Here is a 112,849-nt window from a genome sequence, read left to right on the forward strand (position 1 = left end):
AAGATCGTCGACTGGTACATGGACGGCAAGGTCGAGATCGACAGCATGATCACCCACACCCTCCCCCTCGACCGCATCAACGAGGCCTTCGACCTCATGCACGAAGGCAAATCCATCCGCGCCGTCGTCGTATACTGACGGCCATCCAATACCGACCCCGGCATGAAGCCGGGGCGGTTTTTCAGGGAGGACTTCAATGACAACAGTGACTTTGCACCCTGCGCTGGACAGCGGCCTTGCGCCGACGGACCCGGCCTTCGTCGGCGGCACGCTGGTTTGTGCCTGCACGGATCGCCCGGTCCGCGTGCGGGTCGAGGGCCAGGTGGCGCATAACCATGCCTGCGGCTGCACCAAATGCTGGAAGCCGGACGGCGCGGCCTTTTCAGTGGTCGCGGTGGCGCCGATCGACAAGGTGACGGTGATCGAGAATGGCGACAAACTCGCCGTGGTTGACGAGAGCGCGCTGATCCAGCGCCATGCCTGCACCTCTTGCGGCGTGCACATGCATGGACCGGTGACCCGCAAGCACCCGTTCCAGGGGCTGAGCTTCCTCCACCCCGAGCGGTTCGAGGAAGCAGGCTGGCAGCAGCCGGGCTTTGCGGCCTTCGTGTCCTCTGCCATCGAGGGCGGTGTGGCGCCGGAGGCGATGACCGAAGTCCGCAGCCGCCTGCGCGATCTGGGGCTTGAACCCTATGACTGCCTCAACCCGGGTCTGATGGACTATATCGCCACCTGGACGGTCCAGAACCGCGCCTGATTTCCCTACCCTGCCCGCAGACATCCGTGCTGCGGGCAGGGTACCGACTGCCTAGCTGGCTGACCCGTCATGGACCGAAATGCTCGGCTCCAGCGGTTCCGCCCCCACGACCTCGGCCCAGACCTCAAACCCGTGCTGGAAGGCCACAACCCCGGCTTCAGGCAGGGCGATCTCGATCGCCTCGAGAATCTCTTCGGGGCTGACCCCCAGATCCAGCGCAACCCGAATATGGCTGGCGATATGGCCCGGCGCGGCCCGCAGCACTGTCAGACTGGTGATGAAGCAAAGCTCTTTCGTGGCCCGGCTCAGCCGCCGCGGATTGGTATAGGCTGCCGCCACCAACCCGTTTGCGGCCTTGAGCACCGGGAGGTCGGCCCGCGCCATCAGCTTGTGATAGGGCAGCACATAGCCCCGCGTCCGGGCCATCTGGTCGATGTAATCCTGCGCCTCGGCCAAGGCAGCATCCTGATCCTGGGTCATGTGAAACTCCTGCAATTTTGTGGATCGTGATCTGCAGCGCCTTCCGGTGCAAGCCCACAAATAATAAGGCTTACTTATCATTTAATAAATACAGATAACTCTTTTTGACCCTTAAGGCGCCCTCGGATTATCCCGCCTTATCCACGCAAGGGAGGAATCGCGATGGACGAAGCCGCGCGCAGCTACAAGATCGTTCTGGGGGTGATCGGGGCAGACTGCCACGCGGTCGGCAACCGCATCCTGACCGCTGTGTTGACGCGCGGCGGGATCGAGGTGGTCAACCTTGGCGTCATGGTCAGCCAGGAAGAATTCATCGAGGCCGCGATTGCCGAGGATGCGGGGGCGATCCTCGTGTCGTCGATCTACGGTCATGGTGAACTGGATTGTCAGAATTTCCGCGCCCGCTGCGAGGAACGCGGTCTGGGCGACATCGTCCTTTATGTCGGCGGCAACCTGGTGATCGGCAAACAGGATTTCGCGACCGTCGAGGCCCGTTTCCGCGAGATGGGTTTTGACCGCGTCTTCCCGCCCTCGGTCGATCTGGAGCAGGTGATCGGCCTGCTGCGTGCCGATATCGACGCGCGCCGCCCGATGGCGCTGGGGCACAACTCGGGGCGCTTTGTCGTCGAAGCCCGAGCGTAAGGGGGGGGGAAGCGATGACCGAGATCGAAAACCGCATGCTGTCGGACGCCACCTTTCAGGCCGAACGGGCCGAGGTTCTGAAAACATGGCCCAGTGGCGGCACGGTCGATTTTGACGCGGCCGTGGCGGTGCAGGCGGCGCTGCCGCCCGAAAAACGCTTTGCCCTTGCGCTGGCCGAGGCCGATGCCGAGGGGCGCACCCTGCTGCAGCCTCGCGCCGGGGTGGCGCTGATCCGCGAACACGAGGCGCTGCTGAACGGCCTGTCGCCCTATTGCGATGTGCTGCCCACCACGATCGACGCCTATACCCGCCACAACCGCTATGCCGAGGCGCAAGAGGGGATAGACCGGTCGCGTGCGGCGGGCACATCGCTTCTGAACGGGTTTCCGGCGGTCAATCACGGGGTCGATGGCTGCCGCCGTCTGGTGGATGCGTTGTCAAAACCCGTGCAGGTGCGCCACGGCACGCCCGATGCGCGGCTTCTGGCGGAAATCACGCTCGCGGCAGGGTTTTCCAGCTTTGAGGGGGGCGGGATTTCCTACAACATCCCCTATGCCAAACATGTGCCGCTGGAACGGTCGATCCGCCACTGGCAGTATTGCGACCGTCTGGTCGGCCGCTTTGAAGAGGCGGGGATCCGCATCAACCGCGAACCCTTTGGCCCGCTGACCGGCACGCTGGTTCCGCCCTTCGTCAGCCATGTCGTCGCCATCGTCGAAGGCCTGCTTGCGCTGGAGCAGGGCGTGCGCTGCCTGACGCTGGGCTATGGGCAGGCGGGCAATCTGGCGCAGGACATCGCGGCACTGCGGTCGCTTCGGCGGTTGGCGAACCATTATTTCCTGAATGCGGGCTTTACGGATTACAAGCTGACCACGGTTTTCCATCAATGGATGGGCGGCTTCCCCGAAGATGAGGCGCAGGCCACGGCGGTCATTTGTCTGGGCGCGCTGGTCGCGCGGCAGGCGCGGGCCACCAAGATCATCGTGAAAACCCCGCATGAGGCCGCGGGCGTCCCGACGCTTGAGGCCAATCAGGCCGGGCTGAAGGCCACGCGGCAGATGGTCAACATGATTTCGGACCAGAACCGGGTCGACAGCCCCGACATCCAGACCGAAATTGACGTGATCGAGGCCGAAGTCCATGCCGTGATGCGCGAAATCCTGCGGCTTGGCCGGGGCGATGTGGCCCGCGGCATCGTGCAGGCCTTTGCCTCGGGCGTGATGGATGTGCCCTTTGCCCCGGCGCGGGCCAATCTGGGCAAGCTCACCCCGGTGCGCGACAACTTTGGCGCCATCCGCCTGTTTGACGCGGGCCATGTGCCGCTGCCTGATGATGTGCTGGCCTTCCACCGCGACAAGATCGCCGAACGCGCAAGGGCCGAACGGCGCGAGCCATCGTTCAACATGGTGGTTGATGACGTGCGGGCCATTTCGGCCAGCAAGCTTGTCGGCCGCCCCGCCTGACCCTCGGACTGAAGCTACGGTATCCCCATGAAAATCAAGAATGTCCACCTCGCCCCCGGCTATTCGGCCTTCTATTTCGATGATCAGGCCGCCATCAAGGCGGGCGCCCGGCAGGACAGTTTCGTCTATACCGGCGGCACATTGACCCCCGGCTTTGATCAGGTGCGCCAATGCGGCGAAAGCATCTCGGTCATTCTGGAGCTGGAGGACGGCCAGCTGGCCGAGGGCGATTGCGCCGCGGTGCAATATTCCGGCGCGGCGGGGCGCGACCCGCTGTTCACCGCGGCCCGTTTCATCCCCGAAATGCAGGCCACGCTGGTCCCCTGGCTGATCGGCCGCGATGTCAGCCGCTTTCGCGACAATGCCGAGGCGCTGGAGGCCCTGCCCGCCCCCCTGCATACCGCGATCCGCTATGGGCTGAGCCAGGCACTGTTGGAGGCGACCGCCCGTGCAACAGGGCAACAGAAATATCAGGTGGTGGCCGATGAATGGGGCCTGCCCCGCGACCCGGCGCCGCTTGCGCTCTTTGGGCAAAGCGGGGATGACCGCTATGCCGCCGTCGACAAGATGATCCTCAAGCAGGTGGCGGCCCTGCCCCACGGGCTGATCAACAATGTGCCGCAAAAGCTCGGCGAAACGGGGGGTAAGCTTGCGGAATATGTGTCCTGGCTTTGCCATCGCATCCGCAGCCTGCGCCGCGATCCTGCCTATCAGCCGGTGCTGCACATCGATGTCTATGGCACGGTCGGGCAGATCTTCGACAATGATCCCCAGCGTATCGCGGAGTATCTGACCACGCTGGAAAAGCGGGCCGAGGGGTTCACGCTTTACATCGAAGGCCCAGCCGATGCCGGATCGAAAGAGGGGCAGATCGCGCTTCTTGCCGCGATCAAGGCCGCGCTGGCCGCCAAGGGCAGCCATGTGCGGATCGTGGCGGATGAATGGTGCAATACCTATCAGGACGTCGAAGATTTCGTCGCCGCCCGTTGCTGCGACATGGTCCAGATCAAGACGCCCGATCTGGGCAGCCTGCACAACACCATCAACGCGGTCCTGCACTGCAAGGCCAATGGGGTCGAGGCCTATCAGGGCGGCACCTGCAACGAGACCGACATCTCGGCGCGCGCCTGCCTGCATGCCGCCATGGCCACACGGCCTGAACGGGTGCTGGTCAAACCCGGCATGGGCTTTGACGAAGGCATGACCATCGTCGCCAATGAAATGAACCGCATCCTCGCGGTGGCCGCGCGCAAGGTGGCATGATGCAGACCGGTTTCAAACCCTATGAGGGGCTTCTCGTCGTCTCGCTGGAACAGGCCGTGGCGGCACCGCTGGCCTCGTGCCACTTTGCCGAAGGCGGGGCGCGGGTGATCAAGATCGAACGCGACGGGGTGGGCGATTTCGCCCGCGCCTATGACAGCGCGGTCAAGGGTGCGGCCTCTTATTTCGTCTGGGCCAACCACGGCAAAGAAAGCCTCTGCCTGGACATCAAGGCGCCAGAGGATGCGGCCCTGCTGCATCGGCTGCTGGAAAAGGCGGATATCTTCATCCAGAATCTCGCACCCGGGGCGGTCGAACGGGCGGGCTTCGGGTCTGACGTGCTGCGGGCCCGCCATCCCCGGCTGATCACCTGCGACATCACCGGTTACGGCGACAGTGGTGATTATCGCGACATGAAAGCCTATGATTTTCTGGTGCAATGCGAAAGCGGGCTGGTCGCGGTGAATGGCGCCCCTGGGCATCCGGGGCGGATCGGTGTTTCGGTCTGCGACATCGGGGCCAGCATGAACGCCATCATCGGGCTGCAAAAGGCGCTGATCGCACGCGGGATCACCGGCAAGGGCAGTGGCGTCCAGGTCAGCCTGTTCGATACGGCAGCCGACTGGATGACTGTCCCGCTGATGCATAGCGATTATGCCGGAAAGGCCCCCCAGCCGGTGGGGCTGCATCACCCTTCGATCGCGCCCTATGGCGGCTTTGCCACTGCCGATGGCGAGATGCTGGCGATCTCGATCCAGAATGAACGCGAATGGGCCAATCTCTGCACCCAGGTCTTTGGGCGGCCCGAACTGATCACCGATCCGCTGTTTTGCAGCGCGGCCGCGCGCGTCCGCAACCGGCGCGACACCGACGCGCTTGTCGCGGCCTATTTCGCCGCGCATAGCCGAGCGGAGCTGGAAAAGCGTCTGCGCGCCGCGGCCATCGCCTATGGGGCAGTCAATTCGGTGGCAACCTTTGCCCGACATCCGCAGCTGCGCCGTGTGCCCGTCACCCTGTCCGACGGGCAAGAGGCCGCGCTTGTCGGCCGACCGACCCGGCACAGCTTTGATGCAGACTGCCCGCGCTTTGGCCGTGTCCCGGCTTTGGGCGAACATAGCGCCGCCATCCGGGCCGAATTCGCATGACACCGGGGCGCAGCTATCTGTTCACGCCCGCGCATCAACCGCGCCTGCTGGCCCGCGCCCATACGCGCGGCGCCGACGTGGTGCTGCTGGATCTGGAAGACAGCGTGCCTCTGCCTGAAAAGGCGGCGGCCCGCGCGGGCCTTGCCGCGGCAGTGGCGGGGCTGGTCGCCCATGGGGCAAGGGTGGCAGTGCGGGTCAATGCACCGCTTGGCCTCTGCATCCGCGATATCGAGGCCGCCTGCCTGCCCGGTGTCGAGGCGGTGATGGTCCCCAAGGCGACCTCCGCGGGCCAGATCACCGCTTTGGCCGCACATCTGCGCGACAGCCTGCACAGTGCGGCCCTGCCCGCTGACCAGATCGCCATCATCGCGCTGGTCGAAAGTGCCGCCGGATTGCAGGCCGCGGCCGCAATTGCGCGGGCCCCGCAGGTTGCGGCGCTGGCCTTCGGCCCCGAGGATTTCAGCGCCGATTGCGGGCTGGTTCCCGGCCCGGATACGCTCGCCGTTCCGGCCCAGGCGCTGGTTCTGGCCGCAAGGGCGGCCGGGATCGGGGTTCTGGGCCTGCCTGACAGCCTTGCCGAAGTGGTTGACATCGATCGATTTGCCACCGCCGCAGGGCTGGCACGGCGGATGGGGTTTGATGGGGTGCTCTGCATCCATCCCGCGCAGGTCGCGGCGGTGAACGCAGCCTTTGCCCTCAGCGAGGCAGACCTGCTTCAGGCGCAGCAGATCGTGCAGGCCGCGGAAGCGGCAGCGGCAACGGGCGCCGGGGCGATCCTGTTGAACGGGCGCATGATCGACCCCCCGGTGGTGGCGCGCGCCCTCAGGCTTCTGCGCCAAAATCAGGGCCAAACAGCCCCTGCATGATCGCAGGCCCCTCGGTCCGGACGAAATCGACAAACTGCCGTGCGGCGGGGCCCGGGGGACGGCGGCTCAGATGCAGGACATACCAGTCGCGCAGCTGTGGCATGCCTTCGACCCGCAGCACGGCCAGCTTCTGCGCCTGACGCTCCAGCGCGATGGTATGGGCGGAAATGAAGGCCAGCGCCATATTGGCCATGACCGATTGCTTGATATTGGCATTGCTGTCCATTTCCTGCGCGCGCGGCAGGGGCAGGTCGGCCGCGCGGAAGAAATGTTCATGCACCATCCGGGTCCCCGACCCCGGCTCTCGCACCAGAAACGGCATATGTACCAGATCCCCCCGGCGAATGCGACGCGCACGCGCCAGCGGGTGATCGGGGTGGCTGATCAGCACATAGGGGTGCTTGGCGAATTGGTGGGCCGTCACCTCGACCCGGCTGGGCGGGCGCCCCATGAGCGCCACATCCGCCCGGCCCGCCTCAAGCGCGGCAATCACCCCTTCACGGTTGGCGATGCTGATCTGAAGATCGGCCTCGGGGTGACGTTTGCGGAATTCCTGCATCAGCTGCGGCCCGAAGTTCCGCGCGGTTGACACCATCGCCACACGCACCTGGGTGTCGATGCGCCCCTGCAGCGCCTCGACCACCTGCACCGCTTCGTGCAGGGTTTCGACCATCCGCGCCGCATAGGGCACAAGGGCCGTCGCCACCTCGGTTGGGCGGACGGACCGCCCCTCCTTTTCAAAGAGCGCGGCGCCCAGACATTCGCTCAGTCGGCTCATCTGCATGGAAACGGCTGGCGGGGTCAGGGAAAGCTTTTCCGCGGCGCGCAGAAAGCTGCGGCTTTCGACGGCGGCCAGAAAGATCTGCATCTGCCGCAGTGTGATCTTGTCGCCCGGATCGTCCACTCCGGCCCCTCCTGCATCTTGCAGTCCCGCTGTCGCAGACCCTGCCCCGCCCTGTCAATCGGCCAGCCGTGGCAGCCGGGTAAAGAAGTCATTGCCCTTGTCGTCGATGATGACAAAGGCCGGAAAATCCTGCACGCGGATGCGATAGACCGCCTCCATCCCGAACTCGGGATAGTCGATCTGTTCCACGCTGCGGATCACATCACGCCCCAGAACCGCCGCGGCCCCCCCGACCGACCCGAGATAGAACCCCCCGTGGCGCGCACAGCTTTGCACCACACCGGGCGCACGGTTGCCCTTGGCGATCATCACCCGCGAGGCCCCCTGCGCCTGCAGGTCGGGGATGTAGGGGTCCATGCGCGCCGCTGTCGTCGGACCGAACGACCCCGAAGCATGCCCCGCCGGGGTGCGCGCCGGTCCGGCATAATAAATGGGGTGGTCTTTCACATAGTCGGGCAGCGGCAGCCCAGCGGCCATGCGGCGGGCCAGTTCAGCATGCACCAGATCGCGCGCGACGATCATGGTGCCCGACAGACGCACCGGGGTTGAAACCCCGAGGGTCGAGAGTGTGGCGCAAATCGCCTCCATCGGCTGATCCAGATCCACCGCCAAGGCGGCGGGCGGCACTGCAACCTCGGGCAGAAAGCGGGCGGGGTCGCGTTCAAGCGCCTCGAGCCAGACACCCTCGGCGTCGATCCGGCCACGGATCTGCCGATCTGCGGAACAGCTGACCCCCATCCCGACCGGCAGGCTGCCACCATGGCGCGGCAGGCGGATCACACGCACATCATGGCAGAAATACTTGCCGCCGAACTGCGCCCCCAGCCCCATCTGCCGCGTCAGGCGGAGGATCTGGTCTTCCAGACCGCGGTCACGGAAAGGGCGGCCGGCGCTATCGCCGCTGTCAGGCAGGTCATCCAGCGCATGGGCCGAAGCCAGCTTGACGGTCTTGAGACAATGTTCCGCCGAAAGCCCCCCGACGACAATGGCCAGGTGATAGGGCGGGCAGGCCGTAGTGCCCAGCGTGCGGATCTTTTCATCCAGAAAGGCCAGCAGCCGGTCAGGTTCCAAAAGCCGACGGGTTTCCTGGAAGAGAAAGGTCTTGTTCGCGGACCCGCCCCCTTTGGCCATGAACAAAAGATCCAGCGCCGCCCCTTCAGTGGCCTCGATCTCGATCTGGGCCGGCAGATTGGTGCCGGTGTTGCGTTCCTCATACATGGTCAGGGCGGCCATCTGCGAAAAGCGCAGGTTGCGCCCGGCCCAGGTGCTGCGGATGCCCGTCTCGATCGCGTCGCGCAGCCCACCCTGCACCAGCAGGTTCTGGCCTTTCTTGCCTGAAACGATCGCGGTGCCGGTATCCTGACAGCTGGGGAACGCACCTTCGGCAGCGATCACAGCGTTCTTGAGCAGTTCAAGTGCCACGAAACGGTCGTTTGCGGTGGCCTCGGGGTCATCGAGGATAGCCCGCAATTGCGCCAGATGGCCTGGCCGCAGCAGATGCGAGACATCGGCGAAGGCCTCGGCGGTCAGGGCCGTCAGGCTTTCGGCCGGCAGATCCAGAAAGGATTGCCCCGCGACATCCACGACCCGCGGCTTTTCGATGGCCAGTTTCCGAAACACAGCTTCCCCCCCCTGTCCGGTTTGCCACTGGCTAGCGGCGGCGACAGTGAAAGGTCAAGATTTCTTATTTTTTGAATAAACAGATAAGATAAACTTATCATTTTCTCTGTCGCAGCCCATAGCCTGCCTCGAAGGCCGCGCCACCAAACACAAGCATCGGTTGCAGCGACGGGCCGGATCGACCCATCCGAAAGCCTGTATTCGCCATGCCGATGCGACTCTAAAGGGCCGCAGCCCCGCGCCGTTTCAACTTGTGATGCATGGCGTTCTGCAAGAGCGCCCGCGCGGTGGTAGGGGAGCGATGCGATGACGATGCAGTCCTTGGGGCTTTCAGGGCAATTGCGACAGGCGGATGCGGCGGCTTTGGCCGAACAGCTGCGCGGCCTGCTGGACGCCGCAGATGATAGTGGTGCTGTCGATCTGGGCCTGTCCGATGTGACCGCGCTGGAATTCGGCCCTCTGCAGGTTCTGGTCTGCGCGGCGGCCGAGGCCCGCAAACGCGGACTGAATTTCCGCGTGACCGCACCGGCAGATGGGCCGATCCGAAACGCCCTGACGGTCCATGCCCTTCATGACGCCCTGACCATCTCCCCGGCCGATACGGCGCAGGATGCGCCCGACGCCGATCCCGCAGATGACCCGAAATCCGCCGCGTCCCGCGGCCGTCGCCGCCCCGCGGCCAAATCCTGAGGATGACATGAGCAAGACGATTTTGACTGTGGATGACAGCCCCTCTGTGCGGCGCATGATTGCCATGACGCTGCAGGACGCGGGCTATAGCGTCATCGAAGCCGTGGATGGCGAGGACGGCCTGTCCAAAGCAACCAGCGCCCGGTTTGATGCGATCATCACTGACCAGAACATGCCCAATCTCGACGGGATCGGCATGATCCGTGCACTGCGTCAACACCCGAACGGGCAAGGCATCCCGATCGTGGTGCTGTCGACGGATTCCGAAGACTCGCTGAAGCAGCAGGCGCGCGAAGCCGGGGCCCTTGGCTGGATGGTCAAGCCCTTCACGCAGGACAAGCTGCTGGCCGTGGTGAAAAAGGTGCTTGGCTGATGAACGATGACATGGCGTCAATTTTCCGGGAAGAACTGCGTGATCTTCTGGAAAGCCTCGAACGGGGTCTGATGGACCTCAAGTCCCGGCCCGAGGATGCCGGGCTGGTGAATCAGGTCTTCCGGGACCTGCACACAGTGAAGGGCAGCGGCGCCATGTTCGGGTTCTCCGACCTTGCGGCCTTCATCCATGCGTTTGAAACCGCATTCGACCGCGTCCGGTCTGGCAAGGTGCCGGTGACGCCGGACCTGATCCGCCTCGGCCTTTCGGCACGGGATGAAATTCCCGGTCTGGTCGATGGCACACCCGACCCCGAGGGTCGTCGCGACGGCATCCTGTCGGCGCTTCAGGTTCTGACATCGGGCGAGGTTGCGGCCCCGCCCCCGGCGACAGCGGCGCCTGCGGCCACCGAGGCGGCGGCGCCTTCAGCCCCGTCGCGATTGACCTTCCGGCTGACAGGGGCGGCGCTGGCGCTGGGATCGCGGCCGGAACTTCTGCTGAATGAACTGCGCGAACTGGGCGCCCAGAACATCAGCGCCGATCTGACCCGCCTGCCCGAACTGGCGGGCCTTGATGTCGATGCCTGCCATGTAGGCTGGCACATGGACCTGCCCCCCGCCGTGTCGCGCGGACAGGTCGAGGATGTCTTCATGTTTGCGGATGCGGAATGGTCGCTCGAGACCGCCGCACCCGAGCCTTCCGCATCAGGGCTGCCTGCCAATGATGATGCGGAAGACGCCGCCCCGGTTGTGGCTCCCCAGGCCGAGGGGGTTGCCTCTGTGGCCCCTGTGGCCGGGGCGGCGTCCCCCGTTGTCCGGCGCGATGCGCCCCCGGCAGCTGCCCCCGCCGCGGCAGAGGCTGCCGCCACTGTCCGGGTGCCGGCGGAACGTCTGGATGCACTGATGGATTCGGTGGGTGAACTGGTGACGGTCGAGGCACGCCTGACCGAACTGGCCCGCCAAAGCCGCGACCCCGCGCTCATGGCCACGGCCGAACAGGTGACGCGCCTGGCCGGGCGGCTGCGTGATGCGGCCATGACCATGCGGATGGTGCCGCTGCGGTCACTTGTGGCGCGGTTCCGGCGGTTGATTCACGGGCTGTCGGATACGTTGGGCAAGCCGGTGAACTTCGTCGTGATCGGTGAAGAAACCGAGCTGGACAAGACCGTGATCGAGAAGCTGGCCGATCCGCTCGTGCATATCCTGCGCAACGCCATCGACCATGGCATGGAACTGCCCGAGGGCCGCGCCGCTGCCGGCAAGGAACCCGAGGGCACCATCGAGCTCTCGGCGGCCCATGCGGGTGGCGAGGTATTGATCCGCGTGCGTGATGACGGGCGGGGCATGAACCCCGAGGTGATCCGCGCCAAGGCCATCGAACGCGGCCTGATCACCGCCGAGGCCGTGCTGACGGAAAGCCAGATCTTCACACTTGTCTTCGAGCCGGGTTTTTCGACCGCCGAGGCGGTGACGGAACTGTCGGGCCGCGGGGTCGGCATGGATGTGGTCCGCCGCACCATCGAAGGCCTGCGCGGGCGGATCGACATCGAGTCGGCCTTTGGCAAGGGCACCACGGTGACGCTGCGCCTGCCGCTGACGCTGGCCATCATCGAGGGACTTTTGGTCGAGGTCGCGGGCGAACGCTATACCCTGCCCATGTCCTCGGTGCAGGAAATCGTCGAACTGCCGGCTGACAAGCTCAAACCCAGCCGATCGGGCGATTTCCTCGATATCCGCGGGCATTTCGTTCCGTTCCTGCGGCTGCGCGGCCTGTTCAACTGCGACGGCATCGCGCCGTCCGAACAGAATGTCGTCATCCTGCAATCGGGCGAAGGCCGTGTGGGTGTCGTGGTGGACCGCATCATCGGCACCAACCAGACCGTGATCAAACAGATGTCCAAACTGCACCGGCGTGCGCGCTGCATTTCGGGGGCCACGATCCTTGGCGATGGCTCGGTCGCGCTGATCGTGGACGTGCCCCAGCTGGTGTCATCGGGCCGGGCGCAGACCGAAGGTGGAAAGGAGGCCGCTGCATGAATGTCCATGACCTGAACGCTGCCCGCAGTGTGACCCTTGTCACCATGTCGATCGGGCCGCAAATGCTGGCGATTCCCGCCACCCAGCTGCGCGAGATCATTGATCCGCTGCCCATGACGCGGGTTCCCGGCGCGGGTGCCTTTGCCCCCTGGGTGCTGAACGTGCGGGGCACGGTGGTGCCCCTGGCCGATCTTCGCATTCCGCTCGGCATTACCGATCCGGGCCCCGACGACCGGCCGGAAGATGCCCGCCGCTTCATGGTGATCGAGGTGGAAATCGACGGGGACAAGGCCACGATGGCCATCACGGCAGACATGGTACACGAGGTCGTCACCATTCCCCTGACCCGCATCGAACCCGTTCCCGCCACGATGCATTGGCCCGCCGATTACCTGCGCGGGCTGTTCAAAGGGAGCGACGGCTTTGTCCTGCTTCCCGACCTGTCCGCAATTTTCTCTGCCATGGCGCAGCGCCCCAGTGCGGCGTAACCGAGGGATCTGAACATGAAACTGACCATCAAAGCGAAACTCGCCGCAACCTTCCTGTTCATTTTCGCATTGTCGGGCGTTGCCCTTTATGTGGCGTTCCTCAATCTCAAGACCAGCAACGACACGATGCAGCACCTCATTGCCGAGGACGTGCAGGAGGTGCTGCTGGTCGAAGACCTGATGACCCAGGAACTTCTGATCCAGATGCTGTCGCGCGAAGCGTTGATTTCCGGCTCGGTCTTCGATCCGGCGCGCGTGCCCCGCCTGAAAGCCGAAATCACCCAGGCCCACGGCAAGATCGACAGCGATATGGAAAGCCTGCGCGCCTCGATGACCAAGGACGACATGTACCTTCTCGACTCCTTCAAGAAGTCGCACGAGGAAACTGAAGAGCTGCTTGCAGAGGTCATGAAGCTTGATGCGGGCGGCAATGGCGATCAGGCCAATGACCTGCTGTTGTCCAAGGGCCGCATGGCCTTTGCCAAGACCTTCAGCACCGCCAAGGCCCTGCGCGGGGCTGTCGGGGACGATATGGAAGTCGCCGTCCGTGACGCCAACGACGCCTTCTTGGACACGCAGAAAACCCTGCTTGTCCTGATGGGCGCCACCTATGTCCTGTCGACCATCGTTGCGGCGGTGCTGATCCGCTCGATCTCGAAACGGCTCAATGCCACGGTGGAGCTTGCCCGTTCGGTGTCGGAGGGTGACCTGCGCAAGACCATCAAGGTCCAGGGCAGCGACGAGATTTCCAACCTGCAGACCACCGTCAACGAAATGGTGACCCGCCTGCGCGACATCGTGGCCAGCGTCACCGTGTCGGTCCGCAATGTGGCCAATGGCGCTACGCAAATGGCGGCCACCTCGGAAGAGCTGTCGCAGGGCGCATCCGAACAGGCCTCCTCGACCGAAGAAGCCTCGGCCTCGGTTGAGGAAATGGCGGCCAATATCAAGCAAAGCGCCGAAAACGCGCTGGCGACCGAAAAGATGGCCACGAAATCCGCGGAAGAGGCACGCAACAGCGGTCGCGCCGTGCATGAGGCCGTCACCGCCATGCAGACCATCGCCGAACGCATCATGATCGTGCAGGAAATCGCCCGGCAGACCGACCTTCTGGCGCTGAACGCCGCCGTCGAAGCGGCCCGCGCCGGGGAACATGGTCGCGGTTTTGCGGTGGTTGCGGCCGAAGTCCGCAAGCTGGCCGAACGCAGCCAGACCGCCGCCGCGGAAATCTCGGCGCTGTCGGGATCGACCGTCCGCACCGCAGCCAGCGCCGGCGACATGCTGCAAGGGCTGGTTCCGGCGATCGAAAAGACCTCGGCCCTCGTCACCGAAATCACCGTCGCCTCGCGCGAACTTTCGACCGGGTCGGCGCAGATCAGCCTTTCGATCCAGCAGTTGGACCGCGTGACGCAGGAAAACACCTCGGCATCGGAACAGCTTTCGGCCAGCGCTGTCGAACTGGCAAGCCTTGCCGACGAACTGTCTGAGACGGTGTCCTTCTTCAAGGTCGATGCCGTCGCCACGGACGAGGCCGCAACCGTCATGGCCGAAGCGCACAAGGCCCACAAGCACGCAGCACCCGCCCCCCGTGCAGTGCAGCCGGCAAAGGCCAAGGGCGCGACCGTATCGCAGAGCGTGTCGGACGGCGGCTTCGACTTCGATCTTGGTCCCGACAATACCGATGCCGACGCCCTGGATGCCCGCTTCAAACGCCGCGAAAGCGCCTGAGAGGAGGGCCCCCCATGACCACGATGACCGACGTTGTCACCTTTACCGTCGAGCGGGCACTCTATGGCGTGCCGGTTGATCGGGTACGCGAAATCCTCGACAAGCGCCCGATCGCGCCGATGCCCAATGCACCTGCCTATCTGCTGGGGATCATTGACCTGCGCGGGGACAATATCCCGGTCGTCGATCTGCGCATCCTTCTCGGCCTGCCCCAGGCCGAGGACACCGCCCAGACGCGCATCCTGGTCGCCCTGCTGACCGATGGGCGCCGCGAAGCGATCATCGGGCTTCGGACCGACAAGGTGATCGAAGTCACGCGTCTGGATGAAGATGTGCTGCGCCCGCTTGGCGAGGCCGAAATGCTGCGCTGGCAAGGGGCCACCATTGCCGGGATCGGGCGTCGCAACGGTGAGGTGGTCAGCGTCATCGACCTCGACAATCTGTTCGAGGGCGTGCCCCTTGGGGCCGGGCGCCGCCCCCACCCCACCCCCGAGGGGGCTGATGCCCTGCACGGTGAAACCCCTGTGACGGATGACCGCGTCGCCGAAGCCAGCCATTGATGGACAGACCCCAGATGCAGACCGTCGGCACATCGCAGGGCACGGCAAGTGACCGCTTCCGTGATCTGATCCGCTCTCTCACCGGGATCAACCTGCCTCCGGGCAAGGTGCCGATGATCGAACAGCGCTTGCGCCGTCGCGTGCTGGCGCATGAGCTGCCCGATACCGAGGCCTACCTGCGCAAGCTTTTGGAAGGGGCGCTGAAGGAAGACGAGCTGCGCATCGTGATCGACCTGATCACCACGAATACCACCAGCTTCTTCCGCGAGTCGGACCATTTCACCTATCTGCGCGACCACATCCTGCCCGAACATCTGACGAAATCGGCCCCGAACCGCGCCCGGCTCAAGGTCTGGAGCGCGGCCAGTTCCGAAGGGGCCGAGGCCTTCACCATCGCCATGGTCCTGGCCGAGGCGCAGCGCAGCGGCCGTGCCTTCGACTGGGCGGTTCTGGGCACCGACATCTCGATCCGCATTCTCGAAAAGGCGCAATCCGCCGTTTACGACGTGGACCAGCTGCAGACCGTGCCGTCCGATCTGGCCCGCCGTTACTTTCTGTATTCCGACGACCCGGCCCTTGCCCGCAAGGCCCGCGTCATCCCCGATCTTCGGCGCCGCGTGCAATTCCGGCGCCTGAACCTGATGGACAAGACCTATCCCGTCGACCGCGACGTGAACGTCATCTTTCTGCGCAATGTGCTGATCTATTTCGACGCGAACGACAAGGCCGGCGTGATCAAGCGCATGCACGAACACCTGAGCCCCGGCGGTTACCTGATCGTGGGACATGCCGAAAGCATGGTGGTGCGCTGCGAGGGTCTGGTCCAGATCCGACCGACGATTTTCCGGAGGGTGAATTGATGTCAGCCCAAGCAACTGACCCGATCAATGTTCTGGTGGTGGATGATTCGACATCGTCCCGCGTGATGCTGCGGCGGATCATCGAAAGCGATCCCAGTCTGCAGGTGCAGGCGATGGCGCAGGATGCCTATTCCGCCGCACGCCAGATGAAGGTCGCGCTGCCGGACGTGATCCTGCTGGATCTGGAAATGCCGGGGATGGATGGCATGACCTTCTTGCGCAAGATCATGGAACAGCGCCCCATGCCGGTGGTGATCTGCTCGTCCCTGACGGAAACCGGATCAGAGCGCAGCCTTGAGGCGCTTGAGGCCGGGGCAGTGGATGTGATCCTCAAGCCTTCACCGACCGATGAAGCCAGCCGCCAGGAAGCCACGATGCGGATCTGCGACGCCCTGCATGCCGCCGCGCAGTCCCGCGGCAAAGGGCGGCGTCCGCAGCCGCGCGTCACCCCGCCGCCGCTGATCCCCACACCAAAGCTGACGGCGGACGAGATTCTGCCGCCGCCCAACACGCTGAAGACCCTTCCCCTGACGGAACCGATCATCTGTATCGGTGCCTCAACCGGCGGGACCGAGGCCCTGCGCGAGGTGCTGTGCGCCCTCCCCCCGGATGCGCCCGGTATCGTGGTGGTGCAGCACATGCCCAAGGGCTTTACTGCGGCATTTGCCAAACGGCTCGACAGTCTTGCGGCCATCCAGATCAGCGAGGCCCGCGACGGGATGAGCGTGGGCCGCGGCGAGGCCATCATCGCGGCGGGCGACACCCACATGCTGCTGCGTCGCGCCAATAACGGCTATCGGGTGCAGGTCGTCGACGGCCCCTCGGTCAGCCGCCATCGGCCTTCGGTCGATGTGCTGTTCCGGTCGGGCGCCACGGCCGCCGGGCGGAACACGTTGGGCATCATCATGACCGGCATGGGCGATGATGGCGCGCGCTGCCTGGGCGAGATCAAGGCCGCGGGTGGCATGACGATTGCACAGGACGAGGCAAGCTGTGTGGTCTACGGGATGCCGCGCGAGGCCGTCCGCATGGGACATGCCATGCAGACGTTGCCGCTCGATCGCATCGCGGCTGCCATCATGGGCTTTGCAAGACAACACCGACAGGCAGGAAGTGGCGTATGAACCAGACATTTCAGTTTTCGCGCCTGACGCTGCCCGCCCCCAAGCCGACCGCCGCCCCGATCGAGCTTCTGCGCCGCGAAGTGGAATCCACCTTCGTCGAGGCAGGCCGCAATCTGGAAGTATCGGTCGATGTGCTGCATGGCCTGCGCGGGCAGTTCACGCTTTTGGAACAGTCGCTTGGTGCCGAGCGCAGCGCGGAGCTGGGCCGCCTGATTGACGATGTGAACGGCCAGATCACCCATCTGCGCAGCGATTTTGATCAGTTCGGCACCGCAACGGATGCCCTGCGCGATGCCGTACGCGCCATCCGCACCGAAGTGGCCGAGCTGGACCGCGTGGTGCGCACCATCGCCAATGTTTCGATCAACGCGCGCATCCAGGGCAACAGCCTTGTGCCGCCACGCGCACAGGTTGCCGCCTTCATCGAACGGCTCGGCGCCATGTCGGACGAGGCAGAAACCATCCTGCATGAGGTGAATGACGCCATGTCCGGCGCCATGTCGGACATCTCGGCCATGGAATACGAACATCAGGACATGCTGCAGGAATTGCGGCGCAACGTGATGCCGGCGATTTCAGGATTTGCGGGCACCTCGCGGCGGATGCGCGACGGGCAGAAGGATCTGCAGATCGCGTCGCAAGACCTTGCTGACCAGATGGGGCAGATCTTTTCTGATGTGTCGCGTCTGATCGTGGCGCTCCAGATCGGCGATTCCACGCGCCAGCGGCTGGAACGGGTGCAGGACACCATCGAACGCTGCGCCGAAGCCAGCCCCACGCAGGAATCGCTGCTGATCGAACTGGCCATCGGCCTTATCAACGGTGCGCGGGGCGATGCACTGTCCGAGGTGGGCGCCGCAGTTGTGGCGCTGGAAGACGTGAACGAACGCGCCCTGCGCACGGTGCGCGCGGCCTCGCAATCGGCCTTCGGGCGGCGGGCGCTGCGAAATACCAGCAATGGCGAGGCCGAACAGGCCGCGCTGAACAGCAGCCTTGAGGCAAGCCGCCAGCATTTCGCTGCCATGCAGGTGCAATCGAACAACGTGCATGACCGGCTGGACATCATCCTGCGCCACGAGGCGACGCTGCGCCGGATCGCCCATGAGGTGCGTCTGGCGGGGATCAATGCCGTCATCATTTGCGCGAAACTGGGCGAAGAGGGGCGCGCGCTGCGCGAATTGGCACAATGGTTGCGCATGCTGACCGATGAAAGCGATGCGATCGTGCAGCGCCTTCAGGGCATCCTTGCCCATTCGCGGGAAATCATCCGCACCGTGGGCGAAGAACGCATCGGCGGCATGGACCGCAGCCTTTCAGGCTTCATGGTCAATGCGGGCACCCTGGGCGCCATCATGCGCGATATCAGCGCCGCAATCGAGGCCACCTCGGCCAGCTTCAGCGGCACCGCGCAGGTCTTGCCCGAACGCGTGGGGGCGGCCCTGCGTCTGCTGGGCGGGTTCCGTGGCCGCATGACCGCGCTTGACGGCTATGTCGCGGAACTGGAGGCCCGCCGCCTGCAGCTGCCCCCGCCTGCCCTGCCCCCCCAGCCCGGTTCGGAAGAGGAACTGGCCATCGGCGATCTGCGCGAACGCTATACCATGGCCCAGGAACGCATGATCCACGATGCCCTGCTGCTGCAGGTCATGACCGCCGCTGCACAGGCACCGGCCGCACAGGATGATCTGGACGATATCCTGTTTTGATGCGGCAAGGGGCGCCCGTTCCGGGCGCCCACCCCGCAAGACCGTCGGTTCATGTCAGGTTTTGCCACCCTTGGGGCAGAGGATGGATTCGTCAGCGAATCGTTCCAAGTCCTTTTCCGGGGGTGTTGCCCATGCAGATGAACCATGCCAGTTTTTCCCGGTCGCCCGACCTGCGCCGCGCGCTGAAACGGGGGCTTGCGCGTCAGGCCATCACACAGGCCACCCCCTGCAGCGCCGATCTGCCAGCGCTGTTGCGGACCGCTGCCGCGCTTCGGCCCAATCGCAAGGGGCTGGAACGTCTTGTGCTGCGCCTGCGTCAGGAGCCGGGCGTGGTGCGGGCCGCGCTGATGGCATCGGACCGGGGGGTAAGCCTGATCCTGCGCCTCGTGCGCAATGTGGTGGCCCGGGTCGAGGGGACAGAGGTCTTTCACGAAACCGGGCTCATTTACCTGCGGGCCCGCATCGCGGTGGAAGGCGGGCGGGTGGCTGTGCACCTTTCGGCAATCAGCTTTTGCCAGCACGCCCTGGAACGTCTGGTCGAACGTAGCCAGCGCCCACTTGACCAGCCGCTCCTGCCTGCCATCGACGCCGAGGTTCTTGTGCTGCTGCGGGACTGGGACAAGGACATGCTGATCGAGGATTCAGGCGATCAATACTACCGCGCCGCGGCGGGCGGGGTCTGGGCCGGCAGCCATGACCAGATGGCGCTTGAAACCGATTGGGGCCTGACCGCCGCCGAACCCACGCTGCCGATCTTTTCGGTTCGGACCTTTCTGTCCGAAGCCGAGATGCGCCCCACGCTCTGGCTGCGCTGGAACGATGATCCGACCTGCCGGGTCATGTAAAGCCAAGCACTTGCGCCCCCCGACGTTCGGCGCAACTCTGCGCGGGCATGTTGATTTCATGTTGATCACAGGACAAGTTTCATGACGTTCAGGTTCTTGCATTCTTCAGACCTGCATCTGGGGCGGCCCTTTGGCGGCTACCCCGAAGCGATCCGCAACCGGTTGCGCGAGGCCCGCCATGGCGCCCTCGCCCGGCTCGCCACCGCGGCGCGGGACGGGGGCGCGTCGACCGTGCTCCTGGCAGGCGATACGTTCGATGCCGAAACCCCCGCTCCGGAAACCCTGCGCCAAGCGCTGCGCGCCATGGGCGAAGAAGGCGATCTGACCTGGGTGCTGCTGCCCGGAAACCATGACAGTCTGGCCGCGACCGAGCTCTGGCGCCGCATCCACGCGGACGGGCCTGCCAATCTGCGCGTGATGACCGACCCAACCCCCCAAGAGATTGCGCCGGGCCACTGGCTCTTGCCTGCGCCCTGCACACAGCGCAGTCCCGGCCGCGATCTGACCGAGACGATGTCGGCCCCCACCCCGGAGGGGGCAAGGCGCATCGGTCTGGGCCATGGCGCAATCCTCGATTTCTCTGGCGAGGAGGGGGCTGCCGGCATCATCCCGCCCGACCGCGCCGCCCGGTCTGGGCTAGACTATCTCGCCTTGGGGGATTGGCATGGCCAGATGTCGGTCGGCCCCGAAACCTGGTATTCCGGCACGCCCGAACCCGACGGGTTCAAGCATGACACCTCCGCCGCCGCCCTGATCGTGGCGCCGGGTCAAAGCGTAACCCGGGTCGAAACCGGGCAGTTCCGCTGGTGCAGCCCGCAGCTTGATTTGCTGCCCGGCGATGACCCTGCGGCCAGGCTGACCGCCGCCTTGCCGCAAGCGCGCGCCCGCGATCACCTGATCCGCCTGGCGGTGACGGGGCGCCTTGCGCTGTCGGACAGAGCGGCGCTTGAGGCAGCGATTGCCAATGTCGCCCCTGATTACGGCTGGTTCAGCGCCGATCTGGCGCGACTGGACGTTGAGGCCCTGCCCGAAGATCTGGATCAGATCGACCGTGCCGGCGCCCTGCGGCAGGCGGCCGAGACGCTGCTGCAAGAGACGCGCAATCCGGCCCTTGCCCAGGCGGACCGTGATCTCGCAACGGCAGCCCTGGCCCGGCTTTATTCCTTCGCTCAAGAGGTGCAGGCATGAAACTGCGCAGCATCGAACTGACCAACCTGCGCCGTTTCGCCGGCCAACGCGCCAGCCTGACCGGTATCGGCGATGGCATCACCGTGCTGTCGGAGCCCAACGAATTCGGCAAATCCACTTTTTTCGACGCGCTCCACGCGCTGTTCTTTGAAAAGCATCGCAGCACCAAGGCCCCGGTCAAATCGCTGCAACCCCATGCAGGCGGCGCCCCCGAGGTCATGGTCGAGGTCGAACTGCCCGAGGGGCGGTTCCGCATTTCAAAGCGTTGGCTCGGACGGGCGCAGGCGCAGGTGCAGGATGCCAGCGGTCGCCTGATCGCCCAGGCCGACGAGGCGGAGGCCTGGATCGACCGGCTCATGGGCGGGGATCTGGCCGGACCGTCCGGGCTGCTCTGGGTGCGGCAGGGTCTCTTGGGGATCGAACCCGAAGGCAATAGCACAGACGAAAAACGTGAGCGCGAACGGGGGCTTGCGGCACGGCGCGATCTCTTGTCGTCGGTTGCTGGGGAAATCGACATGATGACCGGCGGGCGGCGCATGGATGCGGTGCTTGACCGCGTCTCTGATGCCCTCGGACGGCTTGCCACCGCGACCGGACGCCCCAAGGCCGGGGGTGTCTGGGCCGCAGCGCAGGAAGAAGCGCAGCGTCTGGCCGCGGAAGAACAGGATCTGCAGCCCCGCGCTGCACGGTTGTCTGGTGATCTCGCAAAGCGGACCGAGGTGCAGCGCAATTTGGCTCGCCTGACCAACGCCGAGGATATGGCCGCCCGTCAGGCCGCGCTGCAACAGGCGCAGGCCGCCTGTCAGGCCGCCGAAGCGCATCAGGCGCGGATTGACCAGGCCGCGTCGCAACTGCGACTTGCCACCCTGGACGCCGAAGCTGTGGCGCGGGATATGGCCCGGCTGACGGCACTGCAATCGCGGGTGACGCAGGCGCGCGATGCCTTGGCCCGCGCGGAAACGCAGGCCGCGGCGGCACGGCTCAGGGCCGAAGATCTGGCGCAACGGGATCAGGCCGCGTCGGCATTGGCCGAGACGGCACATCAGACGACCCGCAGCCTGCGCGGCCAGCTGGCCCGCGCAACACAGGCGCGCGCCGCGCGGGCGGCAGAGGCGCAGGCGATTGAACTGCGCCGACGGGTTGAGCGCGCAACAACCCTGCAAGCCGCGCTGGACGGGGATCGCGCGCGCCGCGCCCAGATCACGGTCACGGCCAAGGCCCTGGCCAAGGCCGAGGCCGCGCAAACCGCGCTCGATCTTCTGCGCGCCCGTGCTGCCGTACAATCCGTCACGATCGAGGCGCATCCCGGGTCGGCCCCTGCGCGGATCGGCGATACCCCTCTGCCCCCCGGTCCGCAGCCGATTCTGGCAACGACGGACCTTATTCTTCCGGGGTTCGGGCAGCTCCGCATTGACCCCGGCCAAGGTCAGGGCAGCGACATGGCCGCCGCGATCGGCAAGGCCGAACAGGATCTGGAAAAAGCACTGGTCGCCTGCGGTGCCGAAAGTCTGATCCGCGCACGGCAAGGCCTCGCGGAAACGCAGCGCCTCGACGCGGCTATCGCACAGGCCGAGGCGCTTTTGCGTGAAGTGGCCCCCGAAGGCGCCGATGCGCTTCGTCAGGCTTTGGCACTGGCAGATCAACAGGCCCGCGACCTGCCCGAGGATGCGGGCGACCCGGAGGCGCTGACCGCAGCGCTGGGTCAGGCCGAACAGGCCGAAACCGAGGCACTGGCCGCGGCCAAGGCGGCGCATGAGCTTGCCGTTGGGGCCGGTGTGACCCATGCCGAGGCCGAAGGCGAACGGCGCACCGCCGAACGGCGCGCCGCCGAGGCGCTGGAGGAAGCGGGCGAGGCCACCGCGCTTGCCGCCCAGATCGCCACGCTTGGCGCGCGCGCCCCTGCCCTTGCCGCTGCGCGTGCTGCTGCCGCCGACCATCTGGCCAGCCTGCAGGCAGAGGCCCCCGACCTTGCAACGCTGAAGGCAGGTCTGGCACGTGCAAAAGGCGCCGTCGAACAGGCCGCCGCCGAGGAAAGCCGTTGTCGCGAAGCGCTTGCCAGCCTCAACGCCACGATTTCAGCGCTGGCAGAAGAGGGCATCGAAGAACGCCTCGCCGCCCTGGCCGATATCCGCGCCGAAGCCGAGGCCCGCGCGGGCCGCTATCAGGCCGAGGTTGCAGCGCTCAGTCGTCTCAAACGCGCGCTGGAGGAAGCCCGGGTTGAGGCGCGGGATGCCTATTTCCGGCCGGTCCTGCGGGAACTTCAGCCGCTGTTGTCGATCCTGCATCCCGGGGCACAGCTGGCCATTGATGACCACAGCCTTTTGCCCGCCACGCTGACGCGCAATGGCCAGTCAGAGCCGCTGGAAATCCTGTCCGGTGGCACGCGGGAACAGGTGGCAGTGCTGACCCGCCTGGCCTTTGCCCGGCTGTTTGCCAATGCCGGGCGCCCGGTGCCCCTGATTCTGGATGACGCGCTGGTCCATAGCGATGATGACCGGATCGAGGCGATGTTTACCGCGCTGCACCGGTCGGCGCAATCGCAGCAGATTCTGGTCCTCACCTGCCGGCAAAGGGCCTTCGCCGCGCTGGGTGGGACGCGGGCAGAGGTACGAGTAGAACAAACGTGAAAAAGCGGACGCCCTTCCCAATCCCGGGTGGGGCGTCAAGCACACGACGGCTTCGGCAGCGTAAGCTGCGTCTTAGCTGTTGATCTTCTGGGAGGGAACCTTGGCAGCCCGTAGGGGAGTCGAACCCCTCTTCCCAGGTTGAAAACCTGGTGTCCTAACCGATAGACGAACGGGCCGCGGTTGGTGAAGCGGGTGATAGGCCAGCCGCCGGATGGGCGCAAGAGGAAAATCGCGCGCGCCCAACGATTTCTTCACATTAGCGGTCGATTTTTTGCGCCATCAGGGCGATGGCCTTTTGGTAGACCGTCGCCGCGTTCCACGCTTCGATGACGGCGAAATTCGGCTCACCCTCCTGATAGCCAGCGCCGGGGCGCCACCCTTTTTGCGCAAAGAAATTGGCGGTTGATGCCATGGCATCGGCCTGATCCATCAGATCGACCCGGCCATCGCCATTGCCATCGACCCCATAGCGCAGGACGTTTCCGGGCAGGAACTGTGTGTGCCCAACTTCACCATGCTTGGCCCCAACCGAGTTGGTGGAGATCACGCCCTGATCAACCAGCATGAGCGCGGCAATCAGATGGGGTGTGAAATAGGCGGACCGGCGGCAATCGTAGGCGAGCGTCGCAATGGCCGAAACAACATTGCTGTCCCCCATGAAATTGCCAAAGCCAGTTTCCATCCCATGCACCGCCAGCAGAACCCCGGCCGGAACACCATATTGGGCCTCAAGCGACTGATAGAACCCCGGATTGGCCGCCTTCCGCTTGCGCCCCTGCGAAACGATGGCGTCGGCGCCGCGCACCTGAAGGAATTTCTCCAACGAGTATTTGAAGCTTTTCTGGTTGCGGTCCGCCGCGATTGTCCGGGTCGCATAGCTTGCCCCCATCAGGGCGGCCATTCCCCGCTCGCCCACGCCCGCAGCAGCGGCCTCTTGCGCCATGACCGGTTTCCAACGGTCGAATTCGGCACCCGTATCGCTGCAGGGCGCGGCCCAGACGCTGCCGGCCATGCCCAAACTGGTAATTACCGCGCCAAAAACCACTTTTGCCTGAAACACTGCCAGAAACTCCTGTCCATTTCAGGCAGTCTTACGTCGAACGAACCGGGGCGCAAGCTTGGTCGCATCATGGCCCATCACATCCGCGCCAGATCGGAAGGCGGGGCGTGGCGGCGGAGGCAGGCCCGCCCGGCATGTTTGGCGGCATAGAGCGCGCGATCCGCATCCTCAAGCATGATGGCCGCAACGGGCGGGGTGTAGAAGGTCGAGACGGTCAATCCGACCGAGGCCGCGATGCGGCAGCGATGGGCTCCGAAGGCGATCGGCTCTGACAGACGTTGAATGATGCGGCCGGCGATCTGTTCCAGCCGTATCGGATCTGCGGTGCCGTTCAGCAGAATCACGAATTCATCGCCGCCCACCCGGGCCACCACATCCGAACGGCGCGTCTCCTCGACCAGCACACCGGCAACCATCCGCAGGACGTGATCGCCCGCCGCATGGCCCAAGGTATCGTTGACGGCCTTGAAGAAGTCGAGATCGAGATGCATCAGCCCGAAGGGGGACGCCCCGTCGATTGCGGTCTGCAGGGCAAGATCCAGCGCACGGCGGTTGCGCAAACCGGTCAGCGTGTCGGTCAGGGCTTGTTCTTCGGCCTGCGTCTTTGCCCCCTGCAGACGAAGCGTCAGCCCGCGCAGCTCTTCGGTCACGGCAGATTTTGCCTCGACCACATAAAGCAGCTCCATCGCGAGATCGGTTGCCGCGAAATCCGCATCTGACAGTTGCAGATCGCGCACGGCCTCAATCACGCCAATCCCGAAAGACAGGTTCAGCAGCACCCCTTGCCCGGCCGCGAGCGGGACGGCAATGCCGCGCAATCCCGGTCCGGGCAGATGGGGTGAGGCCAGATACAACTTTACACCCGCGCGGTCGTGCAGCGCCGCCATATCATGCAGCCCCGAGGGTCGGCGCACCGCAAAATGTTCAAAAAACGCCTGCCCCAAGAGATCGCGCCCCAGAAAAAGGCGGCGCAGGGTAGGCCCGCAGCCGATGATACGGCTGTCCGATCCGATCAGCAGATGCAAGGGCATCAAAAGCCCCAGCGCCTCCGGGGCAAGGCAGGCGGGGCCCCCATGTCGCCGCATCACCATCTCGGCGCCGCCACATTTTGTGCAAGATCGAAGGATCGGCCTGCGGAAAACGCGCCTTCGGCCAGGGTGATCGCGATTTCTTCCTGCCCGTCGGGGGTTTGCCCCCTGTGATCGACCACCGAGAGGGCGCCGTAATCATCCGCCATGGCCCGCAAGATCCCGACAAGAACATGGCCCGCCCCGGACAGGTCTGATCGGCAGAACAGCGTGTAGTCGGTGGGTGACCGATCCCGCAGGTCGAGCGCGAGCAAATCAGCATCCGGCAGGGCCAGACGCGCCCGCCCCGGCAGGTCTTCCAGAGATTGCAGGAAATCGGCATAGGTCGTTCCGCCGAACCGCAAAAGCCGCCTCAACCCATGCATATTGGGGTGAGACACCAGATAGCTGCCCAAATCCTCAAGAATGCTGTCGCGGGAGCGGCCGAGCAATTGGGTCGCCGCATCCAGCACCGCATCAGTCAGCACCGGATCATATGTCAGCATCGCCTCAAAGCTGTCAAAGCCGAGGCCCGCGCCACGCACCACCTGCACCCAGGCCCCTGCACCATAGGTATCACGCAGAAAACACTGGATCGACCGATTGATTAGCCCATGCATTTTGCCCCCCTGTCATCTCGACACAGGTTAGGGCCAGAGCTTTAATAAACCCTTTTCGCCTCAGGGCACCATCATCAGGTTCAGATCGGGCATTTGAAGGGCATTCAGCGGAACCGGGGCCAATTGCGGCACAGCCTGTGACTGCAGTTGATGCAGCAGGCTCAGCGCTGTGTCGCCTTGCGGCAGGGTCGCCCCCAGATTGACCACCTGGCGCCGCTGGATCTGGCCATCGGCCATGCCAAACGCCTCCATCCGCAGCCAGCCGTCACTTTCGCGCAACAGCACCAGAACCTCGGGGCCGGGGAATTGCGGGATGAAATCGGCGGTCATCATCACGCAGGGTTGCACGCCACCGGTGGCCCCGGCACGGCAGAGCCGCAGCCAATCTTCCAGTTCCAGCGCGGTCAGCGAAGCCAGCACCGCATCGCGCAAATCCGTCGCCTCGACCGGGCGTAGCGGCAGGGCCACCGCCAGATCCTGCCGGAGGTCCGACGCCGCGCGCGCCTCGGTTTCGGCAGGACGGCCGCGCGCGGCGAGCCTGGCAGCCAGCGCCTCTTGCCCCGGTTCCTGGGCGCGACGCTCCAGTTCTGCCAGCGCGGCAGCCCCCGGACGCCCCCATTCGGCCAACCCCTGCACATCCAGTTGATCGGCGGTGATCCGGCCCGAGTCGAGACGCGCGATCTGACTTTGCGTCGCCAGGGCTTCGGCGTTCAGGATCGGGGTCAGCAGCGCCACGGCAAGCGCCAGCAGCACAAGAGCCATCGTCACATTCGCCTGCCGGATCCGCCCGGCCCAGCCCTGACCGCGCAAGACCGCCAGCAGATATAGGCCGCCATAACCGAGCCCGAGCCCTGCAACACAGGCCGCAAAGATCCGGTCCGGCGTCCAGCCGTATTGCACGGCACGCAGCCAGACCGCCCAGGTCCCCAGTGCAGCGGGCAAGATCAGAAGCCCCGCCATGATCCGCGCGGATGTCAGGATCAGGATGCTGCGGGTGGCCGTCGCATCGGATTTGTCGAGCGCCGAGGTCACAAGCGTGGCCCCGATGGCGGTAATGCCCAAAAGCGTGACCGCCGCAGACAGGGCGCCGAACAGGCGGTCCACCCCGCCGATGGCCAGGGCGACAAGAAACACCAGAAGCACAAGAAGCACCGGCGGCAGCAGCAGGCGCAACAGCCGCAGAACAAGATAGGGCGACACGGCGTCCGACAGTTCATCCACAACGGCAATGCCAAGGCCGAGCATCGCCCCGGTCAGCGCACTGCTGACCGCCCCCAGATCCATCAAGGTCGCAATGGCCGTGACCCCCACCATCGACAGCAAGAGGTCCGACAGGAACAGCAGCAGATACACCAGCCCCACGAAAAGCCAAGCCGAGGCATAGCGGATCACGATGGTCCAGGCTTCGGCGAACAGAAGCGGGTAATCGCGCCATCGTCCCAGAAGTGCCGCCACCAGAAACGGCAAGGGAACAAAGATCAGCACGAGGGCAGACAACACTGGGATCGGCTGATCGAACATGGAGGATACGCTGTCGTAGCGCTGACTGGCCCAACCCAGCAACAGCGCGACCGCCACCGCAAGGGGGGCGGCCACCAGACTGGCCCGGCCCAGACGCACCGGGCCTGCCATGCCAAGCACCGCGAAGGTGAAGACCACGGCAAAGGCAATCAGCACCAGGGCAGGTCGTTCAGGCAGCCAGTGGCGTTCCAGCACTTCGGACAGCGCATAGAAGGACAGGCCGGCAAGCCCGCCCACCGTGGCCATGGTCATCCGCTGCCGCGTGGCGCGTTCCATCATGTTCAGCTCCTGCGCTTCCTCGGGATCGACCGATCCCGACCGGACCCTACCCCCGCCGCACAGGAAGGAAAAGGCGCAGCGGTGTCAGGCGTCGACGGGGATTCCTGCCGCCTGACGGCGGTCGGCGACGAATTCTTCCAGCGCACCGCGGGCAGCATCTGCCATCGGCGGGGCAATACATTCCTCTAGCAAACGGGGATACAGACGATGGGCACGTTCCGAGGACCAGACGGCACCGTCCTGGTGCCAGGCCTCATAAGGCCGCAGTTCCGACAGGAATGGGCGCGGGACGCTGCCGACGCGGTCTTGCGTCTGGCGCGTGCCGAAGAAATGTCCACCGGCGCCCACGTCGCGCAGAAGATCGAGCGCAAGCGCGGTGGGATCGGTCGCCAGAAGTCCCGCATCGCAATAGCGCTGAATGCCTTGCAGCATCTCGCAATCCATCAGGAATTTTTCGGGGCTGGCCATCAGCCCGCTCTCGAGCCAGCCCGCCGCGTGATAGATCATTGCACTTCCGGCCTGCAGCGCCGCCCAGACCGCGTTCGAGGTTTCGGCCATCGACTGCCCATCCGGCACCGGCGCATTCGACGGGGCTGATCCCCGCAGCGGAAGACCATAGTGACGGGCCATCTGGCCTGTCATCTGGGTCGCGCGAATGTATTCGGGTGTGCCATAGACCGGCGCCCCGGTCTTGAGATCGGCCGAAGGCGAAAGCCCGCCCAGCATGACAGGACAGCCCGGCTGGATAACCTGCAAAAGCGTGATGACGGCCAACCCCTCGGCCAGCGCAAGCGCAACCGCACCAGCCAGCGTGACCGGCGCCGTCGCCCCTGCCACGGCAAAAGGCGTGACGATCACAGGCTGGCCCTGCCGCGCAAAACGCATGGCGGCATCCAGCACCGCGCCTTCGTAGCGCAGAGGAGAGAGAGAGTTGATATTCGTGAACATGCGCGGTGCGGCCGCGAATTCACCGGGGGAAAGACCGGCGGCAAGGCGCACCATCTCCATCGCGTCTTCGGCCTGCGCGGCATTCAACGAATAGGCGTGACAGACCTTGTCGGTACGGGTCAGCATCTCGGCCATGCATTCGGAATGACGGCTGGCGGCCGGCACATCCGCAGGTTCCACCGGGTAGCCGCCCAGGAAATGGATGCAGTTGAAATGCTGCGCAAGGGCCAGCATCTCGCGGAAGGCGGCGCGGTCGCCGCTGCGCTTGCCACGTTCCAGATCCCAGGCATTCGGCGCCGATGACACGCACCCGAACAGAAGATGCCCATCCCCTACCGGGATCGCCCGCGCCGGATTGCGTGGCGTGATGGTGAAGGATCGTGGCACCAGCGCCAGCTTTTCGGCGACAAAGGCCGGGTCGAACCGCACCGTCGTGCCCGTCACCCGACAGCCGGCGCGACGCAGCGCAAGGGCCGCATCCCCATTCTGCAGATCGACACCAATGTCCGCGAGAATACGCATCACACCCGCGTCCAGACGCGCCACGCCCTCGGGGTCCAGCGGATCAACCGGGCGGTCGATCAGACGGGGAATCGACCAGGGCATCTGGCTGACTGCCGTCAGGGGCGGACGTGCCGCCTTGCCCCGCGTCGCTGTCTGTTCATCGGACATGTCGCCTCCACCGTCACTTCGACCCGTTGCAGCGCAGGATGACGGAAAGCCCATTGTAAGCAGACAATGTTTGCGACATTTTCGCGCCGCTTTCAGACCGTCTTGCGCCTTGCAGCCTCAGGCCGCGACCCTTTCGTCCAGCCAAGCGGGCAAACCGCCGATATCGGCAAGCACCACATCGGCATGGGGCGCAAGATCGGCGGCGCCCGCAATTCCCGTCAGCACGGCCACGCGCTGCATGCCGGCGGCGCGCCCGGCCTCAAGATCATGGCGGCTGTCGCCCACCATGGCGACCTGTGCCGGGTCCAGCCCGGTCTGGCGGCAAAAGGCCAAAAGCTGCCCCGGCGCAGGCTTTGCGCCATGGCCCGAGTCATACCCTGCGACGAAGTCGAACAGATCCGTCAAATCATGGGCCGCCAGATGCGCGCGGGCCGGGCGCTCGGTGTCATTGGTGGCAAGCCCGATGACAAGGCCGCGGGCGCGCAACGATTCGAACAGCGGCCTCAGCGCCACGGCGGGCACCATCTGCGCCGTCGCCGCCACTGCATTCATCCGCGCCATCAGCGCATCTGGGGCATATCCCGGCAGGTAGGGCAGCAAGACTTCGGCAATTTCGGGGGCGGTCCCTGCGATGACCGGGCTTGAAGGATGGAAATCCTGCCGCAGGGGATCATACCCGATTGCGGCAGCCAGACGTCCCCTGAGATCGGCATCGGGGGTGATTTCAGCCAGCACCCGATCCGCCCAAAGACCCCAACTGCGCCGAAAATCGAACAGCGTCCCGTCCTTGTCGAAGATCAGCCCCCGGATCATGCCAGCCCCTCCTGTGGTCTTGCCTGCACCTTGGCGCGGGCACGTCAGCTTGGCAAGCCCTGCGCCGGTCAGGTCCAATGCGGCCCCGCACCACCGGGCAGCAACTGGCGCGCCTGATAGGGCAGCTCGGGCGGCACGCCCGCAGCTTCGGCAAAGGCCAGAACCATGCTGTCGTCCATCAGCAGGAAATCCAGCACTGCCCCCAGAAATTCGGGCTGGGCAGCCAGACGGCGCAGATCATCGGGCGCCGCGCCTGTGGCCGACAGAAACTGCGGCAGCAGCTCATCCTGGCCCAACAGCCAGCCAAGGGCCTGAAGCCCAAGCGTTTCGGCGGATTCCTGCTTCATCATGGGTCTTGTCCTGTATTTCCGCCCCGTCAGGCGTGTCGGTATTTAACAAATCGAAAGCATTTCTTAACCAGTTGCAGTAAAAGATGCGGGTATCCGGTAGCAAGTGAAACGGCAACGTAATGGCGGGCACGATCCTCATCGTTGACGACGTGGCGACAAACCGCATCGTCCTGAAGGTCAAGCTGGGGGCGGCATGCTACCAGCCCCTGATGGCCGCCGATGGCGCGGGCTGCCTGCGCCTCGCGCGTGAGGCGCGGCCGGATCTCATCCTCCTCGATGTGGCGCTTCCGGACATTCCGGGGGTTGAGGTGCTGCAACGTCTGCGCAGTGACCCGCTGACCCGCGACATTCCCGTGGTCATGGTGGCAGGGACGGCCGACCCCGCCTTGCGGCGCGCAGCCCTGCTGGCCGGTGCGGACGATTATTTCGTCAAACCTGTCGATGACGCCTTGCTGATGGCCCGGCTGCGCAACCTGCGTCGCACGCATGAGGCGCTGGCCGAACTGGGACAACGGGGGGATACCTTGCAGGCGCTGGGTCTGGCCGAAGATCAGGCCGGCTTTGCGCGCCCCGGCACCATCGCCCTAGTCTGCGACCGCCCCGAAGAGGCGCTGCGCTGGCGGCGCGACATGGCCCCCCATCTGTCTGATCAGTTGCTGACCCTGCATCGGGAAGAGGCGCTGGCTCAGACATCAGGCCCCGATTGCCCGGACATCTTCGTCATTGATGGGGATCTGGGGGGACGCGGCGGCGGCCTTCGGCTGATGTCGGAATTGCGGTCGCGGTCGGCCACGCGGCATGCAGGTATCGTATTGCTGCATCCCGACGCGCGGGCCGATGATCTGGCCATGGCCTATGACATGGGCGCGAATGAGGCGATGGAGACCGGACATCCCGCAGCTGAACTTGCGCTGCGGCTGCGGGCGCTGCTTCGCCGCAAACACGCAGCCGACCGGCTGCGCGCGACCGTGCAGGATGGGTTGCGCCTTGCGGTCATCGATCCGCTGACCGGGCTTTACAACCGCCGCTACGCGCTGCCCCGTCTGGCGACCATCGCAGACCGGGCGCAGATGCTTGGCACCTGTTTCGCGGTGATGGTCATTGATCTCGACCGTTTCAAGGCGGTGAATGACTGTTTCGGCCATGCCGGGGGCGACAGCGTGCTGGCCGAAGTGGCGCATCGGCTGGCGGAAAATCTGCGCGCCTCGGATCTGGTGGCCCGCATCGGGGGGGAGGAGTTTCTGGTTGCCCTGCCCGACACCGGCCTTCCAGAGGCGCAGCAGATTGCCGAACGGCTGTGCCGCATGGTGCAAGAGGCACCGATTGCCCTGCCCGACGGGCGGAGCCTGTCGGTCACCGTCTCGATCGGCCTGGCGGTGGCGGCGGGGTCGAAGGTCGCCACGCAGGACGTGGCGCATATGGTGGACCGCGCCGACCGCGCGCTTTTGGACGCCAAGGCGCAGGGGCGCAATCAGGTGATGCTGGATGCAAGCGCCGCCTAGCGGCCGTTGCCTTCGTCGTGATGACGGTCGTCACCATGGCCGCCGCGTTTCAGGCTTTGTTCCAGCCGGTCGGCAAAGGCCCGGCGCGCTTCGGGCGTCATCCGGGTCAGGTGATCGGCCAGCAGGCCCTGACCCATGCGGATCTGATCCACAAAGACCATGCGCTGCCCATCCAGCGCCGCGCGCAGGGCGTTGGCGTCAAAAGGTTCGGCGCGCAACACGGCCACCACTGCCGCCATGTCGCCCTGCATTCGGGCGCGCATTTCACTCAGGCCGGGGCCGCGTTCAAGAAACACGCGGCGCAGTTCTTTGCGGTCACTGTCATCCAAGGCGGCGGCATAGGGGCCAAAGCCCAGATCACGCCCCCCCTTTTCCGTCAGGGGCGGGCCTTTCAGGATCGCGCCCCCCACCATCCCCAACACCAGCAGATTGACCGCGAGCGAGGCAAAGAACGCGCGCTTCCAACGCGTTGCGCTTGGCAGTTCAGCCATGGTCACCCCTCCGAGAGCCAGCCGTCAAGGCTGGGAATAAGATCCACCTGTTCCACCGTCTCGGCCCCCTGCAGCGCCACCCGGATCGTGGTCACGGGCGCAGGCTGCACAAAGCCGATCCAGACACCGGCGGCGGTCGCGGTGGCAAGGCCCGTTGCCGCACCGCCAAAGCCGAACACCCAGCGTGAAAACCGCGCCAGCAATCCGGGCGGCGCCACGGCGGGTGCAGCCTGCACCACGGGGTCAGGTTGCAGCGCATAGGCATCTTCCAGCATCCGCGCCATGAAATCGGACGAGGCCTCCGCAGGGCGGGACCGCGCAGCCGACAGCAGATCGTCAAGTTCCTGCGGTGTCATTTCGCATCTCCAGACCATGGGCCGGCGCCTCTCATGCCTCTGCCCCTTCATCTTCATATCCCAGTGCCGCCCGCTGCCCCGACAAAATCGCGGTCAGCGCGCGTTTGCCCCGCGCCGTCAGGCTTTCGACCGCCTCGACGCCGATCTCCATGATTGCGGCGATTTCGGGGTTCGTCATCCCTTCAATATGGCGCAGCACCACCGCCTGCCGCTGCCGGTCGGGCAGCTGGGCCAGCGCAGTATCCAGCGCCGCCATGCGGTCAGCCTCGATCATCTGGGCCACGGCACCCGGCGTTGCATCGGCCACCTCGGGCGCTTCGTCCAGCGCGGTCGCGGCGCGGCGCTGACGGGCGCGGTGCCGGTCGGTCACCAGATTGGTGACGACCCGGTAAAGCCAGGTCGTGACCTGCGCCTCACCCGCGCGCCAGTCCGGCGCGATTTTCCAAAGCCGCACCAGAGCCTCTTGCGCCACATCCTCGGCCTCAGCCCGGTCGCCCAGCAGACGCGCGGCATAGCCCAGCACCCGTGGCGACAGGCGCAGGACCAAGACCCGCGCAGCCGAACGATCCCCCTGCGCATAGCGCGCCAGAAGCACTTCGTCAGAGAGATCGGTCAGATCGTCAAGCGGCATGGTCATCAGAAGCCGAGCGTTACCTGCAAGCATCCCCCCCGGCAAGACAGGCCTGCCGGAGGGGGTATCCCAACCACGGGTCAGTTCCCGGTGGTGCCACCATAGCCCTGGCCATGTTTGCCATGACCGCGGCCATGGCCATCGTCCATGCCGTGACCTTCGCCCATGCCATGCCCCATCATGCCTTCAGGGTTGGCGCGGGCGGCTTCCAGCTCGGCCTTGGTGACGGCCCCGTCGCCATCGGCGTCCAGACGGTCAATCATCTGCGCCCCCGGCCCCGGCATGGCCAGAAGCTCTGTCACCGAAACCGCGCCATCGCCATCCACGTCCATCCGCTCCAGCATCTGGGGTGCCATCGCCTTGGCACGGGCCTCGGCCGCCTTCATATGCATCGCGGTCAGTTCCTCGGCGGTGATCTTGCCATCACCATCGGAATCCACGGCCTTCATCTCGGCCACGCGGTGGGCCTTGAATTCATCGGCCGTGATCTTGCCGTCCTTGTTGGCATCGACGGTGTCGAAGTCGAACATCGGGCCCATCATCGGCCCGCCCATCATACCCATATGGCCCATCATGCCCCCGTCGCGCATCCGATCGGCCAGCGCCGCCGACCCAAGCCCACCCACGAGGATGGCGGCCAGGGCTGCGGTATAAGCAAAGCTGCGTTTCTGCATCGTCGTCTCCTGCATCTAGCTTGCGGCGGCCTCTGCATGTCGCCGTCAGAAGGGAAACGCCCCACAGTCGGAATTCCGTCGCAGATTTTTCAAACCGCCCAAAATTGCGACTTTACCGCGCATGTTTCGGCTTTGCTCTTTGCCAGCGCCCTCACCCGCCTTATTGTCTGTCGGTCGATCAAGGGAGTCTCGATCAGCATGGATACGCAAAGCACACTTATGGCGGCGGAAGACGACCGGCCGCTGTGGCCCGCCCTGCGCCGCGGGTGGTGCCGGCAATGCCCGTCGTGCGGGTCGGGTCCGCTGCTGCGCGGCTATCTGAAGGTGCGCGAAAGCTGCCCCGTCTGCGGAGAGGCGCTGCATCATCAACGTGCCGATGATGGCCCGGCCTATCTGACCATCATGGTGGTGGGGCATATCGTGGGGCCGCTCATGCTTTGGGCCTTTACGGCATGGCGGCCCGATCCGCTGGTGCTGCTGGCGATCTTTTCGGTTGCCACGGTCGCCATGACCTTGTGGCTGCTGCCGCGGATCAAGGGGGGCTTTGTCGCCCTGCAATGGTCGCGGCGGATGCACGGGTTCGGGCGTGACGCCTGACCTGCCCATCCGGCCCGCCGCCACGGTGATCCTGACACGACGCGGACCGTCCGGCCCCGAGGTGCTGATGGGCCAGCGCGGCGCCGGAGCGGCCTTCATGCCGTCGAAATATGTCTTTCCGGGTGGCGCAGTCGATGCAGGGGATGCCGCCGTGCCGCTGGCAGCCCCCCTGCCCGCGGAAACGCAGGCCCTGCTGGACGGCGGCGATCCCGCGCCCGAGGCCCTTGCCGCCGCCGCCATCCGCGAGGTGTTCGAGGAAACCGGGCTTGCGCTGGGTCAACCCGGTGATTGGACCAGCCCGGTTCCGGCCGATTGGCTGGAATTTGCCGCGCGGGGCCTGCGCCCTTCCGCGGCGGGGTTGCAGCTTGTGTTCCGGGCGATCACCCCCCCAGGCCGGCCACGCCGCTTTGACGCGCGCTTCTTTCTGGCCGATGCCGCTGCCGTTGCGGGCGATCCCGAAGATTTTTCGGCCGCAGCGGATGAGCTTTCACATCTCCACTGGATCGCACTGGCCGAGGTGCGCCGCCTTGATCTGCCCTTCATCACCGAGGTGGTGCTGTCCGAAGTTGCGCTGATCCTGTCGGGCGGCACGCAACCCGGCGTGCCGTTCTTCGACAATGCCGGGGTGCGGCCGACCTTCCGGCGGCTCAAGCCTCAGAACACCTGAAGCCGTTCCAGATCGTAGCCGTTCCATTCCAGGATCTCACGCGCGGCCTTCAGCCGGTCCGAGGGCAGCGGCCCGCCGCGATTGAGGATGAAGCCCATCGCCCCCGAGGGCGTGCCGATGACCAGCGTCCGCATATCCACATCGGCCCAGATCACCCACCAAGGTGCGGCCAGCGCAGTCGTGCCTGCGCCTTCCAGGATCAGCCGCCCCGGCGCTGGCAGCGCCGCGCGCCCGTCATAACCCTGCCGCTTGCCGCTGAGGCACAGATCGGCGCGGACCGGCACGGCCCCGCCCTGCGGCGCACCGAAGCGCACCTTGCCGGGTTTGCAGCCACCCGGTTGGGCGGTAAAGGCCGCAACCTGCGTCCAGTCGCCTTCCAGGGCATCGGGTTTCATCACGGCATTTGAGTAGATCGGTGTACCGAGATCACGGAAGTTCAGATCGGTCGGCTCGGGCGTGCGCTGCAGGCAGGCGGCAAGCACCAGGAACAGCGGGATCAGTTTCAGTCGATGCAAAGGGTCACCTGACGGCCATCGGCCTGTAGAATTGCGTTGCAGCCGAAAAGCGGCTTGATCGGGGCGCAGGTACCGGACCGGGCAAGGCACAGTCCGTCACAATCGGTTTCCTTGCGGCAGGATTTGCCACCATCGCGGGTCTGAAAGACACAAGCCATGCGTTCACCCCCGGCCTGGGTCCAGCGGCCTTTCTGCTTTTCGCAGGCCAGCTGGGCTTCGGATTTCGGCGTAGGCGGGGCGGCGGGGGCCACCACCGGCGCGGCCACGGGTGAAGATGCGGCGGCGGGCGTTGCCGCGGGCAGCGGCGTTACCGCCTTTGGCACTGCGGCAGTTTGGGCGGCAGGTGGGGCGGCGGGCGTGCCGGGGCGGATGGGCGTCACGGCCACGGCACTGCCTAGGATCGTGCCGGGCTTGGCCGTCACCCCCGCCGGGGCGGCGGGGGCTTGCGCGGGCGGGATGGCGGATTTGCCGCCCAATCCCGGCAGGGTCATCTGGCAGGCCGCCAGCCCCAGACACATGAGCAGCGCAACGATGACGCGCATCGCCCTTCCCCCCGAAACACCCAACCCGAACGGCCGCCCCGTTCCTATGCCGTGGTCTTGGCCGCAAATGCCCCGAAAGGCAAGATCCGCCTCAGAACGGCGCGGGGTGGTCGCGGTAGAGCGCGGCGATCCCCGCCAGAACCTCATCCGACAGGCGCAGGTCTGCCGCAGCGATATTGGTCTTGAGCTGCGCCATCGTGGTCGCCCCGATGATCGGGATGCAGGGATAGGGCCGCGTCCGGGTGAAGGCCAGCGCCATCTGGCAGGGGTCAAGCCCATGGTCGCGCGCAAGCCCAAGATAAGCCGAAACCGCCGGGAAGACCTGCGGCGTGATCCGCCCGCCCAGTTCCGGGTTGCGCGACCGGCGGGTATGGTCGGGGATCACATCACCCGCATATTTGCCCGACAAAAGCCCGGTGGCAAGCGGCGACCAGGCCAGCAGGGGCATGTCCTCCATCGCCGAAAGCTCGGCCCAGTCGGTGTCGAAGCCGCGGTGCAGCAAGGAATATTCGTTCTGGATCGTGGCCATGCGCGGCAGGCGGTGTTCATCTGCCAAGCGCAGCCATTGCGCGGCCCCCCAGACGGTTTCATTCGACAGGCCGATCGCGCGGATCTTGCCCGCGGCAATCGCCACCTCGGCCGCGCGCAGGATGTCAAGCATCCCGGCAATGGTCGCGGCGCGGTCGGTCTTAGGGACGTAGTTCCAGTTCTGGCGGAAGTGATAGGACCCGCGGTTCGGCCAATGCAGCTGATAAAGGTCGATGTAATCGGTCTGCAGGCGGCGGAGCGAGGCATCAAGCGCGGTGTTGAACGTCTCGGCCGTCATCAGGGTGCCGGGGCGGATGATTTCGCCGGGCCCGGCCATCTTGGTGGCCAGCACCACGCGGTCACGCCCGCCCTGCGCGGCAAACCAGTTGCCGATGATGGTTTCCGTATGCCCCACGGTTTCGGCGGTTACGGGGTTGACCGGATACATCTCGGCCGTGTCCCAGAAGTTCACCCCGTGATCCAAGGCATAGGCAATCTGCTCATGCCCCTCGGCCTGGGTGTTCTGGGTGCCCCAGGTCATGGTGCCAAGGCAATATTCGGAAACGGTCAGGCCGGTCTGGCCAAGCGCGAGCTGCTTCATCGGTCTCTCCTGCTGTCGGGCGGAGCCTAGCGGACGCGGGGCGCTTGGCAAGGGTCAGCCGATACGCGGCGTGGTCACCGTGATGTGATTGCCTGGCCGTCTTTGCGTCAGATCAAGGCGAGGGCCTGCGGGTCGGCCAAGGATGGCCCCGCATTGGACAGGAGGCATTCATGCAGATCACCTTCACGGGAAAGACGGCACTGGTGACGGGCGCTGGCTCTGGTATCGGCGAGGCGATTGCCCTGCAGCTCGGCCAGGCCGGGGCGCTGGTGGTCGTGGCGGATCTGGATGCCGCCAAGGCCGCCGCGGTCGCTGACCGCATTGTCGCGGCCGGAGGGCAGGCGGTGCCGGGCGCGGGCGATGTGGCGAACCCCGATGTGGTCCAAAGCCTGATCGCCGAGGCAGTGGCCGCCGGCGGCAAGCTGGACCTGCTGGTCAACAATGCGGGCATCGGCGGGCCGCTGGCACCGCTGGGGGACTATCCGCTGGATGGTTGGCGCCGGGTGATGGACGTGAACCTGGATGCCGTCTTCTACGGCATGCGCTTTGCGATTCCCGAAATGCTCAAGGCGGGCGGCGGCGCCATCGTCAACATGGCCTCGATCCTCGGCTCGGTCGGGTTTGCCAATGCGGGGGCCTATGTCGCGGCGAAACACGCGCTGCTGGGGCTGACCAAGGTGGCCGCGCTGGAATATGCCGCCAAGAACATCCGTGTGAACTGCATCGGCCCGGCCTTCATCGACACGCCGCTGCTGGCAGCCCTGCCCCCCGGCGCGAAAGAGGCGCTGGTGGCGGCCCATCCGGTGGGGCGGCTGGGGGTTGCCGATGACGTGGCGGCGCTGACGCTGTTCCTGCTGTCGGATCAGGCGCGGTTCATCAACGGGTCCTATCACCTGACGGATGGCGGCTACTGCGCGCAATAAGGCCAAAAGCCCTTTTCCCTTTGCCGCACCGGCGTTAAACACGCCCGGCACGGCAAAGGGGACAGGCGCATGGCACGGATTCTCATCACTTCGGCGATTCCCTATATCAACGGGATCAAGCATCTGGGGAACCTTGTGGGCAGCCAGCTGCCTGCCGATCTTTTCGCACGCTACAACCGCGCCCGCGGACATGAGGTGATGTTCATCTGCGCGACCGACGAACACGGCACCCCGGCCGAACTGGCCGCCGCCAAGGCGGGCAAGCCCGTGGCCGAATATTGCGCCGAAATGCATGACGTTCAGGCCGAAATCGCGCGTGGCTTCCGCCTGTCCTTCGATCACTTCGGCCGGTCTTCCAGCGCGCGCAACCACGCCCTGACCCAGCATTTCGCAGGCAAGCTGGCCGACAATGGCCTGATTCGCGAAGTTTCGGAAAAGATGATCTATTCGGTCGATGACGGTCGCTTCCTGCCCGACCGCTATGTAGAGGGTACCTGCCCCAGCTGCGGCTATGACAGCGCGCGGGGCGACCAATGTGATAACTGCACCAAGCAGCTGGACCCGACCGATCTGATCAACCCGCGTTCGACCATCTCGGGGTCCACGAACCTTGAGCTGCGCGAAACCAAGCATCTCTACCTCATGCAGCGGGCGCTGAAGGACAAGCTTGAGGCCTGGATTGACAGCAAGACCGACTGGCCGGTGCTGACCACCTCGATCGCGAAGAAATGGCTCCATGACGGCGATGGTCTGCAAGACCGCGGCATCACCCGCGACCTGCACTGGGGCATCCCGGTCAAGAAGGGCGATCAGCCCTGGCCGGGGATGGAGGGCAAGGTCTTTTACGTCTGGTTCGATGCGCCCATCGAATATATCGCCGGCACCGCCGAATGGGCCGATGCCCATGGCAAGCCCGATGCCGAATGGGAACGCTGGTGGCGCACCGACAAGGGCGCCGATGACGTGACCTATTATCAGTTCATGGGCAAGGACAACGTCCCCTTCCACACTCTGTCCTTCCCGGCCACCATCCTCGGGTCGGGTGAGCCGTGGAAGATGGTCGATTACCTCAAGTCCTTCAACTACCTCAATTATGACGGCGGCCAGTTCAGCACCTCGCGCGGGCGGGGGGTGTTCATGGATCAGGCGCTGTCGATCCTGCCCAGCGATTACTGGCGCTGGTGGCTGCTGTCGCATGCGCCGGAATCCTCGGATGCCGAATTCACCTGGGAAAACTTCCAGGCCTCGGTCAACAAGGATCTGGCCGATGTGCTGGGCAACCTCGTCAGCCGCGTGACCAAGTTCTGCAAGTCGAAATTCGGGGAAACCGTCCCCGCCGGTGGCAGCTTCGGCGCGCAGGAAACCGCGCTGATCGCCGATCTGGGCGCCCGCATCCGTGATTATGAGACCTGCATGTCGCAGATGGAGGTCCGCAAGGCCGCGGCCGAGCTGCGCGCGATCTGGGTCGTGGGCAACGAATACCTGCAGGCCGCCGCGCCCTGGAGCGTGGTGAAAACAGATCCCGAACAGGCGCAGGCGATGATCCGTCTCAGCCTGAACCTGATCCGCGTCTATGCGATCCTGTCGCAGCCCTTCATCCCCGATGCCGCTGCCACCATGATGGCCGCGATGGGGTCGGACGACTGGACCTGGCCCGAAGACGTGGGCGCGGCCCTGCGGCACCTGCCCGAAGGCCATGCCTTCACCGTGCCGGAGAACCTGTTTCGCAAGATCACCGATGAAGAACGCGCCGAATGGCAGCAGAAATTCGCGGGCGTCCGCGACTGATCTGCAAGACAGGGCCGGTCCTTTGACCGGCCCTTTTCGTTTGCCTGCTTGACTTTTGGCCCATCTGGCCCCATGTGCCACCCAACCGATACCGGGCCGCGTGAGCCATGATGGGGTGTCGGGCACAGGTTCCCACCTTCACGCAGGGGCGCCGCGGACCAAACGGCCGATGGGGATGCGCCCCGTCTGGCGAGGCTGGTTCGCCCCCTGAGCGGCCCAACCGGGCCAGAGACAGGCCCGCGCCTGTCGGAAAGCATTGCATATGTCCACCTTCGCAGACCTCGGCCTGTCGCCGAAACTCCTCAAGGCCCTTGAGGCCACCGATTTCACCACCCCCACCCCGATCCAGACGCAGGCGATTCCGCATGTGATGAAGGGGCGCGACCTGATGGGCCTGGCCCAGACCGGCACCGGCAAGACGGCGGCCTTCGGCCTGCCGCTGCTGCACCGTCTGCTCGACATCACCCATCCGCCGGGGCCGCGCAATGTGCGCGCGCTGATCATGGCGCCCACCCGCGAACTGGTGCAGCAGATCTACGAACACATCTTCACCTTCACCAAGGGCACCCCGGTCAAGGTGACCATGGTCGTGGGCGGCGCTTCGATCAACAAGCAGTCGGAACGTCTGGCCAAGGGCTCGGACGTGCTGATTGCCACCCCCGGACGCCTGATCGACCTGCTGGAACGCGGCGATGTCAGCCTGGAACGCTGCGGCTATCTGGTGCTGGATGAAGCGGACCACATGCTCGACATGGGGTTCATCCATGCCCTTCGGACCATCGCCAAGCACCTGCCGCACAAGCGTCAGACACTGCTCTTCAGCGCGACCATGCCGAAGGACATCGAAGAGATCGCGGAAACCTATCTGCGCGATCCGGTCCGCGTGCAGGTTTCGCCCCCCGGCAAACCGGCCGACAAGATCGTGCAGGGCGTGCATTTCACCCCGCAGGGCGACAAGGCCCGCCTGCTGGAAACCTATCTGAAGAAACACCCGGGCGAGGCGGCGATCGTCTTCTCGCGCACCAAGCACGGGGCCGACAAGCTGGCCAAGGTGCTGGTCGGCTGGGGCTTCAACGCGGGCGCCATCCACGGCAACCGCAGCCAGAACCAGCGTGAGCGCACCCTGGCCGAATTCCGGGAAGGCGGGCTGGATGTGCTGGTCGCAACCGATGTCGCCGCCCGCGGCATCGACATTCCGACCGTGCGCCATGTCTATAACTACGACATGCCGAATGTGCCGGAAAACTATGTCCACCGCATCGGCCGCACAGCCCGCGCGGGCGCCGAAGGCTCGGCCGTGGCCTTCTGCGCCCCCGCCGAGATGGAAGAGCTGATGGCCGTGGAAAAGGTGCTGAAAAAGGCGATCCCGGTGATCGGCGGCGCCCCCTGGGCCATGGATATCGCCAAGGCCGCCCCCAAGCCGGGCCAAGGCCGTGGCCGTCCGCAAGGCGGCCGTCCTGGCCAGAAACCCGCTGGGCAAAAGCCCGCCAGCGCCCGCCCGCAGGGCGCCAAGCCCGAAGGCCGCCCGCAAGGTGCCAAACCGGCCGCAAAACCCGCAGCTTCCAAGGGCAACGGTGGCTTCAACGCCCCCCGCAAGACCGCTGGCGGCGCCAAGCCCGCCCAGGGCGGCAACCGCGGCCCGGCGCGCAGCACCAGCGCGCGCGGCTGACCCTGACGGGGGCGGCGCTGCCGCCCCCGTCTTCGCCGCCCCGGTCTTCGGTCTTTACGCCCCGGCCTCGTCTTCCAGATTGAGCTTCATCTCCAGCAGCACCTGCTGGATGGCCAGCGTCTCCCGCAGCAGACGCTTGGCCTCATTGACGGAAATCTTGCCGTCCCCGATGGCCTGATTGTATTCCGCCATCAGCATCCCGAAGCGCTGCGCCAAGGCCACCACATCGGAATTGATCCCGTTCGACTGGGCATTGCGCCGCTCGCCATCATAGCTCAACGTGATGCCGCGCAGATCGGACAGCGCCGCCGTCACATGCGGAAACCGCGCCGCGGCCTCCAGCTGGGCCACCACATCGATGGGCATGAACCGGTCGGCATGTTCATCCTGATCCGAATAATAGCGCCCCAGCGTGGCCTTGGATTTGCCCGTCAGATCGCAGGCCGCCTCGATGCCCACGTCCTTCACCAGCGCTTCGGTATGCTTCTTCAGATACCCGCCAATCGACATCCGCCCCACCCCTTACAGATCCGGTCCCGCCCACGCGGGGAAAACGTATTTTCTTTTCCCATTAATCGGATGTCAGCCTTTTGTCATTCATATTCCAGTCGTGGAAGGTGCCACGATGGTACGAGTGGCCGGTGTCCCCAGCACCGGCAATTGGGTGGGGGTCCGTCGTGACTGCCCTGCCGGGACGGGCCGGGGCAACCCGGTCCGCACGGCGGGCCCGTCAGCCCAGTCGAACGCCGCCACTGGCGCAAAGATCGCTTTACGATCACCCTGTTTCCTGTCCCGCGCCGGGGCGGGCCTGAAATGCTGTGTCGAGTTCGAGTGTCCGAAAACCCCCCGCAAGCCCGCTTGTGAAGAGGGGGCTTTCGCGTTACCTGCCGCCCTCATGGCCAAGCTCTATTTCCACTACTCCACCATGAACGCGGGCAAGTCCACCGCGCTGCTGCAAGCCTCGCACAACTACCGCGAAGGCGGCATGCACACCTATCTGATGACCGCCAACGTCGACCGCCGCGCTGGACAGGGTCGCATCGCCAGCCGCATCGGCATCGGCGAAGACGCCGACACCTTCACCCCCGAAGATGACATGCAGACCAAGATCGCCACTCGCCTTGCCCAGGGCCCGGTCGCCTGCGTCTTCATCGACGAGGCGCAGTTCCTCACCAAGGCCCAGGTCTGGCAACTCGCCCGCGCCGTCGATGACCTCGGCGTCCCGGTCATGTGCTATGGGCTGCGCGTCGATTTCCAGGGCAATCTCTTCCCCGGCTCCGCCGCCCTCCTCGCCTGGGCCGATGAAATGCGCGAGGTCCGCACGATCTGCCATTGCGGCAAGAAGGCCACCATGGTCATCCGCCGCGGCCCCGATGGCCAAGCCCTGCGCGATGGCGAACAGGTCCAGATCGGCGGCAATGAAACCTATGTCAGCCTCTGCCGCCGCCACTGGCGCGCCGCCGTCGGCGACTGATCTCATTTTCTGTCGAAAAATATCCTCGGGGGGTGAAGGCCGCAGGCCGAGGGGGGCAGACAGCCCCCCTTCCCCGCTTACCCCCGGGCGCGCAGTGCGATCATCGAGCCCGCCGCCGCAATCAGCACCATCCCCGCCCCTGCAAGCAGGCTCAGCGTCTCCCCCCAGATCAGCCAGCTCCATAGCGCAGAAGCCGGCAGGATCACATATTCAAAGACCGACACCCGGCTCGCATCCGCCAGCTGATAGGCCTTGATCATCATTCCCACCCCGATCAGCGACCCCGCCGCCTGGATCAGCGTCCAGAAGTAGAAGGTGGTCGAAGGCCAGATCGGCCCCCGCATGACGAAACCGGCAGTCCCCGCGGGCGCCTCCAGCGGCCAGACCGTCAGCACCGCCATCCCCACCAACCCCAGCAGCCCCAATGCGAAGAAGAACCCGCCCAGCAGCGTCTCGGCCGTCTCATCGGCACACCATTCCCGCGTGGCGATATTCCCCAGCGCATAAAGCGCCCCTGCCAGCACCGGCAGCACGGCGGCAAGGCTCGTCCCGTCCAGCGCCTCGCGCCCCAGCACCATGACCACCCCGGCAAACCCGATGGCCACCGCCAGAATGCGCACCGGCCCGATGTGATGCCCATAGGCAAAGCGCGAAATCAGCAGCACGAAGATCGGCGCCGTGAACAGCCCCGCCGCAACCAGCGCAACCGGCAGAAAAGCGAGCGCCCCGAAATAGATCAGCATGGCACCGCCGTGAATCGCAGATCGCGCCACCACCGCCTTCAGGTTCACCGGCCGCAGCCGGAACCGCAGCGGCGCCATCAGCGCAAGCAAGATTGCCCAGGCCATGACAGCCCGCGTCGCGTGGAACTGCCACAGCCCCGCCTCGGCCGCGATGACGCGCACATAGTTGTCGGTAAAGCCGATCACCATTGCGTAAACCAGAACCATGCCTCCGGCCAGCAGGGTGCGGTCCGGTGTCGCAGTGATGTTAGCGGTGGTCATCGCGCAATTTCCTTTCGTGCTCTCTTTTCAATGGCACGCAGCCGCCGCAGACTGCCCGTCGGAAAACGACATATCCGGACCCAAACCGAGGAGGAACCGCAATGGGATGGTTGGCCGATGAAACCGGACTGGAGAAGACAGCGGCGAATTACGCCCCGCTGACCCCGCTGTCGCATCTGCGCCGTGCGGCCGAAATCCACGCCGATCGCATCGCCCTTGCCTATCGCGGCCGCCATGTGCGCTATGCAGACTATATGCAGCGGGTCACCCAGCTGGCCGCGGCCCTTGCCGGGCGCGGCATCCGCCCCGGCGATGTCATCGCAACCCTCCTGCCGAATATTCCCGCCCAGGCCGAAGCGCATTTCGGCGTGCCCGCCTGCGGCGCTGTGCTGAACACCATCAACACGCGGCTGGATGCCGAAACCATTGCTTATATCTTCGGTCATGCCGGGGCGCGGATGGTGCTGGTGGACAGTGCCCTGATCCCGCTGGCCGAGGCGGCGATCCGCCGCATGACCAGCGTCGCCCCCCAGATCATCGAGGTCACGGATACCGAAGCCGGGCATACCCCTTCGGGCCATTATCTGGGCTATGAGGATCTGGTTGCCGAAGGCACCCCCGATTTCGACTGGATCCTGCCGCAGGATGAATGGGAAAGCCTTGCCATCAACTATACCTCGGGCACCACGGGGCGGCCCAAGGGCGTGGTCTATCACCACCGCGGCGCTTATCTTGCGACCATGGCCAATGTCATCGCCTGGCGGATGCAGCTGTTCCCAAAGATGCTGACCATCGTGCCGCTCTTTCATTGCAACGGCTGGGTGCAGCCCTGGCTGGTGCCGATGATGGGGGGAACGCTGGTCCTGTGCCGAGATGTGAACGCCAAGGCGATCTATGACGCCATCGCGGATGAGGGCGTCACCCATTTCGGCGGCGCGCCCATCGTGCTGAACACGATCATCAACGCCCGCCCCGAAGACCGCCGTCCCTTTGACCATATTGTCGAGGTCTTTACCGCAGGCGCTCCGCCCCCTGCCGCGACGCTGGCCGCGATTGAACCGCTGGGCTTCAACGTGACCCAGGTCTATGGCCTGACCGAAACCTATGGCCCCGCCACCGAATGTCTGTGGAAGCCGGAATGGGACAGCACCACGGGCGAGGATCGCGCCGCGCTCAAGGCCCGAACCGGGGTGGCGATGGCCATGCTCGATGCCGCCGCGGTGCATGACAGCCACGGCACCCCCGTGCCGCGCGACGCCGCCCATCTGGGCGAGATTGCCATGCGCGGCAATCTGGTGATGAAGGGCTATTACAAGAACCCCGAAGCCACGGCCGAAGCCTTCAAGGGCGGCTGGTTCCGATCCGGCGACATCGCCTATCAAACACCGGACGGCTATCTCAAGATCACCGACCGCGCCAAGGACATCATCATCTCGGGCGGTGAGAATGTCAGCTCGGTCGAAGTCGAGGGCGCGCTGATGCATCACCCGGCCGTCAGCCTCTGCGCCGTTGTGGCCAAGCCCGATGACAAATGGGGCGAAGTGCCCTGCGCCTTCGTGGAACTGAAGCCCGGCCAGACCGCGACCGAGGAAGAGCTGATCCGTTTTGCCCGCGCCCGGCTAGCAGGCTTTGCCACACCCAAGGCGGTGGTCTTCTGCGATCTGCCCAAGACCTCGACCGGGAAGATCCAGAAGTTCGAATTGCGCGCCGTGGCCAAGCTGATGGCACAGCAGCAACAGACCGCCCAAAGCGCCTGATGCCCCGCCCAACCCATGCGGGTGCCGCCCGCATGGGTTGATGCGGTTGTGACCCTGCGGCTTTGGCGTTAAGCTGCCGGGAAAAGGGGCAGAAAAGGCCATCCATGCGCAGCACCGCGCTCACGCAATTCGCGAAACTGGAATCCACCGGCCTCTGGCGGGAAGCTCCGGAATTGCAGCGCCGCGAGGTGATCGTTTCGGTTGGCGAAGCGTCGCTGACGATTTCCGATCCGCGCAGCGAAAGCGCCCTGTCGCATTGGTCGCTGCCTGCCGTGGAACGGCTGAACCCCGGCGAATTACCCGCGCTGTTTGCGCCGGGGCGCGACGCGCTGGAAACGCTGGAAATCGACGATCAGCTGATGATCCAGTCGCTCGACAAGGTCCGTGCGGCGCTGGCGGCGGCGCGGCCAAAACCGGGGCGGCTGCGGGGCAGCCTGCTGTTGGCGGGCACGCTTTCGGTGCTGGTTCTGGCCATCGCCTTCATCCCGGGGGCTTTGGTGGATCACACGGCTTCGATGGCCCCCCCTGCCACGCGGCTGGCGGTGGGTCGGTTGGCCCTGAATGACCTGAGCCTTGTGGCCGGCGCCCCCTGCAGCGATCCCTCCGGCCAAGCGGCGCTGGGGCGGCTTTCGACGCGGCTGTTCGGGCCGGGGGCGCCGCAGCTTGTTGTACTGCGCGACGGATCGGCACAGACGCTGCATCTGCCGGGGAATATCCTGACCCTGCACCGCAGCCTGATCGAAAATGCCAATGGCCCCGAGATTGCCGCAGGCTACATTCTGGCCGAGGCGGAACGTGCCGCGCAGGCCGATCCGTTGAAGCCGCTCTTGCGCTACGCGGGGCTGCGGGCAACCTTTGGCCTGCTGACGACAGGGCGGCTTGATCCGGATGCGGTCACCGGCTACGGGCGCGACCTGCTGCTCGCCCCGGCCAGCGTGGTCGAGGCCGAACCGCTGCTGAAGCGCTTTGCCGCGGCGGGGCTGCCCTCCACCCCCTTTGCCCGCGCGGTGGACCCGACGGGCGAAACCACCCTGCCGCTGATCGAGGCCGATCCGATGGCCGAGGGCGAGATCACGCCCCTTCTGTCGGATGGCGACTGGATCAGCCTGCAGGCCATCTGCGCCGACTGACCCCAAAAGAAATCCCCCGGAACCTTGCGGCCCGGGGGAGGTTTATTCTGCCCGTTTTTTGCTGCCTGCGACACCAACCACTACCGGATGAAAGCGTCTCCGAACCCGACCGCGCGGGCCGCCGACAGCGCCGCACGCGCCGCACCGGCATCGGCAAAAGGACCGGCCATGACCATCTGCAGCGCGCGCCCACCCTTGCTGATCTGGGCGCTGCCCACAGGCAGACCCAGCGCGCGCAGCCGCGCCTTAGCCCCATCGGCATTCGACGGCACGCCGAAGGTGCCGACCTGCACGTAAAGCTTGCCTCCCAGCGCAGGCTGCGGAACAGCCATAGCCGCGGGTTTGGCCGCAACCGCACGCGGCTGTGTCTTGGTCGAGACCTGCACCTGCGGACGCACCACCACGACCGGCGCCTGCGCCGTCTGTTGCTGCAACCGGGCGGGCACCTGACGCGTCCAGATCTGATCCTGCGCCGCCTGCCCTTCGGCGGTGCCAAGCCCGCGATAGGGGTTGAGGCGGTCATCCTCCCACGCCAGTTTATAGCCTTGGGGCACGACAACATCCGGCAAGGTTGCGGGGTTCACACCGACCACCGCGGCGACACCCGGCACCGCAGGCAACAGCACCGGATCAGCCACCGCACGGCCTACCTGCGCGGCGACTTGCGCCCCGGCGCCCGGCGCATAGATCCCGGCGCCGCTGCGATTGTCCTCACCCATGGCGACCTTGGCATAGATCGGCGCGCGCGCGCCATCCAGCGATCCGTACCCACGCGTGCACAAGACAGCGGAGCCGCCATTCGACAGCGCCACCACCTGCGCCACCGGGGCCGAGCTGTAGCAGCCGATCTTGTTCCCCGTTGCGCCCTGCGTCGCCGCCATGACCACCGGCTGCGGCGCCCGCACGACCGGGGCCTGCGCCATCATGACGGCAGCAGGCGGCGCGATTGGCGCAGGCAGCGCCTTGGCAAGTTCGGGCGAAATAGGCTTGGCCGGCGTCACCGCCCTAATTTTGGGCGGCGTGGTCAACGAAGCGACGGTGTCCATCGGCTTGCCGGTGGCCTTGGGGGCGGGGGGCAAGGGTTTCAGCGTCGCCACGACGGGGGCAGTATCGGCTTCGGGCAGGGGATCTGGCTCAACCGGAACAGGTTTTCCAAGCGTCGCAAGCGTCGGCGGATAGCCGCACAGCGCCTTGCGATCCCGGTTCACGCGCGGCACCCAGTTCACCGTGCCGTTCAGCCCCGCGCGCAAGAAAACGCATCCACGGCTGTCCACATACATCTGGCCCTTGAAGCCTGCCGGGGGAAGTTCAGACGGCCCGCCAAGCTGCGACACCGTCTGTGCATGCGAAACAGTAACCCCGGCAACGGCCGCGAGGACCGCGACCGATACGATCTTACGAAACATGACTACCCCCTGTGGTATGGGCAGAATCATGCGACAGGATTGTTTTCGAGTAAAGGGGCTATCCCCTCATTTTGTACCGAACATGCGGTCACCCGCATCCCCTAGCCCCGGCACAATATATCCATGGTCATTAAGGTGCGAATCCAGCGAGGCCGTGACGATCGGCACATCGGGATGGGCCTCTTTCATGCGCTGCACCCCTTCCGGCGCGGCCAGAAGGCAGAGGAACCGGATATTCTTGGCCCCCGATTGTTTCAAAAGATCAATCGCCGCGACCGAGGAATTGCCGGTGGCCAGCATCGGATCGACGACGATGCAGATCCGCTCCTCCAGGTGGTCGGGAACCTTGCAGTAGTATTGCACCGGTTGCAGCGTTTCCGGATCCCGGTACAATCCGACAAAGCCGACCCGCGCCGCCGGGATCAGTTCCAGGATGCCGTCCAGCAGCCCGTTCCCCGCCCGCAGGATCGAGATCAGCGCCAGTTTCTTGCCGTCCAGCGTGGGGGCGTCCATCTCCTGGATCGGGGTTTCGATCCGGGTGGTGGTCATGTCCAGCTCGCGCGTCACCTCATAGGCCAGAAGCAGGCTGATTTCCTTGAGCAACCGCCGGAACCCAGCAGTCGAGGTGTTCTTGTCGCGCATGATGGTCAGCTTGTGCTGCACCAGCGGGTGATTGACGACGGTCAGATGTTCAGCCATGCGCGGCCTCCAGCGTTTTTGCGAGGGTTTCCTTGGTGTCCCTGTCACAGAAGGCTGCGTCAAGGGCGGTGCGGTTCAGCGTGGCGAAAACGCCCGCATCCCAATCAAAGGCATCGGCCAGCCGGTCCCATTCGCGGGTCAGGCTGGTGTGGAAGAACGGCGGATCATCGGTCGAGACGGTGACCTTCACCCCCCGGTCGAAAAGTTGCCCGATGGGATGCTTGCGCCAGTCAGGGTAGATCCCCAGCGCGATGTTCGATCCGGGGCAAACCTCCAACACGGTGCCGCGTTCGGCCAGTTCATCGACCAACGCCAGATCCTCGATGGCCCGGACCCCGTGGCCCATCCGCGTGGGGTTCAGCGCCTTCAGCGTGGCGCGGATATGATCAGGGCCGCGCCATTCCCCGGCATGGGCGGTAATGCCCAGCCCAGCCTCGCGCGCGCAGTCGAAGGACCAGGCGAAATCGGCGGGCTCGCAGACCTTTTCATCCCCTGCAATGCCGAACCCAGTAACAAAGGCCCCCGCGGTTTCAGCGGCGCAGACGGCCACCTCGCGCGCCTTGTCTGGGCCGAAATGGCGGATCGGTGTCACGATCCCGCGCAGCGTGATGCCCATCTGTATGCGGGCGATGGCGGCGGCCTCTTCGATGGCATGAAGATATTCGCGCCAGGCGCCCAGATCCCGCCCGCCACAGAAATCGGGGGAAAGGAAGGTTTCGCCATAGATCACGCCGTTTTCCGCGCTTTGCTCCAGCACGGCCAGCGTGAGGCGATGGTAATCCATCGGCGTGACCAGAACCGAGGTCGCGGCCTCATAGACCTTCAGGAAATGCCAGAAGTCACGATAGGCATAATGGCCACGCTCATCGAAGATGCCGGAAATGTCGATCTTCTTTTCCTGCGACAGGCCGCGGATGAAGGCGGGCGGGGCCGCGCCTTCCAGATGCAGGTGAAGTTCGATCTTGGGGTGCTGGCGCAGCGTCACAGAAAGCTCCTTCCCGGACCTTGGGACGGCAGGCCCAGATGGGCCGCGACGCTTGCCGCGACATCGACGAAAGCGCAAGGACCAATCTCGCCCACACCCAGCCCGGCGACCAGAACCGGCACACGTTCACGCGTGTGTTCCGTGCCATGCCAGGTCGGATCATTGCCGTGATCGGCGGTGAAAACCGCCAGATCCCCCGGACGCAGCCGTGCCAGAAAGGCCCCGGCGCGGGCATCGAACCATTCCAGCGCGCGGGCATAGCCCGACACGTCGCGGCGGTGGCCATAGAGGCTGTCAAACTCGACAAAGTTCGCAAAGGTCAAGCTTCCGGGTTCCGCAGTGTCTATCAACCGGTCCAAATGATCGAAAAGTGCAGCATCATCTTTGCCCTTGTGCAGCTTGCCGATCCCCCGGTGGGAAAAGATATCGCCGATCTTGCCGACCGCATGGGTGGGGCAGCCCGCATCCTGCACCCAGTCCAGCAGCGTCGGCGCTGGCGGGGCAATCGCAAAGTCGCGGCGGTTCGAGGTGCGGCTGAAGGCGCCCGGTTCGCCCACGAAGGGACGTGCGATAACACGGCCGATCTTCATCGCATGCAGCGTCGGGGCCAGCCCCTCGCAAAGCGCGATCAACCGGTCGAGGCCAAAGCTTCCCTCATGCGCGGCGATCTGGAAGACGCTATCGGCCGAGGTGTAGCAGATGGGCCAGCCGCTCTGCATATGTTCGGCGCCGAGGCGGTCGATGATCGCGGTGCCGCTGTCATGGCAATTGCCCAGGATGCCTGCGACGCCCCCGATGCGGCAGACCTCGGCCACCAGCGTGTCGGGGAAGGCGGGAACTGTATTGGGGAAATAGCCCCAGTCCCATGGCACCGGCACCCCTGCCAGCTCCCAATGGCCCGAGGGCGTGTCCTTGCCGCGCGACACCTCGGTCGCGGCGCCCCAGCGGCCCTGTGGCACGGCGCCAAGTCCCGGCGCGGTGACGCCCGACGCCAAAGTCAGCGCAGCCCCCAGCCCCAGGCCATCCAGCACGGGCAGACACAGCGGACCGCTACGCCCCTCCTCGGCCCGGCCCGCGGCGCAGGCGGCGGCGATATGGCCCAGCGTATTCGCCCCCGCATCCGTGCCATGGGCATCGCCGAATTCGGCCGCATCCGGCGCGCCGCCGATGCCGACACTGTCCATCACGATCAGAAAGGCGCGGGTCATGCTGTCATCCTTTTGCGGACCAGCGCCGGGATCGACCCGGCCGCAGGGCCAATGTGGTAAGCCGCCTGCACTGCCGCCACGGCCCGTTGGGCGGCGTCATTGTCGGCGGCGTGAACGCGGGCAAGCGGTACGCCCCGATGCATCTGCATGCCCAACCCCGCAAGGTCAGAGAGCCCCACCGCCGGGTTCACCCGGTCGCCCTCTCGCAGGCGCCCGCCGCCCAGATGCACCACCACCTGGCCCAGGGCAAAGCCGTCAATTTCGGTGACAAAGCCCTCGGTCCGGGCCGGAACCTCGACCACCACGGGGGCAGCGGGCAGCCGGTCACGCCAGCGCTCCACGAAATCGGCAGGCCCACCCTGCGCGGCCACCATGCGGCCGAAGGTTTCGGCGGCGGCGCCGTTTTGCATCACCTGCCCCATCTGGCGCGCGCCTTCGGCAAGGTCGGGGACGAGGTCCGACAGCACCAGAACCTCAGCCCCGAGGGCTACGGTCAGATCCAGCAGGCGCGGGTTGATCTGGCGCGCGGTCAGCGTCTCCATCACCTCGATGACCTCAAGCGCATTGCCCGCCGCCGAGGCAAGCGGCTGGTTCATATCGGTGATCAGCGCAGAGGTGCGGCACCCCGCCCCGTTCGCCGCCGTAATCAGCGCGTGGGCCAGCGCCTCGGCGCGCGCCATATCGGGCATGAAGGCGCCTGAACCGACCTTCACATCCAGCACCAGCGCCCCCAGCCCGGCCGCAAGCTTCTTGGACAGGATCGAGGCGGTGATCAGATCGATGCTTTCCACCGTCGAGGTAACGTCGCGGATCGCGTAAAGCCGCTTGTCGGCGGGGGCGATATCGGCAGTGGCAGCCACGATGGCGCATCCCAGATCGCCCACCTGGGCGCGCAGCTCACGTTCCGACAGGGCGGTGCGAAAGCCGGGGATCGCCTCAAGCTTGTCAAGCGTGCCGCCGGTATGCCCAAGCCCCCGCCCCGACACCATCGGCACATAGGCCCCGCAGGCCGCCAGCGCCGGGGCCAATAGAAGCGACACGCAATCACCGATGCCACCGGTCGAATGTTTGTCCAGCACCGGCCCGGGCAGATCCCAGCGCAACACATGGCCCGAATCCCGCATGGCCAGCGTCAGCGCCACGCGCCCGGTTTCGGACAGGCCCTGCAACAGCACAGCCATGGCAAAGGCCCCTGCCTGTGCATCGCTCACCGCCCCGCTGGCCAGACCCTGGGCGAACCAGCGCAGGTCTTCTGCCGCGGGCTGGCCGCCGTCGCGCAGGGTGGCAATGATGCTGCGGGCGTCGGTCATGCCCGATCCATATGTTCCAGCGTAAAGACGCCCGGCAGCAGATCGGCCACCGTCATCTGGCGCGACAGGCCGTCGGTGGTGCACAGCGTGACCACCACATCCTGCGCTGCGAATTCGGCGATCTTCTGGCGGCAGCCCCCGCAAGGTGGCACGGGCGAGGGGCTGTCGGCGATCACCAGAATTTCGGCAATGCGCTGATCCCCGGCGGCAATCATTGCGGCAATCGCCCCTGCCTCGGCGCAGGTGCCTTCGGGATAGGCCACGTTTTCGACATTGCAGCCGACATGCAGGTTCCCGGCCGTGGACCGCAGCGCCGCCCCCACCTTGAAACGCGAATAGGGCGCATAGGCATTTTCGCGCACGCGGGTGGCGGCTTCCAGAAGGGACATGGCTTTGCTCCGGGCAGTTTGACCAACTGGTCGGATTGTGCGGCAGGCGGGCGCGTTAGGCAAGCCGCGCCCTCGGGGCATTCGACAGGCGATCTTCGCCCAAACGTGAAGCAGTGTTGCACAAATCGGACGTTGTTGCCGGTCGCAAACGGCTGCAAAATGTCGGCCGAAAGCCCGGAAATGCCGTGTTTGCGCTAACAGTGACTTGCGTCGGACAAAGGGTAGTTTAGGGGTAAACAAAATTCCGGAGGATGCGATGGAAGAGGCACGGCAGGACAACGCACGCCAGGCGGCACTGGATTATCATGAGTTCCCCAAACCCGGCAAACTGGAGATCCGCGCGACCAAGCCGCTTGCCAACGGCCGCGACCTGAGCCGCGCCTACAGCCCCGGCGTGGCCGAAGCCTGCCTTGAGATCAAGGCCGATCCTGCGACCGCAAGCCGTTATACAGCAAGGGGAAATCTGGTCGCCGTGGTGTCGAACGGCACCGCCGTACTGGGCCTTGGCAATATCGGGGCGCTGGCCTCGAAACCGGTGATGGAGGGCAAGGCCGTCCTCTTCAAGAAATTCGCCAATATCGATTGTTTTGACATTGAACTAAACGAACCCGATCCGGTGAAGCTTGCGGAAATCGTCTGCGCGCTGGAACCGACCTTCGGGGCGATCAACCTTGAGGACATCAAGGCGCCAGATTGCTTCATCGTCGAAAAGCTCTGCCGTGAGAAGATGAATATCCCCGTCTTCCATGATGACCAGCACGGCACCGCGATCGTGGTGGGCGCGGCGGCCACCAATGCGCTGCATGTGGCGGGCAAGCGGTTTGATGAAATCAAGATCGTCTCGACCGGCGGCGGGGCTGCGGGCATCGCCTGCCTGAACATGCTGCTGAAGCTGGGCGTCAAGCGCGAGAATGTCTGGCTCTGCGATATTCACGGTCTGGTTTATGAAGGCCGCGAGATCGACATGAACCCGCAGAAGGCCGCCTATGCCCAGGCCAGTGACAAGCGCACGCTGGATGAGGTGATCGATGGGGCGGACATGTTCCTCGGCCTTTCAGGCCCCGGCGTGCTGAAGCCCGAAATGGTCGCCCGCATGGCAGCGCGTCCGATCATCTTCGCGCTGGCCAACCCGACCCCGGAAATCCTGCCCGATGCCGTGCGCGACGTGGCGCCCGATGCGATCATCGCCACCGGGCGAAGCGATTTCCCCAATCAGGTGAACAACGTCCTCTGCTTCCCCTTCATCTTCCGCGGCGCGCTGGATGTGGGGGCCACGCAGATCAATGACGCGATGCAGCTGGCCTGCATAGAAGGCATCGCCGCCCTTGCCCGCGCCACCACCAGCGCCGAGGCCGCCGCCGCCTATCGCGGGGAAAAGCTGGCCTTCGGGCCGGATTATCTGATCCCCAAGCCGTTTGATCCGCGGCTGATCGGGGTTGTCGCCAGCGCCGTGGCCAAGGCCGCGATGGAGACCGGCGTCGCCACCCGCCCGCTGAGCGATCTGGACGCCTATCGCACCAAGCTGAACGGGTCGGTGTTCAAATCGGCGCTTCTGATGCGCCCTGTGTTTGAGGCCGCCCGTCAAACGGCCCGCCGCATCATCTTTGCCGAGGGCGAGGATGAACGGGTGCTGCGCGCCGCCAATGCGATCCTTGAGGAAACGACCGAGCGCCCCATCCTGATCGGCCGACCCGAGGTCATTGCGATGCGCTGTGAACGGGCGGGCCTGCCGATCCGCCCCGACCGCGATTTTGAGATCGTGAACCCCGAAAGCGATGCCCGCTACCGCGATTACTGGGGCAGCTATCACGAACTGATGGCCCGCCGCGGCGTCACGCCCGATCTGGCGCGCGCGATCCTGCGGACCAATACCACCGCCATCGGCGCCATTGCCGTGCATCGCGGCGATGCCGACAGCCTGATCTGCGGCACCTTCGGGCAATATCTGTGGCACCTGAACTATATCGAGCAGGTCCTTGGGCGCGACGGCCTGTCGCCGCATGGCGCGTTGAGCCTGATGATCATGGAGGATGGGCCGCTTTTCATCGCGGATACGCAGGTGAACCCGGTGCCGACACCTGAACAGATCGCACAGACCGCGCTGGGGGCCGTGCGCCATGCCCGCCGCTTTGGCGTGACCCCCAAGGTGGCGCTCTGCTCGCATTCCAACTTCGGCAATCTGGATACGGACTCGGGCCGCCGGATGCGCGCCGCGATGGAGATCCTGGACGCCGAGCCGCGCAACTTCGCCTATGAAGGGGAGATGAGCCTGGATGCCGCGCTGGACCCGGAACTGCGCGCGCGGATGCTGCCCAACGCCCGGATCGAGGGTGCGGCGAATATCCTGGTCTTCGGCTATTCCGACGCCGCCAATGCCGCCCGCAACATGCTGCGGATGAAGGCCGGCGGGCTGGAGGTCGGGCCGATCCTGATGGGCATGGGCAACAAGGCGCATATCGTGACGCCGTCGATCACGCCGCGGGGTCTTTTGAACATCTCGGCGCTGGCCGGGACGCCGGTTGCCCAATACGGCTGAACTTTTCGACCCGAAAGACAAAGGGGCGCGGTCCGGCACCGCGCCCCTTTTTGCTGCCGACTCAGCCCCGCATCTGCAAAGCTGGAAAACTTTGCAAACTTCCCTGCATCGGTAGATTTATTTAAGGACTTGCGCATATTTGCAAAAGTTTGCGACCACACGTGAGCAATATTCTGCAAATTTTTTCCGACACGCCGGGCGCGCTACCGGTAACAGCATTGCGTGAACGCCCCTCCGTCGCGTAACAAAATCTCAGAGCGGAGGAGGATGCATACAATGGCATACAAAGAGATTTACGAAAGCTGGCAAACCGACCCCGAGGGGTTCTGGATGAAGGCTGCCGGTGCCATCGATTGGGTCAAGCCTCCGTCTCGGGCGCTGAACCCGGACCATGCACCGCTGTATCAGTGGTTCACCGATGCTGAGGTCAACGCCTGCTGGAACGCCGTGGACCGCCATGTTCTGGCCGGGCGTGGCAACCAGCTGGCGATCATCCATGACAGCCCCGTCACCCATCTGCGGAAGGGCATCACCTACAAGGAGCTGCAGACCCGCGTCGCAAGCCTTGCCGGTGCGCTGCGCGCCAAGGGCGTGGAAAAGGGCGACCGCGTCATCATCTACATGCCGATGATCCCCGAGGCGCTGGAGGCAATGCTGGCCTGCGCCCGTCTCGGTGCGATCCATTCGGTCGTCTTCGGCGGCTTTGCGGCGAACGAACTGGCGGTGCGGATCGACGATTGCAAACCCAAGGCGATCATCGCGGCCTCTTGCGGGATCGAGCCGAACCGCATCGTGCATTACAAACCGCTGCTGGACGGCGCGATCGACATCGCCACCCACAAGCCTGATTTCTGCGTGATCTTCCAGCGCGAGCAAGAGGTCGCAAAGCTGGTCGAGGGCCGCGATGTGGCGTGGCACACCTTCCAATATGGCGTGGAGCCGGCCGATTGCGTCCCGGTCGAGGGCGATCATCCGGCCTATATCCTTTACACCTCGGGAACGACCGGGGCGCCCAAGGGCGTGGTGCGCCATACCGCGGGCCATCTGGTCGCGCTGAACTGGTCGATGCGCGCCATTTACAACGTGGGCGTGGGCGATGTGTTCTGGGCGGCCTCGGATGTGGGTTGGGTCGTCGGTCACAGCTATATCTGCTATGGTCCGCTGATTGCGGGCTGCACCACCGTGGTCTTTGAAGGCAAGCCCGTCGGCACCCCCGATGCCGGCACCTTCTGGCGCGTGATGAGCGAGAACAAGGTGAAAAGCTTCTTCACCGCCCCCACCGCCCTGCGCGCGATCCGCCGGGATGACCCCGAGGGGCTGTTCATCAAGGAATACAACCTCAAGAACCTGCAGGCGCTGTATCTGGCGGGCGAACGTGCCGATCCGGACACCATCCAATGGGCGCAGAAACATCTGCAGGTGCCGGTGATCGACCATTGGTGGCAGACGGAAACCGGCTGGGCCATCGCCGCCAACCCGCTGGGGATCGAGGAGCTGCCGGTCAAGCTCGGCTCGCCCTCGGTCGCCATGCCAGGTTATGATGTGCAGGTGCTGGACGAAGGCGGCCACCCGGTCTCGCCCGGCACACTGGGCGCCATCGCGATCAAGCTGCCCCTACCCCCCGGCACCCTGCCGACGCTGTGGAACGCGGAAGAGCGGTTCAAGAAAAGCTACCTGACCCAGTTCCCCGGCTATTATGAAACCGGCGATGCGGGCTATATTGATGCCGATGGCTATCTCTACATCATGGCGCGCACCGATGACGTGATCAACGTCGCGGGCCACCGCCTGTCGACCGGCGCAATGGAAGAGGTTCTCGCCTCGCATCCCGATGTGGCGGAATGTGCCGTGATCGGCGTTGCCGATCAGCTGAAGGGCCAGTCGCCGCTGGGGTTTGTCTGCCTGAAGAAGGGCGCGCAGACGAGCCATGAGGATGTCGTCAAGCAATGCGTGCAGCTGATGCGCGACAAGATCGGCCCCGTCGCCGATTTCAAGCGCGCGCTGGTGGTGGAACGCCTGCCCAAGACCCGCTCGGGCAAGATCCTTCGCAGCACCATGGTCAAGATTGCGGATGGCACCGAATGGAAGATGCCCGCCACCATCGACGACCCGGTCATTCTGGATGAAATCAAGACCGCCCTTCAGGGCATCGGTCTGGCCAAGGCCTGACGGAAAAGGCCGCCCCTCGGGGCGGCCTTCTTCTTTGCGGCGTCACATGAACTGTTCGTGGGTCAGGCGCTCTTCCAGACCATGGCCGGGGTCAAAGAGGATGCGGTGACGGATGCTCGGCTCTGACCGGATTTCCACGCTGGCGACATCGCGGAAGGACCGGCTGTCGGCATCGGCCATCACCGGGCGCTTCGCGGCATCCAGCACATCAAACCGCACCACCGCCGATTTCGGCAGCAGCGCCCCGCGCCAGCGCCGGGGACGGAAGGCCGCCATGGCCGTCAGCGCCAACACATCCGACCCCATCGGCAGGATCGGCCCATGGGCGGAATAATTGTAGGCGGTCGATCCCGCAGGGGTGCAGACCAGCGCGCCATCGCAGACCAGCTCGGCCAGACGCTCGCGCCCATCGACGCTGATCTTCAACTTCGCGGCCTGCGGGCCTGCGCGCAGCAGGCTGACCTCATTGATCGCCAGCGCATGATGTTGCCGCCCTGAAACGGTGGTCGCCATCATCGCCAGCGGGTTGATCACCGTTTCCTCGGCCGCGCGCAGCCGCGCCTCCAGCCCATCCTCGGAATAGGCATTCATCAAAAAGCCGATTGTGCCGCAATTCATGCCGTAAACAGGCAATCCGAGCGATTGCGTTTCATGCAGGGTTTGCAGCATGAACCCATCGCCCCCCAGGGCCACGATGATCTCGGCGCGCGTGACCATCTCGTCACCATAACGGGTCGAGAGGGCGGTATAAGCCGCGAGCGCAGCGGGGCTGGTGCTCGCGCGGAAGCTGATCCGCATCGGGTTCTCCTCAGTCTGACGCCAGTCTTGGGATGCGACGCCGCCAATGACAAGAGCAGGCCGGGAGAGAACACCCAAAAAGTTTCCGATAGGCGACAAACGCTTCGCCCAAAGATGCCCTCGGGTCGCTTTCTGCCCTTCCCTGTCGCAAGGGGCATGGTCTAAATGCCGACGAATCCGCCGTTCCTCAAAGGAGACGCCCATGACCGCCAGCCGCGATACTGGTTTCTTCACCGAAGCCCTCGCCTCCCGCGACCCCGAGCTGTTTGGCTCGATCACTGCCGAACTCGGCCGTCAGCGCCACGAGATCGAGCTGATCGCCTCGGAAAACATCGTGTCCCGCGCCGTGATGGAAGCGCAGGGTTCGGTGATGACCAATAAATACGCCGAAGGCTATCCGGGCAAGCGCTACTACGGCGGCTGCCAGTTCGTGGACGTGGCCGAAAATCTCGCCATTGAACGCGCCTGCAAGCTGTTCGGCTGCAGCTTTGCCAATGTGCAGCCCAACTCGGGCAGCCAGGCCAACCAGGGCGTGTTCCAGGCGCTGATCCAGCCCGGCGACACCATTCTGGGCATGTCGCTGGATGCCGGCGGCCACCTGACCCATGGCGCCGCCCCGAACCAGTCGGGCAAGTGGTTCAAGTCGGTCCAGTATGGCGTGCGCAAGCAGGACAGCGAGCTGGACTATGCCCAGGTCGAAGCCCTTGCCAAAGAGCATAACCCGAAGCTGATCATCGCGGGCGGCTCGGCCATTCCGCGCGTCATCGACTTCAAGAAAATGCGCGAGATTGCGGATTCGGTCGGCGCCTACCTGCTGGTCGACATGGCGCATTTCGCCGGTCTGGTTGCGGCTGGTCTCTACCCCTCGCCGTTCCCCTATGCGCATGTCGCGACCACCACGACGCACAAGACCCTGCGCGGTCCGCGTGGCGGCATGATCCTGACCAATGACGAGACCATCGCCAAGAAGGTCAACTCGGCCATTTTCCCGGGCATCCAGGGTGGTCCGCTGATGCATGTCATCGCCGCCAAGGCCGTGGCCTTCGGGGAAGCCCTGCGCCCCGAGTTCAAGGACTATCAGGCCCAGGTCGTGAAGAACGCCCAGGCGTTGGCCGACCAGCTGATGAAGGGTGGTCTGGACATCGTCACCGGCGGCACCGACACCCACCTGATGCTGGTGGACCTGCGTCCGAAAGGCGTGAAGGGCAATGCGACCGAGAAGGCGCTCGGCCGCGCGCATATCACCTGCAACAAGAACGGCATCCCGTTCGACCCGGAAAAGCCGACCGTCACCTCGGGCGTGCGTCTGGGCACCCCGGCCGGCACCACCCGCGGCTTCGGCGAGGCTGAATTCCGCCTGATCGCCGATTGGATCGTGGAAGTGGTCGATGGTCTGGCCGCCCATGGCGAAGACGGCAATGGCGAGGTTGAAGCCGCCGTCCGCGCCAAGGTCGAGGCGCTGTGCGAGAAATTCCCGCTCTACCCGAACCTCTGATCCGCAAGGGTCACGAAAAAGGCCCCGGATTTCCGGGGCCTTTTTTCATGGGCAGGTGGGGCTTACAGTGTGCCGCGCCAGCGCAGCAACATCACCACCACACCCACGACGACCACAAGGCCAAAGGCCGCCTGAGCGGCGGTGGCGACAAGCAGGCTCCGCCGCCGCGCCGAGGCACCCAGCGGAACCAGATGGCGCACGGCGATGTCATAGGCCTCGGCCACGGCGGCCTCGTCAATCTGCATCAGAAGCCGGGGGTTGCGGGCCATTTCCGATGCGGCGGCCAGACGATCGACCGCTTGGCGCACGCGGCGGGGCAATTGGCGCCGGGCGCGCCGGGCCTTGTCGGTCAGGGTTGCGCCGCGGATCCTCAGCCGATCTTCCAGAAGCGCCGCTACGCGGTCTGCCATCTGCTGAATCGTCACTGCACCCATAGTCACCTGCCTGAAATGAACCTGAGGTTGCATCAGCTTACGCAGGGAACACCCGCCATTCAACACCTCTGGCGAGGGCCGCACCAAGCCGCTAAACCTTGGCCCATGCTGAACATCCTGCGCCACCCCGCCCTCACCGTCTCTGACCTGCCGCCGCTGCTGATCGTGCATGGCCTCTATGGGTCAGCGCGCAACTGGAACGTCATCGCACGCCGCCTGTCGGAAACGCGCGAGGTGCTGGCGGTAGACATGCGGAACCATGGCGAGAGCCCGTGGTTCCCGACCCATTCCTACCCCGAAATGGCCGAGGATCTGGCCGAGGTGATCCGTGCCACCCAGACCGGGCCGATCGATGTTCTGGGCCATTCGATGGGCGGCAAGGCGTCCATGACGCTGGCGCTGGCGCATCCGGGGCTGGTGCGGCGGCTGGTGGTGGCGGATATCGCCCCCGTCGCCTATCAGCATGACCAGACGCAATACATCACCGCCATGCGCGCGCTGGACCTGACCGGCCTGACCGGCCGGGGCGAGGCCGACCGCCGTCTGGCAGCCACCGTCCCGGAAGGGCCGCTGCGGGCGTTCTTTCTGCAGTCGCTCGACCTCAAGGCGCCGGGCGGGCCGAAATGGCGGCTGAACCTTGATGTACTGGAGGCCGAGATGCCCAAGATCGTTGGCTGGCATGACCCGCAGGGCCAGTTCGACGGGCCGACCCTGTTCCTGACGGGCGCCGAGAGCCATTATGTCAAGCCCGAGCACCGCCCGATCATCCGGGCGCTGTTCCCCAATGCCCATTTCGCCAAACTGCCGGGCGCGGGGCATTGGCTGCATGCCGACAAGCCCCGCGAGGTCGAAGAGACGCTGCGCGTCTTCCTCTCCTGATCAGCCCGCGATCTGGCGGGCCACGACCACGCTGACCGGCAGGGCAAGCACGAAGCCCGCCGCAGCCGCGATCAGAATGGCCTGCAGGGTGACATGGCCCAGCACAAGCGCCGCCACGATGAAGGCGCCCATCAGCGCGGTCGAGGCCATGGAAAAGATGATCATCGTCAAACGGGTCATGTGAACCTCACAGGGTCAGCGCGTCCGTGGAACAGATTGGCACAGGCCGCCCTGCCCCGCCTTGATCGGCATCAAACGGCAGAAAAGAAAAGGCGCGCCACGATGGGCGCGCCTTGATCCTTGGGCCTGCGGGCTGTCGATCAGCCATTGAACAGGAAGTGCAGCACGTCGCCGTCCTTGACCTCATAGGTCTTGCCCTCGACGCGGAACTTGCCCGCTTCTTTGGCGCCCGCCTCGCCATTGCCGGCGATGTAATCGTCATAGGCCACGGTTTCGGCGCGGATGAAGCCCTTTTCGAAATCCCCATGGATGACGCCAGCGGCCTGCGGGGCCAGCGTGCCACGGGTGATGGTCCAGGCGCGGGCCTCTTTCGGGCCAACGGTGAAATAGGTCTGCAGCCCCAGCAGCTGATAGCCCGCACGGATCAGACGGTCGAGCCCGGCCTCGGTCAGCCCCATTTCCTCAAGGAACATCGCGGCTTCGTCATCGGGCAGCTGGCTGATCTCTTCCTCGATCTTGGCGGAAATCACCACCGAAGCCGCACCCTGCCGCGCCGCCATTTCGGCCACGCGGGCCGACTGGCTGTTGCCTTCGGCGGCTTTCGATTCCTCGACGTTGCAGACGTAAAGCACGGGCTTTGCCGTCAACAGCTGCAGCATCCGCCACTGCTTTTCATCATCCGCCGAAACCTTCACGGTGCGGGCCGGTTTGCCCGCATTCAGCACCTCTTGCGCGAGGGCAAGCAGACGGTCCTGATCGGCGCTTTCCTTATCCCCGCCCTTGAGCTTGCGGGCCAGGTTCGCGCGGCGGCGTTCGATTGATTCCAGATCGGCGAGCATCAGCTCGGTCTCGATGGTTTCGGCATCGGCGACGGGATCGATCCGGCCTTCCACATGGGTGATGTCGCCATCTTCAAAGCAGCGCAGCACATGGGCGATGGAATCGCATTCACGGATATTGGCCAGGAACTGGTTGCCCAGACCTTCGCCCTTGGACGCGCCGCGCACCAGACCGGCGATATCGACAAAGGTCATGCGCGTCGGGATGATCTGCTTCGACCCGGCAATCTCGGCCAGTTTGTTCAGACGCGGATCGGGCACCGCAACCTCGCCCACATTGGGTTCGATCGTGCAGAAGGGGAAGTTGGCCGCCTGCGCCGCCGCCGTGCGCGTCAGCGCGTTGAAGAGCGTCGATTTGCCCACGTTCGGCAGCCCGACGATGCCCATCTTGAAGCCCATGGCATTCCCCTTTGCAAATTCCCGCCGCTTCTAGGGCCGGGCGCGCGGAATCGCAAGCGTGGCTTGGGAAAACGTGCCAACCTTGCGGAACAGAGCGCATGAGGGGCCACCATGACCACACATCCCTATCTGCATTTTCAGGGCTGCTGCGCCGAGGCGATGGCGGCCTATGCCGAAATCCTGGGCGGAACCGATCTGCGGATGCTGCCCTATTCCGCCATGCCGGGGGGCGACGCGCGACCGGGGGCCGACGGACGCATCATGCATGCCGAGCTTTCGCTGGGTTCAGGCCGCCTTATGGCCTCGGACTTTCCGCCGGGCATGGAAGGTGACGCCCAGGCGGCCGTGTCGATCATGCAGGCCGCGCCCGATGTCGGCACCGCCTCGGGCTGGTTCGACCGTCTGGCCGAAGGGGGCGCCGTGATCCAGCCCTTTGGCCCCACGTTCTTTTCGCCGGGCTTTGGCATGGTGAAAGACCGCTTCGGCACCCATTGGATCATCTCGACCCCGGCCTGACCGGATTTTCGGGGCGATTTTCCGAGGCGCAGCGCGGGGTCTGTTGATTTCTGCGCCGCTTCACGGCACACCGGGCAGGACCGAGAGAGAGGACGCCCGATGACCTGCCCCGCCACCCGCATTGATGCAAAATTCGCCGCGCTGAAGGCCGAAGGCAAAAAGGCCTTCGTGGCCTATATCATGGGCGGCGACCCGGATTTCGACACCTCTCTGGCGGTGATGAAGGGGATGCCCGCAGCGGGTGTCGACGTGATCGAACTGGGCATGCCCTTCACCGATCCGATGGCCGATGGCCCCACCATCCAGCTGGCCGGTCAGCGGGCGCTGGATCAAGGCATGACCATGGACAAGGTGCTCGAGATGGTGCGCGCCTTCCGTGCGGGCGATGCGACCACGCCGATCGTGCTGATGGGCTATTACAACCCGATCTATTCGCGCGGCGTCGACCGTTTCCTGACCGAGGCGAAAGAGGCCGGGATTGACGGTCTGATCGTAGTGGACCTGCCGCCCGAGGAAGACAGCGAGCTCTGCATCCCCGCACAAGCCGCCGGGATCAACTTCATCCGTCTGGCCACCCCCACGACCGATGGCAAGCGCCTGCCCAAGGTGCTGCAGAACACCAGCGGCTTTGTCTATTACGTCTCGATCACCGGGATCACCGGCGCCGCCGCGGCGCAGGCCGGCGATGTCGCGCCCGAGGTCGCACGCATCAAGGCCGCGACCGATCTGCCGGTGATCGTGGGCTTCGGCATCTCGACCCCCGACAATGCCAAGGCGATTGCGGGGATCGCGGATGGCTGCGTGGTGGGGTCCGCCATCGTGAAAGAGATCGGCGCCGGCAAACCCGTGGCCGAAATCCTGTCCGGCGTGGCGGCCCTTGCTGCCGGGGCGCATAGCGCCTGACCGCACGACCCAAGGTGAACAGAATGCGGCCCCGGGCGGGCCGCTTTTTTCTTTGCGCGCGGGCTTAAAAAACGGGGCCCGAAGGTCCCGCCGTCCTGCCCTGACGCGCCCGGATCAGCGCACCTTCAGCGTCGCAAGTCCGATCAGCGCAAGGATGAGCGAGATGATCCAGAAGCGGATCACGATCTGCGGTTCAGCCCAGCCCTTCTTTTCGAAATGGTGATGGATCGGCGCCATCAGGAAGACCCGCCGCCCCGTGCGCTTGAAGTAGAGCACCTGAATGATCACCGATAGCGCCTCGACCACGAACAGCCCGCCGACAATGGCAAGCACGATCTCGTGCTTGGTGCAGACCGCAATCGCCCCCAGCGCGCCACCCAAGGCCAGCGACCCGGTGTCGCCCATGAAGACCGCGGCAGGCGGCGCATTATACCACAGGAAGCCCAGCCCCCCGCCCACCAGCGCGGCGGTGAAGATCAACAGCTCGCCCGTGCCCGGCACGAAATGCACACCCAGATATTCGGTAAAGTCCGCCCGGCCCACGGCATAGGCGATCACCCCCAGCGTGGCGGCCGCGATCATCACCGGCATGATGGCCAGCCCGTCCAGACCATCGGTCAGGTTCACCGCATTGGCGGCGCCCACGATCACGATCATGCCGAAGGGCACGAAGAACCAGCCCAGGTTCAGCAGCGCATCCTTGAACAGCGGCAGCGCCAGCTGGTTCGTCAGATCCGCGGGATGGAAGCTCGCCGCCGCATAAGAGGCCAGCGCCGCGATCAGCAGCCCCAGCGCCATCCGCACGCGCCCGGACACGCCCTTGGTGTTCTGCTTGGTCACCTTGGCATAGTCATCGGCGAACCCGATCAGGCCGAAACCGATGGTCACCAGCAGCACGATCCAGACATAAGGGTTGTCGAGCCGCGACCACAGCAGCGTGCTGACCAGCAGCGCCGAAAGGATCAGCAGCCCCCCCATCGTCGGCGTCCCCGCCTTGGAGAAATGCGAGGCCGGGCCATCATCGCGGATCGGCTGACCCTTGCCCTGCTTGCGGCGCAAGAGGTTGATCAGCGGCCGCCCGAACAGGAACCCGAAAACCAGCGCGGTAAAGAACGCTGCACCCGCCCGGAAGGTGATGTAGCGGAACAGGTTGAACAGGTCGCCGCCGTCCGAAAACTGCGTGAGGATATACAGCATTCACTCTGCCCCTTTGTCTTGTTGGGGGCTGGCCTGCCCCAATTTCCGCAGGGCGTCAACGATCAGACTGACCTTGATGCCCTTTGATCCTTTCACCAGCACAACATCGCCGGCATCGACCAGAGCGCCCGCGCGGGGCAGCAGTTCAGCGGCGGTTTCGGCCCATTCGCCGCGTTTTTTCATGGGCAGCGCAGCATGCAGCGCCTTCATGCGCGGGCCGACGCAATGCACCACCGCCACCGAGGTCAGCGCCGGGTGATCGGCAATGGCGGCATGCAGCGCCAGTTCGGTTTCACCCAATTCCAGCATGTCGCCCAGAATGGCGATGCGGCGGCCGGGCTGGATGCGCCCCACATTGTCCTGCGGCCGCAAGAGCGAGAGGACCTCAAGGCTCGCCGCGACCGAGGCAGGGTTCGCGTTGAAGGCGTCGTCGATCAGGTCAAAGCCGATGTCATCCACCGGATCCGTGATGATGCGCTCGCGCTGGCCGCGGCCCGCAGGCGGCACCCAGCGGCCAAGCCCCTGCGCCGACAGCGCGGGATCAAGCCCCAGCGCATCCGCCGCCGCCAGCACCGCCAGAGCGTTGACCGCAAAATGCCGCCCCGGCGATTGCACGCGGAAAAGCCGGGCACCTTTGGGTGTTGCGGCCTGCACCGCGCTGGCCTCTTCGCCCCATTGGCCGCTGGCAATGGTCCAGTCGGCGCCGCTGTCGGCAAAGGTCACGGCGCGCAGGCCCAGCCGGGCGGCGGTATCGGTCAGGATGCCGGACACGCCAAGGCCCAGCGGCAGAATGGCCGTGCCCCCTGCCCGCAGCCCTTCGAGGATCGAGGCCTTTTCCCGCGCGATGCCTTCGATGCTCTCGAAGGAAAACAGATGTGCGGGCGCGACGGTGGTGATGATCGCCACATCCAGATCGGCCATACGCGCCAGCGGCGCAATTTCGCCGGGGTGGTTCATGCCGATCTCGATCACCGCAATATCGGTATCCGCAGGCATCCGGGCCAGCGTCAGCGGCACGCCCCAGTGGTTGTTATAGCTCGCCTCGGCGGCATGGACGCGGCCCTGCCCGGCCAACATGGCACGCAGCATTTCTTTGGTTGAGGTCTTGCCCACCGATCCGGTCACGCCGATCACCCGCGCGGCCGTGCGGGCGCGGGCGGCGCGCCCCAGCGCCTCCAGCCCTTTCAGCACGTCGGGAACGATCAGCAGCGGGGCATCGGGGGCCACGCCCTCGGGCACCCGGCTGACCAGCGCGGCCGCCGCGCCCTTGGTCAGGGCCTGCGCCACGAAATCATGCCCGTCACGCACGTCCTTCAGCGCGACGAACAGGTCGCCCGGTTGCAGCGTGCGCGTGTCGATCGACACGCCGTGGGCCTGCCAGTCGCAGGGGGTCTGCCCCCCCGTGGCCGCAACCGCGGCGGCCGAGGTCCAAAGAGCCGTCATCAGATCACCCCATCCAGTGCGGCCACGGCGATAGAGGCTTGTTCGACATCGTCAAAGGGGAAAATGTCACCCTTGATGACCTGCCCCGTCTCATGCCCCTTGCCCGCGATCAGCAGCGCATCGCCCGGCTGCAGCGCATCGACGCCGCGCAGGATCGCCTCGGCCCGGTCGCCGACCTCGGTCGCCTCGGGGCAGGCTTGCAGAATTTCTGCACGAATGGCCGCCGGATCCTCGGATCTGGGGTTATCGTCTGTCACAAACAGAACATCGGCGTGGTCACGCGCAGCGGCCCCCATCAGCGGGCGCTTTGTCCGATCCCGGTCACCGCCCGCACCAAAGACCACCACCAGACGCCCCATGACATGCGGGCGCAGCGCCTGCAGCGCGGTGGCGATGGCATCGGGCGTATGGGCGTAATCGACAAAGACCGAGGCGCCATTGGCCCGCGTCGCCGCCAGCTGCATCCGCCCGCGCACGCCCGAAAGCTGCGGCAGCGCACGGAAGACATCGCCGGGCGGTTCGCCCGCGCCAATGGCAAGCCCCGCCGCCAGCGCCACGTTTTCCGCCTGAAAGCCCCCGATCAGCGCAAGCCGCACCTGATGCGGCTGCCCCTGCCAGAGATAGCGCACATCCTGCCCCGTCGCATCGAAGCGCTGCCCGGCAATGCACAAATCGCAACCCGCATCATGGCCCACGGTGATCACCCGCTGCCCATGGGCGGCGGCAATCCGGGCGATCTCGGCCCCCTTGGCGTCGTTCATATTGACGACCGCCGCCGCATCGGGCGTCAGCACGCGGGTGAAAAGACCCGCCTTCGCGCCAAAATAGGCCTCGAAAGTGCCGTGATAATCCAGATGGTCCTGGGTGAAGTTTGTGAACCCACCCGCGCGCAGCCGCACGCCATCCATGCGGAACTGGTCAAGCCCATGGGACGAGGCCTCCATTGCGGCATGGGTTACACCTGCCCCCGCGGCCTGCGCCAGCATGGAATGCAGGGTGATCGGGTCGGGCGTGGTATGCGCCGAGGGCGCGACCCAGGCGCCTTCCACTCCGGTCGTGCCGATATTGATCGCGGCATGGCCAAGCGCCATCCAGATCTGCCGGGTGAAGGTGGCCACGCTGGTCTTGCCGTTGGTCCCGGTCACGGCCACCATGGTCTCGGGCTGCGCCCCGAACCAAAGCGACGCCGCCATCGACAGCGCCGCCCGTGGCTCTTCGGCAATTACCAGCGCGACGTGATCGGGCAGATCGCCTGCAAGGCGTGCACCCTCGGCATCGGTCAGGATCGCCACGGCCCCCTGCGCCAGCGCGGTGGCGATATAGCTTGCCCCATGGACCCGCACCCCCGGCATGGCCGCAAAGAGGAAGCCGGGCCTCACTGCCCGGCTGTCCACCGCAAGCCCGGTGATCTGTGCCTCGGCCCCGCCCCGGGCGGTCAGGCCCAGCTGCGCCAGCGTTGCGATCCGATCGGCCATGTCATCCCACCTTGCCCGTCCGCCGGGCGTTTACTGATTTTGGCTGACGGCTGTTACCCCATCGACGGCAGGAAGTTCAATCTCGGGACGCAGGCCCAGCAGGGGGGCGGTGCGGCGCACGACCTCTGCCGCCACCGGCACGGCGGTGTAACCGGCGGTGCGGCGCGGCTCGGTGCTCGAGGTGTCGACCGGTTCGTCCAGCGTCACGATCAGCACATAGCGCGGGTCATTGGCCGGGAACATGCTGGCGAAGGTGTTGATGACCTTGTCCTTGTAATAGCCGCCTGCACGGTTCGGCTTGTCGGCGGTGCCGGTCTTGCCGGCGATGGCATAGCCCGGCACCTGCGCGTATGAGGCCGTACCATGTTCCACCACGCCGCGCAGCATGGCGACAGACTGTCGCGCCACCCGCTCGGACAGCATCCGCGTGCCTTCCGGCGGGCCGGACCGCCGCAAGAGCGTGGGCTGCACGGCCATGCCGCCATTCGCGATGGTGGCGTAGGCGGTCGCCAGATGCATCGGGCTTGCCGAGATGCCGTGGCCATAAGAGGCGGTGATCGTCACGATATCGGGCCATTTCGCGGGCACCAGCGGCTTGGAGCTGCGCGCCTCGACCAGTTCGATCGGGGTGGGTTCGAAAAAGCCCAGCGATTTCAGGAAGGCCTGCTGCCGCAGCCCGCCCACCATCAGCGCAATATGCGCCGTGCCGACGTTCGAGGATTTTGCGATCACATCGCTGACCGACAGCAACGGGCCGTAGTTCTTGTTCTGGAATTCCTTGATCCGGTATTTGCCCCAGACCATCGGGGCATTGGCATCGACCATGCTTTCCGGGTTCACGAGCCCCAGTTCCAGCGCCTGCGCCACCGCAAAGATCTTGAAGGTCGAGCCAAGCTCATAAACCCCCTGAACCGCGCGGTTGAACAGCGGGCTGTCCGCCGGATCGCCCTTGACCAGCGGGTTCGGGCGGTCGTTCGGGTCGAAGTCGGGCAGCGAGACAAGGCTGATGATCTCTCCGGTCCGCACGTCCATCATGATGGCGGCGGCACCTTTGGCGTTCATCATCTTCATGCCGGTGTCGAGCACCTCGGTCACGGCGGCCTGCACGGTCAGGTCAATCGACAGCGCCAGCGGCTCGCCCGCCTGGGCCGGATCGCGCAGCCGCGCATCGAGAAATTTCTCAAGCCCGGCCGTGCCGATCACCTCGGCGCTATGCACCCCTTCGGCGCCAAAGCTCGATCCGCCCAGAATATGGGCGGCAAGACGGCCATTGGGGTAAAGCCGCATTTCGCGCGGGCCGAACAGCAGGCCGGGGTCACCGATCTCATGCACCTTCTGCATCTGTTCGGGCGAGAGTTTCTTCTTGATCCACAGGAAGCTTCGCCCATCGGTGAAGCGACGGTACAGCTCTTCCTCTTTCAGATCGGGGAAAATGGCGACCAGTTCCCGTGCCACCTTGCGCGGGTCCACCATGTCGCGGGGCTGCGCGTAAAGCGCATGGGTCATCAGGTTCGTCGCCAGCACGCGGCCGTTACGGTCGGTGATATCCGCCCGTTGTGCGAGGATCTGCGCGCCCGGCGCGGCCGAGCGCGGCTCCATCGGCTCTGATGCGGCCAAAAGCCCCATCCGCGCCCCGATCACCGTGAACGACACGAAGAAGGCAAGCCCCAGGAACAGCAGCCGCAATTCCGCGCGATGACGGGTCTTTTCGCGGATCGCCTCATGCCGGGCGCGCAGGTTTTCACGCTCGATATGATCAGGGTTTTCCCCGGCGGCGCGGGCCGACAGGATCCGGGCAAGGGGGCGCAGGGGGGTGCGGGCGGTCACGGCACTTGCTCCTCTCCAGCGGGCAGTTCGCCCGAAACATCGACGGGGGCGTTGATGTCAGGCAGGGGCAGGTCAGGCATCGGATAGGCAATCTGGCTGGACTGGCCGAATTGCTCCGGCTCCAGCGGCAAAAGGCCCAGACGGTCGAAATTGATGGTCGAAAGTTCGCGCAGCCGGTCGGGGCGGTTCAGATAGGCCCATTCGGCGCGCTGGATCGACAGCGCATCGCGCAGATCTGCGATTTCGGCATTCAGCCGGGCCACATCCTTCAGCGCCTGCTGGGTGGCGTAGTTTTCGGTATAGGCCCAGAATCCCAGCCCGATCACCGAGGCAAAGGTCAACAGATAGACGAGCGCACGCATCAGCGGCGTCCTCCTTTCTGGCGTAGCAGCGGCACGTCAATGGCCGCAAAGTCGAGCTTGTGCGCGGGCGCGGTGGTGCGAAGCCCCACCCGCAGCTTGGCCGAACGCGAGCGCGGGTTTTCGGCCAGTTCCACATCATCCGGGCCGACGGCGCGGCGGGTCAGCAGGGTGAAGCTCGGCGCAGGGCCGGCCTGCGTGGGCGCATAGCGGTTGCCCTGCGATTCCGTGGTGCGAGTTTGGAAGAACCGTTTGACGATGCGGTCTTCCAGGCTGTGGAAAGTCACGACCGCCAGCTTTCCGCCCGGTTTCAGCGCACGCTCCGCCGCGGCAAGCCCCTGTGCCAGCTCATCAAATTCGGCGTTCACCGCGATACGAATCGCCTGGAAGCTGCGGGTGGCAGGGTGGCTCTGACCAAATTTCGGGCGCGGCAAGCAGCTTGCCACGATCTCGGCCAGTTGCAGGGTGGTGGCGATGGGTCCGGCCTTGCGGGCCTCGACAATCGCCCGCGCGATGCGGCGCGAGGCGCGTTCCTCGCCGTAAAGATACAGGATGTCGGCCAGCACGGCCTCATCGGTTTCGTTGACCAGATCAGCGGCGGATCGGCCTTCCTGGCTCATCCGCATGTCAAGCGGGCCGTCCTTCTGAAAGGAAAAGCCGCGCTCGGCCTGATCCAGCTGCATCGAAGATACGCCCAGATCCAGCACGATCCCGTCCAGATCCTGCGCATAGGTATCAAGCTGCGAGAAGGTCCCCGCCACCAGCTGCAGCCGGTCGCCATAATCACCTGCCCAGGCCGCTGCCATCTGAAGCGCCAGCGGATCCCGGTCCACCCCGATCACCAGATCAGCACCTGCGGTCAAAAGGCCCCGCGTATAGCCCCCTGCCCCGAAGGTGCCATCCAGCCAGCGCCCCGTTACGGGCGCGCAGGCATCGAGCAGCGGCCGCAAGAGCACCGGAATGTGCGGTGCGCGTTCGGCCATGGCTTACTCCTCGGGATCGTGGGGCAGAAGGGACAGAAGGTCGGCGCCATCCGGCAGGTCGAGCGCGATCTCTTCCTGCGCGGCCATTTCGGCGTCGTAATCCTCGCGTCGCCAGATCTGGAAGGTATCGAGAGTGCCTGCAAAGGTCGCCTCGGCCCCATCCTTCAGAGCGTCGGAATCCAGCCCCACGCGTTCGCGCACCTTGGGCGGCAGCACGATCCGGCCATCGTCATCGACCTCGACCAGCTGCGACAGGGTGATGTAATTGCGTTCCAGCGCCTTGCGCTGCGGGCTGCCTGCGGGCAGGCGGCGGATGCGCGCCTCAAGGCGCTTCATCTCGGCGATGGTATAGCATTCGACGAACTGGCGCGCAGCACCCCCGCCGTAGACCATCACGAATTTCGGGCGGCTGCCGTCAAAGGCGGGGTCGCCAGCTTCGAGGACGCGCCGGAACGACGCCGGGATCGAAACCCGCGCCTTCCCGTCAACCTTTTGGTTGAACTCGCCTCTGAATGCTTCTGACACGACCCTCTGTCCCAGTCCGGCCTGTTTTTGCCTGCCCCGGCCCCCAAGCCGCGGCGTTTTGTTTGTTTGCTTGCCGACCCGAATGAAAACGGCGGACCGGGCGGCTGCCACTGCCCGATCCGCCGACTGTCCCATCGCTGGGTCGGCCCGGCTGCGCGTGCCACCTGGGGGAGATGTCTGCTCGCCCGCGCGCCGGTCGTATTTGGGATGACAGAGGGGCCTGTATGAAACCTGCTTTTCGCCTGTGGGGTCTTAGCGCCCCGTGTTTTCAATTTCCCGCCGTCATCCGGTAAGACAGGGATGCCACGGGAAATCATGGGACGCAACGGTTTTTTCTGGACCACATTGGGGCAGAGCGGCCGCAAATCAGGCGCTGACACAGTATATAGTCCGCCTTCGGCCATTAAGCCGCCTAATTGTGGCGAAACACGGCTTCGTGATACACTAGATATAGGTCAGCCAAAAGATTGGCCCGGGCACCCATAAGATCCCGGTGAAACGCCTGAAGATCGCCCGGCAACTGCCGGAAACTGTGAATAAACCCGAAATCACGCCCATTTCCCGTGAAATCCCGGCGAAATTCACGGGCCGGTGATTCGGCGCGATCCGCCGCTCCCACCGGATTCCATGGCGGACCATGCGGGCCGTCCCATGCATTCCCAGCCGTCCCATCCGATCCCGTGGCCCCAATAGAAAGCGCCGCGCCCCGGGTGGGGACGCGGCGCCGGGGCCGTCTGGCCCTGTGGATCAGGCCATGCCACCTTCAACCATGCGGCGGGCAAGGCGGGCATAGGCATCGGACATGGCGCCCGCCCCCGCGGCAATCGGGGTGCCGGCATCGCCTGCAAGGCGGGTCTCAAGATCCAGCGGCAGTTCCCCGAGGAAGGGCACGCCCATCTTTTGCGCCTCGGCCGCGACACCGCCATGGCCGAAGAGATGCGCCTCATGTCCGCAATTGGGGCAGACATAGGTGGACATGTTCTCGATCAGGCCCAGCACCGGCACCTTCAACTTGCCGAACATATCCAGCGCCTTGCGCGCGTCCAGCATCGCCACGTCCTGCGGGGTGGACACGACCACCGCCCCGGTCAGCGCGAACCGCTGCGCCAAGGTCAGCTGAATGTCGCCCGTGCCCGGCGGCAGGTCGATCAGCAGGACATCCAGCTCGCCCCATTGCACCTGTTCGATCAGCTGTTGCAGCGCGCCCATCAGCATCGGGCCGCGCCAGATCACCGCCTCATCCTCTTTCAGCATGAAGCCGATGGACATGACGGTCACGCCATGGGCCTGGAGCGGGATGATGGTCTTGCCGTCCGGGCTGGCGGGGCGCTTGTTCACACCCATCATGCGCGGCTGGCTGGGGCCATAGATATCGGCATCCAGCAGCCCGACGCGCCGCCCCTGCCGCGCGAGCGCGACCGCAAGGTTGGACGAGACGGTCGATTTCCCCACCCCACCCTTGCCCGAGCCGATGGCGATGATGCGGTCGATCCCGCTTACCCGTTTCGGCCCGCCCTGATGTGGTGTCGGATGCCCGCCCACCTTCAGGCTGGGGGCTGCCGGTTTCGCGCCACCATGCGCGGTCATGACGATCTGCACGCGCGAAACACCCGGCAGCGCCTTCAGTGCAGCCTCGGCCTGGGCCTGCGCCGGGGCCAACGACCGCGCCGCATCCGCGCTTTCGGCCTCAATCACGAAGCTGATGGTGCCATCCTCAACCCGCAGCGCCCGAATCAAATCGCGCGACACCAGCGTCCCCCCACCCGGGAGGCCAAGGTCCGACAGCGTTTTCAGAACGGTTTCGCGCGTGATATCCATGTTTCGATCTCCGATCTTTGGGCGCCAAACTTCCGCAGCCACCGCGAAAGGGCAAGGGGCGGTTGACCAGATGTACAAAATTTGGGCAGATCGCCCAATGACGCTACCGGCAGTCGTGATTAGTTATGCGTCATCCGCATAGCCGCAATGCGGCGAGTCCGGATTGTGCAGGTGCAGCAAATGCCCCATTTTGGGTTCAACGAAACGGCGCGGGTCGGACGACAGACCGAAACAGCCCCAGCCGATCATCGAACGACACAAGGCAAACCGAAATGGCTTTTGTAAACACGACCCGCATCGCACAAGACAGCTTCGGCGACCGCGCCGAACGCTTCTTCGCCTCGATCCGCAAATCGCTGGCACAGCGCGCGATCTACCGTCAAACCGTGCGTGAACTGAACGCGCTTTCGGCCAAGGAACTGGAAGATCTGGGCATGCACCGCTCCATGATCACCGACCTGGCCCGCGAAGCCGCCTACGGGAAATAAGATTTCCTGCCTGGCCCTCTCCTCCTCCCTGGGGCCAGCAGCGAGAGCGACGATGCCACTCCTCCCGGTGTCGTCGCAAGAATAGGGAAGTCCCGGCTTCCAGACAGATTGCGCGGCTCCTCCTCCTCCCTGAGCCGGACGCAAAGCGGCGGTCCCCTCCTCCTCCCTGGGATCGTCGCGAGCCTACAGGGGCAGAAGCCCCGAACTGGATCCTCGGCCCCTCCTCCTCCCTGGGCCTTGGGTTCTGCGGCGGCCCCCTCCTCCTCCCTGGGGTCGCCGCCCTCCCCTTTCCGGGCGCCAAGCGCCCGAACAAGATCCTTGGCCCCTCCTCCTCCCTGGGTCATGGAACCTGCGAAGCCCCCTCCTCCTCCCTAGGGCGACGCGCAAGACAGATGCCGCCCCTCCTCCTCCCTGGGCGGTCACTGACGGAACGGCGGCCCCCCTCCTCCTCCCTGGGTGCCGCCGTTTTCCGTTTCGGGGACCGGTTTTCACCCCCGCTTGCCCCTTGCATCACCGCCGCCGCGCGGCCAAGGTCCGGCCAAACCGCGACCAAAGCCAGACTGCGACCGAAGGATGTGATGCGCCTTTCCCTGATTTCCGCCGCCCTTGTTGCCGCCCTGGTGGGCTATGGCTCGACCATCGCGCTGGTGCTGGCTGCCGCGCAGGCGGTGGGGGCCACGCCTGCACAGACCACAAGCTGGGTGCTGGCGATCTGCCTGGGCAAGGCACTGGGGTCGGCGGTGCTGAGCTGGCAGACCCGCGTGCCGGTGGTGCTGGCCTGGTCCACCCCCGGGGCCGCGCTCATTGCAGCAACCCACGGCATCACCATGCCGCAGGCGGTGGGGGCCTTTGTGCTTGCCGGGGTGCTGGTCGCATTGACCGGGGCGCTGCGCCCGCTGGGGCGGCTGGTCGCACTGATCCCCGATGGCATCGCGGGGGGCATGCTGGCCGGGGTGCTGCTGCCGTTTTGCCTGAAACTGCCAGCCAGCGCGGGCGCCCTGCCCCTGCTGATTCTGCCCGTGGCGCTGCTCTTCGCGCTGGTGCGTCTGAAGAACCCGGCGATTGCGGTGCTGGTGGCGCTGGCGGCCGGGGTTGCCGGGGCCTTTGCGCTGGGGCTGGCGGGTCCGGTGGATCTGACCCTGCCCTGGCCCAACCTGACCTTCATCGCGCCCGCGTTTGACCCCGCCGTGCTGGCGGGCCTCGCGCTGCCGCTCTACCTTGTCACCATGGCTTCGCAGAACCTGCCGGGCTTCGCCACGCTGCGCGCCGCAGGGTATGAACCGCCTGTGCGCGCGGGGCTGGGTGTCACCGGGGGGATTTCCGCGGTGATCGGGCTGTTTGGCGCGCATACGATTTCGATGGCCGCAATTACGGCCGCGATCTGTCTGGGCGATGATGTCCACCCCGACCGCAATCGCCGCTGGGTGGTGGGGCTGGTCTATGCCGGGGTCTGGGTTGGGCTGGGCGTGCTAAGCCCGCTGATCCTGGCCATGCTTTCCGCGCTTCCGACTGAATTGATCACCGCCATCGTGGCCTTGGCGCTGCTTGGCCCCTTCATGGGGGCCGCGACAGGGGCCTTCGGCGCGGCGGAAACCCGCTTTCCCGCCGCGATCACGCTGGCCGTCACCGCATCGGGCACCCCCGCACTGGGGATCGGCGCGGCGTTTTGGGGGCTGATAGCGGGGCTTCTGGTTCATGCACTGAACCGCCTGCCCCGCTGATCAGAAGGGCACGTCGCCGGCCTCGGTCGCGGGGGTCACGAACCCTGCGACCACCTTCTTGACCCCGGCCTTTTCGAAATCGACATCCAGCTTGTCGCCCTCGATCCCGGCGACGGTGCCATAGCCGAATTTCTGGTGGAACACGCGGTCCCCTTCGGTGAACCGCGCCACGGCATTCAGGTCGATCACGCTGGAGCGGCTTTCGCGCGGCTGCGCAATGGGGCGCGTGGTGCTGCGATCCTGCAGACGCTTCCATCCGGGTGAATTGTAGACATCCGCCCGGGTCGCGCGCTCTTCGATCCGCGATCCGCCGCCAAAGCCCGCCCCCATGCCCGCCGCGCCATAGCCACCGCCATAAAGACCGGGCGGCGTCAGCACATCGACATGACGGTCGGGCAGTTCATCAATGAAGCGCGAGGGCAGCTGGCTTTGCCATTGCCCATAGACCCGACGGTTCGCCGCAAAGCTTATGGTGCAAAGCGTTTCGGCCCGCGTGATCCCGACATAGGCCAGCCGCCGCTCCTCCTCGAGGCCCTTGAGACCGCTTTCATCCATGCTGCGCTGACTGGGGAACAGCCCGTCCTCCCACCCCGGCAGGAAGACCACCGGAAATTCGAGCCCCTTGGCCGCATGCAGGGTCATGATGCTGACCTTTTCGGTCGCATCCTGCGAATCGTTGTCCATGATCAACGAGACGTGTTCGAGAAACCCCTGCAGCCCGTCGAACTGTTCCAGCGCCTTGACGAGTTCCTTGAGGTTTTCCAGACGGCCCGGTGCCTCGGGCGTCTTGTCGTTCTGCCACATCGAGGTGTAGCCCGATTCCTCAAGGATGGTTTCGGCCAGCCGCACATGGCTGTGGTCGCGGTTCGGCGCCGTGTCGGGCAGCATCGGTTCGATCACCGCATCCGCAAGCTCGGGCCGGGTGTTCAGCACCGCAGCGTGCCACCGGTCGATCCCTTCGACAAAGGCGCGCAGCTGCCCCGCCCCCTTGCCGCCGATCCCGCCCTTGGCCAGCAATTCGCGCGCACCTTCCAGCAGGCTGACGCCGCTGCTGCGGGCCATGCGCTGAATTTCCTGCTGCGCCTTGTCACCAAGGCCGCGCTTGGGCGTGTTCACCACACGTTCAAAGGCCAGATCATCATCGGGGCTGACGGCGAGGCGGAAATAGGCCATCGCATCGCGGATTTCGAGCCGTTCATAGAACCGCGGGCCGCCGATGACGCGATAGGGCAGGCCGATGGTCAGGAACCGGTCTTCGAACGCGCGCATCTGATGGCTGGCGCGCACCAGAATCGCCTGATCATTCAGGCTGACCGGCGCCAGCTGCCGGGTGCCGCGTTGCAGGGCCTCGATCTCGTCCCCGATCCAGCGGGCTTCTTCCTCGCCGTCCCAATGGCCGATGAGGCGGACCTTCTCTCCCCCGCGCGCCTCGGTCCAGAGCGTCTTGCCCAGACGGCCCGAATTCGCCTCGATCACGCCCGAAGCGGCGGCAAGGATATGTTCGGTCGAGCGGTAGTTCTGTTCGAGGCGAATCACCTCGGCCCCGGGGAAATCCTTTTCGAACCGCAGGATGTTGCCCACCTCGGCCCCGCGCCAGCCGTAGATCGACTGATCGTCATCCCCCACGCAACAGATGTTGCGATGGCCCTGCGCCAGAAGCCGCAGCCACAGATACTGGGCCACGTTGGTATCCTGATATTCATCCACCATGATGTAGCGCAGCCAGCGCTGATACTGTTCGAGGATATCGGGATAGGTCTGGAAGATGGTGACGCAATGCAGCAGAAGGTCGCCGAAATCGCAGGCGTTCAGGCTGCGAAGCCGTTCCTGATAACGGTCGTAAAGCTCGGTCCCGCGGTTGTTGAACCCCGCCGCCTCGGAGCTGGGCACCTTGGCAGGCGTCCAGGCGCGGTTCTTCCAATGGTCGATCAGCCCGGCGAGCTGCCGCGCGGGCCAGCGCTTTTCATCCATATTGGCCGCAACGATCAGCTGCTTGAGAAGGCGAAGCTGATCATCGGTATCCAGAATGGTGAAGTTCGACTTCAGCCCCACCAGTTCGGCATGGCGGCGCAGGATGCGCACGCTGATCGAATGGAAAGTGCCCATCCAGGGCATCCCTTCAACCGCCGCGCCCAGCATGCGGCCGACGCGCTCTTTCATTTCGCGCGCGGCCTTGTTGGTGAAGGTCACGGCCAGAATCTCATTCGGGCGGGCCTTGCCCGTCATCAGCAGATGCACGATGCGCGAGGTCAGCGCCTTGGTCTTGCCCGTGCCCGCCCCGGCGAGCATCAGGACCGGCCCGTCCGTGGCCAGCACCGCCGCGCGTTGCGCCGGGTTCAGATCATCCAGATAGGGCGCAGGCCGCGCCGACATGGCACGTTGCGACAGGGGGATTGCGGCCTCGAAGGCGTCCGATTCATCATATCCGCTCATGCCCGTCAGGATAGAGCCTTCGCCCGGGGTTGGAAAGACCGCGTTCTTTGAATGTTCCAGGTTAGCGCAATCATTTGCGTTAGCGCTAACAGATAAAACTTAGCTGGCCGAGTTTGCAGTCGCAAATCTGTCCTGAATATTTCGCAAAACTTTGCAATTAGGTCGTCGGCTGCCCTTGCGCCGCACCGCAGCGCCCCTAAAGTGGCGCCGCAAATGCCGCATTCGGGGAGGGTGTCATGACCGAGTTCCGCAAAATTCTGATCGCCAATCGGGGCGAGATCGCCATTCGCGTGATGCGCGCCGCGAACGAGATGGGCAAGAAGACCGTCGCCGTCTACGCCGAGGAAGACAAGCTCTCGCTGCACCGCTTCAAGGCCGATGAGGCCTATCTGATCGGTGAGGGGCTGTCACCGGTGGGCGCCTATCTCTCGATCCCGGAAATCATCCGGGTGGCCAAGCTTTCGGGGGCCGACGCGATCCACCCCGGCTATGGCCTTCTGTCGGAAAACCCTGATTTCGTGGAAGCCTGCGAAAATGCCGGCATCACCTTCATCGGCCCCAAGGCCGAAACCATGCGCGCCCTGGGCGACAAGGCCAGCGCCCGCCGCGTGGCGATCCAGGCCGGGGTGCCGGTCATCCCCGCGACCGAGGTGCTGGGCAATGATTTTGCGGCCATCAAGGCCGAGGCCGAACAGATTGGCTATCCGCTGATGCTCAAGGCCTCCTGGGGCGGCGGCGGGCGCGGGATGCGCCCGATCCTCGGCCCTGATGAGCTTGAGGCCAAGGTTCTGGAAGGCCGCCGCGAGGCCGAGGCCGCCTTTGGCAATGGCGAAGGCTATCTGGAAAAGATGATCCAGCGCGCCCGCCACGTCGAAGTGCAGATCCTGGGCGACAAGCATGGTCAGATCTACCACCTGTATGAGCGGGACTGCACCGTGCAGCGCCGGAACCAGAAGGTCGTCGAACGCGCGCCAGCCCCCTATTTGACCGACGAACAGCGCGCCGAAATCTGCGAGCTGGGCCGCAAGATCTGCGCCCATGTGAATTACGAATGCGCAGGCACCGTCGAATTCCTGATGGATATGGATTCGGGCAAGTTCTACTTCATCGAAGTGAACCCCCGCGTTCAGGTGGAACATACCGTCACCGAACAGGTGACCGGCATCGACATCGTGCAGGCCCAGATCAAGATCGCCGAGGGCGCGACCCTGGCCGAAGCCACCGGCGCCCGTTCGCAGGCCGATGTGCGCCTGATGGGCCACGCGCTGCAGTGCCGCGTGACCACCGAAGACCCGCAAAACAATTTCATTCCCGACTATGGACGCATCACCGCCTATCGTTCGGCCACGGGGAATGGCATCCGCCTCGATGGCGGCACGGCCTATGCCGGTGCGGTCATCACCCGTTACTATGACTCGCTTCTGGTGAAAGTGACCGCCTGGGCGCAGACGCCCGATCTGGCGATTGCCCGGATGAACCGCGCGCTGCGCGAATTCCGTATCCGCGGCGTATCCACGAACATCGATTTCGTGATCAACCTGCTGCAGCACCAGACCTTCCTCGACAACAGCTGCACCACCAAGTTCATCGACACCACGCCCGAGCTGTTCCAGTTCAAGAAGCGCCGCGACCGTGCGACGAAAATCCTGAACTATATCGCCGACATCACGGTGAACGGGCATCCCGAAACCGCAGGCCGTCCGAAGCCCGCGGCCGAGGTGCGCGCGCCCAAGCCCCCGGCCCAGAAGGCCGATCCGGCCTACGGCACCCGCAACCTGCTGGAACAGAAGGGACCGCAGGCCGTGGCCGACTGGATGAAGGCCCAGTCGAAGGTGCTGATCACCGACACCACCATGCGCGACGGCCACCAGTCGCTTCTGGCCACCCGGATGCGCTCGATCGACATGATCCGCGTGGCTCCGGCCTATGCCGCGAACCTGCCGCAGCTTTTCTCGGTCGAATGCTGGGGTGGGGCCACCTTCGACGTGGCCTACCGCTTCCTGCAGGAATGCCCCTGGCAGCGCCTGCGCGACCTGCGCGCCGCCATGCCGAACCTGATGACGCAGATGCTTCTGCGCGCCTCGAACGGCGTGGGCTATACGAACTACCCCGACAATGTGGTGCAGGCTTTCGTCAAGCAGGCGGCCGAAACCGGGGTCGACGTATTCCGCGTGTTCGACAGCCTGAACTGGGTCGAAAACATGCGCGTCGCGATGGATGCGGTGATCGAGGCCAACAAGGTCTGCGAAGGCACGATCTGCTATACCGGCGATCTGCTCGATCCCGTACGGTCGAAGTATGACCTGAAATACTATGTCTCGATGGCGAAGGAACTGAAGGCCGCAGGCGCCCATGTTCTGGGCCTGAAGGATATGGCGGGTCTGCTGAAACCGGCAGCGGCGCGTGTTCTGGTCAAGGCACTGAAGCAAGAGGTCGGCCTGCCGATCCATTTCCACACCCATGACACCAGCGGGGCTGCCGCGGCCACCATCCTTGCAGCCTGCGATGCGGGCGTGGATGCGGTGGATGCGGCGATGGACGCCTTCTCGGGCGGGACTTCGCAGGCCTGCTTGGGGTCGATCGTCGAGGCGCTGCGCCATACCGACCGCGACACCGGGCTGGATATCGCGGCGATCCGCGACATCTCGAACTATTGGGAACATGTCCGCGCACAATATGCGGCCTTCGAATCGGGCCTGCAGGCCCCGGCCTCCGAGGTCTACCTGCACGAAATGCCCGGCGGCCAGTTCACCAATCTCAAGGCCCAGGCCCGCAGCCTTGGCCTGGAAGAGCGGTGGCCCGAAGTGGCGCAGGCCTATGCCGATGCGAACCAGATGTTCGGCGATATCGTTAAGGTCACACCGTCATCGAAGGTCGTGGGCGACATGGCGCTGATGATGGTGGCGCAGGGCCTGACCCGTGCGCAGGTCGAGGACCCTTCGGTCGATGTGGCCTTCCCGGAATCGGTCGTCGACATGATGAAGGGCAATCTGGGCCAACCCCATGGCGGCTGGCCGGCTGGCATCCAGAAGAAGGTGCTGAAGGGCGAAGCCCCGATGACCGCGCGTCCGGGCGAAGGCATGGCCCCGGTCGATCTGGAAGCCACCCGGGCCAAGCTTTCGGCCGAGCTGAACGGCTATGCCGTCGATGACGAGGATCTGAATGGCTATCTCATGTATCCCAAGGTCTTCCTGGATTACATGGGCCGCCACCGCGCCTATGGCCCGGTCCGCACCCTGCCGACCCGCACCTTCTTCTACGGGATGGAACCGGGCGAGGAGATCGCGGTCGAGATCGACCCCGGCAAGACACTTGAAGTGCGTCTGCAGGCCGTGGGCGAAACCGGCGATGATGGCGATGTGAAGGTCTTTTTCGAACTGAACGGCCAGCCCCGTGTGGTCCGCGTGCCGAACCGCGCCGTCAAGGCCAAGACCGCCGCCAAGCCGAAGGCTGCCGAGGGCAACCCCAACCACATCGGCGCTCCGATGCCGGGGTCGATCGCCAGCGTTGTCGTCTCGGTCGGGCAGAAGGTGCGCGCGGGCGACCTGCTGCTGACCATCGAGGCGATGAAGATGGAGACCGGCCTGCATGCCGACCGCGAAGCCACGATCAAGGCGCTGCATGTCCATGCGGGCACGCAGATCGATGCCAAGGATCTGCTGATCGAGCTGGAATGACACAGGGGAAGGGGGGCCAGACGGCCCCCCTTCGCATTTCCCCCTGCCCCGCGCTGCGGCGCCTTTCGGGCCGGTGCGAAAATTTTACGGTCCCGCCGTTTTCCCCCTTGCGCCCCCCGGCGCGATCCCATAAATCCGCTCCACCGAACCGGTAGCGCGGGCGTAGCTCAGGGGTAGAGCATAACCTTGCCAAGGTTAGGGTCGTGAGTTCGAATCTCATCGCCCGCTCCAGTTCGGACCCACGTCGCAAGACGGCCACAGGATGCGGGCGTAGCTCAGGGGTAGAGCATAACCTTGCCAAGGTTAGGGTCGTGAGTTCGAATCTCATCGCCCGCTCCATGTGACGACAGCAAGGCGCCCCTTCGGGCGCCTTTTGTCATCTCCGCTCCCCATCAAAGCACCGCCAAGCCCATGAAAAGAAAACCGGATTCCCCTCTTGCGGTCCGTTTTCCAAAGGGCTAGAAGTCCGCTTACGGAGTGCGGGCGTAGCTCAGGGGTAGAGCATAACCTTGCCAAGGTTAGGGTCGTGAGTTCGAATCTCATCGCCCGCTCCAGTCTGAAAAGGCAGCCTTGCGGCTGCCTTTTTGGTTTTCAGACCCCCACCCTTCTTTTTCCCGCCCCGCATTGCCGTTTGGTCCGCAGTTGCTATAACGCAGCCGAACATCCAGCGGAGAGCCCCATGCGCAAGGCAGACATCACCCGCCGCACCTCGGAAACCGAGATCTCGATCGCCATCGATCTGGACGGCACCGGCCGCTACGACATGCAATCGGGGGTGGGTTTCTTCGATCATATGATGGATCAGCTGTCGCGCCATTCGCTGATCGACATGACGCTGCGCGCCAAGGGCGATCTGCATATCGATGATCACCACACGGTCGAAGACACCGGCATCGCGCTGGGTCAGGCGCTGGTCAAGGCGCTTGGCGACAAGAAGGGCATCCGCCGCTATGGCGAATGCAGCCTGCCGATGGATGACGCGCAGGTGCATTGCGCGCTCGATCTCTCCGGGCGGCCGTTCCTGGTGTGGAACGTGACCTTCCCCAGCCAGAAGATCGGCACCTTCGACACCGAACTGGTGCGCGAATTCTTCCAGGCGCTGGCCACCCATGGCGGCATCACCCTGCATATCGACATGCGCCACGGCGTGAACAGCCACCACATCGCCGAAGCCGCCTTCAAGGCCGTCGCCCGGGCGCTGCGGCAGGCGGTTGAAACCGATCCGCGCAAGGCCGATGAAATCCCCTCGACCAAGGGCGCGCTCTGACCGCAAGCCCCAAGGAAAGGACAGACCATGGCTTTGACCGTCCTCGTCGATTACGACAGCGGCAATCTCCATTCGGCGGAAAAGGCGTTTCAGCGCATGGCCGCCGAGGTGGACGCGGGCGAGATCCTCGTCTCCGGCCGCCCCGAGGATGTAGCCCGCGCCGACCGGATCGTGCTGCCCGGTGACGGCGCCTTCCCAGCCTGCCGCACCGCCCTTGGCGAACACGGCGGGCTGTTCGAGGCCATTGAAGAGTCCGTCCGCCGCCAGGGCCGCCCCTTCATGGGCATCTGCGTCGGCATGCAGATGATGGCCAGCTGGGGCCGCGAATATACCGACACCCCCGGCTTTGACTGGGTCGGCGGCGAGGTCACGCGCATCACCCCCAGCGACAGCGCGCTGAAGGTGCCGCATATGGGCTGGAACGATCTGGTGATCGACAACCCCCACCCGGTGCTCGACGGCGTCCAGACGGGCGATCACGCCTATTTCGTCCACTCCTATGCCTTCCGCGTGGCAAACCCGGTGGAACGGCTGGCGCATGTTGACTATGGCGGCGACATCACCGCCATCATCGGCACCGCCAATATGGTCGGCACCCAGTTCCACCCGGAAAAATCGCAGGCCACCGGCCTGCGGATCATCGCAAACTTCCTGCGGTGGAAGCCCTGATCGCCGCACATGGCCCCGGCCTTCGGGGCCATGCGGGCAGGCTTACTTGACCCGTGTCCAGGTGCCGCCATCGCGGCAGATACCCAGCACACAGCCCTTGACCGCCAGCCCGTCCCCCGAAAGCTGCAACTTGGAATTATAGGTCTTGTCCCGATCCGGCGACCAGACCTTGCCGTCGCCATAGGCCCCCTCACCCTTCGGCACCATATCCCAGATGATGCGCTTGCCGATATTCTCGCTCGCCATCTCCTTGCCTTCGGCACCAAAGGCGCGCACCAGCGTGCCACAGTAGGCGGAACCACAGGGCTTCACCTCGACATGGCCGTAATGGCCATTGTCATCGGGCTTGGTCTTCCACAGCCCCTCCACCGGGTCCGCCACCGCCGCCCCGGCCAATAGGCTCAGCGCTGCCGCCATCCAGATCATCCGCATCCGTCATCCTCCCTGCCGCCCGGCCCCAAAGGCCGAACCTCTGCGCCCGGATGATCGGCCCAGCCACCAGAGTCCCGCAAGCGTGACGTTGCGGCCCGATCCACCCTTGCCCCGCGCCCGCCCGCATGCGAAACGGCCCCAAGCGATGAAGGAGCAAGCCGATGATCCTCTACCCCGCCATCGATCTGAAAGACGGCCAATGCGTGCGCCTGCTGCGCGGCGAAATGTCCGCTGCCACCGTCTTCGGTGACGACCCCGCCGCCCAGGCCGCCAAATTCGAGGCCGCAGGCTGCGAATGGCTCCATCTCGTCGATCTGAACGGCGCCTTCGCAGGCCAGCCGGTGAACGGCGCCGCAGTCGAAGCGATCCTCGCGCGCTGCACAGTCCCCGCCCAGCTCGGCGGCGGCATCCGCGACATGGCCACCATTGAAATGTGGATCTCCAAAGGCCTCGCCCGCGTCATCCTCGGCACCGTCGCCGTCGAAAACCCCGATCTCGTGCGCGAAGCCGCCCGCGCCTTCCCCGGCAAGGTTGCCGTGGGCATCGACGCCCGCAAGGGCTTCGTCGCGACCAAGGGCTGGGCCACCGAGACCACCGTGCAGGCGACCGATCTTGCCCGCAGCTTTGAAGATGCCGGCGTCGCCGCCATCATCTACACCGACATCGACCGCGACGGCGCCATGCAAGGCCCCAATATCGACGCGACCGAGGCCCTCGCCCGCGCCGTCTCGATCCCGGTCATCGCCTCGGGCGGCGTCAGCCGCATGGAAGACCTGATCGCCCTGCGCGACACCGGCATCATCGCGGGCGCCATCTCGGGCCGCGCGCTCTACGACGGCGCGATCGACCTGACCACCGCCCTCCAGGCGCTCAAGGCCTGATCCATTTTCTGTCCGGAAATATCCTGGGGGTGAGCCGCTTGCGGCGAGGGGGCAAAGCCCCCTATCTTTCCCCCGAAGCGACCCCGAGGCCACGCCATGCTGAAAACCCGCATCATCCCCTGCCTCGACGTGGCCGATGGCCGCGTGGTCAAGGGCGTGAACTTCGTGAACCTGATCGACGCGGGCGACCCGGTCGAGGCCGCCAAGGCCTATGATGCCGCGGGGGCGGACGAACTCACGTTCCTCGACATCCATGCCACGCATGAAAACCGCGGCACCATGTTCGATCTGGTCACCCGCACCGCCGAACAATGCTTCATGCCGCTGACCGTAGGCGGCGGTGTCCGCACGCCCGAAGACGTGCGCGCCCTGCTCCTCGCCGGGGCCGACAAGGTCAGCTTCAACTCGGCTGCCGTGGCTGACCCCGATGTCGTGGCCCGCAGCGCCGATCGCTTCGGCAGCCAGTGCATCGTCGTGGCGATTGACGCCAAGACCGTCTCGCCCGGAAAATGGGAGATTTTCACCCATGGCGGGCGCAAACCCACCGGGGTCGACGCGATCGAATTTGCCCGCACCGTGGCGGCCAAAGGGGCGGGGGAAATCCTGCTCACCTCGATGGACCGTGATGGCACCAAGGGCGGCTACAATCTGCCCCTGACCCGCGCCATCGCGGATGCCGTCTCCATCCCAGTCATCGCCTCTGGCGGGGTCGGCACGCTCGACCATCTGGTGGAAGGCGTGACCGAAGGCCATGCGAGCGCGGTGCTTGCCGCTTCGATCTTCCATTTCGGCACCTACACCATCGGCGAGGCCAAGGCCCATATGGCTGCCGCCGGCATCCCCATGAGGCTGACATGAGCGTGCTGCACGATCTCGCCGCGACCATCCAGTCGCGCAAGGGCGCCGACCCGGACACAAGCTGGACGGCCAAGCTCTTTGCCAAGGGCCCGGAAAAATGCGCCGAGAAATTCGGGGAAGAGGCCATCGAGGCGATCATCGAGGCCGTCAAGGGTGACCGCCAAAAGCTCGCCTCCGAGGCGGCCGATGTGCTTTACCACCTGCTGGTGATGCTGGCCGCGCGCGATGTGACGCTGGCCGATGTCGAGGCGGAACTGGCCCGGCGCGAAGGCACCTCGGGCATTGCGGAAAAGGCCGCGCGCGGCTGACGCGCCCGGCCCCTGCCCTTTACAACCCCAGCCGCGGGATTTCGATTGCGGGGCAGCGGTTCTGCACAACCCTGATACCCTGGGCCTCGGCCAGTGCCGCGGCTTCGGCGTTTTCCACACCCAGCTGCATCCAGACTGCTGTCAGCCCCGGCAGCGCCGCCAGCGCCTCTTCCACCACGGGCAGCACCTCTTCCGAGCGGCGGAAGATATCGACCATATCCACCGCGCCACCAATATCGGACAGCGAGGCGCGGACCGTTTCCCCCAACGCGTTTTGCCCGGCCACGCCCGGATTGACCGGGATCACATGATAGCCCTGCTGGTGCAGAAAGGCCGCGACACGGTGGCTCGGCCGGTCAGGCTTGGGCGACCAGCCCACCACTGCAATCGTCTTCACCCCGGTCAGAATCTCGCGGATTTCGGCATCGGTTTCCGCCATGACCTATCCTTTCGCAGAAAAAGGCGCCCAGGACAGGGTCCGGGCGCCAGGTGTGGAACGAGGGACAGTAAAGGAAGGGACGGGAGTTCCAGGCCCGCGCCTTGCCACCTTGATATGGGCAGCTTGCGAAAGCGTTAAAGACGCGGTCGCAAATTTGTGAGCGTTACCGCTGGCTGACCGCATAAAGCGCCACCGCCGCAGCGTTCGAGACATTGAGCGACCCGAATTCCCCCTGGAACGGGATCCGCACCAGCCGGTCGCAGGTCTCGCGCGTCTTTTCGCGCAGCCCCGGCCCCTCGGCGCCCATCACCAGACCGATGGGCCGCGATCCGGCCTCGGCCACCGCTTCGGCCACCGTGGTTTCGGCCTCGCCATCCAGCCCCAGCAGCACGAACCCCATCTCGCGCAGCTCGTCCATCGCCTCGGCAAGGTTTGTCACGCGCAGATAGGGCTGGCGCTCCAGCGCGCCGCTTGCGGTCTTCGCCAGTGCCCCGGTTTCCGGCGCGGAATGATGGCGCGGCGCGATCACGGCCCGGGCGCCGAAGACCTCGGCCGAACGCAGCACCGCCCCCACGTTATGCGGATCGGTCACCCGGTCCAGCAGCACGACCAGCGGCGCCCCCTCACCCGAGATCGCCACATCGGCCAGACGGCCCCAGTTCAGCGGCTTGACCTCAAGCGCCGCACCCTGATGAACCGAACCCTCGTCAATCGGCACGCTGAATTTGCGCGGATCTACGATTTCCGGCTCGATCCCCGCCTGTTCCACCGCTTCGGCCAGCTTGTCATAGGCGTTTTTCGTCAGCACAAGACGCAGCTTCACCCGGTTCGGATTGACCAGCGCATCGCGCACCGCATGCAGACCGAACAGCCAGACGGTTTCCGCCGCCGCCGCGCGTTTCGCGCGTTCCTTGTCGATCACCCATGTCGGTTTCTTCGCGCCGCCGCTCATCTTCGCACCTCTTTGATATGGCGCGGACAATGCGCCGGGGCGGCAGAAGGGTGCAAGCAAAAAACCTTCACTTTGTCCCTTGACGCCTCCGACGCCCCCACATATACCCCCCGTCAGTGGGCGACGTGCTGCAAGGTGCGGCAGCGGACTGTAACTCCGCCGAGGCGACTCGTGCCTGGTTCGATTCCAGGGTCGCCCACCATCTTCCTGAAAAGACAGACAAAACCGACGCGCGATGTCGCGTTGAGGCGCTTTGCCTTGGGTTTGCCGCGCTAGCCTTTCGCACAACAGGAGGCTTCCCATGTCAGACCGGTCCTACCGCTTTTCCCATGCCATCACGCGCAAGCCCTCGGCCTCGATCGTGGCCGGGTTGCGCGCTGTCGATACCGGCGCGCCGGACCTGCAGCTGATGCTGGCCCATCACGCAGCCTATGTCGCCACGCTGCGCGACACCGGCGCCACGGTGATCGAGCTGGAGCCGCTGGAGGCCTATCCCGATTCCGTCTTTGTCGAGGATACGGCGCTCTGCCTGCCCAAGGGGGCGGTGGTCATGCGGCCCGGTGCGCCCTCGCGTCTTGGTGAGGCGGCAGAGATGGCCCCGCATCTGGAAGCCCTTTATGGCGAGGTGCGCCGAATCAGCGGGACCGACAGTTTCATCGAAGGTGGCGATATCCTGATGACCGAATCCGAAATTCTGGTCGGCCGTTCCGCCCGCACCAATGCCGTCGGCATCGCCGAGCTTGCGCGCCTGACCGCCGACTGGGGCGAGGTGGTGCGCGAAGTGCATACCCCGCCGGGCGTTCTGCATTTCAAGACCGATTGCTCGCTGCTCGATGCCGAGACGATTCTCTCGACCGTGCGGCTGTCCTCCTCGGGCTGCTTCAAGGGCTATCGCCTGATCGACGTGGCCGAGGGCGAAGAGGCTGCGGCCAATACCATCCGCTTCAATGATCTGGTGCTGATGCCCGCAGGCTTTCCGCGCACGCGCGACCGTCTGCTGGCGGCGGGCTATACGGTGCGCGAAATCGGCAATAGCGAATGTGCGAAACTGGATGGCGGCATGTCCTGCCTGTCGCTGCGGTTTACGCCCAAAGCCTGAGGGCGGCATGGCTTTCGCATCCGCAGCACCCGCCCTATAGTCGCGCACAGGGTGTAACGGGGTAGCAGGGTCTTGGGCATGGCAGCGACATCGGGGCAGACGTTCAACATCGTCGCAGTGATCCAGCAGGGCCGTCTCCAGTATGAGGGGGTCTTGCTCGTGGCCTCGTTTCGGGCCGCAAACCCTGACTTTGCCGGGCGAATCTTTCTGGCCGAACCACAGCCGGGGCCGCGCTGGTCCGGCGATCCGCGGGCCGATGATGCGGCCGCGCGCGATCTGCTGCTGTCGCTCGGCGCCGAAATCCTGCCCTTCCAGAACACCACCTTCGGCGAGGCCTATCCCCACGGCAACAAAATCGAGGCGCTGCTTGCCCTGCCCGATGAGCCGTTCCTGTTTCTGGATACGGATACGCTGGTCATCGGCGATTTCGGCAGAGTGGCGTTTGATTTCGACCGCCCCTCGGCCTCGATGCGGCGCACGGCAACCTGGCCGCAGATCGAACTTTATGGGCCGGGATACACCCAGATCTGGGGGGCACTTTATGATCGCTTCGGGCTGGATATGGCCCCGACGCTAGATCTGTCGCAGCCCGACGAATACTGGCAGCGTTACATGTATTTCAACGCGGGCTGGTTCTTTCACCGCAGCCCCCGCATCTTCGGGCAGCGCTACCTCGATTACGCGCGCAGCATCCGCGATGACCGGCCCGCGGCGCTGGTCTGCCAAGAGCTGAACCCCTGGCTTGATCAGGTGGCGTTGCCGCTGGTGATCCATTCGCTGGGCGGCGGGCGGCCGGGGCCCGAACTCGCAGGGCTGGATGGCGATGTGACCTGCCATTACCGCAGCCTCTCGCTGCTTTATGCGCGCGAAAGCGATGCGGCAGTCGCGATGCTGGAAACCATCTGCGCCCGCAAAGAGGTGAAGGCCGCCCTGAAGCGGCATCAGCCGGTCAAGAAGCTGGTCTATCAGGGGCACGGGGCCGAGGCGCGCGCGCTCTTTGACCGTGCCGATCTGCCGCGCAAGGAACAGGTGATCCGCAACACCCTGAAACGGCAGGATCTCTGGTTCCGCTGACGGGGAAATAATCCTCTCTTTCGGGGGGCTGCGACAGCATGGCCCGCACAAAAGCGGCTGCAGGCGCACTCGGCCATTGCGGCGCCCCTTCGGCATGGCCTAGCCTTCACCCATCGCGTTTTCCGGGGAGGATAAACCATGACCGAGACCCGCCCGATGGGCTTTGACACGCTGGCCATTCACGCAGGCGCCCACCCAGACCCGGCGACCGGCGCCCGGCAGGTGCCGATCTATCAGACCACCGCCTACGTTTTCAAAGACGCCGATCACGCCGCGCGTTTGTTCAACCTGCAAGAGGTTGGCTATATCTATTCCCGCCTGACGAACCCGACCGTGGGCGCGCTGGCCGAACGCGTTGCGGCGCTGGAAGGCGGCGCGGGCGCGGTCTGCTGTTCATCGGGCCATGCCGCGCAGATCATGGCGCTGTTCCCGCTGATGGGGCCGGGCTGCAATGTCGTCGCCTCGACCCGGCTTTATGGCGGCACCATCCAGCAGTTCTCCAACACCATCCGCAAATTCGGCTGGTCGGCCAAATTCGTCGATTTCGATGATGCCGCAGCAATCGAGGCCGCGATCGATGACAATACCCGCGCGATCTTCTGTGAAACCATAGCCAATCCGGGCGGGGTGATCACCGATCTGGATCTTGTGGCCGGGGTGGCCAACAAAGCCGGCCTGCCGCTGATCGTCGATAACACCACCGCCACACCCTATCTGTGCAAGCCCATCGAACATGGCGCGACACTGGTCGTGCATTCGGCCACGAAATACCTGACCGGGAATGGCACGGTGACCGGGGGTGTCGTGGTGGATTCGGGCAAGTTCGACTGGTCCGCCTCGGGCAAGTTCCCCTCGCTTGCGGCGCCGGAACCGGCCTATCACGGGCTGAACTTCCATGCGGCGCTGGGGGGCATGGCCTTCACCTTCCACTCCATCGCCGTGGGTCTGCGCGATCTGGGCATGACGATGAACCCGCAGGGCGCGCATTACACCCTGATGGGGATCGAGACGCTGGGCCTGCGGATGCAGCGCCATATCGAAAACGCCCGCAAGGTCGCCGAATGGCTTGAGGCCGATCCGCGCGTCGATGTGGTGACCTATGCGGGACTGGCGTCTTCGCCCTATCACGACCGCGTGGCCCGCATCGTGCCCAAGGGGGCCGGGGCGCTGTTCACCTTTGGGGTCAAGGGCGGGTATGAGGCCTGTGTGAAGCTCGTCGACAACCTCAAGCTCTTCAGCCATGTGGCCAATCTGGGCGATACGCGGTCCCTGATCATCCATCCGGCCTCGACCACCCACCGTCAGCTGCCGCCCGACCAGCAGGTCCGTGCCGGGGCCGCGCCGAATGTGGTGCGTGTCTCGATCGGGATCGAGGATGCCGCCGACATTATCGCCGATCTGGATCAGGCGCTGGCAAAAGCGACGGCCTGAATGAGGACGCGGGGGAAGGATAATCCTTCCCCCGTCTGCCATCAGGGCGCCAGCGCCCAGATGATGGTGACCTGCGCCGCGGTGGTGACAGACCCCGCCGCCATAGGCACGCCCCCCTTGGCCTCGGCCGCCATGCTCATCATCGGCATCGGGGGTTGATAGCCGCCACTCTCGGTGATCGATCGGATCGGCCCCAGCGTCACCCCGGCTGCCCCGGCAAGCAGCGCGGCGCGGTGCTGGGCGTCCGCGACAGCCCGTTTGCGCGCCTCATCCAGCGCGGGATCGGGGTCCTGCAAGGTGAACTCGACCCCGTTCAGTGTATTCGCACCATCGCGCACTGCCGCATCCAGCACCGCCCCCAAGCCCTCCAGCGCACGCACCTGAACCGAGACTGAATTCGAGGCGACATAGCCCACGATCCGGTTGGTGCCATCGTCCATGTTGCTTTGCCAGTTGGGATTCAGCGCCAGCCCGGTCGTTTGCAAATCGGCCGGGGCTACGCCGGCCGCCTTCAGATTTTCGATGACTTTCGCGATCTCGGCCGAGTTGGCGGTCAGGGCCTCGGCAGCGGTAGGTCCTTCCGTCGTGACGCCCAGTGTGATCCGCGCCATATCGGGGGCTTGGTCCACGCGGCCCTCCCCCATGACGGTCAGGGTGGCCGCGGCCAGCGAACCGGCCGCCGGATCGGACACCTGCGCAAAGGCCGGTCCCGCAAGCGCCGCGACCAGAACACCCGCCGCCATCCGCTGCCGTAAACGCATCTGCATCTTCTGCCTCCTTGACAATTTCGCACATCCTACACGCTTGACGTGCATCGAAACCGGTTCATTTCGCCGCTCACAGGTCTTTTTCTTTCTTTCGGCGGAAAGCTGCTATACTGACGCGGGCACAAGGCGTCTGCCACTCCCGTCCGCGCCCACAGCCGTGTTAGACCTGTGCAATGAAACCGAATTTTGCCCTCAACTTCTCCCATGACACCATCAGCCTGTTGCACCGCACGGCGCGGGGCTGGCTGGAGATCGGTGCCACACCAATCGACGCCCCCGATCTGGGAGAGGCGCTGAGCTATCTGCGCCGGTCCGCTCTGGGCCTTGCGCCGCATGGCGTGACGACCAAGCTGATCATCCCCGATGACCAGATCCTGTATCTGGAGCTTCCGGCGCCGGGGCCGACGGATGTGCATCGTGACGCGCAGATCCGCGCCGCATTGGAGGGCCGTACGCCCTATGCGGTCGAAGATCTGGTGTTCGACTGGGCGGGCGAAGGTCCGGTGGTGCAGGTTGCGGTGATTGCCCGCGAAACGCTGCAAGAGGCCGAGAGCTTTGCCCAGCAATACCGCTTCAACCCGGTATCCTTTGTGGGTCTGCCGGATCCGGCCAGTTTTGACGGCGAGCCGTGGTTCGGTCCCAGCGAGGCTGCGGCGCAGCTGCTGCCAGAGGGTGAATTTGTCGAACGCGACAGCGCGCCCGTGGTGATCATCAGCCGCGAACCGACCTCGCGCGGCCGCACTCCGGCGGCGGATGACGCCCCCGCCGCGGCAGAACCGACCCCGATGATCGCAGAGACGGTGGAAGAACCCGCTCCCGCTACAGAGGTGGCCGAGGCCGAATTTCCTGCGCCCGAAACCATCGAGGTCGAACCTGACGCGCCGGAGCAAGCACCAGTGGTTGCAGCCGAACCGGAACCCGCGCCCGAGGCCCCGGCGCTGTCGATCCTTTCCGACACGAACCTGACCTTGCCCGAGGATGTGGCGCTTTATCCTGCGCCGCCCATGACCGACGCCGGGCCACCACCGGTCGAGATCTCCGCGCCGGTCCGCCCGGCCGGGCCAGAGGTCATTCCCCCGGTCATCGCCGGGTTCCGACGCCCGCCCGCAGCCAAGCGGGCCGCGCCCCCGCCGCCGGTCGCGATCGCTGTGCCCGAGGAAGTGTCGCCTCCTGCACCAGTGACTCCTGCCCTGCCGCCCGAGATTGTCGCGTCGCAGGAGGCAAGTTTTGTTGCGCCGATGCCCACGGACCTGCCGCCGCCGGATCTGGTCCTGCCCGCCGATGCGCCCGCCGCCCCCGCGGCGCCGCGCGGCAAACTGAGCGTGACGTCCGTCACCTCGCATCGCCGGGCCCCGGCTGCGCCGCTGACACCGCCGCAGTTGACGCCGGCCGCGGGGACTGCCCGTGTCTACGATCCGGATCCCGCCGAAGCCGAAGGCGATCTGCCCCCGCCGGTGCCCGCCGCTGTGCGACAAGCACGGGCCAACGCTGGCGCGGCACCGCTGGCGGCACCGCAACGGGCGGTGAAAGACGCCAAGGCGGCCAAGGGGCTTGGCAGTCTGGTAACGGCGCCCGGCATCGCCGGTTTGCGCGGCAAGGCTGCGAAACCGACCAAACCTGCCAAAGCCGTCCCACCCGAAGTGACCCTGGTTGCACCGCCACCGACCACCGAGGGGGACCTTCCCTTTGCGAAGGTTCGTCCCAGCACGCGCGGCAAACCGCGCTATCTCGGCCTGGTCCTGACGGGTCTTCTGCTTCTGGCCCTTGCGATCATCGCGGCCTGGTCGTCTTTCTCTGCCAGCACCGAGACCCCGGCCGTGATCGAGGCGACGGATGCCGACACTGCAGGCCAGCCTGCCGCGGCGACAGACCCGCAGGCTGCGCCCGCGACCGCCGACCCGGTGGTCGAGACGCCTGCGCCGCAAACCGACCCGAGCATCGAAGACGAGGCCGCGGCCGACGGTCAGCCGACCGACGCCCCGGCCGCCGCGCCTGCGGAGGAAACCATCGCCCCCGCCACGCCGGGCGATAGCGGCGCAGCGGCCCCTGCCCCCCCGGCTGCAGGTCAGGATGAGATCATCCTTTCGACCACGGACACGCCGCCTGCCGCCGCAGATGCGCTGGCGCTCGTGCCGCCGCAGGCCGCGGCCGATGCCCCCCCGCAGGCCCCGGCCCCGCCGCCGCCCTTTGGCACCCAGTACGAATTCGACGCCAATGGCCTGATCCGTCCGACCGAAGCCGGTATCGTGACACCCGAAGGGGTGCGCCTCGTTGCCGGGCCGCCGCCGATCGTGCCGCCGGCACGGCCCGCATCTGTCGTCGAAAAGGCCCGGGCGCTCGCCCCAGCCACTGCTGAAGTGCCCGAAGCGGCACCCCCGGCAGCTGCCCCCTATGCTGACCCGGCCCTGGAAGGGTTCCGGCCGCGCCCGCGCCCGGAAACGCTTCAGGTTCCGTCTCCCCCGGCGACAGTCGATGACGCAGCCCTGACCATCCCGGCCGAAAGCCAGATGGTCAGCCTGCGCCCGCAGCCGCGTCCGGCCTCGGTCGCCTCGGCATCCCAGGCTGCGGCAGACCAGCAGCGTCAGGATGAAGAGGCGCAACGTGTGGCCGAGGCCGCCTCCCTTTCCGCCACGGCCGCCGCAGAGGCGCTTGCGACCGTGCCGCAAGGGGAGCTTGGCCCGCGCAGCCCGCTGGCGGTGCCGATCTCGCGCCGCCCACCGCCCAAGCCCAGCAATTTCGATGCGACGATCCAGACGGCCGTCGCCGCCGCGATCAGCCCACAGCCCATCGCCCCCACGCCCGAGCCCGAGGTGATCCCGGCCCCGGTCGCGGCACCCGTTCCGGCCCCCGAACCTGTGCCGGAACCTGCGCCGCGCCGCACCCGGACCCCGGCACCGGAACCGACGATCATGCCCTCGCCCAAGGACATCGAGCCGGGCGATGATGAACAATACGCCCCCGCCGCCAAGACGGACCGCATTACCACCAGCGGCTCGGTTGCCAAGAACGCGACCTTTGCCAATGCGATCAACCTCGGCAAGACGAACCTGATCGGGGTCTATGGCACGCCCTCCAAACGCTATGCGATGATCCGCACCAGCAATGGGCAATACAAGAAGGTGCGCGTAGGCGACCGGGTTGATGGCGGCACGGTGGCTGCGATCACCGAAAGCGAGCTGCGCTATCAGAAGGGCGGGCGCATGCTGACGCTGGCCCTGCCCCGCGGCTGAGGCCGCTGTCACACATACTGTAACATATTCGCGCAAACTGTGACCGCGCCCGAGGTTGCGCGCCCCTGCGCTGCATCCGATAGTCGGGGCCATGGAAAACCTACTTTTGCAAGCGACCTATTATCTTGGGGCGGCGGTTCTGCTGGTGCCGCTGACGGTGCGCTTTGGTCTGGGGTCGGTGCTCGGGTATCTGGCGGCGGGGCTGCTGCTGGGGCCGGTGCTTGGCCTTGCCGGGCAGGAATCGCACGATCTGCAACATTTTGCCGAATTCGGCGTGGTGGTCATGCTGTTCCTGATCGGTCTGGAACTGCAGCCCCGCGCGCTGTGGGATATGCGGCACCGACTTCTGGGCCTTGGGGGCGTGCAAGTCGTGCTGACCACTGCAGCCATCGCGGGAATCCTGATCGGCATCGGGGAAAAATGGCAGATTGCGCTGACGCTGGGCGCGCTGTTTTCGCTGTCATCCACCGCCATCGTGCTGCAGACGCTGACGGAAAAGGGCCTTTTGCGGTCGCCCGGCGGGCGGTCTGTGTTTTCGGTGCTGCTGGCGCAGGACATTGCCGTGGTGCCGATGCTGGCGCTGATCCCGTTGATGGCCACCCGCAGCGCCGCCCCCAGTACCGCCGAAAGCGGCGCGGCTGAACCGTTGCTGTCGATCGTGCAATCTTTGCCCGGCTGGGCCGTGACGGCGCTGACGCTGGGCATTGTCGCGGGCATCGTGCTGACCGGGCACTTCCTGACGCGGCCAGTGTTCCGCTTTGTCCATGCCGCGCGCCTGCCGGAAATGGGCACCTTCATTTCACTGCTGATGGTGATCGGCATCGCCTTTCTGATGATGCTGGTGGGGCTTTCGCCCGCACTTGGCACCTTCATCGCCGGGGTGGTGCTGGCCAATTCCGAATTCCGCCATCAGATCGAGGCCGATCTGAAACCCTTCAAGGGCATCCTGCTGGGCCTCTTCTTCATGACGGTCGGGGTCAGCATTGATGTCGGCGTGCTGAGCAGCCAGCCGCTCCGCATCCTTGGGCTGACGCTGGCGCTGATTGCCACCAAGGCACTGGTTCTGCTGGGGCTGGCCCTGTTGTTCCGCATGAAGGGGAAGGAGCGGACGCTCTTTACCCTCTCGCTCGCCCAGGGGGGGGAGTTCGGGTTCCTGATCGTCAGCTTCGCCGTGGCGCAGGGCATTCTGCCGCAGATCGAGGCGCAGCGGGCGCTGCTGGTGATCAGCCTTTCCATGCTACTGACGCCCTTGCTGTTCAGCATCCATGACTGGCTTGCCCGGCACCACGCCCGCCGCAGCAAGGACAAGGACGCCCCCCCGGATGAGATCGACGAACAGGGCGATGTGATCATCGCGGGCATCGGGCGATTTGGGCAGGTGGTCAACCGCATGGCGCGGTCGGCCGGGCTGTCCACCGTGGTGCTGGATGCCGATGCCGCCACGGTCGACCGGATGCGCCGCTTCGGGGTGAAGGGCTATTTCGGCGATCCCTCACGCCCGGATCTGCTGCTGGCGGCGGGGTTGAAGACGGCACAAGTGTTGGTGGTGGCGGTGGACAATCCCGCCAATGCCATCCGCATCGTGGAATTCGCGCGGCAGCTGCGCCCCGACCTGCATATCGTGGCCCGCGCCTATGACCGCGTGAATGTCTATGAGCTCTATCGCGTCGGCGCCAATGACATCGTGCGCGAAACCTTTGACAGCTCGATCCGCGCGGGGCGGTATGTGTTGGAAAACATGGGCTTTACGGAATATGAGGCCGCGCAGTTCAGCCAGACCTATTTCCGCGTGGATCGCGCCGCGATGCGCGATCTGGCCGAGCTGTGGGAGCCGGGAAAACCCGTCCATCTGAACGAGGCATATATCGCCCGCGCCCGCCAGCTGGATGAGGATCTGCGGACCGCCCTGCTGGATGATCAGGACGAAATCAGCGCGAACAAGGCCGCGCAATAAAGGGGGGCGCCGGGGGCTTCCCCGGCGCCTGCCCGATCAGCTGTCCGAAACGCCCGCTTCGGCAAAGGTCGCCATGCCGGAGTGGCAGGCAATCGCACCTTTCAGCACACCAATCGCCAGCGCAGCACCGGACCCTTCGCCCAGACGCAGACCCAGTTCCAGAAGCGGCTGCTTGCCCAGCTTCGAGAGCAGCGCGCGATGCGCGGCCTCGGCGCTCGCATGGCCCGCGACACAGTGGTCGATTGCACCTTCCGCCGAAAGCGCCAGCGTCGCCGCCGCGGCCGAGCAGATGAACCCGTCCAGAATCACCGGGATACGGCGGGCATGGGCACAGGCGATGGCCCCCGCCATGGCCGCGATCTCGCGCCCGCCAAGGCAGCGCAGCACCTCAAGCGGGTCACGGTCGGGGTTGGCGGCCAGCCCCTCGGCCACGACCTGCGTCTTGATCGACAGGCCGTGGTCATCCACCCCGGTGCCACGGCCCGTCCATTCCCCCGGCTGCCCACCAAACAGCGCGCAGGCGATGGCGGCGGCGGCGGTGGTATTGCCGATCCCCATTTCGCCCACGACCAGCAGGTCGGCCTCCGGGTTCACGGCGGCCCAGCCGGTCGCTAGGGCTGCGACCACCTCGGCCTCGGACATGGCAGGCCCGACCGAGAAATCGGCGGTCGGGCGATCAAGGTCCAGCTCATGCACCGACATTTCGGCGCCAAAGGCCTTGGACAGCTGGTTGATCGCCGCGCCGCCCGCCCGGAAATTCGCCACCATCTGCACCGTCACCTCGGCCGGGAAGGCCGAAACGCCGCGCGCCGTAACGCCGTGGTTCCCCGCGAAAACAATGACCTGCGGCCGTTCCAGCGCGGGGCGCGCATTGCCACGCCAACCTGCATACCAGATCGCCAGATCCTCAAGCCGCCCCAGCGCCCCCGGCGGCTTGGTCAGCTGCCCGTTGCGGTCCCGCGCGGCCGCCTCGGCCGCGGCATCCACGCGCGGCAGCCCCTGCAACTGGGCGCGAAAGTCAGAGAGCGTGGAGAAAGGCGCAGTCATGGTCAGTCCTCGATTGATCCGCGATTGCACCTTGGCTAGCGAGTATCCAAATGGAAAACCATCCCGGAAAGGTCATCCTGATGCCAGAGACCGACTCGCGCGGCGACCTGTCGCGGCTGATTGGCGATTTTCGCGCAGGGCTGAGCCTGCTCAGCCGCCTGCCGCTTCCGCCTCCTGCCAGCTTCCCCACCCCGCCCGCCGTATGGGCCTGGCCCTTGGCCGGGCTGGTGCTGGGCAGCCTTGCCGTGGTGCTGGCGCAGCTGGCCCTTGGCCTCGGGCTTTCGGCGGGCCTTGCGGCAGGGGTGTTTCTGGCATTCGGGGCACTGACCACCGGCGCCATGCATGAAGACGGGCTGGCCGATACCTGCGACGGCTTCTGGGGCGGGTGGGACAAAGCCCGCCGCCTCGCCATCATGAAGGACAGCCATATCGGCAGCTATGGGGTGATGGGGTTGATCCTTGTGACCCTCTCGCGCTGGAGCGCGGTTTCCGCGCTTCTGGCGGTGGGGGCCTGGCCCGCGCTGATCGCCGCCGCGGTGCTGAACCGCGCGCCCATGGCCGCGCTGTTGGCGCTGATGCCCAATGCCCGCGGCACCGGGCTGAGCCAGAGCGTCGGCCGCCCTGCCCCGCTGGCCGCAGCTGTGGCGGTGCTGGTCGCGCTGGCGTTGGCGCTGATCTTCACAGGATTCGCGGCCCTGCCCATGGCCTTGGCCGTGCTGGGCAGCACCGGGGCGCTGGCGGCGGTGGCGCATGCCAAGATCGGTGGGCAGACAGGGGATGTGCTGGGGGCAAGCCAGCAGCTGGGCGATCTGGCGGCGCTGGCCGCAGCGGTGGCCCTGCTGACATGACAAAGGCCGCGCCCTGCGGCGCGGCCCCGTCCTAGGCTTCAACCGAAATCAGGCTGCGCGCGAGGTCAGCACCGAATCGACGGTCTTTTGCGCCTGCGCCTCATCCGCGCCCGAAACGGCGGCCACTTCGCGGGTCAGCCGTTCCAGCGCCGCTTCATAAAGCTGACGTTCGGAATAGGATTGTTCGCGCTGGTCATCACTGCGGTGCAGGTCACGGACCACCTCGGCGATCGACAGCAGGTCGCCCGAGTTGATCTTCTGTTCATATTCCTGCGCGCGGCGCGACCACATGGCGCGCTTCACCCGGGCCTTGCCCTTGAGCGTATCCAGCGCCTTGTTCACGATATCGGGGGTCGAGAGCTGACGCATGCCGATCTCGGTCGCCTTGTGGGTCGGCACCCGCAGCGTCATCTTGTCTTTCTCGAAATGGATGACAAAAAGTTCCAGCTTGAACCCGGCGATTTCCTGTTCTTCGATGGAGACGATCTTGCCGACGCCATGGGCCGGATAGACGACGAACTCGTTGGGACGGAACTCGGGCTTCTTGGTCTTGGTCATTCCAGCAGCTTCCTCATGTGCAGAAACACCGGCCCCTGCGACAACAAAACCCCCCGACCGGAGCGTTTGCACCGGACGTGAGCGCCGCGCTGTCACAAAGAAATCCATCCCAGGTTACTGTTCCTGAGATGGCGATCAGGCATCCATGCTTTGTTTATGGCATCTGTATAACACAGAATCACCCCGATTCCAACTGCATCAAGGGGGCTATCGCCCCCCGGATCCTTGCGGAACACGCTCAGGTGATGACGCAGCCCTTGGGCGCGCGCTCAGCTGCCCTCGCCGGGGTTGGGCGAGAAGTATTTGGTCAGCTTGTCCTTCTCGCCGTCGCGCTCTTTGGCTTCGGGCAGAGGATCACGTTTCTGGGTGATCACGGGCCAGAGTTCCGCATATTTGCGGTTGAATTCGACCCATTTGTCCATGTCCGGCTCGGTATCCGGGCGGATCGCGTCAGCGGGGCATTCCGGTTCGCAGACGCCACAGTCGATGCATTCATCCGGATGGATGACCAGCGTGTTTTCACCTTCGTAGAAGCAGTCCACGGGGCAGACTTCCACGCAATCGGTGTATTTGCAGGCGATGCAGTTGTCGGTCACCACATAGGTCATGGGTCAGTCCCGGTCTTGTCGGTTTCTAGGGGGCTTAGCTAGTGCAAGCCGCCCGGTCATTCAAGCGGGGAAACGTCCCCGGCGAGGCCCTGATCCTTCGGCGCGTCCAGATCAAGGTAGAGCGTCTGCGCCTCGGTGGCCGGACCACGGCGGGTGCCGACGGCAAGCACCCGGATCAGGCGGATGCGGCCGCCCTGCGGGAAGGTCAGCGTATCGCCCGCCCCGACGGAATGGCCGGGTTTCAGGGTGCGCTGGCCGTTCAGGCGAATATTGCCCGCGGCAATCTCCTCGCAGGCGATAGGGCGCGATTTGAAGAAGCGCGCCTGCCAGAGCCATTTGTCGAGCCGGATGGTGGCGCGGGGCGCCACCACCTGTTTTACGGGCGAATCAGGCCGATATTTCGCCAATCAGACTTTGCCCTTCAGAGCGAGCAGCGCCGCGAACGGATTGTCCGGGTCGATCGGCTTGTCGGCCTTGGGCGGACGGGCTTCATAGGATTTGGCCTTGTTGCCGCCCTGATCTTTGTCACGGCGATGGTCCGACTTGCCGCCCTTGCGGTGGTCATCCCGCTTGCCGCCCTCGGGGCGGTCGCCGCGCGGACGATCACCACGGGGTTTGCCGCCCTCGGGACGGTCGCCACGCGGGGCCTGCTCCCCTTCGCGAGGGCCGCGATTCGGACGGTCGCCACGGGGTTGACCGGTGTCGCCGCCCTCACGGCGCGGACCACGGGGGGCCTGCCCTTCGCGGCGCGGACCGCGACCTTCATTGCGCGCGCGGGGCGCCCAGGTGAAGGTGTAGAACACTTCCATCTCGGGCGCGGCTTCGGCCTCTGCCTCGGCGGCAGGTTCGGCGTCCGGCGCGGGGGCCAGAACCGAAACCTCTTCCGGGATCGGCGCGGTGCTGTCGGTCGCCGCGGGGGCGACAGCGTGACGCACCTTCGCACGTTCGCCTTTCTCGCCCTTATAGCCCAGACCGCCCATCAGATCGGCAAACTGTTCCAGCGTCATACCGGTGATCGAGAGCATCTCGGGCGCGGCTTCAAAGCCTGCACGGCTGTCCTTGGCGCGCAGCAGATCGGCCAGACGTTCCAGCATGTCGATGCGGATCGCGCGGCTGCCGGCCGGACGATAGCCCGCCAGCGTGTAATGATCCTTCGGCACATCCGGGATGTTCGGGATCGTGACCAGACCCGGCGGCGGGCTTTCCGGGAATTCCTGCAGACCCTTGGCCAGCGACCACAGCACCAGACGCAGGCGCGTCGGCGCGGGTTTCAGCAGCAGCGGCAGGAACACGGTGTATTGGCCAAAGCGCACGCCATGTTTGCGCAGGCTCGACCGGGCTTCCTGATCCAGCGCCTTCACGTCATCGGCCACGCTTTCGCGGGTGACGATGCCCAGACCTTCCACCAGACGGAAGGCAAAGCCGCGGGCCAGCCCCTGCAGGTTTTCATCGCGGCCAAGGTTCAGCAGCGGTTCGAACTGCGCGGCGATCTTGCGATCGATGAAATGCTGCAGGCGCCGACGGACCTTTTCGGCCACGTCATGCCCGGCTTCCTCATCGACGAAGGCCTCGACCTGCGGTTTCATCGCCTCGGACCCGGCCACGAGCTTGCCTACCGCCGAGCCACCCCACATCAGACCACCCTGTTCGGTGAAGTCCATTTCGGTATCAGGGGCGTTATAGAATTTGTCCGCCCGCAGGTGGAATTCCGGCCGCAGCGCCTGCACGGCAGCCTGGCGCATCACCTTGGCTTCCTCGCCCGTTGCCGCAGGATCCTGACGGAAGCGGAACCCCTCCAGACGGCCGACGAATTCGCCCTCGACCGTCACTTCACCCTTGTCATTCACCTCAGCCACAAGGCTCTCCTTCTGTTTCAATCGGCGCATCAGCACAGATGTGCGCCGATCGACAAATCTTTGCGTCAGCCGCGCATGCAGCGCATCCGACAGGCGGTCTTCTACAGCGCGCGTCTCGTCGCGCCAATGGGTTTCGTCCTCGACCCACCCTTTGCGTTGCGCAACATAGGTCCAGGTGCGGATATACGCCAACCGTTTGGAGATGGCGTCAATATCTCCATCCGCACGGTCGATGCGCGCAATGGCTTTTGCGAGCCAATCGGTCGGAATCCGCCCATCCTGCAAGAATCCGAAGAGGCGTTGCAGAAGATGCACATGGTCCGCCCCCCCGTTCGACCGGAAATCGGGTATTCGGCACACATCCCACAAAAGCCGAACCGCCTGCGGGTTGCGCAGCCGGTCGCGCAATTCGGGCATGTCGGACAGCGCCTTCAGTGCCATGAGGTCATCGGATTCGCGGGTCCGCAGCAGCCATTCGTTCTGCGTCGGCGCCTCAAGCGAGGCGATCAGCCGTTCGGGCGTGCCGAAATCCAGATGGTCATTGCGCCACATCAGCTTGCGGACCGGGGCGAAACGATGTTCCTCGATCGCCTCGACCAGATCCTCGTCGAGCGGGCTGGCCTCGCCCGTCACGCCGAAGGTGCCGGGCTCCATGTGGCGGCCCGCGCGGCCCGCGATCTGGGCAAGCTCATGCGGGAAAAGCGGGCGCATCCGCCGGCCGTCAAACTTGTGCGTGCCCGAAAAGGCCACATGCTTGATGTCGAGGTTCAGACCCATGCCGATGGCATCGGTCGCCACCAGAAAATCCACATCGCCATTCTGGTAAAGCGCCACCTGCGCGTTGCGGGTGCGGGGCGACAGCGCCCCCATGACCACCGCACAGCCGCCCTTTTGCCGCCGGATCAGTTCGGCGATGGCATAGACATCATCGACCGAGAACCCCACGATGGCCGACCGCGCCGGCATCCGGCTGATCTTTTTCGACCCGGTATAGGTCAGGGTCGAAAACCGGTCGCGCCGCACGAATTGCGCGCCGGGGATCAGCGCCGCAATCGCCGGGCGCATGGAATCGGACCCGAGGAACATCGTCTCGACCAGCCCGCGCGCGCGCAGAAGACGGTCGGTGAAGACATGGCCCCGCTCGGGGTCGCCGCAAAGCTGGATCTCGTCCACCGCGACGAAGTCGGCGCCAATCTCTTGCGGCATCGCCTCGACGGTGCAGACCCAATATTGCGTGCGTTCGGGAACGATGCGCTCCTCACCCGTGACCAGCGCCACGACCGACGGCCCGCGCGCCTTAACGATCCGGTCATAGACCTCGCGCGCCAGAAGGCGCAGCGGAAAGCCGATCACCCCGGTGCGGTGGCCCAGCATCCGTTCAATGGCATAATGGGTCTTGCCGGTGTTGGTCGGCCCCAGAACCGCCGTCACCCGTCCTTGCAGTGCCATCTGCTTTCCGCCGCCTCAGATATCCTGCCCGGCGATCTTGGCCTCCAGGCGTTTCACCGCATCCTGTATCCCTTGCAGATGCGGATGTATAGCAAGCGCGGCGCGATAGACCTCCAGCGCCTGTTCGGGGCGCTCCAGCGCCTCAAGGATGGCCCCAAAGCCGCCAAGCGCCCCGAAATGCCGGGGATTGAGCGCAAGGGTCCGCCGGATATCCGACACCGACTGACCAAAGCGCCCCATCTGAAACCAGACAATCGCCCGCGTGTTCCAGCCTTCGGCGAAATCGGGGGCATGGTCGGTCAGCGCGGTCAGGTGATCCAGCGCCGCCTCATAATCGCCCTGTTCCAGCGCCTTGCGCCCGCGTTCCAGTAAAAGGTCCATCGAGGGCGACCCGGAATGTGACCAGAGGCGCCAGATCTCGTCCTCGATCCGGCTGGCCTCTTCGGCATCGGCGGCGCGCAATTCGGTGTAAAGCTTGTCCAGCTGCGCGGTTTCTTCGGCGGGGGTAGCCCATGCCGCAGCGTCACACCCCGCCCAGACGAGGAATGCCGCAACGACAAACTTGTGGAAATGAAACGCAGCTTTCATGTTTTGCACTGTAACTCAGGGAAGGCGAAATGCCATAACCCTAAGCTCACATTCCGGGGATGAAGGAGAAACCCATGAGCGACGTGATCACTGCCGCCGTCACGGCCCTGTCGGCCCGCGTCTCCAGCTTTGACGGGGTGGCGAAATTCGTGATCCCCGGTGAAGGCGCCATCATGATCGATGCCGATGGCGTGCGCGCGGGCGATGACCCGGCCGATGTTACGCTGACCGCCTCGACCGAGGTGTTCCGCGCGATTCTGGAGGGCGAGATGAACCCGACCGCCGCCTTCATGACAGGCAAGCTTTCGGTCGACGGGAACATGGGCATGGCCATGCAGCTCGGATCCGTGCTGGGCTGATGGAGGCCGCCCCTTTTTACGCCGAGGCCGCCCGTGGCCCGGACGGGGGGCAGGCCGTCTGGTGGACCGCACCGGATGGCGCAAAGCTGCGGCTGGGCCATTGGCCCGCCGCGGGACGGGCGCGCGGGACCGTGCTTTTATTCCCCGGCCGGTCGGAATATCTTGAGAAATACGGGCCGACCGCCGCGGTGATCTGTGCTGCGGGTTGGCATATCGTCACCGTCGATTGGCGGGGTCAGGGGCTGTCTGGGCGCGGACTTCCCGACAGGATGCTGGGCCATATCGAGGATTTTGCCGATTATCAGCATGATGTCGCGGCGCTTCTGGCCTTTGTCGCGGCCCTTGGCCTGCCGGAGCCGCTGAACCTTATCAGTCACTCGATGGGTGGCTGCATCGCGCTGAGGTCGCTGCTGGCGGGGCTGGATATCCAGTCTGCGGTGTTTTCCGCGCCGATGTGGGGGATCCGGCTGTTCCCGACTGTCACGCCCATGGCGGTCAATCTGGCGGCGGTCATGCACCGGTCGGGGCAGGGCCACCGCCTGACCCCGACCACCACGCGGGCAAGCTATGTCCTCCATGCCGGGTTTCGCGGCAATATGCTGACCCGCGACCACGAGATGTGGGGCTGGATGCGGCAGCATCTGATCCGCCACCCCGATCTCGCGCTTGGGGGGCCATCGCTGACCTGGCTTCACGCCGCCTTTACCGAAATGCGCGCGCTGGACGGCCTGGCCAGCCCCGCCTGTCCCGTGCTGACCGTCGTTGGATCGGCCGAGCGGATCATCTGCACCCGCGCCATCCGCCGCCGCATGGCGCGCTGGCCCGGCGCCCGGCAAGAGATCTACGCCAATGCCGAACATGAGGTGATGATGGAGGTGCCGCGCCATCGCGACCGCTTTTACCAAAGCTGTCTGGCAATGTTTGATCGCGCCCCCTGACAGCGCGCGGGGCTATAGCGAAATCTGGGTAAACCCGTCGCGCAGCGCCTTGGACCAGGCCTCGCTCATGGCGCGGAACTGTTTGTCCCCGGCCTCGATCCGGCGGCGCAGCGTCACCTGACAGGCGTCACGCGCGATGACCGCAAGGTCCAGCGGCATCCCCACCGAGAGGTTCGACCGCAGCGTCGAATCCATGCTCAGCAGCACGGCCTTCTGCGCATCGGCAAGGCTGGTTTCGGGGCGCACCACCCGGTCAAGGATCGGCTTGCCGTATTTGTGTTCACCGATCTGCAGGAAGGGCGTGTCCTCGGTCGCCTCGATGAAATTGCCCTCGGGGTAGATGAGGAACAGGCGCATCGCCCCGCCCTTGCGCTGCCCTGCAACGATCATGCTGGCCGAGGCGTGCTGACGCATGGCCGACAGCTTCTCGTCGATCTCGCCGCGCACCTGCGCGAGCATGCTGCCGACGATCTCGGCCACCTGAAGCATGGTGGGGGCCTTGAGGATCGAAGTCGTGCCATCGGCATCGGGGTCTTCGATGGCCTGCCGCAGACGCGCGATGGTGGTCTGCGTGATGCTGAGGCTGCCCGCCGTCATGATCGCGATGACACGCTCGCCCGGCTCTTCAAAGGTGAACATCTTGCGATAGGTCGAGATATTGTCGAGCCCCGCATTGGTGCGAGTATCCGACAAAAGCACGATGCCTTCGTTCAACAGCAGGCCGACGCAATAGGTCATCTTCAGGTCCGTATGGGCGATTGCGAAGCAAGACTATTGCTGTGCCGCCAGCACCGCAACCGTGACATCCAGCTTTTCCTGCCCCGGACCGCGCGCAATTCCCTTGATCGGGGCGGCATCCTGCGCGTCGAACCCCGACCCGAGGCGAATGTAGCGCGCATCCGGGCAACAACGATTCGCCGGATCGAAACCCACCCAGCCCAGCCCGGGCACCCAAAGCTCAGCCCAGGCATGGGCGGCCTCATGCGCGCGGCCCTCGGCATCGGCGAAAAGATAGCCCGCCACATAGCGCGCCGGGATCTCTCGGTGCCGCGCAATGGCAATCAGCACATGGGCATGGTCCTGACAGACCCCCTCCCCAAGTGCGAGCGCCTCGGCCGCGGTGGTATGGGCGGCGGTGGTGCCGGGCCGATAGGCAATGGCATCGGCCACCGCAGCGGCAAGCCTGTGCGCGGCCTCAAGCGGGTTGGCGCTGCCCTCGGCCGCAGCCGACAGGGTTTCCAAGGCGCCATCCATCTGCGTGGCCGGGGTGTCGCGCAGATAGAGCGCCGGTTTCACCGTCTCGCGATGGCCCTTCAGCACCCCGGCGGTATCGGTCGTCTCTACCGTGCCGCGCACCCGCACGGTGATTTCCGTCACCGGACCCTGCACCGACCAGCTCTGGATACGGTCACCCGCACCGCAGCGGAACTGCCCCCCGGCCAGCCCGTCGCTGACATCAATGCGCCAATCGAGCACAGTCTGGCCCTCGAACGAACTGGGGGTGAGGCGGTGGCTTTGCACCACCCCGCGCACCGGCTGGTCATAGGTGTATCGCGTCACATGATCGACCGTCAGCCGCATCAGCGCACATCTCCGCTCAGGTAGGATTCATGGATCAGCGTGCCCAGATCGGCGGATTCGCCGATGAACCGCGTCAGGAATTCGTGCAGCCCCTCATCCACGATGGCATCGACGGTCGTCGTCTCCAGCTCATCCAGGATGGCGGCGGCCTTGCCCTGCGCCCGCGTCACCCGCCCATAGGCCTTGGCCAGCCGTGACAGATGGTTGTTGACCCCCGCTACGCAGGTGATGAGCGAGCGCGGACTTTGCGGGTTCAGGATCAGGAAATCGGCGATCTTGGCCGCCGTCACCTCGCCGCCATAGGCCCAGTGGAAGGCCCGCTGCGCGCCCATCGCGCGCAGAAGCGTGGTCCATTGGTAGTTGTCCAGCCCCGATCCGACGAAATCGACGCTGGGCAGCAGGACGTAATACTTCACATCCATCAGGCGGGCGGTGTTGTCGCCCCGCTCCAGATAGAACCCGATGTTGAGAAAGTTGTAGCCGTCATTCCGCAAGAGGGTAGCATCAATCGCGCCGCGCACCATGGCCGCATGGCGCATGACCCAATCGGTCAGGCGGCTCAGTTCCAGCTCGGATCGCGGGGTCCGTTCCAGCTGGCGCAGCTCCTGAAAGGCGGTGTTCAGCGCATCCCAGACCTGACTGGTCAGCGCCGTCCGCACGATGCGGGCATTTTCCCGCGCCGCGGTGATGCAGCTTGCGACCGAGGAAGGATTGTCCCGATCGAAGAACAGATAGCTTTCAATATTGCGCTGGACCGGGTCACCGTATTTGTGCGCGAACCCGTCCGCCGTGCCTGAGGCCTGCAGCAGACTGTCCCATTCGCTGCGATAGCCATGGGCGGAAGGCAGAAGGGAAATGCGTGAGCCGACCTCCAGCAGGCGGGCGGCAATGTCGGCGCGCTCCATGTAGCGCGCAATCCAGTAGAGGTTGTCGGCGGTTCTGCTCAGCATGTGTCTTACTCCGCCAGCACCCAGGTATCCTTGACCCCACCCCCCTGGGAGGAGTTCACCACAAGGCTGCCCTCTTTCAGCGCGACGCGCGTCAGGCCGCCCGGCACCAGATCAATCTGTTCCCCCACCAGACAATAGGGCCGCAGGTCCACATGGCGGGGCGCGATGCCTTCGGCCACGAAGGTCGGCGTGGTCGAAAGCGCCAGCGTGGGCTGGGCGATATAGTTGCCGGGGTCTTTCAGGATCTTCACCCGGAAGGATTCGATCTGTTCTGCGGTGGATTTCGGCCCCACCAGCATCCCGTAGCCGCCGGAGCCATGCACCTCTTTCACCACCAGCTCGGGCAGTTTCTCCAGCACATATTTCAGGTCATCGGCCTTGCCGCATTGCCAGGTCGGCACGTTCTGCAGGATCGGCTCTTCCCCCAGATAAAAGCGCACCATTTCCGGCACGAAGGTGTAGACCGCCTTGTCATCGGCCACCCCTGCCCCCGGCGCCGAGCAGATGCTGACCCCGCCGGACCGATAGACATCCATCAACCCCGGCACGCCCAGCATGCTGTCGGGCCGGAAGCAGAGCGGATCGATGAAGGCATCATCGATGCGGCGGTAAATCACATCCACGCGGCGCGGGCCTTCGGTGGTCCGCATATAGACGAACTCACCCTCGACGAACAAATCCTGCCCCTCGACCAGCTCCACCCCCATCAGGTCGGCCAGAAAGCTGTGTTCGTAGTAGGCGCTGTTGAAATGGCCCGGGGTCAGGATGACGATGCAGGGGTCGCCCTTGCATTTCATCGGCGCGACCGAGGCCAGCGTCCGCCGCAGCCGGTCACTGTAGCTGTCCACCGGCTGGATGCGGTTTTCGCGGAACAGGTCGGGGAACATCCGCATCATGATTTCGCGGTTTTCAAGCATGTAGCTTACCCCCGAAGGGGTGCGGCAATTATCTTCCAGCACGAAAAACTCATCCGGGCCGGTGCGGACCAGATCGATGCCCACGATATGCGAATAGACCCCCTTGGGCGGAACAAAGCCGACGACGGCCTTTTCGTAGGCCTCGTTCTGATAGACCAGCCGCGCTGGAATACGGCCTGCCTTCACGATCTCGCCCCGGCCATAGACATCGGCCAGAAAGGCATTGAGCGCGCGCGCACGCTGTTTGATGCCGCGCTCCAGCCGCGCCCATTCCTGCCCGGTGAACACGCGGGGAAACATGTCGAAGGGGATCAGCCGGTCGGGATCGCCGCCTTCGCCATAGACCGCGAAAGTGATGCCGATGCGGCGGAACAGGGCCTCGGCCTCGGCCTGTTTCATCTGGCGGAATTCGGATGGCATAGTCTTCATCCAGTCTTCCAGCCGCAGATAGGGCGGGCGCACCAACCCATCCTGATACATCTCATTGAAATAGACGGTCACCTACAGCCCCCCCCCGCACCAACGACCGGACTTGCGCCAGCCCGGTTTCCGTCAGTTAAGCAGCGCCTTTTGGGCGTGAAAAGCGACAGCCCGCATTTGCGCGCTCCGGACGGGCGTTTTCGCCCAAGGGCTACGCAGGCGCACAAAATTTATGCAGAACACACCGCCGTTGCGGGGCGACGGGGCCAACCTGCACGGATTTGCGGCACAACCGGCGCGGGTTTGTCCTTGCTGCAACGCGCCAATTTCAGCCCGCGCGGCCCCCGCGCCGCAATTCCGCACCCGCCAAGCCTTGCGCCCGCCCCGACCCGCCCCCTAGATGAAGCCAAACAGATGCGAGGTTCCCGATGACGCTTCCCCTGCCCGCCCCGGTTTTCGACGCCATTGCCAGCGGCGGCGGCCTTGGCAGCCTGCCCGAATGGGATCTGACCGATCTCTACCCCGCGCCGGATGCGCCCGAATTCGACCGCGACATGGAATGGCTGCAAAAGGCCTGCGCCGATTTCGCCGCCGCTTATGAAGGCAAGCTGGCAAGCCTTGATGCCGCGAGCCTCTTGAAATGCGTTGAGGACTATGAGGCCATCGACATCGTCGCGGGCCGGATCATGTCTTACGCAGGGCTGCGCTATTACCAGAACACGATGGACAGCGAACGCGCCAAGTTCATGGCCGACGCGCAGGATGAGGTGACCGAATTCACCACCCCGCTCGTGTTCTTCAGCCTCGAATTCAACCGTCTGGAGGAGGCGCATCTGGCGGACCTGCTGGAGCAGAACGCCGATCTGGCCCGCTACAAGCCCGTGTTCGACCGCATGCGCGCCATGCGGCCCCACCAGCTGTCGGACGAACTTGAACGCTTCCTGCATGACGAAAGCGTCGTGGGCGCCAGCGCGTGGAACAAGCTCTTTGATGAAACCATGGCAGGCCTGATGTTCAAGGTCGCGGGGGAAGAGGATGAGCTGAACCTCGAATCCACCCTGAACCTGCTGACCGATGCCGACCGCAGCCGCCGCGAGGCCGCAGCCCGCGCACTGGCCGAGGTGTTTGACCGCAACATCAAGCTGTTTGCGCGCATCCACAACACGCTGGCCAAGGAAAAGGAAATCCATGACCGCTGGCGCAAGATGCCCACGCCGCAGCATGGGCGCCACCTGTCCAACCATGTCGAGCCCGAGGTGGTGCAGGCCCTGCGCGATGCCGTGGTCGCGGCCTATCCCAAACTCTCGCACCGCTATTACCGGCTGAAAGCGAAATGGATGGGGCTTGATCGTCTGCAGGTTTGGGATCGCAACGCCCCCCTGCCCATCGAACAGCCCAAGACGGTCGATTGGGACACCGCGCGCAAGACCGTATCAGACGCCTATGCCGCCTTCTCGCCCAAGCTGGCGGAACTGGCCGAACCCTTCTTCACCAAGGGTTGGATCGACGCGGGCGTGAAGCCCGGCAAGGCGCCGGGGGCCTTTGCCCATCCGACGGTGACAACCGTCCACCCCTATGTGATGCTGAACTACCTCGGCAAACCGCGCGACGTGATGACGCTCGCGCATGAGCTGGGCCATGGCGTCCACCAGCGGCTGGCGGCGGCACAGGGCGAATTGCTGGCCTCGACCCCCCTGACCCTTGCGGAAACCGCAAGCGTGTTCGGCGAGATGCTGACCTTCCGCAAGCTGCTGGACGGTGCCAAGACCAAGGCCGAACGCAAGACCCTGCTCGCCGGCAAGGTCGAGGACATGATCAACACGGTCGTCCGCCAGATCGCCTTCTATGATTTCGAATGCAAGCTGCACGCCGCCCGCGCCGATGGGGAGCTGACGCCCGACGGCATCAACGCCCTGTGGATGAGCGTGCAGGCCGAATCCCTTGGCGATGCCTTCGACTTCATGGACGGGTATGAGACCTTCTGGGCCTATATCCCGCATTTCGTGCATTCGCCCTTCTACGTCTATGCCTATGCCTTCGGGGATGGCCTCGTGAATGCGCTTTACGCGGTCTATGCAAGCGGCCTGCCGGGCTTTGAAGAAAAGTATTTCGATCTTCTGAAAGCGGGCGGGTCGAAGCACCACAAAGAGCTTCTGGCCCCCTTCGGGCTGGATGCCAGCGATCCGCAGTTCTGGGACAAGGGCCTGTCGATGATCGCAGGCTTCATCGATGAACTGGAGGCGATGGAGGACTGATCCTTCGCCGCAAGACCGAGGGGGCGGGTTCAGCCCGCCCCGTCACGAGCCATATGCCAGACGCAGCTCTGCCAGCAGCGCCTCGGCCGCCTCGCCCCCCACCGTGGGCGCCGCATAAAGACAGATCGACAGCCCGCCCAGATCAGGCAACCCCGCCCCCGACACTTCGGCCGTTCCCGGCGGAAAGCGCCCGCGGATACGCGCCGAAATTGCCAGATCAGCGGCCACCAGCGCCTCGGCCGCCTGTTCGCTTTCCCCTTCGATCGCCTGTTCCCATGGCAAGCCCGCCTGATCCAGCGCCGCCTGTGCCGTGGGGCGGAACACGCAGGTATCCTTGAAGGCCAGCCGCAGCGGCAGCCGCGTCCATGCCGCCCCTTCCGTCGCACCCACCCAGACCAGGGGTTGCTGCGACAGGATCTGCCCCTCTGGCCCGGGGCGGTCCTCGGTGGTCAGGATCACATCCACCTCACCGCGCGCGAAGGATT

At 65.3% G+C, this 112,849-nt stretch carries 103 protein-coding genes, 5 tRNA genes and 1 pseudogene (1 of these 109 cut by a window edge); 55 read left to right on the top strand and 54 right to left on the bottom strand.

Going from position 1 to position 112,849, the window contains the following annotated elements:
* Nucleotides 1-138 (top strand): annotated as a pseudogene (locus IE101_RS13575) (S-(hydroxymethyl)glutathione dehydrogenase); the annotation flags it as partial.
* A gap of 58 nt (nt 139-196) precedes the next feature.
* The gene (gfa, locus tag IE101_RS13580; protein ID WP_189634398.1) at nt 197-757 is read left to right on the top strand and encodes an S-(hydroxymethyl)glutathione synthase; all 561 of its coding nucleotides are present in this window, start codon (nt 197-199) and stop codon (nt 755-757) included.
* Nucleotides 758-808: 51 nt separating this feature from the next.
* Here gfa and IE101_RS13585 read toward each other — a convergent pair whose 3' ends face one another.
* Nucleotides 809-1,237: a carboxymuconolactone decarboxylase family protein gene (locus IE101_RS13585; RefSeq protein ID WP_189634399.1), complete on the bottom strand. Its 429-nt coding sequence runs from the start codon at nt 1,235-1,237 to the stop codon at nt 809-811.
* Nucleotides 1,238-1,399: 162 nt separating this feature from the next.
* On the opposite strand from IE101_RS13585, the gene glmS reads away from it, so the two are divergent.
* Genes glmS through IE101_RS13610 form a run of 5 tightly spaced genes read left to right on the top strand, consistent with a single transcriptional unit; the run spans nt 1,400 to nt 6,613 of the window.
* Nucleotides 1,400-1,879 (top strand): methylaspartate mutase subunit S, encoded by a 480-nt coding sequence (gene glmS / locus IE101_RS13590; protein ID WP_189634400.1) that lies wholly within the window; start codon nt 1,400-1,402, stop codon nt 1,877-1,879.
* A gap of 14 nt (nt 1,880-1,893) precedes the next feature.
* Entirely contained in the window at nt 1,894-3,342 is a 1,449-nt protein-coding gene (locus tag IE101_RS13595) for a methylaspartate mutase subunit E (RefSeq protein WP_189634401.1), read from the top strand.
* Nucleotides 3,343-3,369: 27 nt separating this feature from the next.
* On the top strand, nt 3,370-4,605 hold the full coding sequence (locus IE101_RS13600; RefSeq protein ID WP_189634402.1) for a methylaspartate ammonia-lyase: 1,236 nt from the start codon (nt 3,370-3,372) through the stop codon (nt 4,603-4,605).
* Complete coding sequence (locus IE101_RS13605; RefSeq protein ID WP_229804175.1) at nt 4,602-5,747, top strand: CaiB/BaiF CoA transferase family protein; 1,146 nt, start codon at nt 4,602-4,604, stop codon at nt 5,745-5,747. Before IE101_RS13600 ends, IE101_RS13605 begins: the two co-directional genes overlap by 4 nt.
* Nucleotides 5,744-6,613, top strand: a complete 870-nt coding sequence (locus tag IE101_RS13610; RefSeq protein WP_189634403.1) for an HpcH/HpaI aldolase/citrate lyase family protein — start codon at nt 5,744-5,746, stop codon at nt 6,611-6,613. The genes IE101_RS13605 and IE101_RS13610 overlap by 4 nt, the downstream gene beginning before the upstream one ends.
* Here IE101_RS13610 and IE101_RS13615 read toward each other — a convergent pair.
* Together IE101_RS13615 and IE101_RS13620 are read right to left on the bottom strand one after the other, a co-directional pair.
* Nucleotides 6,570-7,517, bottom strand: a complete 948-nt coding sequence (locus tag IE101_RS13615; protein ID WP_189634404.1) for a LysR family transcriptional regulator — start codon at nt 7,515-7,517, stop codon at nt 6,570-6,572. The two genes, IE101_RS13610 and IE101_RS13615, sit on opposite strands and share 44 nt — an antisense overlap.
* Nucleotides 7,518-7,571: 54 nt before the next feature.
* Nucleotides 7,572-9,137 (bottom strand): FumA C-terminus/TtdB family hydratase beta subunit, encoded by a 1,566-nt coding sequence (locus IE101_RS13620; protein WP_189634405.1) that lies wholly within the window; start codon nt 9,135-9,137, stop codon nt 7,572-7,574.
* Nucleotides 9,138-9,443: 306 nt separating this feature from the next.
* On the opposite strand from IE101_RS13620, the gene IE101_RS13625 reads away from it, so the two are divergent.
* The 12 genes from IE101_RS13625 to IE101_RS13680 all read left to right on the top strand — a co-directional run bounded on the left by IE101_RS13625 (nt 9,444) and on the right by IE101_RS13680 (nt 23,359).
* The gene (locus IE101_RS13625) at nt 9,444-9,827 is read left to right on the top strand and encodes an STAS domain-containing protein (RefSeq protein ID WP_189634406.1); all 384 of its coding nucleotides are present in this window, start codon (nt 9,444-9,446) and stop codon (nt 9,825-9,827) included.
* Nucleotides 9,828-9,834: 7 nt separating this feature from the next.
* A complete protein-coding gene (locus tag IE101_RS13630) occupies nt 9,835-10,200 on the top strand; it encodes a response regulator (protein WP_189634407.1) in 366 nt (121 codons plus the stop codon).
* Entirely contained in the window at nt 10,200-12,236 is a 2,037-nt protein-coding gene (locus IE101_RS13635) for a chemotaxis protein CheA (protein ID WP_229804176.1), read from the top strand. Before IE101_RS13630 ends, IE101_RS13635 begins: the two co-directional genes overlap by 1 nt.
* Nucleotides 12,233-12,724 (top strand): chemotaxis protein CheW, encoded by a 492-nt coding sequence (locus IE101_RS13640; protein WP_189634408.1) that lies wholly within the window; start codon nt 12,233-12,235, stop codon nt 12,722-12,724. The genes IE101_RS13635 and IE101_RS13640 overlap by 4 nt, the downstream gene beginning before the upstream one ends.
* Nucleotides 12,725-12,739: 15 nt before the next feature.
* Entirely contained in the window at nt 12,740-14,452 is a 1,713-nt protein-coding gene (locus IE101_RS13645) for a methyl-accepting chemotaxis protein (RefSeq protein WP_189634409.1), read from the top strand.
* A 14-nt stretch (nt 14,453-14,466) separates the two neighbouring features.
* Nucleotides 14,467-15,012, top strand: coding sequence for a chemotaxis protein CheW (locus tag IE101_RS13650; RefSeq protein ID WP_189634410.1), 546 nt, complete (start codon nt 14,467-14,469; stop codon nt 15,010-15,012).
* Nucleotides 15,012-15,872, top strand: coding sequence for a CheR family methyltransferase (locus IE101_RS13655; RefSeq protein WP_229804179.1), 861 nt, complete (start codon nt 15,012-15,014; stop codon nt 15,870-15,872). The genes IE101_RS13650 and IE101_RS13655 overlap by 1 nt, the downstream gene beginning before the upstream one ends.
* Nucleotides 15,872-16,996 (top strand): protein-glutamate methylesterase/protein-glutamine glutaminase, encoded by a 1,125-nt coding sequence (locus IE101_RS13660; RefSeq protein WP_189634411.1) that lies wholly within the window; start codon nt 15,872-15,874, stop codon nt 16,994-16,996. The genes IE101_RS13655 and IE101_RS13660 overlap by 1 nt, the downstream gene beginning before the upstream one ends.
* Entirely contained in the window at nt 16,993-18,699 is a 1,707-nt protein-coding gene (locus IE101_RS13665) for a coiled-coil domain-containing protein (RefSeq protein WP_189634412.1), read from the top strand. The genes IE101_RS13660 and IE101_RS13665 overlap by 4 nt, the downstream gene beginning before the upstream one ends.
* A 131-nt stretch (nt 18,700-18,830) precedes the next feature.
* Nucleotides 18,831-19,544 carry a hypothetical protein gene (locus IE101_RS13670; RefSeq protein WP_189634413.1) on the top strand — a complete coding sequence of 238 codons (714 nt, stop codon included), beginning with the start codon at nt 18,831-18,833 and terminating at the stop codon, nt 19,542-19,544.
* Between the two features lie 81 nt (nt 19,545-19,625).
* Nucleotides 19,626-20,732 (top strand): metallophosphoesterase family protein, encoded by a 1,107-nt coding sequence (locus IE101_RS13675; protein WP_189634414.1) that lies wholly within the window; start codon nt 19,626-19,628, stop codon nt 20,730-20,732.
* Nucleotides 20,729-23,359 (top strand): AAA family ATPase, encoded by a 2,631-nt coding sequence (locus IE101_RS13680; protein ID WP_189634415.1) that lies wholly within the window; start codon nt 20,729-20,731, stop codon nt 23,357-23,359. The genes IE101_RS13675 and IE101_RS13680 overlap by 4 nt, the downstream gene beginning before the upstream one ends.
* A 101-nt stretch (nt 23,360-23,460) precedes the next feature.
* Here IE101_RS13680 and IE101_RS13685 read toward each other — a convergent pair.
* From IE101_RS13685 to IE101_RS13720, 8 genes are all read right to left on the bottom strand, one after another.
* Nucleotides 23,461-23,535 (bottom strand) — tRNA-Glu (locus tag IE101_RS13685).
* Between the two features lie 80 nt (nt 23,536-23,615).
* Complete coding sequence (locus IE101_RS13690; protein WP_189634521.1) at nt 23,616-24,371, bottom strand: lytic murein transglycosylase; 756 nt, start codon at nt 24,369-24,371, stop codon at nt 23,616-23,618.
* Nucleotides 24,372-24,496: 125 nt separating this feature from the next.
* Nucleotides 24,497-25,504: a GGDEF domain-containing protein gene (locus IE101_RS13695; RefSeq protein ID WP_189634416.1), complete on the bottom strand. Its 1,008-nt coding sequence runs from the start codon at nt 25,502-25,504 to the stop codon at nt 24,497-24,499.
* Nucleotides 25,504-26,106 (bottom strand): heme NO-binding domain-containing protein, encoded by a 603-nt coding sequence (locus tag IE101_RS13700; RefSeq protein WP_189634417.1) that lies wholly within the window; start codon nt 26,104-26,106, stop codon nt 25,504-25,506. Before IE101_RS13700 ends, IE101_RS13695 begins: the two co-directional genes overlap by 1 nt.
* A gap of 60 nt (nt 26,107-26,166) precedes the next feature.
* Nucleotides 26,167-27,906 (bottom strand): DUF4153 domain-containing protein, encoded by a 1,740-nt coding sequence (locus IE101_RS13705; RefSeq protein ID WP_189634418.1) that lies wholly within the window; start codon nt 27,904-27,906, stop codon nt 26,167-26,169.
* 84 nt (nt 27,907-27,990) lie between these two features.
* Nucleotides 27,991-29,526, bottom strand: a complete 1,536-nt coding sequence (locus IE101_RS13710; protein ID WP_189634419.1) for a trimethylamine methyltransferase family protein — start codon at nt 29,524-29,526, stop codon at nt 27,991-27,993.
* Between the two features lie 117 nt (nt 29,527-29,643).
* Complete coding sequence (locus IE101_RS13715; protein WP_189634420.1) at nt 29,644-30,339, bottom strand: HAD family hydrolase; 696 nt, start codon at nt 30,337-30,339, stop codon at nt 29,644-29,646.
* A 68-nt stretch (nt 30,340-30,407) separates the two neighbouring features.
* Nucleotides 30,408-30,689 (bottom strand): DUF3572 domain-containing protein, encoded by a 282-nt coding sequence (locus tag IE101_RS13720; RefSeq protein WP_373296124.1) that lies wholly within the window; start codon nt 30,687-30,689, stop codon nt 30,408-30,410.
* 119 nt (nt 30,690-30,808) lie between these two features.
* Between IE101_RS13720 and IE101_RS13725 the strand changes: the two genes are divergently transcribed.
* Complete coding sequence (locus IE101_RS13725; RefSeq protein ID WP_189634421.1) at nt 30,809-32,191, top strand: diguanylate cyclase; 1,383 nt, start codon at nt 30,809-30,811, stop codon at nt 32,189-32,191.
* On the opposite strand, the gene IE101_RS13730 is transcribed toward IE101_RS13725, so the two are convergent.
* The 4 genes from IE101_RS13730 to IE101_RS13745 form a co-directional block, all read right to left on the bottom strand.
* Nucleotides 32,188-32,682 (bottom strand): periplasmic heavy metal sensor, encoded by a 495-nt coding sequence (locus IE101_RS13730; protein ID WP_189634422.1) that lies wholly within the window; start codon nt 32,680-32,682, stop codon nt 32,188-32,190. The two genes, IE101_RS13725 and IE101_RS13730, sit on opposite strands and share 4 nt — an antisense overlap.
* Nucleotides 32,683-32,684: 2 nt before the next feature.
* The gene (locus tag IE101_RS13735; protein WP_189634423.1) at nt 32,685-33,038 is read right to left on the bottom strand and encodes a dihydroorotate dehydrogenase; all 354 of its coding nucleotides are present in this window, start codon (nt 33,036-33,038) and stop codon (nt 32,685-32,687) included.
* 31 nt (nt 33,039-33,069) lie between these two features.
* Nucleotides 33,070-33,675 carry an RNA polymerase sigma factor gene (locus IE101_RS13740; RefSeq protein ID WP_189634424.1) on the bottom strand — a complete coding sequence of 202 codons (606 nt, stop codon included), beginning with the start codon at nt 33,673-33,675 and terminating at the stop codon, nt 33,070-33,072.
* Between the two features lie 74 nt (nt 33,676-33,749).
* The gene (locus tag IE101_RS13745) at nt 33,750-34,343 is read right to left on the bottom strand and encodes an EF-hand domain-containing protein (protein WP_229804180.1); all 594 of its coding nucleotides are present in this window, start codon (nt 34,341-34,343) and stop codon (nt 33,750-33,752) included.
* A 198-nt stretch (nt 34,344-34,541) separates the two neighbouring features.
* Between IE101_RS13745 and IE101_RS13750 the strand changes: the two genes are divergently transcribed.
* Nucleotides 34,542-34,940: a DUF983 domain-containing protein gene (locus tag IE101_RS13750; protein ID WP_189634425.1), complete on the top strand. Its 399-nt coding sequence runs from the start codon at nt 34,542-34,544 to the stop codon at nt 34,938-34,940.
* Entirely contained in the window at nt 34,930-35,607 is a 678-nt protein-coding gene (locus tag IE101_RS13755; protein ID WP_189634426.1) for an NUDIX hydrolase, read from the top strand. Before IE101_RS13750 ends, IE101_RS13755 begins: the two co-directional genes overlap by 11 nt.
* Here the strand turns inward: IE101_RS13755 and IE101_RS13760 are convergent.
* The 3 genes from IE101_RS13760 to IE101_RS13770 form a co-directional block, all read right to left on the bottom strand.
* Nucleotides 35,595-36,122, bottom strand: a complete 528-nt coding sequence (locus IE101_RS13760) for a lipocalin family protein (RefSeq protein WP_189634427.1) — start codon at nt 36,120-36,122, stop codon at nt 35,595-35,597. The two genes, IE101_RS13755 and IE101_RS13760, sit on opposite strands and share 13 nt — an antisense overlap.
* Nucleotides 36,110-36,664, bottom strand: coding sequence for a hypothetical protein (locus IE101_RS13765; RefSeq protein ID WP_189634428.1), 555 nt, complete (start codon nt 36,662-36,664; stop codon nt 36,110-36,112). Before IE101_RS13765 ends, IE101_RS13760 begins: the two co-directional genes overlap by 13 nt.
* 91 nt (nt 36,665-36,755) lie before the next feature.
* On the bottom strand, nt 36,756-37,793 hold the full coding sequence (locus tag IE101_RS13770; protein ID WP_189634429.1) for an aldo/keto reductase: 1,038 nt from the start codon (nt 37,791-37,793) through the stop codon (nt 36,756-36,758).
* A 170-nt stretch (nt 37,794-37,963) separates the two neighbouring features.
* Here IE101_RS13770 and IE101_RS13775 point away from each other — a divergent pair, with 170 nt between their 5' ends.
* From IE101_RS13775 to IE101_RS13785, 3 genes are all read left to right on the top strand, one after another.
* Nucleotides 37,964-38,716, top strand: a complete 753-nt coding sequence (locus IE101_RS13775) for an SDR family NAD(P)-dependent oxidoreductase (protein WP_189634430.1) — start codon at nt 37,964-37,966, stop codon at nt 38,714-38,716.
* Between the two features lie 69 nt (nt 38,717-38,785).
* A complete protein-coding gene (gene metG / locus IE101_RS13780) occupies nt 38,786-40,504 on the top strand; it encodes a methionine--tRNA ligase (protein ID WP_189634431.1) in 1,719 nt (572 codons plus the stop codon).
* Nucleotides 40,505-40,766: 262 nt separating this feature from the next.
* On the top strand, nt 40,767-42,173 hold the full coding sequence (locus tag IE101_RS13785; protein WP_189634432.1) for a DEAD/DEAH box helicase: 1,407 nt from the start codon (nt 40,767-40,769) through the stop codon (nt 42,171-42,173).
* Between the two features lie 54 nt (nt 42,174-42,227).
* Here the strand turns inward: IE101_RS13785 and IE101_RS13790 are convergent, their stop codons facing one another.
* On the bottom strand, nt 42,228-42,683 hold the full coding sequence (locus IE101_RS13790; RefSeq protein ID WP_189634433.1) for a hypothetical protein: 456 nt from the start codon (nt 42,681-42,683) through the stop codon (nt 42,228-42,230).
* A 385-nt stretch (nt 42,684-43,068) separates the two neighbouring features.
* On the opposite strand from IE101_RS13790, the gene IE101_RS13795 reads away from it, so the two are divergent.
* Nucleotides 43,069-43,647: a thymidine kinase gene (locus IE101_RS13795; protein ID WP_189634434.1), complete on the top strand. Its 579-nt coding sequence runs from the start codon at nt 43,069-43,071 to the stop codon at nt 43,645-43,647.
* Nucleotides 43,648-43,724: 77 nt separating this feature from the next.
* On the opposite strand, the gene IE101_RS13800 is transcribed toward IE101_RS13795, so the two are convergent.
* Nucleotides 43,725-44,651, bottom strand: coding sequence for a DMT family transporter (locus IE101_RS13800; RefSeq protein ID WP_189634435.1), 927 nt, complete (start codon nt 44,649-44,651; stop codon nt 43,725-43,727).
* A 101-nt stretch (nt 44,652-44,752) separates the two neighbouring features.
* Between IE101_RS13800 and IE101_RS13805 the strand changes: the two genes are divergently transcribed.
* Nucleotides 44,753-46,408 (top strand): AMP-binding protein, encoded by a 1,656-nt coding sequence (locus IE101_RS13805; RefSeq protein WP_189634436.1) that lies wholly within the window; start codon nt 44,753-44,755, stop codon nt 46,406-46,408.
* 104 nt (nt 46,409-46,512) lie between these two features.
* The gene (locus IE101_RS13810; RefSeq protein WP_189634437.1) at nt 46,513-47,538 is read left to right on the top strand and encodes a hypothetical protein; all 1,026 of its coding nucleotides are present in this window, start codon (nt 46,513-46,515) and stop codon (nt 47,536-47,538) included.
* 80 nt (nt 47,539-47,618) lie between these two features.
* On the opposite strand, the gene IE101_RS13815 is transcribed toward IE101_RS13810, so the two are convergent.
* From IE101_RS13815 to IE101_RS13840, 6 genes are all read right to left on the bottom strand, one after another.
* On the bottom strand, nt 47,619-48,944 hold the full coding sequence (locus IE101_RS13815) for an SPOR domain-containing protein (RefSeq protein ID WP_189634438.1): 1,326 nt from the start codon (nt 48,942-48,944) through the stop codon (nt 47,619-47,621).
* Nucleotides 48,945-49,010: 66 nt separating this feature from the next.
* Nucleotides 49,011-49,643: a uracil phosphoribosyltransferase gene (upp, locus tag IE101_RS13820; protein WP_189634439.1), complete on the bottom strand. Its 633-nt coding sequence runs from the start codon at nt 49,641-49,643 to the stop codon at nt 49,011-49,013.
* Nucleotides 49,636-50,628, bottom strand: a complete 993-nt coding sequence (locus tag IE101_RS13825; protein WP_189634440.1) for an adenosine deaminase — start codon at nt 50,626-50,628, stop codon at nt 49,636-49,638. Before IE101_RS13825 ends, upp begins: the two co-directional genes overlap by 8 nt.
* Nucleotides 50,625-51,836, bottom strand: coding sequence for a phosphopentomutase (locus tag IE101_RS13830; protein WP_189634441.1), 1,212 nt, complete (start codon nt 51,834-51,836; stop codon nt 50,625-50,627). Before IE101_RS13830 ends, IE101_RS13825 begins: the two co-directional genes overlap by 4 nt.
* Complete coding sequence (locus IE101_RS13835) at nt 51,833-53,146, bottom strand: thymidine phosphorylase (protein WP_189634442.1); 1,314 nt, start codon at nt 53,144-53,146, stop codon at nt 51,833-51,835. The genes IE101_RS13830 and IE101_RS13835 overlap by 4 nt, the downstream gene beginning before the upstream one ends.
* The gene (locus IE101_RS13840; protein ID WP_189634443.1) at nt 53,143-53,535 is read right to left on the bottom strand and encodes a cytidine deaminase; all 393 of its coding nucleotides are present in this window, start codon (nt 53,533-53,535) and stop codon (nt 53,143-53,145) included. Before IE101_RS13840 ends, IE101_RS13835 begins: the two co-directional genes overlap by 4 nt.
* A 256-nt stretch (nt 53,536-53,791) precedes the next feature.
* On the opposite strand from IE101_RS13840, the gene IE101_RS13845 reads away from it, so the two are divergent.
* Together IE101_RS13845 and IE101_RS13850 are read left to right on the top strand one after the other, a co-directional pair.
* On the top strand, nt 53,792-56,071 hold the full coding sequence (locus tag IE101_RS13845) for an NADP-dependent malic enzyme (protein WP_189634444.1): 2,280 nt from the start codon (nt 53,792-53,794) through the stop codon (nt 56,069-56,071).
* A 276-nt stretch (nt 56,072-56,347) separates the two neighbouring features.
* Entirely contained in the window at nt 56,348-58,240 is a 1,893-nt protein-coding gene (locus IE101_RS13850; protein ID WP_189634445.1) for a propionyl-CoA synthetase, read from the top strand.
* A gap of 42 nt (nt 58,241-58,282) precedes the next feature.
* Here the strand turns inward: IE101_RS13850 and IE101_RS13855 are convergent, their stop codons facing one another.
* Complete coding sequence (locus IE101_RS13855) at nt 58,283-59,038, bottom strand: NAD kinase (RefSeq protein WP_189634446.1); 756 nt, start codon at nt 59,036-59,038, stop codon at nt 58,283-58,285.
* Nucleotides 59,039-59,240: 202 nt separating this feature from the next.
* Between IE101_RS13855 and glyA the strand changes: the two genes are divergently transcribed.
* A complete protein-coding gene (gene glyA / locus IE101_RS13860; RefSeq protein WP_189634447.1) occupies nt 59,241-60,533 on the top strand; it encodes a serine hydroxymethyltransferase in 1,293 nt (430 codons plus the stop codon).
* Between the two features lie 62 nt (nt 60,534-60,595).
* Here the strand turns inward: glyA and IE101_RS13865 are convergent, their stop codons facing one another.
* Entirely contained in the window at nt 60,596-60,943 is a 348-nt protein-coding gene (locus IE101_RS13865) for a hypothetical protein (protein WP_189634448.1), read from the bottom strand.
* Between the two features lie 129 nt (nt 60,944-61,072).
* On the opposite strand from IE101_RS13865, the gene IE101_RS13870 reads away from it, so the two are divergent.
* Entirely contained in the window at nt 61,073-61,846 is a 774-nt protein-coding gene (locus IE101_RS13870; RefSeq protein ID WP_189634449.1) for an alpha/beta fold hydrolase, read from the top strand.
* Here the strand turns inward: IE101_RS13870 and IE101_RS13875 are convergent, their stop codons facing one another.
* Both IE101_RS13875 and ychF read right to left on the bottom strand, forming a co-directional pair.
* Nucleotides 61,847-62,026, bottom strand: a complete 180-nt coding sequence (locus IE101_RS13875) for a CTP synthetase (RefSeq protein ID WP_189634450.1) — start codon at nt 62,024-62,026, stop codon at nt 61,847-61,849.
* 140 nt (nt 62,027-62,166) lie between these two features.
* Nucleotides 62,167-63,264 carry a redox-regulated ATPase YchF gene (gene ychF / locus IE101_RS13880; RefSeq protein WP_189634451.1) on the bottom strand — a complete coding sequence of 366 codons (1,098 nt, stop codon included), beginning with the start codon at nt 63,262-63,264 and terminating at the stop codon, nt 62,167-62,169.
* A 111-nt stretch (nt 63,265-63,375) separates the two neighbouring features.
* Here ychF and IE101_RS13885 point away from each other — a divergent pair, with 111 nt between their 5' ends.
* Nucleotides 63,376-63,780: a VOC family protein gene (locus IE101_RS13885; protein ID WP_189634452.1), complete on the top strand. Its 405-nt coding sequence runs from the start codon at nt 63,376-63,378 to the stop codon at nt 63,778-63,780.
* Nucleotides 63,781-63,879: 99 nt separating this feature from the next.
* Nucleotides 63,880-64,683, top strand: coding sequence for a tryptophan synthase subunit alpha (gene trpA, locus IE101_RS13890; RefSeq protein ID WP_189634453.1), 804 nt, complete (start codon nt 63,880-63,882; stop codon nt 64,681-64,683).
* Between the two features lie 114 nt (nt 64,684-64,797).
* Here the strand turns inward: trpA and mraY are convergent, their stop codons facing one another.
* The 8 genes from mraY to IE101_RS13930 form a co-directional block, all read right to left on the bottom strand.
* On the bottom strand, nt 64,798-65,880 hold the full coding sequence (gene mraY / locus IE101_RS13895; RefSeq protein WP_189634454.1) for a phospho-N-acetylmuramoyl-pentapeptide-transferase: 1,083 nt from the start codon (nt 65,878-65,880) through the stop codon (nt 64,798-64,800).
* Nucleotides 65,881-67,323, bottom strand: coding sequence for a UDP-N-acetylmuramoyl-tripeptide--D-alanyl-D-alanine ligase (locus IE101_RS13900; RefSeq protein ID WP_189634455.1), 1,443 nt, complete (start codon nt 67,321-67,323; stop codon nt 65,881-65,883).
* A complete protein-coding gene (locus IE101_RS13905) occupies nt 67,323-68,798 on the bottom strand; it encodes a UDP-N-acetylmuramoyl-L-alanyl-D-glutamate--2,6-diaminopimelate ligase (RefSeq protein WP_189634456.1) in 1,476 nt (491 codons plus the stop codon). The genes IE101_RS13900 and IE101_RS13905 overlap by 1 nt, the downstream gene beginning before the upstream one ends.
* A gap of 30 nt (nt 68,799-68,828) precedes the next feature.
* Nucleotides 68,829-70,625 (bottom strand): peptidoglycan D,D-transpeptidase FtsI family protein, encoded by a 1,797-nt coding sequence (locus IE101_RS13910; protein ID WP_189634457.1) that lies wholly within the window; start codon nt 70,623-70,625, stop codon nt 68,829-68,831.
* A complete protein-coding gene (gene ftsL / locus IE101_RS13915) occupies nt 70,622-70,987 on the bottom strand; it encodes a cell division protein FtsL (RefSeq protein WP_189634458.1) in 366 nt (121 codons plus the stop codon). Before ftsL ends, IE101_RS13910 begins: the two co-directional genes overlap by 4 nt.
* Nucleotides 70,987-71,967 (bottom strand): 16S rRNA (cytosine(1402)-N(4))-methyltransferase RsmH, encoded by a 981-nt coding sequence (gene rsmH / locus IE101_RS13920; protein WP_189634459.1) that lies wholly within the window; start codon nt 71,965-71,967, stop codon nt 70,987-70,989. Before rsmH ends, ftsL begins: the two co-directional genes overlap by 1 nt.
* 3 nt (nt 71,968-71,970) lie before the next feature.
* Nucleotides 71,971-72,492, bottom strand: a complete 522-nt coding sequence (gene mraZ / locus IE101_RS13925) for a division/cell wall cluster transcriptional repressor MraZ (protein WP_189634460.1) — start codon at nt 72,490-72,492, stop codon at nt 71,971-71,973.
* A gap of 747 nt (nt 72,493-73,239) precedes the next feature.
* Entirely contained in the window at nt 73,240-74,310 is a 1,071-nt protein-coding gene (locus IE101_RS13930; protein WP_189634461.1) for an Mrp/NBP35 family ATP-binding protein, read from the bottom strand.
* A gap of 272 nt (nt 74,311-74,582) precedes the next feature.
* Between IE101_RS13930 and IE101_RS13935 the strand changes: the two genes are divergently transcribed.
* Nucleotides 74,583-74,798, top strand: a complete 216-nt coding sequence (locus IE101_RS13935) for a DUF1127 domain-containing protein (RefSeq protein WP_189634462.1) — start codon at nt 74,583-74,585, stop codon at nt 74,796-74,798.
* Between the two features lie 578 nt (nt 74,799-75,376).
* Nucleotides 75,377-76,519, top strand: coding sequence for a benzoate/H(+) symporter BenE family transporter (locus tag IE101_RS13940; RefSeq protein ID WP_189634463.1), 1,143 nt, complete (start codon nt 75,377-75,379; stop codon nt 76,517-76,519).
* Here IE101_RS13940 and IE101_RS13945 read toward each other — a convergent pair whose 3' ends face one another.
* The gene (locus tag IE101_RS13945) at nt 76,520-78,952 is read right to left on the bottom strand and encodes an ATP-dependent helicase (protein WP_189634464.1); all 2,433 of its coding nucleotides are present in this window, start codon (nt 78,950-78,952) and stop codon (nt 76,520-76,522) included. It abuts the gene before it with no gap.
* Nucleotides 78,953-79,188: 236 nt separating this feature from the next.
* Here IE101_RS13945 and IE101_RS13950 point away from each other — a divergent pair, with 236 nt between their 5' ends.
* The 6 genes from IE101_RS13950 to hisH all read left to right on the top strand — a co-directional run bounded on the left by IE101_RS13950 (nt 79,189) and on the right by hisH (nt 84,565).
* On the top strand, nt 79,189-82,629 hold the full coding sequence (locus IE101_RS13950; protein WP_189634465.1) for a pyruvate carboxylase: 3,441 nt from the start codon (nt 79,189-79,191) through the stop codon (nt 82,627-82,629).
* 156 nt (nt 82,630-82,785) lie between these two features.
* Nucleotides 82,786-82,860 (top strand) — tRNA-Gly (locus IE101_RS13955).
* 33 nt (nt 82,861-82,893) lie between these two features.
* Nucleotides 82,894-82,968: transfer RNA gene (locus IE101_RS13960), tRNA-Gly, on the top strand.
* Nucleotides 82,969-83,108: 140 nt separating this feature from the next.
* Nucleotides 83,109-83,183, top strand: a tRNA-Gly gene (locus IE101_RS13965).
* A gap of 125 nt (nt 83,184-83,308) precedes the next feature.
* Nucleotides 83,309-83,896 (top strand): imidazoleglycerol-phosphate dehydratase HisB, encoded by a 588-nt coding sequence (gene hisB, locus IE101_RS13970; protein ID WP_189634466.1) that lies wholly within the window; start codon nt 83,309-83,311, stop codon nt 83,894-83,896.
* Nucleotides 83,897-83,923: 27 nt separating this feature from the next.
* Nucleotides 83,924-84,565, top strand: coding sequence for an imidazole glycerol phosphate synthase subunit HisH (hisH, locus tag IE101_RS13975; protein ID WP_189634467.1), 642 nt, complete (start codon nt 83,924-83,926; stop codon nt 84,563-84,565).
* Between the two features lie 42 nt (nt 84,566-84,607).
* Here hisH and IE101_RS13980 read toward each other — a convergent pair whose 3' ends face one another.
* Nucleotides 84,608-84,997: a DUF2147 domain-containing protein gene (locus IE101_RS13980; RefSeq protein ID WP_189634468.1), complete on the bottom strand. Its 390-nt coding sequence runs from the start codon at nt 84,995-84,997 to the stop codon at nt 84,608-84,610.
* 161 nt (nt 84,998-85,158) lie between these two features.
* On the opposite strand from IE101_RS13980, the gene hisA reads away from it, so the two are divergent.
* The 3 genes from hisA (at nt 85,159) to IE101_RS13995 (ending at nt 87,044) form a co-directional block, all read left to right on the top strand.
* Nucleotides 85,159-85,878 carry a 1-(5-phosphoribosyl)-5-[(5-phosphoribosylamino)methylideneamino]imidazole-4-carboxamide isomerase gene (gene hisA / locus IE101_RS13985; RefSeq protein WP_189634469.1) on the top strand — a complete coding sequence of 240 codons (720 nt, stop codon included), beginning with the start codon at nt 85,159-85,161 and terminating at the stop codon, nt 85,876-85,878.
* Between the two features lie 96 nt (nt 85,879-85,974).
* Nucleotides 85,975-86,736 carry an imidazole glycerol phosphate synthase subunit HisF gene (hisF, locus tag IE101_RS13990; protein ID WP_189634470.1) on the top strand — a complete coding sequence of 254 codons (762 nt, stop codon included), beginning with the start codon at nt 85,975-85,977 and terminating at the stop codon, nt 86,734-86,736.
* A complete protein-coding gene (locus tag IE101_RS13995) occupies nt 86,733-87,044 on the top strand; it encodes a phosphoribosyl-ATP diphosphatase (RefSeq protein ID WP_189634471.1) in 312 nt (103 codons plus the stop codon). The genes hisF and IE101_RS13995 overlap by 4 nt, the downstream gene beginning before the upstream one ends.
* A gap of 19 nt (nt 87,045-87,063) precedes the next feature.
* Here IE101_RS13995 and IE101_RS14000 read toward each other — a convergent pair whose 3' ends face one another.
* Together IE101_RS14000 and rlmB are read right to left on the bottom strand one after the other, a co-directional pair.
* On the bottom strand, nt 87,064-87,483 hold the full coding sequence (locus tag IE101_RS14000) for a CoA-binding protein (RefSeq protein WP_189634472.1): 420 nt from the start codon (nt 87,481-87,483) through the stop codon (nt 87,064-87,066).
* A 163-nt stretch (nt 87,484-87,646) separates the two neighbouring features.
* Complete coding sequence (gene rlmB / locus IE101_RS14005; protein WP_189634473.1) at nt 87,647-88,435, bottom strand: 23S rRNA (guanosine(2251)-2'-O)-methyltransferase RlmB; 789 nt, start codon at nt 88,433-88,435, stop codon at nt 87,647-87,649.
* Nucleotides 88,436-88,553: 118 nt separating this feature from the next.
* On the opposite strand from rlmB, the gene IE101_RS14010 reads away from it, so the two are divergent.
* The 4 genes from IE101_RS14010 (at nt 88,554) to IE101_RS14025 (ending at nt 92,039) form a co-directional block, all read left to right on the top strand.
* Nucleotides 88,554-88,637, top strand: a tRNA-Tyr gene (locus IE101_RS14010).
* 99 nt (nt 88,638-88,736) lie between these two features.
* On the top strand, nt 88,737-89,534 hold the full coding sequence (locus tag IE101_RS14015) for a dimethylarginine dimethylaminohydrolase family protein (RefSeq protein ID WP_189634474.1): 798 nt from the start codon (nt 88,737-88,739) through the stop codon (nt 89,532-89,534).
* 78 nt (nt 89,535-89,612) lie between these two features.
* Nucleotides 89,613-90,608: a GT-B fold glycosyltransferase domain-containing protein gene (locus tag IE101_RS14020; RefSeq protein ID WP_189634475.1), complete on the top strand. Its 996-nt coding sequence runs from the start codon at nt 89,613-89,615 to the stop codon at nt 90,606-90,608.
* A gap of 138 nt (nt 90,609-90,746) precedes the next feature.
* Nucleotides 90,747-92,039, top strand: a complete 1,293-nt coding sequence (locus IE101_RS14025) for an O-acetylhomoserine aminocarboxypropyltransferase/cysteine synthase family protein (RefSeq protein ID WP_189634476.1) — start codon at nt 90,747-90,749, stop codon at nt 92,037-92,039.
* A 41-nt stretch (nt 92,040-92,080) separates the two neighbouring features.
* Here the strand turns inward: IE101_RS14025 and IE101_RS14030 are convergent, their stop codons facing one another.
* A complete protein-coding gene (locus IE101_RS14030; protein ID WP_229804183.1) occupies nt 92,081-92,806 on the bottom strand; it encodes an SIMPL domain-containing protein in 726 nt (241 codons plus the stop codon).
* Nucleotides 92,807-92,979: 173 nt separating this feature from the next.
* Here IE101_RS14030 and IE101_RS14035 point away from each other — a divergent pair, with 173 nt between their 5' ends.
* On the top strand, nt 92,980-96,036 hold the full coding sequence (locus IE101_RS14035; protein WP_189634477.1) for a hypothetical protein: 3,057 nt from the start codon (nt 92,980-92,982) through the stop codon (nt 96,034-96,036).
* A gap of 91 nt (nt 96,037-96,127) precedes the next feature.
* A complete protein-coding gene (locus IE101_RS14040) occupies nt 96,128-97,990 on the top strand; it encodes a cation:proton antiporter domain-containing protein (protein ID WP_189634478.1) in 1,863 nt (620 codons plus the stop codon).
* A gap of 36 nt (nt 97,991-98,026) precedes the next feature.
* On the opposite strand, the gene cobT is transcribed toward IE101_RS14040, so the two are convergent.
* The gene (gene cobT, locus IE101_RS14045; RefSeq protein ID WP_189634479.1) at nt 98,027-99,037 is read right to left on the bottom strand and encodes a nicotinate-nucleotide--dimethylbenzimidazole phosphoribosyltransferase; all 1,011 of its coding nucleotides are present in this window, start codon (nt 99,035-99,037) and stop codon (nt 98,027-98,029) included.
* A gap of 80 nt (nt 99,038-99,117) precedes the next feature.
* Here cobT and cobS point away from each other — a divergent pair, with 80 nt between their 5' ends.
* Nucleotides 99,118-99,885: an adenosylcobinamide-GDP ribazoletransferase gene (cobS, locus tag IE101_RS14050; RefSeq protein ID WP_189634480.1), complete on the top strand. Its 768-nt coding sequence runs from the start codon at nt 99,118-99,120 to the stop codon at nt 99,883-99,885.
* A gap of 48 nt (nt 99,886-99,933) precedes the next feature.
* Here the strand turns inward: cobS and IE101_RS14055 are convergent, their stop codons facing one another.
* The 5 genes from IE101_RS14055 to IE101_RS14075 all read right to left on the bottom strand — a co-directional run bounded on the left by IE101_RS14055 (nt 99,934) and on the right by IE101_RS14075 (nt 104,944).
* Nucleotides 99,934-100,443: a CarD family transcriptional regulator gene (locus tag IE101_RS14055; protein ID WP_189634481.1), complete on the bottom strand. Its 510-nt coding sequence runs from the start codon at nt 100,441-100,443 to the stop codon at nt 99,934-99,936.
* Nucleotides 100,444-100,712: 269 nt separating this feature from the next.
* Complete coding sequence (gene fdxA, locus IE101_RS14060) at nt 100,713-101,051, bottom strand: ferredoxin FdxA (protein WP_189634482.1); 339 nt, start codon at nt 101,049-101,051, stop codon at nt 100,713-100,715.
* A gap of 56 nt (nt 101,052-101,107) precedes the next feature.
* Entirely contained in the window at nt 101,108-101,422 is a 315-nt protein-coding gene (locus tag IE101_RS14065; RefSeq protein WP_189634525.1) for an RNA-binding S4 domain-containing protein, read from the bottom strand.
* A 36-nt stretch (nt 101,423-101,458) separates the two neighbouring features.
* The gene (locus tag IE101_RS14070; RefSeq protein WP_189634483.1) at nt 101,459-104,356 is read right to left on the bottom strand and encodes a helicase-related protein; all 2,898 of its coding nucleotides are present in this window, start codon (nt 104,354-104,356) and stop codon (nt 101,459-101,461) included.
* Between the two features lie 15 nt (nt 104,357-104,371).
* Nucleotides 104,372-104,944, bottom strand: coding sequence for a tetratricopeptide repeat protein (locus IE101_RS14075; RefSeq protein WP_189634484.1), 573 nt, complete (start codon nt 104,942-104,944; stop codon nt 104,372-104,374).
* Between the two features lie 74 nt (nt 104,945-105,018).
* On the opposite strand from IE101_RS14075, the gene IE101_RS14080 reads away from it, so the two are divergent.
* Nucleotides 105,019-105,303 (top strand): SCP2 sterol-binding domain-containing protein, encoded by a 285-nt coding sequence (locus tag IE101_RS14080; protein ID WP_189634485.1) that lies wholly within the window; start codon nt 105,019-105,021, stop codon nt 105,301-105,303.
* Nucleotides 105,303-106,241: an alpha/beta hydrolase gene (locus tag IE101_RS14085; protein ID WP_189634486.1), complete on the top strand. Its 939-nt coding sequence runs from the start codon at nt 105,303-105,305 to the stop codon at nt 106,239-106,241. Before IE101_RS14080 ends, IE101_RS14085 begins: the two co-directional genes overlap by 1 nt.
* Before the next feature lie 12 nt (nt 106,242-106,253).
* Here the strand turns inward: IE101_RS14085 and IE101_RS14090 are convergent, their stop codons facing one another.
* Genes IE101_RS14090 through IE101_RS14105 form a run of 4 tightly spaced genes read right to left on the bottom strand, consistent with a single transcriptional unit; the run spans nt 106,254 to nt 110,169 of the window.
* Complete coding sequence (locus tag IE101_RS14090; RefSeq protein WP_189634487.1) at nt 106,254-106,979, bottom strand: proteasome-type protease; 726 nt, start codon at nt 106,977-106,979, stop codon at nt 106,254-106,256.
* A gap of 33 nt (nt 106,980-107,012) precedes the next feature.
* Nucleotides 107,013-107,822: a transglutaminase family protein gene (locus tag IE101_RS14095; RefSeq protein WP_189634488.1), complete on the bottom strand. Its 810-nt coding sequence runs from the start codon at nt 107,820-107,822 to the stop codon at nt 107,013-107,015.
* Complete coding sequence (locus IE101_RS14100; RefSeq protein ID WP_189634489.1) at nt 107,822-108,772, bottom strand: alpha-E domain-containing protein; 951 nt, start codon at nt 108,770-108,772, stop codon at nt 107,822-107,824. Before IE101_RS14100 ends, IE101_RS14095 begins: the two co-directional genes overlap by 1 nt.
* Before the next feature lie 5 nt (nt 108,773-108,777).
* Nucleotides 108,778-110,169, bottom strand: coding sequence for a circularly permuted type 2 ATP-grasp protein (locus tag IE101_RS14105; protein WP_189634526.1), 1,392 nt, complete (start codon nt 110,167-110,169; stop codon nt 108,778-108,780).
* A gap of 368 nt (nt 110,170-110,537) precedes the next feature.
* Between IE101_RS14105 and IE101_RS14110 the strand changes: the two genes are divergently transcribed.
* Entirely contained in the window at nt 110,538-112,364 is a 1,827-nt protein-coding gene (locus IE101_RS14110) for a M3 family oligoendopeptidase (RefSeq protein WP_189634490.1), read from the top strand.
* A 42-nt stretch (nt 112,365-112,406) separates the two neighbouring features.
* Here IE101_RS14110 and IE101_RS14115 read toward each other — a convergent pair whose 3' ends face one another.
* Nucleotides 112,407-112,849 carry the 3' portion of a LysR family transcriptional regulator gene (locus tag IE101_RS14115; protein WP_189634491.1) on the bottom strand. Its footprint extends 406 nt past the window's final position, so only the last 443 of its 849 coding nucleotides appear in the window; its start codon lies beyond the right edge, outside the window; its stop codon occupies nt 112,407-112,409.

This window comes from Gemmobacter lanyuensis, assembly GCF_014652355.1.
In the GTDB taxonomy this organism is placed as follows: Bacteria; Pseudomonadota; Alphaproteobacteria; order Rhodobacterales; family Rhodobacteraceae; genus Gemmobacter; species Gemmobacter lanyuensis.

Coding starts and splice junctions, on each gene's coding strand:
- IE101_RS13905 (WP_189634456.1), bottom strand. CDS start 68,798: ATGGCCGATCGGATCGCAACGCTGGCGCAGCTGGGCCTGACCGCCCGG.
- cobS (WP_189634480.1), top strand. CDS start 99,118: ATGCCAGAGACCGACTCGCGCGGCGACCTGTCGCGGCTGATTGGCGAT.
- IE101_RS14025 (WP_189634476.1), top strand. CDS start 90,747: ATGACCGAGACCCGCCCGATGGGCTTTGACACGCTGGCCATTCACGCA.
- metG (WP_189634431.1), top strand. CDS start 38,786: ATGGCACGGATTCTCATCACTTCGGCGATTCCCTATATCAACGGGATC.
- IE101_RS13640 (WP_189634408.1), top strand. CDS start 12,233: ATGAATGTCCATGACCTGAACGCTGCCCGCAGTGTGACCCTTGTCACC.
- IE101_RS13735 (WP_189634423.1), bottom strand. CDS start 33,038: ATGACACCGCAGGAACTTGACGATCTGCTGTCGGCTGCGCGGTCCCGC.
- IE101_RS13710 (WP_189634419.1), bottom strand. CDS start 29,526: ATGTCCGATGAACAGACAGCGACGCGGGGCAAGGCGGCACGTCCGCCC.
- rlmB (WP_189634473.1), bottom strand. CDS start 88,435: ATGAGCGGCGGCGCGAAGAAACCGACATGGGTGATCGACAAGGAACGC.
- glmS (WP_189634400.1), top strand. CDS start 1,400: ATGGACGAAGCCGCGCGCAGCTACAAGATCGTTCTGGGGGTGATCGGG.
- hisB (WP_189634466.1), top strand. CDS start 83,309: ATGCGCAAGGCAGACATCACCCGCCGCACCTCGGAAACCGAGATCTCG.
- IE101_RS13630 (WP_189634407.1), top strand. CDS start 9,835: ATGAGCAAGACGATTTTGACTGTGGATGACAGCCCCTCTGTGCGGCGC.
- IE101_RS13900 (WP_189634455.1), bottom strand. CDS start 67,323: ATGACGGCTCTTTGGACCTCGGCCGCCGCGGTTGCGGCCACGGGGGGG.
- IE101_RS13995 (WP_189634471.1), top strand. CDS start 86,733: ATGAGCGTGCTGCACGATCTCGCCGCGACCATCCAGTCGCGCAAGGGC.
- IE101_RS14085 (WP_189634486.1), top strand. CDS start 105,303: ATGGAGGCCGCCCCTTTTTACGCCGAGGCCGCCCGTGGCCCGGACGGG.
- IE101_RS13840 (WP_189634443.1), bottom strand. CDS start 53,535: ATGTCCCTTCTGGAAGCCGCCACCCGCGTGCGCGAAAATGCCTATGCG.
- IE101_RS13940 (WP_189634463.1), top strand. CDS start 75,377: ATGCGCCTTTCCCTGATTTCCGCCGCCCTTGTTGCCGCCCTGGTGGGC.
- IE101_RS13885 (WP_189634452.1), top strand. CDS start 63,376: ATGACCACACATCCCTATCTGCATTTTCAGGGCTGCTGCGCCGAGGCG.
- IE101_RS13750 (WP_189634425.1), top strand. CDS start 34,542: ATGGATACGCAAAGCACACTTATGGCGGCGGAAGACGACCGGCCGCTG.
- IE101_RS13700 (WP_189634417.1), bottom strand. CDS start 26,106: ATGCATGGGCTAATCAATCGGTCGATCCAGTGTTTTCTGCGTGATACC.
- IE101_RS13600 (WP_189634402.1), top strand. CDS start 3,370: ATGAAAATCAAGAATGTCCACCTCGCCCCCGGCTATTCGGCCTTCTAT.
- IE101_RS14100 (WP_189634489.1), bottom strand. CDS start 108,772: ATGCTGAGCAGAACCGCCGACAACCTCTACTGGATTGCGCGCTACATG.
- IE101_RS13690 (WP_189634521.1), bottom strand. CDS start 24,371: ATGGCCGGCAGCGTCTGGGCCGCGCCCTGCAGCGATACGGGTGCCGAA.
- hisF (WP_189634470.1), top strand. CDS start 85,975: ATGCTGAAAACCCGCATCATCCCCTGCCTCGACGTGGCCGATGGCCGC.
- ftsL (WP_189634458.1), bottom strand. CDS start 70,987: ATGCGTGCGCTCGTCTATCTGTTGACCTTTGCCTCGGTGATCGGGCTG.
- IE101_RS13810 (WP_189634437.1), top strand. CDS start 46,513: ATGCGCAGCACCGCGCTCACGCAATTCGCGAAACTGGAATCCACCGGC.
- IE101_RS13950 (WP_189634465.1), top strand. CDS start 79,189: ATGACCGAGTTCCGCAAAATTCTGATCGCCAATCGGGGCGAGATCGCC.
- IE101_RS14110 (WP_189634490.1), top strand. CDS start 110,538: ATGACGCTTCCCCTGCCCGCCCCGGTTTTCGACGCCATTGCCAGCGGC.
- IE101_RS13765 (WP_189634428.1), bottom strand. CDS start 36,664: ATGCGCGTCATCGTTGCGCTGCTCATGTGTCTGGGGCTGGCGGCCTGC.
- IE101_RS13670 (WP_189634413.1), top strand. CDS start 18,831: ATGCAGATGAACCATGCCAGTTTTTCCCGGTCGCCCGACCTGCGCCGC.
- IE101_RS13945 (WP_189634464.1), bottom strand. CDS start 78,952: ATGAGCGGATATGATGAATCGGACGCCTTCGAGGCCGCAATCCCCCTG.
- IE101_RS14055 (WP_189634481.1), bottom strand. CDS start 100,443: ATGACCAAGACCAAGAAGCCCGAGTTCCGTCCCAACGAGTTCGTCGTC.
- IE101_RS13625 (WP_189634406.1), top strand. CDS start 9,444: ATGACGATGCAGTCCTTGGGGCTTTCAGGGCAATTGCGACAGGCGGAT.
- IE101_RS13865 (WP_189634448.1), bottom strand. CDS start 60,943: ATGGCAGACCGCGTAGCGGCGCTTCTGGAAGATCGGCTGAGGATCCGC.
- IE101_RS13835 (WP_189634442.1), bottom strand. CDS start 53,146: ATGACCGACGCCCGCAGCATCATTGCCACCCTGCGCGACGGCGGCCAG.
- hisA (WP_189634469.1), top strand. CDS start 85,159: ATGATCCTCTACCCCGCCATCGATCTGAAAGACGGCCAATGCGTGCGC.
- IE101_RS13660 (WP_189634411.1), top strand. CDS start 15,872: ATGTCAGCCCAAGCAACTGACCCGATCAATGTTCTGGTGGTGGATGAT.
- IE101_RS13695 (WP_189634416.1), bottom strand. CDS start 25,504: ATGCGGCGACATGGGGGCCCCGCCTGCCTTGCCCCGGAGGCGCTGGGG.
- fdxA (WP_189634482.1), bottom strand. CDS start 101,051: ATGACCTATGTGGTGACCGACAACTGCATCGCCTGCAAATACACCGAT.
- IE101_RS13830 (WP_189634441.1), bottom strand. CDS start 51,836: ATGACCCGCGCCTTTCTGATCGTGATGGACAGTGTCGGCATCGGCGGC.
- IE101_RS13655 (WP_229804179.1), top strand. CDS start 15,012: ATGGACAGACCCCAGATGCAGACCGTCGGCACATCGCAGGGCACGGCA.
- IE101_RS14070 (WP_189634483.1), bottom strand. CDS start 104,356: ATGGCACTGCAAGGACGGGTGACGGCGGTTCTGGGGCCGACCAACACC.
- IE101_RS13800 (WP_189634435.1), bottom strand. CDS start 44,651: ATGACCACCGCTAACATCACTGCGACACCGGACCGCACCCTGCTGGCC.
- upp (WP_189634439.1), bottom strand. CDS start 49,643: ATGGCTGAACATCTGACCGTCGTCAATCACCCGCTGGTGCAGCACAAG.
- IE101_RS14035 (WP_189634477.1), top strand. CDS start 92,980: ATGAAACCGAATTTTGCCCTCAACTTCTCCCATGACACCATCAGCCTG.
- IE101_RS13775 (WP_189634430.1), top strand. CDS start 37,964: ATGCAGATCACCTTCACGGGAAAGACGGCACTGGTGACGGGCGCTGGC.
- IE101_RS13875 (WP_189634450.1), bottom strand. CDS start 62,026: ATGACCCGTTTGACGATGATCATCTTTTCCATGGCCTCGACCGCGCTG.
- IE101_RS13790 (WP_189634433.1), bottom strand. CDS start 42,683: ATGTCGATTGGCGGGTATCTGAAGAAGCATACCGAAGCGCTGGTGAAG.
- IE101_RS13675 (WP_189634414.1), top strand. CDS start 19,626: ATGACGTTCAGGTTCTTGCATTCTTCAGACCTGCATCTGGGGCGGCCC.
- IE101_RS13680 (WP_189634415.1), top strand. CDS start 20,729: ATGAAACTGCGCAGCATCGAACTGACCAACCTGCGCCGTTTCGCCGGC.
- IE101_RS13740 (WP_189634424.1), bottom strand. CDS start 33,675: ATGACCATGCCGCTTGACGATCTGACCGATCTCTCTGACGAAGTGCTT.
- IE101_RS13605 (WP_229804175.1), top strand. CDS start 4,602: ATGATGCAGACCGGTTTCAAACCCTATGAGGGGCTTCTCGTCGTCTCG.
- rsmH (WP_189634459.1), bottom strand. CDS start 71,967: ATGGCCGAACGCGCACCGCACATTCCGGTGCTCTTGCGGCCGCTGCTC.
- IE101_RS13705 (WP_189634418.1), bottom strand. CDS start 27,906: ATGATGGAACGCGCCACGCGGCAGCGGATGACCATGGCCACGGTGGGC.
- IE101_RS13650 (WP_189634410.1), top strand. CDS start 14,467: ATGACCACGATGACCGACGTTGTCACCTTTACCGTCGAGCGGGCACTC.
- mraY (WP_189634454.1), bottom strand. CDS start 65,880: ATGCTGTATATCCTCACGCAGTTTTCGGACGGCGGCGACCTGTTCAAC.
- hisH (WP_189634467.1), top strand. CDS start 83,924: ATGGCTTTGACCGTCCTCGTCGATTACGACAGCGGCAATCTCCATTCG.
- IE101_RS13770 (WP_189634429.1), bottom strand. CDS start 37,793: ATGAAGCAGCTCGCGCTTGGCCAGACCGGCCTGACCGTTTCCGAATAT.
- IE101_RS13730 (WP_189634422.1), bottom strand. CDS start 32,682: ATGGCTGAACTGCCAAGCGCAACGCGTTGGAAGCGCGCGTTCTTTGCC.
- IE101_RS13805 (WP_189634436.1), top strand. CDS start 44,753: ATGGGATGGTTGGCCGATGAAACCGGACTGGAGAAGACAGCGGCGAAT.
- IE101_RS13980 (WP_189634468.1), bottom strand. CDS start 84,997: ATGCGGATGATCTGGATGGCGGCAGCGCTGAGCCTATTGGCCGGGGCG.
- glyA (WP_189634447.1), top strand. CDS start 59,241: ATGACCGCCAGCCGCGATACTGGTTTCTTCACCGAAGCCCTCGCCTCC.
- cobT (WP_189634479.1), bottom strand. CDS start 99,037: ATGACTGCGCCTTTCTCCACGCTCTCTGACTTTCGCGCCCAGTTGCAG.
- IE101_RS13745 (WP_229804180.1), bottom strand. CDS start 34,343: ATGCAGAAACGCAGCTTTGCTTATACCGCAGCCCTGGCCGCCATCCTC.
- trpA (WP_189634453.1), top strand. CDS start 63,880: ATGACCTGCCCCGCCACCCGCATTGATGCAAAATTCGCCGCGCTGAAG.
- ychF (WP_189634451.1), bottom strand. CDS start 63,264: ATGGGCTTCAAGATGGGCATCGTCGGGCTGCCGAACGTGGGCAAATCG.
- IE101_RS14020 (WP_189634475.1), top strand. CDS start 89,613: ATGGCAGCGACATCGGGGCAGACGTTCAACATCGTCGCAGTGATCCAG.
- IE101_RS13815 (WP_189634438.1), bottom strand. CDS start 48,944: ATGTTTCGTAAGATCGTATCGGTCGCGGTCCTCGCGGCCGTTGCCGGG.
- IE101_RS13935 (WP_189634462.1), top strand. CDS start 74,583: ATGGCTTTTGTAAACACGACCCGCATCGCACAAGACAGCTTCGGCGAC.
- IE101_RS13635 (WP_229804176.1), top strand. CDS start 10,200: ATGAACGATGACATGGCGTCAATTTTCCGGGAAGAACTGCGTGATCTT.
- IE101_RS14080 (WP_189634485.1), top strand. CDS start 105,019: ATGAGCGACGTGATCACTGCCGCCGTCACGGCCCTGTCGGCCCGCGTC.
- IE101_RS14000 (WP_189634472.1), bottom strand. CDS start 87,483: ATGGCGGAAACCGATGCCGAAATCCGCGAGATTCTGACCGGGGTGAAG.
- IE101_RS13930 (WP_189634461.1), bottom strand. CDS start 74,310: ATGGATATCACGCGCGAAACCGTTCTGAAAACGCTGTCGGACCTTGGC.
- IE101_RS13595 (WP_189634401.1), top strand. CDS start 1,894: ATGACCGAGATCGAAAACCGCATGCTGTCGGACGCCACCTTTCAGGCC.
- IE101_RS14095 (WP_189634488.1), bottom strand. CDS start 107,822: ATGCGGCTGACGGTCGATCATGTGACGCGATACACCTATGACCAGCCG.
- IE101_RS13785 (WP_189634432.1), top strand. CDS start 40,767: ATGTCCACCTTCGCAGACCTCGGCCTGTCGCCGAAACTCCTCAAGGCC.
- IE101_RS13645 (WP_189634409.1), top strand. CDS start 12,740: ATGAAACTGACCATCAAAGCGAAACTCGCCGCAACCTTCCTGTTCATT.
- IE101_RS13610 (WP_189634403.1), top strand. CDS start 5,744: ATGACACCGGGGCGCAGCTATCTGTTCACGCCCGCGCATCAACCGCGC.
- gfa (WP_189634398.1), top strand. CDS start 197: ATGACAACAGTGACTTTGCACCCTGCGCTGGACAGCGGCCTTGCGCCG.
- IE101_RS13870 (WP_189634449.1), top strand. CDS start 61,073: ATGCTGAACATCCTGCGCCACCCCGCCCTCACCGTCTCTGACCTGCCG.
- IE101_RS13855 (WP_189634446.1), bottom strand. CDS start 59,038: ATGCGGATCAGCTTCCGCGCGAGCACCAGCCCCGCTGCGCTCGCGGCT.
- IE101_RS14075 (WP_189634484.1), bottom strand. CDS start 104,944: ATGAAAGCTGCGTTTCATTTCCACAAGTTTGTCGTTGCGGCATTCCTC.
- IE101_RS14015 (WP_189634474.1), top strand. CDS start 88,737: ATGTCAGACCGGTCCTACCGCTTTTCCCATGCCATCACGCGCAAGCCC.
- IE101_RS13715 (WP_189634420.1), bottom strand. CDS start 30,339: ATGATCCGGGGGCTGATCTTCGACAAGGACGGGACGCTGTTCGATTTT.
- IE101_RS14105 (WP_189634526.1), bottom strand. CDS start 110,169: ATGTATCAGGATGGGTTGGTGCGCCCGCCCTATCTGCGGCTGGAAGAC.
- IE101_RS13725 (WP_189634421.1), top strand. CDS start 30,809: ATGGCGGGCACGATCCTCATCGTTGACGACGTGGCGACAAACCGCATC.
- IE101_RS13585 (WP_189634399.1), bottom strand. CDS start 1,237: ATGACCCAGGATCAGGATGCTGCCTTGGCCGAGGCGCAGGATTACATC.
- IE101_RS13850 (WP_189634445.1), top strand. CDS start 56,348: ATGGCATACAAAGAGATTTACGAAAGCTGGCAAACCGACCCCGAGGGG.
- IE101_RS13665 (WP_189634412.1), top strand. CDS start 16,993: ATGAACCAGACATTTCAGTTTTCGCGCCTGACGCTGCCCGCCCCCAAG.
- IE101_RS14090 (WP_189634487.1), bottom strand. CDS start 106,979: ATGACCTATTGCGTCGGCCTGCTGTTGAACGAAGGCATCGTGCTTTTG.
- IE101_RS13845 (WP_189634444.1), top strand. CDS start 53,792: ATGGAAGAGGCACGGCAGGACAACGCACGCCAGGCGGCACTGGATTAT.
- IE101_RS14030 (WP_229804183.1), bottom strand. CDS start 92,806: ATGCAGATGCGTTTACGGCAGCGGATGGCGGCGGGTGTTCTGGTCGCG.
- IE101_RS13720 (WP_373296124.1), bottom strand. CDS start 30,689: ATGATGAAGCAGGAATCCGCCGAAACGCTTGGGCTTCAGGCCCTTGGC.
- IE101_RS14040 (WP_189634478.1), top strand. CDS start 96,128: ATGGAAAACCTACTTTTGCAAGCGACCTATTATCTTGGGGCGGCGGTT.
- IE101_RS13795 (WP_189634434.1), top strand. CDS start 43,069: ATGGCCAAGCTCTATTTCCACTACTCCACCATGAACGCGGGCAAGTCC.